The sequence below is a fragment of the Tessaracoccus yangjingae genome, from assembly GCF_055326235.1.
Genome location: NZ_JBUZNN010000001.1, coordinates 340,059 through 453,661 on the forward strand (window position 1 = coordinate 340,059; position 113,603 = coordinate 453,661).

The window sequence follows — 113,603 nt, forward strand, 5'->3', positions numbered from 1 at the left end:
CCCGCCGACCCCGGAAACTGATGAGCCCCACCTTGTCCCGCCGCCTGTAGGCGTCGAGCAACAGCGAGAGGATCGCCGTCTTGACCTGGCCCATCCGCTTGCGGGCTGCCATGGACCCCGAGGCGTCGACGCAGAAGAGGATGAGGTTGGTTTCGCGGCCCTCCCGCACCGCAGTGCGGGCATCCTCCGGCCGCAGCATGACCCGTCCTTGGGGGTCGCGGTCCGGAGCGCGCCCGGCGGCGGCCAGCAGGGTTTCGACGAGGTGCAGACCCCCGCCGGCGCCCACCGCCCGGCTGGCCCCGATCCGACGGCCGGTCTCGCTGATGGCCCGGCTGCGGCGCCCGGGCGCCCCGTGGCCAGTTCCCTGCACGACGAATGCCTTCGGCCTGTAGGGCTCCCCGCTGGAGACCCGGCTCTCGGGGGATGCTTCCGGTGCCGGTGCTGCCTCCGCCGTGTCCTTGCCCTCGCCATCGATCGGCGGGCTGGCCTCCATGGGGGGCTGCGGCGCCGGATCGGTGCCGGTGAGGTCCTGCGGATGAGGGCTCTCGTCGCTGGGATCCGACGGCGTGGAGTCGTCGTCGCGGGGCGGGTCGTCGTCGCGGGGCGGGTCGTCCGGCGGAGGAGAGTCGCGCCCGAGAATGTCGTCGAGGAGTTGCTCGTCGAGCCCGGGCGCGTCAAACGGGTTGCGCCGCCGCCGGTGCGGCAGGGCCAGGAGAGCCGCCCGGCGGATATCGGCGCGCGTCACTTCCGTGCGCCCCTCCCAGGCGGCATGGGCCACGGCGGTTCGGGCCGTGACGAGGTCGGCGCGTAACCCGTCGACCTCGAACGCCGAGCAGATCTCGGCGATCTTCAGCAGGGCGGCGTCGGACAGCACAACCGAAACGACCCTGGTGCGCGACGCCTCGATCCGGCGGGTGAGTGCCTCCTCCGCGGGCCGGTACCTCTCTGCGAAGCTGACCGGGTCCCCGTCGAAGGCCATCCGCCGCCGGACGACCTCGGCCCGCAACCCGGGTTCCCGGGGGGCCGCGACCTCCACGGTGAGGCCGAAGCGGTCCAGGAGTTGCGGGCGCAACTCGCCCTCCTCGGGGTTCATGGTCCCGATCAGCACGAAGCGCGACAGGTGCTCCACGGAGACACTGTCACGCTCCACGCTCACCCGCCCCATCGCGGCCGCGTCCAGCAGCAGGTCGACAAGGTGATCGTGCAGGAGGTTCACCTCGTCGACGTACAGCAGGCCCCGGTGGGCGCGGGCGAGCAGGCCGGGCTCGTATTCGACGCGCCCGTGGGACAGCGCCCGCTCCAGGTGCAGCGAGCCGAGCACGCGGTCCTCAGTCGCCCCGACGGGGAGTTCGACGAGCCGCACGGGCCGGCCCACCGTCTCCGCCCCGGGCCCGAAGGGACCGTCCGGGGAGGTCGATGCCGGGTCGGCCGGGTCAACCGAGAACCGGTCCGCGGCGTAGACCCTCACGTGAGGGAGGACGGCTGTCAGCGCACGCACCGTGGTTGATTTGGCGGTCCCCTTCTCGCCGCGGATGAGGACCCCGCCGATTTCGGGGGAGATGGTGGCCAGGACCAGCGCCAGGCCCATGTCATCCATCGCGTCGGTGTCGCAGCCGAGAACGGCAGGGAAAGGAAAGTGCACCGGCATGTGAGGCTCCCGCTCGTGTGGCCATGGTCATGATCGGGCGCGAGGCCGGTCTTCGGACTTGCCTGGTCCTTCGCTCACGCGAAGGCCGGGTTCACCGCAGCGGGCCTGTGCCGGACTCTCACCGACTTCCCAGATTCTCCCCGTCACCCAAAGCCACCGTCTCCGATGGTTCGGCTTTCCGGGGCACCTCGTGCCTATGCCCACATGATAACGTCCTTTGTCGTGTCCGACGGAACCCGCGCGGCGGTTGGCCGCACCACCGGCCGGGTGATCGTCGTCGGCGTTGCGGCCGACGGTGTGCACGCGGTCAGCGAGGAACTCGCCGGATCCGGGACCCTGGTCGTCGGTGCGGCGCGGCACCTGGGTCTACTGCCCCCGGTCCGCGGGCAGGCGCGGCTCCCCCTACCCTCTCCGCTGCGGGCCGGGCTGGCTGAGATCGTCACCGCTCACCGCGACACCACGGTGGTCGTGCTGGCATCCGGCGACCCGTTGGTCTCGGGCATCGGCTCCGTCCTCATCGACATCCTCGGCCCCGACAGCGTCGAGATCCGCCCTGCCGTCTCATCGGTGGCGTTGGCCCGGGCGGCGATGCGCTGGCCGGCGGAGTCCCACGGCCTGGTCAGCGTGGTGGGGCGTGACGTGTCGGTCGTGCTGCGGGACCTGGCGCCCGGCCGACGCCTCCTGGTGCTGTCCTCGGACGAGCTCACGCCGCGGCTCCTCGGTGCGCTCCTCGTCGAGGCCGGATACGGCTCGTCGCTTCTCACGGTACTGGGGAATCTCGGCGGCGACGAGAGCCGGCTCGACCTGGACGCCTTCGCCGCGGCCGCGGGCGTGGTCGCGGAGTTCCCGCGGCTCAACATCGTTGCGATCCAGTGCGTCGGGGAGCTGATCGCCGGGTGCACGGCGGGTGTGCCCGACAGCCTGTTGACGGGGGTGGAGACCCCCCTCCCTCGCGACGTCCGGGCATCGGCTCTGGCGCTGTTGGGGCCGGTCCCCGGCGGACGGCTGTGGGACATCGGCCGGGGCGCGGGTCCCGTGGCGGTCGAGTGGCTCCGCGCCCATCCCACCTGCCTCGCCACGGCCGTGGTGCCCGATGCGGCGGCAGCCGGGCCGATCGGCGGCCTCGCCGCCCGGCTCGGCGTACCACGGCTGCCGGTCGCGGTCGGGACGGCTCCGTCGGTCCTGGCTGGCCTGGCCCGGCCGGACGCGGTGCATCTCGGCCCCGGCGCGGCTGCAGCCCGGCTCGCTGCCGTCTGTCTTGGCGCGCTTCGGCCCGGCGGACGGCTCGTCGCACACGCCGTCGGGGAGGGGGAGGCTGCGCGGCTGCTGGAACTGCAGCACCGATTCGGGGGACAGCTCACCCGGATCGGTTGTGAGGTGCGGACGCCCTCGGGGTGGGTGCCCGGCTATGCGGTCACGCGGTGGGCGCTGACGATCGCCTGACCACAGGCTGCCTGCTGCGCGCCCGATCCCTGTCGTACAGGTAGGACTCGCCGCCCGAGGTCGGGTCCAGAGCCGGCCCAACCAGGATCACCGCCGCCTGCCGGAGCCCCGCGCTCTCGACGGCGTCCGCTATGGTCGCGACCGTCGCGGTGAGAATCTGCTGCTCCTGCTGGCTGGCCCGGTAGACGACGACGGCGGGGCAGCCCGCGCCGTACTCGGGCTCGATTTCCGCCATGAGGCTCCGCACCGTCGTCATGGCCAGGTGGAGCACGAGGGTGGCGCGGGTGGCGGCGAACGCGGCGAGCGACTCGGTGGCGGGCATCAGCGTCGAGCGGGCCTGGGTGCGGGTGAGGACCACAGACTGCGCCAGCAGCGGTACCGTCAGCTCCCGCCCGATCGCGGCGGCCGCGGCAGCGTAGGCGGGAACACCTGGGGTGACGTCCCACGGGACCCCGACCGCGTCGAGGCGTCGGGTCTGCTCCGCGAGCGCGGAATACAGCGACGGGTCACCGGAGGTGAGCCTGACCGCGACCCGGCCTGCGCGGTGCGCGGCCACGAGGTGGCCGGTGATCTCATCCAGGTCGAGGTGCTGCGTGTCCACGAGATCCGCTGACGGGCCTGCGTGTGACAGCACGTCGGGGTCCAGATAGGTGCCCGGATAGAGCACGACATCCGCGCCGGCGAGCAGGCGCGTGGCCCGTACGGTCAGCAGATCAGCGGCCCCGGGACCGGCCCCGACGAAGTGGACGCTCACCGCACGAACCTCGGGGTCCATACGCCGGCGGGCCCTAGGCGGGTTGCCGAGGCGCCCACAATGAGGAGGCACTTCATGTCAATCGACGCCGGATCCAGCTCGCCGAGCGTGGTGACCGTGAGGGATTCCTCTCGTCGCCCGATGTCGCGGCCCACCACCACGACGGTGTCACGGGCCCGGTGTTCCAGAAGTATGCGGCGTGCCTCGGCGATCTGGGTGCTTCGGGTCCGCGAGGCAGGGTTGTAGATGGCCAGGACCAGATCGGCTTCAGCGATCGCGCGCAGCCGACGCTCCACCACTGCCCAGGGCTTGAGCCGGTCGGACAGGCTGACCACTGCGAAGTCGGCGCCGATCGGGGCCCCGGCGCGGGCGGCCACCGCCTGCACCGCGCTGACGCCGGGGAGAACGCGGATCCGCACGTCGGTGTAGACCGGATCCTCGGCCGCCTCGAACACGGCAGCGGCCATGCCGAAGATGCCGGCATCGCCCCCCGACACCACCGCGACCCGCTCGCCCGCGCGAGCGAGGTCGAGGGCGAGCCGGGCCCGTTCGACCTCGACGGTGTTGCCCGACGCATGCCGCGTCAGACCCACCCGGTGCGGGACCCGGTCCACGTAGGGTCCGTACCCGACGACGTGGTCCACATCACTCAACGCCGTGACCGCCTCGCCCGTCATCCAGTCCTCCGGCCCAGGTCCGAGCCCGACGACGAGGACCTCACCGGTCTGCGAGGTGCTCAGCCCCGGCGTCGTCGGCTCGACGCCCTCGCCCTCGCCGTCGCGGGACCGGGTGCCGTTGAGTGAGTCGCCGGTGACGACGATGAGCGAGAAGTAGGGCACCTCGTCGGCCTGCACCGCGCTCACGGGCATCCAGCGCTCCTGGCTCAGCGAGGCGCGCTCCACGTAGACGGCGTCGTTGAGCCGGCCCGAGACCTCCAGCGCGCGGCGGACCGCCGGGAAGGTGCGACCCAGCTTCATGATGATCGCTCCGTCCGTGTCGGCGAGGCGCCGGGCGAGTTCCTGCTCGGGGAGGGTTCCCGGGAGCACGGTCAGCACGTCGGTCTGGCGCACCAGGGGGCTGCGGATCGCGGCGGTGGCGGCGGCGAACGCCGGCACGCCGGGAACAATTTCGGTGTCGAAGTCCACGGCCAGCCGGTCAGACATGTACATGCAGGACCCGTAGAGCAGCGGGTCACCCTCAGCGAGCAGCACGACATCGCGCCCTGCCCGGAGATGCCCGGAGATCCGCGCCGCGGAGTCTGCGTAGAAGGCGGCCATGGCGCCCTCGTAACCGCCGGGGTGGTCCGTCTTCCCTGTCGTCAGCGGGTAGGTCAGCTGCTCCTCCACCACACCCGGCCGGAAGAGTCCGCCTGCGGTGCGGCGGGCGTTCGACTGGCGGCCCGCGGCGGCGTGGTAGGCCACCACGTCGGCGCCCTGGATGAGCCGCGCGGCCTTGAGTGTGATGAGCTCAGGGTCGCCGGGGCCGACTCCGACACCGTAGAACCGCCCGCTCATTCCTGCTCCAGTGCCAAGGCGTTGAGCGCCGAGGAGGTCATGGCCGATCCGCCCCGTCGGCCCAGGACCGTGAGATACGGGATGTCGATGCCGTGTCTGTCGTGAAGATCGATCAACTCCTGCTTGGACTCCGCTGCGCCGATGAAACCCACGGGGCAGCCGACGATGGCGGCGGGCCGGGGGGCGCCGTCGATGATCATTTCCAGGAGGTGGAACAGCGCGGTGGGGGCGTTGCCGATCGCGACGACGGCGCCCTCGAGCAGCGGCTCCCACAGCGAGACCGCCGCCGCGGTGCGGGTGGTTCCCCAGGCCTTGGCGAGATCTGCGACGCGGCCGTCGTTGAGGAAGCACAGCACCTCGTTGTCGCGGGGTAGCCGACGGCGGGTGACGCCGGTGGCCACCATGGTGGCGTCGCAGAGGATGGGCGCCCCCGCCTCGAGGGCCCCTCGGGCGGCCGAGACGAGCTGCGGATGGATCACCAGGTCGCCCACGAGGTCAACCTGACCGCTGCCGTGGATCATCCGCACGGCCACCTTCTCGGCGTCCGGGGGAACGGAGGCGAGGTCGGCCGCGAGGCGGATGGCGGCGAAGGAGTTGACGTAGATGTCCTGGCCATCGCCGATGTAGTCGTAGTGCCTGGTGGGCCGGGTCGGGTGCGTCATGCTGATTCTCCTCGGGGGACGAGCACACCCCGCCAGGGTGTGACGATGACTTCGGGCGCGCCGTCGGCCAGTGCGGCGATCTCGGTGCGGTCGAGCCCGTTGTCCGGCACGGGAACGTGCCTGCCCCCTGGTACCTCTCCGTAGGGGAGCGGCGCAGCCGGGGTCGGTAGCCGCGGATCCGGCGGGGCCGGGGCGACGAGGGGGGCGGCCAGTTCGCTCACGTGCCAGGGCGCCGTGGGTCCGGAGCCACGAGTGGCGAGGAACCGTAGGGCCAGGGCCGCGAGGCTCTCCGGCGCCGCGGCAATGGGGACTACCTCGCCCCAGTCACCGCCGGCGCGCAGTTGCCCCGTGTCCGCGTCCAACGCGATGAAAGCGAGGTCGGAGCGACGCTCCATGAGGTCTCCCCGCCCGTCGTCGAGTACGACGAGGAACCGGCCCGGCAGGTCGGCCAGGCGCGGCGTGCCCTGCAGCAGGGAGTCGAAGGCTGCCGAGACCGGGCGCAGGTCCGCCCGGCCCCCGGCCAGTCCGCTCTGCGGTGAGACCATCACGTTGCGGACGAGTTCATGCGAGCGGCAGGGCAGAAGACCGGTGCTCTCGAGGGCGGCCAGTGCTTCCGCGTCGAGGCAGTCGTCGGTGCCGGGGAAGGCACGCACCTGCAGGTTGGCGCGCCCGGTGACGCGCACGCGACCATCGCCGAACCGCTCGGCCACCTCAGCGAGGGCGATCAGGGACCGGGTGGCCACGCGGCCACCGATGATGCGCAGGCGCACCAGGAGGCCGTCGTCGGCGGGCCACGGACGCAGCGCGCCTGGGCACTGGTCTCGTCGGTCGCGGAGAAGTGTCATGGCAGGGAGGCCCTTCGGTCCGAGGCCCTTGCGCGGGGCCGCTCTGAGACCTGGCGGCGGTCGCCGCAAGGGCCAGCAGGTCTTCGGACTCGGGATCATTCGGATCGGGGCGCCTTCCCGGGTATCACCCAGTGGCTGCCATCTCTGGCGTGCTCCGACCGTCACCCTCACCGCTGCGCGTCAGTCCCGGAATCGCACCGGGTTCCCTGACTCCGGGATGCGGAGTACGACTGGCAGCCGTCACCCTACCTCCTTTGCGCCGACACGACCCCTGGTCGTGGTCCCGACGAACTCAGTGCGGAGAATCTCAACCCGGAACTTTCCCCGGGCGGACGGTTGAGCGAAGAGTGATGCTCCTGTGCGTAGTCGTCAGTCGCTGTGCCGCGTTCTTTGAGCGTCGAGGCCGCTTCTCGGCGCCTCGGCCAGCAGGTGAGGGGGCGTGGCTGAGAGGGCCAGGCTCACGTTTTCGAGGCTTCGGAGCGGTTGCACTCCGCGCCTGGCCATCTCACTCAGCGGGGACCGTTGGTTGAGCCGGGCGGCGTGGAGCGGGATCGACGCGCGTCGGCGTCGAGACCTTTCCGTGCCCGGTTCATGGACTGGGGGAGCCCCAGATGGCGGCACTGCGTTCGATGAGGTTGTCGAGGCTGTGTTCGGCGTGCTTGTGGCGGGCGCTGTGGGTGTCCGGGTCTGGCGGTTCCGGTTCCCGGCCCGGGGGGTCGGCTGCCTCGTGTGGGCAGGGTGGTGCCCCTGCTTGGAGGTTGAGTTGTTGGAGTCGGTGGCGTTGGTGCTGGCGGGGTCGGGGGGCGGGGTCGATGTGTCGGGGTGGGGTGAACCATGGCAGGCCGGTGGCGGGGTCGAGGTGGACCCGCCACTGGGATTCCTCTGATTGGAGGGGGTCGGGTTCGACGAGGCGGTGGTGGTGTGGGCAGAGCAGAACTCCGTTGGCTAGGCAGGTGTCCCCGCCGGACCACCAGGGGATGATGTGGTGCGCCTGGCACGGTGCCGGTGGGGTGGTGCAGCCGGGGAATACGCATCCCTGGTCCCGCTGCACGATGGCGGCGCGGAGGGCGGGGGTGAAGAGGCCGTGGGTGCGGCCGACGTCCAGGGGGCGGGAGGCGGTGCCTAGCACCATGGGGATCAGGTCGGCGTTGCAGGCCAGGCGACGTGCGTCGCTGGCCGAGAGCCGGTCGCCGCCCGCGCCGAGCAGTGTCACGTTGCCGAGGCCGGTGACGAGGGTGTCGTAGTCCAGGGTGATGTGGACGTGGGGGCGGTCCACCCCGCGTGAGGGCAGTGTCCCGCCGCTGGCGGCGTGCTGGGTCAGCAGCACCAAAGCGTCGGCGCGGCGGGCGTCTCTGGTGGGCGTTTCGCTGGTGGCCGTGTACTTCGAGGCCGGAGGCATCAACGCATCGAGCTGGGCCGTCAACAGGGCGGCGTCGGCGAGCGGGAGCTGGCCCGTGATCCGCATCGAGCCGTGGTGGTCCGGGGCGAGGCGCAGGAACCTGTTCCGGTGCGCGGCGCGCTCCTCCCGCGCGAGGCGCTTGGCCTCGTCGGCGTCGGCGCGGTCTGGGTCGATGATCTCTGCCATCCGCGAAGCGAGGGTCCGCAGCTCGGAGGGGCCCAGCTCGTCGACCCACGACAGGATCTCCGTCTGGCATTGCTCCAACTCCGCGGGGCTCAGCCGGGCGGGCAGTCGGCGCAGCCCGTCGGTGATCGCTTCGGCCTGTGCGGGGGAGATCAGCCCGGCCTGCAGGGCGTTCAGGATCAGGCGGAACCGTTCGGAGAGGTCCGCGGCGAGCCGGATCGTGGCCTTGGCCTGCGTGGGGGTGTGACGGGTGGATGAGGTGACGGCGTCGAGGACCTTGGTGGCCTCGGGCATGAAGCGGGCCTGGTCCAGGACGGCCAGCCGGAGCCCGGCCAGGTGTGCTTCGGTCTGGGCCAGGGCCTCGAGGAAGCCGGTGACGCTGTCGGGGCCGGCGGCCGTGGCGGCGCGGGCGGAATCCCAGGCGGCAGCCATGAACTGCTGCTGCAGCTCCCACACCCCCGCGTCGTTCATACGAACCATTACATCGCCGACCACCGACAGAAACGGATCCAGAACAGCCCCTCCGGCACCAACTTTGGTCACAGTTTCATAACGCTTCAAGCACGATCTGTCAGACCGGAAAGCACCTCTGTCAAGGCTCGACGGTCTGAGGGATGGGAGTGCCGGAATGCCGCTCGGGCGCCGGGCGCGCGACGCCCTACCATCGGAGGGCTCGGGCCCACCAGGCCCCTCCCCGGTAGCGCCTCGGAGGGACGCAGTTAGTCTCCCCTGCGTGAGCGACGAACGAACGATTCTGATGGCGACGCCGGCCGAGATGGCCAGGCTGGTGCAGGACGCCATGCTCTACAAGGCGCAGGCGACCGTCCAACGCACCCTGCTGCTGGCGCTGGCCGGCGGCGCGCACATCGCGCTCGGTTTCGTGTTCTACGTGACCTCCCAGGTAGGCGCCGAGGCGATGCCGTGGGGCGTAGCCAAGGTGCTGGGAGGTGTGGTGTTCAGCGTCGGGCTGATCCTGGTGGTCCTCACCGGGGCGGACCTGTTCACGTCCACCACCATGACGTTGATGCTCAAGGCCTCGGGGCACCTCTCCTGGTGGAGGCTGCTCCGGCACTGGGGCCTGGTCTACCTCGGCAACGCCGCGGGCGCCCTGACCATCGTCGCGCTGATCGTCGTCGGCGGGGTGCAGCACAGCGCCGACGGCGCCTGGGGCCGGGTGGTGCTCGCCTCCGCCAGCCACAAGCTCGACCATTCGTTCCCTCAGGCGCTCGCGCTCGGGATCGCGTGCAATCTGCTGGTGTGTCTGGCGGTCTGGGCGGCGTTCTCCGGGCGGACCACCACCGACAAGATCCTCGCCCTCATCGGGCCGGTGGCGCTGTTCGTCGCCGCGGGGTTCGAGCACTCGGTGGCGAACATGTTCCTGGTGCCGCTGGCCATCTTCATCCAGCCGGAGTTGGCCCCCGTCGGGTTCGAGCCCCTGACCTGGGGAACCTTCCTGACCGCCAACCTGATCCCGGTGACCCTGGGCAACATCATTGGCGGCGGCCTGATGATCGGCCTGTTCTACTGGCTGGTCTTCCGCCCGAAGCGAGACGCCGCCCGCTGAGCGTCCCTGAGCCGGATCCGGGGATGGGTCGGCCGGGTTCACCGCCCGGTGAGGGCGCCGTCGGACTCGAGGTACTCGCGGACCACCTCGTCGAAGGAGGGGACCGCCGACAGCCCGAGGACCTCCGCCCGCGGCGTCGAGAACTCCGCCGGCCACCCGCCGACCATCGCCTGGATTGACGCGTCAGGGATCCAGTCGATGAGGCGGCTGGCCGCGTTCCCGCTCACCCGGTCCAGCGACTCCGCCATCTCGCGCGGGGTGGTGGAGAGGGCGGGGAGGTTCATCGCAGTGGTGCTGCCCCAGGTCCGGTCGTCGGTGGCGAGCGCCGTCATCAGCGCGTCGAGGGTGCGGCGCGGTGACGACAGGGCGATCGGGGTGGACTCCGGGACGGGGCAGGTGGCCCGGACACCGGCGAGCGGCTCACGGATGATGCCGGAGATGAAGCTCGACGCCGCCGCGTTGGGCCGCCCGGGGCGCACCGCCACCGTCATGAGCCGCACGCTCCGGCCCCGGATGAAGCCCTTCCTGGTGTAGTCGGCCACCAGCTGCTCGCCGATGAACTTCTGGATGCCGTAGCTGGACTGCGGGCGGGGGAGGGTGTCGTCGTCGACCGGCCCCACCGGCCCGATCGCCGGGTCGCTGCCGAACACCGCGAGCGAGCTCGTGAAGAGGAACACCGGCGGCGCCGTCATGGCCCGGCAGCGCTCGAGGAGCAGTCTCAACGCGTCGAGGTTGGTGCGCATGCCCAGGTCGAAGTCGGCCTCCGCGGCGCCGCTGACGACGCCCGCCAGGTGGCAGACGAGATCGGCATCCTCCAGGTCCGCCACTGTCTGATGGAGCTCGCCGGTCAGCGGACGCACCCGAGGGTCCGCCGCCAGGTCGGGCGGTGGATCGACGAGGTCGAGCAGTTGCAGGGATCCGACGGCCGACGGCGCGTCCCCGCCGACCCGCAGGTCGGGGGTTGGGAGCAGTCTCCTGGCCAGGGCGCCGCCGAGGAAGCCGGCCGCCCCGGTGACGGCGACCCGGCAGCCGGTCACACGCTCCTCGCTTAGCCCGCGCCCGGGCCGGCCAGCGCCTCGACGGCGACCTCGCGCTCCGTCGAGCCGCCGTCGCTCCCCGGCTCGGTCCAGCCGACCACCGCCGAGCCCTCCCGCGCAGTGAAGGCCAGCCAGGCGCGGTCGTCTCCCGCCTCCCAGCCCAGCCGGAGCTCGCCGTCGCCGGTGGACCAGCTGAATTCCCCCCGGAAGGCGGGGTGCTGGCTCCGCAGGCGCATCAGGGCCCGCAGCGCCACCACGACGGGACGTTCCAGGGCCGCGTCGATCTCGTCGTCGGTGAAGGTGTGGCGGTTGATGTCGCGGCCCACCCCGGTCCGCCGGAGCAGCTCCATGTCGTTGATCCCCGCGAGGGCGCCGACGTAGTAGACCTGCGGCACGCCGGGGAGGAAGAACTGCACGGCCCGGGCGGCGAGGTAATGGGCGTCGTCGCGGCCGAGGGCGTCGTAGAAGGTGCTGTTGACCTGGTAGAGGTCGAGGTTAGACGCTGCGGCGCCGGTGGCCTCCCGGCTCTGGCCGTCGGTCTTCGCGTGGATGGTGGTGACGAGGGCGTCGAGCTCCGCGGCGGTGAGCAGCCCCGCCCCGTCGGCTCGGGTCTTGTCCGGGCCCACGTCGATGACGCCGATGCCGTCGTGGGTGTCGAGCACCGTGATCGCGTTGGCGGGCCGGACCCGGAGCCATTCGACCAGGGCGCCGTCGTCGCCGGTGTAGAGGGTGTGCAGCAGCAGGGGCGGGAGGGCGAAGTCGTAGACCCGGTCGACCCGGGAGGCGATCTCGATCTGGGTGCGGTAGTGGGAGTGGATCTCGACGAGGACCTCGAGCCCCCGGGCGTGCGCCTCGGCGGTGAACCGGTCGATGAAGGCGAACGTCTCCGGGATCATGAAGCAGGAGGTCCCGGCGCGTTTGATGGCGTATCCGGCCGCGTCGAGCCGGATCAGGCCCACGCCGCTGCGCCCGAGCTCGTCGAGGATGCCCATGAGGTAGCTCCAGCCGGACGGGCACTCGACGTCGATGTCGATCTGCTGGGGCGTGAAGGTGGTCCAGACGAGACGGTTGGCGCCGCCGACGGGGATGGTCGTGAAGGGCAGGCCCGGGCGGGGCCGGTAGATGGTCAGGAGGTCGGCCTCCGTCGCACCGTCGGGGAAGACCCGGTCGAAGGTGAGGAAGAGTTCGGCGGCGGGGGAGTCGTCGCCGTGCTCGACGAAGTCGCGGAAGGAGGCCGAGCCGGACGACACGTGGTTGACGATCACATCCACGCACGTGGAGAAGCGGCCGCTGATCTCCCGCAGGTCGTCCCACGTGCCCAGCCTCGGGTCGGGCGTCGTGTGGTCGACGGGGTCGAAGCCCGCGTCGGCGCCGTCGTAGGGGGTGAAGAAAGGCAGGAAGTGGATGCCGGTCACGGCATCGCCGAAGACTCTCCCGACGGTGTCGGCGCTTCGCGTCAGGGTGCCGCCGAACCGGTCGGCGTAGGTGATGAGCTGGACTCCGTTGTCGATCACTGCACTGCCCTCCTCCGGCCTCGCTCGGCGTCGAGGAGCGTCGACGCCGATTCCCTGGGACCAGCATCCCAGCCCATGGGCGGGTTCGTGCCCGATCCTGAGCCACCGACAGTCGCGTTCATTGAGTCTGGGACCTACCGTGGCGGGTGACTCGGCCAGCTGCCCCGGGGCGCTGGGGAGCTCGCGTGGCTTCGACACACGCTGCGCCGCTGCGCGGCTTGGCGTGGCTCACCCAGCGGGGAGGTGGCGTGGCTCGGTCAGCGGGGGAGGTGGCGTGGCTAGGTCAGCGGGGAGGTAGCGTGGCTCGGTCAGGGGGAGGTGGCGTGGCTCACCGGCGGGCCGTGGTCACCCAGGTTCCCCCGCGGGTTGAGCCGGGCCGCAAGGAGCGCCAGCGACGCGCGCCCGCGTCGAAACCCACCCGGTCCCACGGGCAGGCTCAGCCCAGGGCGATGTCCAGGGCCCGCCAGTCGACGCCCGCCGGGGCGAGGGCCAGGACCGAGGCCAGCAGGCCCTGCCGCGACGCCCGAACGGCCGGATCCTCGGCGTTGACGAGGATGTCGGTGAAGAACCGGTCCGCGGCGGCCACCACGTCTGCCGTGCGGTCCAGCAGCGCGGGGATCGACGCGTCCGCGGTGCCTGCCGGGACCGCCTCCACCGCCGTCCGCAGTTCCACCTCGGCAGGCTCGGTCAGCAGGGCCGCGTCGTAACCGGCCTCCGTGCCCGCGGGCAGAATGCGCCCGATCCGCACCAGGGTCGCGACCAAGGCCTTCAGGCGCGGGTCGGCCTGGGTGTCGTTGAGCTCGCAGAGGATCCGCGCCGCACGCCCGGGCGCGTCGGCCGCAGGCAGGATGGCCGCGACAAGGTCAGCCGGCGTGCCCTCGTCACGCAGCAGCTGCGCGAACCGGCCGACGGTGAACTCCAGGGCCGCGTCGACGGCGTCCACCGCGACATCGATGCCCTGCGCGGCCAGCCGCGCCACCGCGTCCTCGAGACCGGCCCGCACCGTCAGCGACTCCAGCGGGGTGCCGGCCGACTCGCGCAGGATCCGCACCACGCCTAGCGCCGCCCGCCGCAGGCCGAACGGGTCCGAGGACCCCGTCGGCTTGGCGCCGAGGGCGAACATGGCGGCCAGGAGGTCGAAGCGGTCGCCCAGCGCCAACAGCGCACCGGGCACCGACGCGGGCACGGGGTCGGCGGAGGTGTGCGGCTGCTCCATCTCGTACAGCGCATCCGCCACGGCCTGCGTCTCGCCCTTGCGGACGGCGTACTCGCGGGCGATGAACCCGGCCAGCGAGCTCATCTCCACCACCATCTGCGTGGCCAGGTCGAACTTGGCCAGCTGCCCGGCGCGGGTCAGCGTCTCTCGGTCCTCGCCGGCCAGGCGGACGCGGTCCGCCAGGCTCGCCGCGACATCCGCGATCCGCCGCGCCCGCGCGCCCACCGAGCCCAGGCGCTCCTCGAAGGTCAGCTTGTCCAGGCCGGGCACGAAGCCGTCGACGTCTGCCGCCTCGAGGTCCGCGTTCCAGAAGAACAGGGCGTCCTCGTAGCGCGCCCGGATGACCGACTCGTTGCCGGCCCGGACGGTGTCGTCGTCGCACAGGCCGTTGGCCATGGTGACGAAGTGCGGGGCCAGGGCGCCGTCGCGGAACACCGGCAGGTAGCGCTGGTGCTTGCGCATGACGGCGGTGAGGATCCGCTCGGGGAGCTCGAGGTAGCGCTCGTCGAAGTGGCCGAGCACGCCGCGGGGGTCCTCCACCAGGTTGGTGATCTCGTCGATCACGGCGCCCTCGGCCTCGACGTCGACGGTGCCGCCCACGCCGTCGGCCAGCGCCACGGCCTGCTCGACGACCGAAGCCCGCCGATCGGAGGTCGACAGCGTGATCGCGCCCGAGGCGATGGTGGGGAGCAGGTCGGCGGCCGAGGCCACTTCCACCCAGCCGACGCGGGCGCCGTCGGAGCGGTTACCGGACTCCTCGCCGGCCACGGCCCGCTGGAGGTAGGTGGTGCGGCCGGCGGTCAGACCTGAGACGGTGGAGGGCACGACGGTGTCGCCCCAGAGTGCCACGATCCAGCGGATGGCTCGGGAGAACGACAGGGAGGGGTCGCTCCAGCGCATGTTCTTCTCGGCGCGCAGGCCGGAGACGATGTCCGTCAGTGCCTCGCCCGCCACGTCGAGCACGTGCCGGCCGGCGACGGTCGCGGCTACGGCGGCGTGCTCCTGACCGCCGATCTCCGCGCGCACCACCTGCGCTGCCTCCACACCCTGGCCGCGCATGAAGCCCTGCAGCGCCTTGGTCGGGTTGCCGTCGGCGTCGAACGCGGCGGACCACTTCGGGCCCTTGCGCAGCTGCTCGGCGTCGGGCTCCTGCGCGCCCACGCCCTCCACCACGGCGACGATCCGTCGCGGTGTGCCCTCCACCGTCACGCTGCCGTACTCGAGCCGGGTGGCGGCCAGCTTGGCCGTCAGCGCCTCACGCACCACATCCACGGTCTGGGGGACCACGTGCGGCGGCAGCTCCTCCACGCCGATCTCGAACGCCAGCGTCTGCGGCGCCGTGCCCAGCGAGGCACGGTCCACCGGCTCGGCGGGCGCCTCCTCAGAAGCGACGGCCGCGCGCAGCAGCGGGAAGCCCAGCTCCTCGCGGCGCTCGATCCACAGGGCGGCGGTGTCGCGCATGAGGCGGCGCATCGTCGCGAAGGCCTTGGCCCGCTCCGTGGTGGAGATGGCGCCCCGCGCGTCGAGCACGTTGAACGCGTGGCTGGACTTGAGGATGTAGCCGTGCGCCGGCACCGGGAGCCGGGCCTCGACCATGCGGGTGGCCTCGCCGACATAGGTCTCGTACAGGCGACGGTTGGCCTCCACGTCCGCGTCGTCGAGGTAGTAGCGGCTCATCTCGTACTCCTGCTGCCCGAAGGCCTCGCCGTACGTGACGGGCCGGCCGTCCGAGGCGACGGAGTACACGATGTCCTTGAAGTGCGTCACGCCCTGCTGCGCCATGAGGATGCGCTCCACGCCGTAGGTCAGCTCCACCGGGACAGGGTCCAGGTTCTGCCCGCCCACCTGCTGGAAGTACGTGAACTGCGTGATCTCCATGCCGTCGAGCCACACCTCCCAGCCGAGGCCCCAGGCGCCGATGGCCGGCTGCTGCCAGTTGTCCTCCACGAAGCGCACGTCGTGCTTCGACAGGTCGATGCCCAGCGCCTCCAGCGAGCCGAGGTACAGCTCCTGCGGGTTGCCGGGCTCTGGCTTGAGGATCACCTGGAACTGGGTGTGCATCTGCAGGCGGTTGGGGTTCTGGCCGTAGCGCGAGTCGTCCGGCCGCACCGACGGCTCCACGTAGGCCACGTCCCACGGCTCGGGGCCGAGCACCCGCAGCACCGTGGCCGGGTTCATCGTGCCCGCCCCCACCTCCGTGTTGAACGGCTGCCACGTGAGGCAGCCCTTCGAGGTCCAGTAGTCGGAGAGGCGGCGCAGGGCGTCTTGCATGGTCAGCACCCCAGCAGGTTACCCAGTTCTGCCGCGCAGCGCCCACCCGCCTGTGGGATGCTGGGGCGGACTCACGGAGGTGCTAGCCAGATGAAGATCCTGATCCCCAGCACGTACAGCGGCCCGGTGCCGGTGATCGACGACGCGCAGGTCGTCCTGGTCGACGGCAGGCGCCCCGTCCCCGCGGACCACCTCGACGCGGAGGTCCTGGTCGTGTGGGGCCAGCCCGACGACGTGCTGAAGGACGCGGCCCGCCGCATGACGCGGCTGCAGCTCGTGCAGGGGCTCGCGGCCGGCCCGGACAACGTGGTGGCGGCCGGGTTCGCCGACGACGTGCGGCTGGCCAGCGGGGTGGGGCTGCACGACGGGCCCGTGGCCGAGCACGCGCTGGCGCTGACCCTCGCGCTGGTGCGGATGCTTCCCCTGGCCATGCGTCAGCAGCGGGAGCACCTGTGGGACGACGAGCTCGGCGGGGCCATGCTGGAGCGCGCCCACGACGGCCGTGTCATCACGCTGGACGGGGCCAACGTGACCATCTGGGGCTTCGGCTCGATCGCCTCGCGACTGGCTCCCCTCCTGCGCGCCATGGGCGCCTGGGTGACCGGAGTGGCCCGCTCGGCCGGGCCGCGCCACGGGTTCGACGTGGTCGACGAGGACGCGCTCGGGTCGGTGCTCGCCGAGACCGACGTGCTCATCATGGTGCTGCCGAGGCACCACAGCACCCACTCGGCGCTCAACGCAGAACGGCTCGCCCAGCTCAAGCCGTCGGCCCTGGTGGTCAACGTCGGCCGGGGCACCACCGTCGACGAGGACGCCCTGCTCGCCGCCGTCAGGAGCGGGCGGGTGGCCGGCGCGGCGCTGGACGTGACGGTGGTGGAGCCGCTGCCCGCGTCGTCGCCGCTGTGGGACGAACCGAACGTGCTCATCACCCCGCACGTCGCCAGCGGACGGCCCCAGCAGGCGGACCGCCTGATCGAACACAACGTGGCCGCGCTGCGCGGCGAGGGGGACCTGCTCAACCTGCTGGCCCGCTGACGCTTTGGCAGCCGCCGGGCCGAGGCGTCAGGATTGAGCCATGGCCCAACCCCGCGTCGACCTCACGAAGTTCGCCTGGTTGTCGATCGCGGCTGCGCTCGTCACCATCGGCCTCAAGACCGCCGCCTGGCTGATCACCGGATCCGTGGGCCTGCTGTCCGACGCCGCCGAGTCCGTGGTCAACCTGGTGGCGGCGGTCGTGGCCCTCTTCGCGCTGAGGGTCGCGGCCAGACCGGCGGACAAGAACCACCACTTCGGGCACTCGAAGGCGGAGTACTTCTCCTCGGCCATCGAGGGCGTGATGATCTTCGTCGCGGCCGTGGTGATCGTCGCGTTCGCCGTCGAGCGCCTCATCTTCCCCAGGCCCCTGGAGGAGATCGGGGTGGGCCTGCTCATCACCGTCGGTGCCTCGGTGATCAACGGTGCCGTGGCCCTGGTGCTCCTGGGGGCCGGCGCGAAATACAACTCCATCACGCTGCGCGCCGACGGCCACCACCTCATGACCGACGTGATCACCTCGGCCGGGGTGGTGGTCGGCATCGGCCTGGTGTGGATCACCGGCTGGACCTGGCTGGACCCCGTCGTCGCACTCCTCGTGGGAGTCAACATCCTCTGGACCGGGTGGCGCCTCGTGTCGGAGTCCGCCTCGGGGCTGATGGACGAGTCGCTGCCGAAGGAGCAGAACGAGCGGCTGCGCGGGATCCTCGCCGAGCACGAGACCGAGGAGATCAAGTTCCACGCCTTCCGCACCCGCATCTCCGGGGCGCGGGCGTTCATGGAGTTCCACATGCTGGTGCCGGGGGCGTGGTCCGTGCAGCGGGGCCACGACGCGATGGAGGACCTGATCGACCTCATCCAGGAGGAGTTCGCCGAGCTGCGCGTCATCGGCCACCTCGAACCCATCGAGGATCCCCGCAGCTACGAGGACATCCACATCGACTGAGCCGCGGGCTACCCCGCGAGCCGGTGCACGTGTTCGTGGATGATCTCCCAGACCGCCTCGTCGCGCATGGGCCGGAAATGGCCGGGGGAGTCGAGGTCGACGTTGGTGGCGCCCGCGAGGTGCGAGCCGTCCGGGATCACCTGGTCCCAGGCGGGCGAGAGCGACACGATGTGGGCGTTGACGGCCACCTCGTCGGACAGCTGGCGCAGCACCGCGTTGCCGGGCGAGAAGAGCCCCAGGGGGGACCACGCCACCAGCCGGTGCAGCGGCTTGCCCATCGACGAGCCACCGAAGGGGGTAGCCACCGCGACGAGGCCGAGGGCCACGGGGTCCTCGCCCTGGCGGCTGAGCACCGCCTTCCCGATCAGCCCGCCCTTGGAGTGCGCCACGAGGACCGCGCCGGTCACGCCCCGGGCACGCAGGATCTCCAGGCAGTGATCTGCCGAGTGGTCGAGGTCGCCGAGGTTCCAGCCGAGCCCCTCGACGAACTCGACCTTGTGTCCGCGGCGGCCCAGCCAGCGGGCGAGCGGGGCCAGGTAGCTCCACGGTTCGAGGATCCCGGGGATCAGGACCACCGGGACCTGACCGCACCCCTTGTCCCCGCCGTCGCCCTCGGGCATGCGCCAGCGGAAGCGGCGCCACAGGGCGGCGGCCATGTCGCGGCCGGCGACGGCCCAGTCGGCCACCTCGTGCCAGGCGCGGGAGAGGTGGCCCGACGGGGAGAGGGCGCTCACCGGCGGTGGGCGGGGCGGCCGGGGCGGGTGACGAGGGTGGACGCGCCTCCCGCGAGTCCGGGGTACTCGGCCAGGTAGCGCTCCAGCCAGGAGGCCGCGAACGCGTCGGCGTCGACGGTGGGGACCAGCGCCCAGACCGATCCCCCGAACCCCGCGCCGAAGCCCGAGGCGGCCGGCGCGCCGAGCTCGCGCGCCAGCGACTGCAGCCGGTTGGTCTCGGGGATCTGGTTGCCGAGCGACTGATCCGCGGTGCGGTGCGACAGCTCGGCGGCGCGCCCGAAGGCCGCGACGTCGCCGTCCTCCAGCGCGATGACGGCATCGGCGATCGCCCGGCGCTCGGTGACGAACGCCGTCAGCCGGTCCGCCAGCCAGTCGTCGTCCGCGGAGATGGCCTCCAGGCCCAGGAGGGCGTCCTCGCTGCTGTCCAGCGCCTCGGCCAGCGTGGCGTCGGAGCGGCCGGTGGCCGAGTTCCACTCCTCGACGAGCTCGCGCGCCAGCTGCGAGGCCTCGTTGTAGGAGGCCAGCGCGGCGCCGGTCTTCTCGGCCAGCACGCCCGAGACCGCCACCACGAACGACCAGCCTGCGGGCATCGGGACTGTCCGCCGCTCCTCGATGGGGCAGAACGTGAACTCGGTCAGCTGCCCCTCACGGCAGCACAGCATGGCGGTGTGGTCTTCCGAGCCGCCGAAGGTGCCCACCCCTCGCCGCCCCTCCAACGACCCGAAGCTCAGCCCGTTCTCCATCGTGGCGAGGTAGCCCGCCAGGTCGATGTCGCCGTCGATGTTGGCCCGCCATTGGGCGCGCTCACGCATCCCGTTGTGGTCGATCAGGGCCAGCGCCACCGCCACGACCAGCGCCGATGACGAGCTCATGCCCGAGGCCAACGGCAGGTCCGACTTCACGGTCAGCCGAGCCGGGCGCAGCTCCCCGAAGTTGAGGTGGAGCCGGTCCAGCACGGACTGCACGTAGTGGCCCCAATGCCCGACGGGGAGGCCGGGGTCGACTCCGGGCCGCAGCTCCAGGCGGCCGGGCAGCGCCGCGGACTCCACGACGATCGCGTCCACCCCATCCATGAGGTCGACGACGACGCCGCGGTCCACGGCGGCCAGCAGGGAGGGGCCGCCGGCGTAGTCCGTGTGCTTCCCCAGGACCTCGAGGCGGCCGGGCACGAACCACCTCACAGGACGGCCTCGCGTCCACCGAGCGCTGCCACGACCGACGCGATGTCGCCACGGTTGGACATGTCCAGCACCCCGACGGAGGCGCGCACCACCCGGTAGGGATCGCCGTCGGCGATGGCCCGGCGGACCGCGTCGGTGATCTCGTACTCGCCGCGGGCGGACGGCTCGATGGCGCGGGCGGCGTCGAAGATGGCCGGCGAGCACAGCCAGCAGTTCATCGAGACCACGGCGCCGTCGCCCAGCCGCTCGACGGTGGCCGCGTCGGGCTTCTCGACGAGCTCCGCCAGGTTGCCCTCGGCGTCCGCGGTGGCCAGCGCGAATGCGGCGATCCGCTCGGGCGCGATGTTCGACTCCGACAGCAGCCCGCCGCGCTCGAAGCCCACCAGCGCCGAGCCGGTGACGTCGGCGAGCAGCCGCAACGCCTCGGCTGGGTAGTAGTTGTCCGAGTTGATGACCAGCACCCGGTCCTCCCCGGCGAAGGCCTCGGCGGCCAGCACGGCGTCGGCGGTGCCGAGGGGCTCCTCCTGCACTGCGTAGGTGACTGTGACGCGCTGCTTCTCGACCGCGTCGTAGTAGTCGCGGATCATCTGGTGCTCGGGGCCGATCACCAGGCACACCTCGGTGAACCCGGCGTCGGCCAGCGCGGAGATCACGTGATCCAGGAACGGCCGGCCCACCGAGATCATGGCCTTGACGCCCGCGGCCGCCGCGGCGGTCTGCTCCTCGTTGAGGGCGACACCCTCGGCGTCCCTGCGCATCCGCGAGCCCAGCCCTCGGGCCAGGATGACTGCCTTGTGGGGTGCCTCGACGCTCATGGGGTCAGCGTATTGCGCCGGTCCCGCGCGGCCCCAATCCGCTGGCTGAGGTGGGGGAACCGCTCACCTGACGTGCTTGGCCGCCGTGGCCAGGATGAGCGCCATGGACACCGCTCCCGGGTCCACCACACCGACGGAGCGCTCGGCCAGGAGGGCGGCACGGCCGCGCTTGGCCACCATGGCGACGGTGGCGTCGCGGCCCTCTTCGGCTGCCTCGGCGGCGCGACGCAGCGCCTCGCCGAGGTCCCCGCCTGCGGCCACCACGTCGTCGAACGCGTCCGCGGCCGGAGCCAGGGCATCCACCATGGTCTTGTCGCCCACCTGGGCGCGCCCGCGGGTGACCACGCCGTTGAGCCCGGCGCGCAGCGCGCGCGACACGCCCACGGGTGAGACCTGTTCCGGCCATGACGCCCCCGCACGCAGGAAGAAGGTGCCGAAGAGGGGCCCGGAGGCGCCGCCCACGGTGCTGACCAGGGTCATCCCGACGAGGCGGAGGGCCTCCGCGGCGGTCCTGGTCTCGGTGAGGTCAAGGGTGAGCGCCGTCTCGGTGCCACGGCGCATGTTGGTGCCGTGGTCCGCGTCCCCGAGGATGCGGTCCAGCTCGTCGAGCTCGTCCGCGCGCAACGCGAACTCGCGGGCACAGTCGCGGAGCCACTCGGACACCGCGCCCACTGCTCCTGGCATGACTCTCTCCTCCGTGCAGATTCTGACGCCGGCCAATTCTAGGGCCTGCCGGCTGTACATCGTGGAACGAGGAAGCTGGCTCAGCGGAGGCCGCGGAGGAAGTCCTCGTCGTCGTCCGGGGCGCTCGGCCCGCGGCCGAGCGGCTTGGGCCCCTTCGTGGGCCGCCCCAGCAGGAGCCAGGCCGCCGGGCCGACGACGGGGAGGCAGATGACGGTGAACGCCCACAGCCAGCGGGGCATGGCGCGCACGCGGTAGCCCCGTGCCTGCGCCACCTCGACGACGCAGTACACGGTCAGCATCACGATCGCGATGATCAGCAGGACCCGGGCCACGCCGCCATCCTACCCGGGCGCGCGAGGGTCGATAGGGTGCGGGAATGGAGCAGTGGATCGACGCCGTGCGCCGCCTCCTCGACGATGGCGAGGGCCTGTGGCTCGCGGACGGCCCTGGCACCCCTCCGGCCGGACACGCCGTCGTGGTCACCTCCGGGTCTACCGGCGACGCCAAGCGGGTCCTCCTCCCCCGAGAGGCCCTGGCCGCGGCGGCCGACGCGGCCCACGAGCGGCTCGGGTTCGCCGCCACCTGGCATCTGGCCTTGTCGCCGCGCTATGTGGCTGGCCTGATGGTGCTGGTGCGCGGGCTCAGGGGCGGCGGTGTGCGAGCCTCGGACGCCTCGCTGGCAGGCCTGGCGCCGGCGCCTGGCCGCAACGCACTCTCCATCGTCGCCACGCAGCTCTACCGCGCCCTTCAGGCGCCCGCCCTCACCGCGACGCTGGCCCGGTTCGACGCGGTGCTGGTGGGCGGCTCGGCGCTCAGTCCGGAGCTGCGTGCGCGGGCCGAGGCAGCAGGGATCGCCGTGATCGAGACCTACGGCATGAGCGAGACCTGCGGCGGCGTGGTCTGGGACGGGGTGCCGCTGCCGGGCGTGACCGTGCGCCTCGGCCCGGACGGCCGGGTGAAGCTCGCCGGCCCCACCACCTTCGCCGGCTATCTCGGCGACGCGGCCGGCACCACCGCGACACTCGTCAACGGCGCGGTCCTCACCCGGGACCGCGGGAGATGGGTCGACGGAAGGCTGGTCATCGACGGCCGCGTCGACGACGTGGTGATCAGCGGCGGCGTCAACGTGGACCTGAACGAAGTGCGCCGCGCCGTCGCGGCCCTCGACCCGGAGGCGGAGGTGCTGGCCGTGCCGGACGCCGAGTGGGGGGCGCGGGTGGTGCTCTTCGCGCGCTCCGGCGAGCTCGGCGCATGGCGCGAGCGGCTCCGGTCGACGCTCGCGGCGGCGGCGCTGCCGCGGCAACTCGTGGTCCTGGCGGCCGTGCCGCGGACCGCCGGTGGCAAGCCCGATCGGGAAAAGCTCCTAGAGTTGCTCCGGTCATGAACGAAACGCTCTCCGTCTGGGTGGCCGGCGCCCGCCCGCGCACGCTGCCCGCCGCCGTCGCCCCCATCCTGGCCGGATCCGCCAGCGCCGCCGCCCTCGGGCGCTACGACTGGCTCGCGGCGGCTCTCTGCCTGGTGGTCGCGCTGGCCCTCCAGGTGGGCGTCAACTACGCCAACGACTACTCCGACGGCGTGCGCGGCACCGACGACGACCGCGTCGGCCCCACGCGCCTGGTGGCCTCCGGCCTCGCCCCGGCGCGCGCCGTCAAGGCCGCGGCGTTCGGCGCCTTCGCCTTCGCCGGCTGGGTGGGGCTCGTCGTGGTGGCGCTCAGCGGGCAGTGGTGGCTCATCGGCGTGGGCGCGCTCAGCATCCTGGCCGCCTGGTACTACACCGGAGGCGCCAAGCCCTACGGCTACCTCGGCCTCGGCGAGGTGATGGTGTTCGTGTTCTTCGGGCTGGTGGCCACGGTCGGCACCTGCTACGTCATCGCCGGCGCGGCCCCGCCGCACGCGTGGCTCGCGGCCACCGCCGTCGGCTCGCTGGCCAGCGCCATCCTGGTGGCCAACAACCTGCGCGACATCGCCACCGACCGGGCCTCGGGCAAGCTGACGCTGCCGGTCCGGCTGGGTGACCGGCGCAGCCGCGTCTTCTTCGCGGCCCTGGCCGTGGCGGCCGTGGCCGCGACACTCGCGTTCGCCGCGCTCACCACCTGGTGGGCCCTCCTCGGCCTGGCGGGCGCCCCGCTGCTGGTCACGCCGCTGCGCCTCGTGCTCGGCGGCGCCTCCGGGAGGGCGCTCATCCCCGTCATCCAGGCCACCGGCATGGCCGAGATCGGCATCGCGGCCGGGCTGCTCGCCGGGACCCTGCTGGCATGAGGCTCCACGTCTTCGACGTCGCGCTGCGCGTCCCCTTCCGCGGGCTGACGCGGCGCAGCGGGGTGGTGATGGAGGGGCGCGCGGGATGGGCCGAGTGGAGCCCGTTTCCCGAGTACGACGACCGGGAGGCGGCCTCCTGGATGCTGGCCGCGCTCGAGGCCGCCGAGGAGGGCTATCCGACGGCGGTCCGGGGCCGCGTCGAGGTCAACGGCATCGTGCCCGCCCTCAGCCCCGCCGCGGCCGCGGCCCGCGCCGTCGCCTCCCGGTGCCGGACGATCAAGATCAAGGTCGCGGCCGAGGGCGAGGGTCTGGCCGACGACGTGGCGAGGGTCGCGGCGGTGCGCTCGGCACTGCCGGAGGCCCGGATCCGGGTGGACGCCAACGGCGGATGGTCACTGCCGGAGGCGAGGGCGGCCCTGCTCGAGCTGGCGCCGCTGGGGCTTGAGTACGCCGAGCAGCCCTGCGCCTCCGTCGAGGACCTGGCGGCCCTGCGCGCCATGGACCTCGGCGTGCCCATCGCCGCCGACGAGTCGATCCGGCGTGCCAGCGACCCGCTGAGGGTGCGCGACGCCGGGGCCGCGGACATCGCGGTGCTGAAGGTCCAGCCGTTGGGGGGAGTCCGGGCCTGCCTGGAGCTGGCTGGACGGCTGGGGCTGCCGGTGGTGGTCTCCAGCGCGGTGGAGACCTCGATCGGGCTGCGGGCGGGGCTCGCGCTCGCGGCCGCGCTACCGGAACTGCCGTACGCCTGCGGGCTCGAGACGGGGCGGCTGCTGGAGGTCGATCTGGTGTCGCGGCCGCTGGTGCCGCGGGCCGGGCTTCTCACCGTCCGCGACGTGGACGCCGAGCCGGAGCTGCTGTCGCGGCACGCGGCCGGCCCCGAGCTGACGCGCTTCTGGTTGGATCGGTGGGAGCGGGTGCGCCGCATCGTGGAGGAGGGGCGTTGAGCAGCGTCGAGCTGGCATCGGTGGTGGTGGATGCCCTCCTCGGGATGGGCGTCACCGACGTCGTGCTGTCGCCCGGGTCGCGCAGCGCCGCGCTGGCGTTGGCCGCGCACCGGGCGGACCGGCATGGCGCCCTGCGGCTCCACGTGCGCGTCGACGAGCGGGTGGCCGGGTTCACCGCGCTCGGCCTGGCGAAGGAGTCCGGCCGGGCGGTGGCCGTCGTCACCACGTCCGGCACCGCGGTGGCCAACCTCGCGCCCGCCGCCATGGAGGCCAGGGCCGCAGGAGTGCCGCTGGTGCTGGTGACCGCGGACCGGCCCGCGCACCTCGTCGGCACTGGCGCCAACCAGACCGCGGACCAGGTGGGGGCGTTCGGGCCGTCCGCGCTGGGCGTCGTGCGGCTGTCGTCGGAGTCCGGCGGGGCCGACGGCTGGGCCGCGGGCGTGCACCGCGCCGTCGTGCTGGCCGAGGGGCGGCGCACCAGGCAGCCGGGTCCGGTCCAGCTGAACGTGGAGCTCGCCCCGCCCCTCGTCGGTGAGCTGCCGGCGATGCGTCCCCGCGGACTGACGGTGTCGCGGTCAGGTGGCCACACCGCGGTCGAGCTGGACGGGCGCCGCACGGTGGTGCTCGTGGGCGACGCGACGCCCACCGTGGGCCTGGAAGCCCGGGCGCTGGCGGAGGTGGTCGGCGCGCCCCTGCTGGCCGAGCCGTCGTCGAACGCCCGTAGCGGCCCCAACGCGATCGCCGGCTACCGCCACCTGCTGTCCGGCGTGGGCGCCGACATCGAGCGCGTGGTGGTGGTCGGGCACCCGACGCTGTCGCGGCCGGTGACCGCGCTGCTGTCGCGGCGGGACGTGGAGGTGGTGGTGGTGACGCTCACGGCCGCCTGGGTGGACCCCGGCCACCGGGCCGACGTTGTGGCAGACCGGGTGCTGCTCGAGGACCAGGACCCCGCCTGGCTCGACCGCTGGCACGCTGCCGACCCCGGGCGTGAGCCCGGGGAGGGGTTCACGCAGCGGCATGTGGCGGACGCGGTGCTGGCCGCGCTCGGCACGGGCGACGACCTGGTGCTCGGCTCCAGCTCGATCATCCGCGCCGCGGACCTCTCTCCCATCTCCTCCGCGCCGCCTCGCGTGTTCGCCAACCGCGGCCTGGCCGGGATCGACGGCACGGTGGCCACCGCCACGGGCATCGCGCTGGCGGGCGGCCGCCGCACCACGGTGCTGTTGGGCGACCTCACCCTCCAGCACGACCTCGGGGCGCTGGTCCGCCCGGCCCAGGAGCCCGGCGCACGCCTGCGGATCGTGGTGGCCGACGACGGCGGCGGCTCCATCTTCCACGGGCTCGAGCAGGGCGCGCCCGACTACGCGGAGGCCTTCGAGCGCGTCTTCGGCACCCCCCAGGGCCTGGACCTGGTGGCGGTGGGGGAGGCGCTGGGCTGGCGCGCCGTCGGGGTGGGCAGCGCACCGCAGCTCACCGCTGCGCTGTCGGGCGGCGCCGAGCTGATCGTGGCCAGCGTGCCTCGCCCCTGAGGCCGGGCCGCACTCACGGGGCGGGAGGGTCCCCAGTATCGACGACGGAGCTCTCGTCGAGCCGGGTGAGCCAGCGGCGCACCGCCAGGGTGGCGCGCACGTCGTCCTCGTTGTACTGCAGCACCCGGGTCCGCGCGGCCTCCCGCGCTTCGGGCGTGGGTCCGCCGACCGCCTCGCTGAACCAGGACTGCGACGCGAGGCCGCCCGGTTCCTCGTCGCGCCAGGAGAAGCCGGCGCCGCGCGAGGCGACCACCTTCAGGCCCAGCCCGTCGACGCCCACGAAGTTGTCCCGGATGTAGCTGAACAGGTCCACGAAGTGCGTGCGGATGAGGCCGCACACCTGCGCCAGGACCTCGCTGCCGCTCCGCTCGGCGAGCCGGCGCAGGTGGACGGTCTCGTAGTCGCTGTAGTGGTAGACCCGCAGGTCCGGGTGGCGCTCCACCAGCGCCAGTAGCCACCGGCCGAACTCGTCGGCCAGCTCGAACTCCCTGGACCCCGCCTGCGCCTCGAAGCGTGAGAACTGCACGTACCGCGGTGCGCCAGGCTGGTCGTCTCCGGCCACCAGGGCACCCCAGAGATAGACGGTGCCGTCGTCCGCCGTCTCGATGTCGAAGTCCACCTCGACTGGGGCCCGCGGCACCCCGATGGCGTCCACGCTCACCCGCTCCAGCTCGACCCCCTTGGCCAGCATCCGCGCGCGCAGGGCCGCCTGCCGCAGCCGCTGCTCGGGCCGGTCGCGGTGCCCGGTGAGGGGAAGGTAGCGGGGGAGGAGCTCGTCGACGTCCGCCTCCGCCAGTTGTGCCACCGTGGTGATGCCCAGGCTCATCAGCGTCTGCAGCTCGCGGACGTCCAGCGGCGCCTTGGAGATGCGCAGCGAGAGGTCGTCGTCGTCGATCCGGGGGCGGCACACCGTCCACCAGGAGCACCACTCGCACTCCTTCACCCGGATGGGTCTCACCACCGGCGGGGGATCGTCGACGCCCGTGCGCTCCGCGGCGCGCTGCGCCACGTACACGCGGAACCCGTGCTCGTGGTCGTAGCGCTCGAGGGCGGAGCGGAACTTGTGGCCGGCGCTGCGGGAGTAGGTGCGGATGAACCGGGCGGTGAGGTCCACCCAGGTCAGGGTGGGCTCGGCGCCCAGGGACCGGTCGTCCCCCACGACGGCCGCCAGCGGCTCAGCGGAGGCGAACCCGCAGGACTCCAGCAGCCGCCAGTGGTGGGCCAGCTCCAGCAGCGCCCCCTCCCGGTACACGCGGTAGCGCTGGTCAGGCAGGGGTTCGCGGCGGCCGACGGCACCCAGCGGGGACCAGGCGAGGGTGGTGGCGCCCAGCTGCTTCTCGCGCACGCGGTACGGCTTGACCTTCATGGGCCAGTAGCCCGGCGCGCCCGAGGCCGTGTCCGCGCCGCGGATCAGCGCGTCCGGCCGGCCGCTGCGGTGCCCGTCGAGGTCGAGCGGCAGCACGCCGCCGACCACCACGGGCGCCCCCGCCCCCATGGCGTGGAGGGAGGCCTCCTGCCGCTCCTCCCACGTGGCGCCGTCGCGGTGCAGCGGGCGCAGATCCACCGCCCCCTCGTTCTCCGCCACCAGGCGGGCGAGCACTTCGTCGCGGAAGTCCGAGCCGCCCTGGAACGACTCCCGCAGCGACTCGTCCGGCGGGGCGGCCGGCTGCACCACCGTCGGGTCGAACGTGTGGAAGGTCTTGACCGGACAGCTGCGCGCCGCGTAGGCGTCCAGCACGAACCCGCCCACGTCAGGCGTTCCAGCCGCGATGGAGCGCGACGATGCCTCCCGCGTGGTCCTGCCACTCGACCCCGGTCCAGCCCGCCTCTGCCATCAACGACGCCAGCCCACGCTGGTCCGGCCACGCGAGGATGGATTCGGCCAGGTATCCGTAGGCCACAGGGTTGCTCGACAGCTTGGCGATGGTGGGCAGCGCGGCTACGAGGTAGTTGGTGTAGATGTGTCGGAACAGGCCGTTGGTGGGGGTGGAGAACTCCGCGATGACCAGGCGGCCGCCGGGCTTGGTGACGCGCCGCATCTCGACCAACGCGTCCAGGGTGCGTTCCACGTTGCGCAGCCCGTAGGAGATGGTGACCGCGTCGAACGTGTCGTCGGCGAAGGGCAGTGCCAGCGCGTCCCCGGCCACGAAGTCCAGGTGGGGCTGCTGCAGGCGGCCCTGGCGCAGCATCCCCAGCGAGATGTCCGAGGGCACGACGTAGGCGCCCGCCTCGGCGAGCACGGCCGACGACGTGCCCGTGCCCGCGGCCAGGTCGAGGATCCGCTGCCCGCGGCGCGGGGCGATGGCTGCGACGGTGGCCCGCCGCCAGGCGTGCACCTGCCCGAGGCTGAGCACCGAGTTGAACAGGTCGTACCGCTTGGCCACGCCGTCGAACATGGCGGCCACATCGCCGCGTCGCTTGTCCATCGTCGCCCGCTGATTCTGCATTCCTGCAGCCTAGTGGTGATCCCTGACAGCCTCGTCCGGGTTCGCGGCATGCTGGGGCCATGACGCAGCGTCCAGATTCCGGCGGAAGGACCCGCGTGGTGCTGGTGCACGGCTCGATGTCGTCGTCGGCACAGTGGGCCGACTATCCGGGGCTGCTCCCGGACTGCGAGGTGGTGGCCGTCGACCTCCCCGGGCACGGGCCCCGACGGGCGGAGCCCTTCACCACCGACGGCGCCCTCGAGACCATCGGCGCCGCCGCGTCGGGCGTCGCGACCGTCGTGCTGGTGGGCCACAGCCTGGGGGGATACCTGTGCGGCCTCTACGCGGCGCGGCACCGGGGGCTCGCCGGCCTGGTCATCCTGGGCGGAACCGGCAACCCGAGGGGGAGGTTCGCCGCCCCCTATCGGCTGTTCGCCTGGCTCACCCGGCGGGTGAGCCACCGCCGTCTCGCCCGCCTGCGCGGCGCCGTGGCGCGGAGGTTGGGCGTGCGCGACGGGCTCCTGGACGGGGAGGCGTTGTACACCGCGCTGCCCGGCGTGTGGCGCGCCGTCGCCGAGGACTGCCCTCCACGGGTGCTGGTCGACGTGCGCTGCCCGGTGCTGTTCGTCAACGGACAGTTCGACCAGATGCGCATCGACGAGCGCCGGTACCTGCGACTCGTCCCGGTATCGAGGCTGGAGACCGTCCGCGGTGCGACGCACTTCGCTCCTCTCACGCACGCGCCCGAGGTCGCGGCGCGGATCAGGCGTTTCGTCGACGACGTGGCCCCGGGCAGGTAGCCGGGCGCCGATGTGCCGGGGCTTCGCGGATGGGTCACAATGGCGGACGTGGCTAAGAAAGACGTCGTGCTCCAGGTCGACAACCTCAAGAAGGCCTACGGGCCCGTGACCATCATCGAGAACTTCAGCATGAAGGTGCACGCGGGGGAGGCCGTCGCGCTGACCGGGCGCAACGGCGCCGGCAAGTCGACCGTGCTGCGCTGCCTCGTCGGCGCCGATCGGCCGGACGAGGGCACCGTGACGGTCAACGGCACCAAGGTGACCGAGACCAACCCCGTGATCCGCCGCACCGTCGCCACCGTCATCGACGACCTCGACTTCTTCCCGGACCTCAGCGTGGTCGAGCACCTGGACCTGTTGGCCCGCGCCCACGGACTGCACAACCCGGACGACCTCGTCGACGAGGTGCTCGAGGAGGTCCAGCTCGTGCCGCAGGCCGGACAGCTGCCCAGCACGCTGTCCTCGGGCCAGCGCCGGCGCCTGGCCCTGGCCACGGCGTTCGTCCGCCCGCGCCAGCTCCTGGTCCTCGACGAGCCCGAGCAGCGGCTCGATGTCGAGGGCGTCGCCTGGCTGGGGGAGCGGCTGAAGGCCGAGCTCGCCGGGGGGCTCGCGATCGTGCTGGCCAGCCACGAGCCGTCGCTGCTACAGGCGATCGGGGCCCGCGAGCTCCGACTCTCAGGAGCCCGGTGATGGACCCGCGGCTCACCGAGGTGGGCGTCGTCGACGAGAAGCAGCTCAAGCTGCTCATGCGCGACTGGCGCCGCGGCCGCGCGGACCGCAGTCTCTGGCAGGCGCTGTCCGACGGCTACGTGATGGTCTTCTCCATCGTGGTCATCGGCGCCATGATGGTGTCCTCCATCCTCCAGGCGCAGCAGACGGCCTCCATCTGCGAGACGGCCGGCTGCGTGGCCGCGCGAGGGCTCCTCCCGTGGGCGTCGGTGGCCGGCATCCTCGCGTTCACCCTCGTCGTGGCCAGGCTGTTCGGTCCTGTCGTCGCCTCCTCGGCGGAGGGGTTCTGGCTCATGGACGGCCCCACCGACCGTCGCAGGATCCTTGCGGGGCGGCTCGTGGGCGCTATCGCGGCCGCCGCCGTCCTGGGCGCCGCGGCCGGCGCGCTGATCGCGTCGCTCACCGGGTCGGGGGGGGCCGAGATCGGGATCTGGGCCCTCGCCGGCGGCCTCGGTGCCGCAGGGCTCATCGCCTTCGCGGCGGCGGAACAGGGCGTGGACCGCCACTGGATCGTCACCGGCGTCCAGTGGATCATCGGCGCCGCGGCCATCGCCACCATGGTGCTGCTCGTCAGCGGCGCCGCAGGGTGGATGGACCTGGGCGGGCTCACCGTGCTTGCCGTCGAGCTGGCCTACATCATCGCGGGCGTCGGCCTGCTGCTGATCGTGGTGGCGGGCATGCTCGCCTTCCACCGCCTGCGCAACATCAGGCGCCAACGCCTCACCTCGGGGGGGTCGCTCCTCAGCGGGCTGCAGGGCGCGGCGTTCGCGCTGGAGTTCGCCCTGATCCGCGACATCCTGGTCGAGGCGAAGGCCAAGAAGCGCGGGCACGTGCGCCCCACCCGCGGCACGGGCTCCGGCCTGGGCGCGCTCGTGATGCGCGACGTGCAGCGCCTGTGGCGGCAGCCGATGCCGCTGATCACACTGGTGGCCACCATCATCGTCCCCTACGCCGTCCAGGCGTTGGGCCTGGCCATGCTCAACCCGCCCATCTCGGCGCTGGTGCTCCTGGCCGCGCTGGTGCCGTTCATGAACTCGCTGCGCGTGCTGACCCGCACCAAGGGTCTGCAGCGGTGCCTGCCGTTCGACCCGGGCCAGATCAAGCAGGCCGCCATGATCGTTCCGGCGGTCCTCGCGCTGCTCTGGACCATCGGCGCCTTCCCGGCGTTCCTCGGCGTGGCCGGGGGAGTGGCCTCGGACCCGGTGACGGCGGCGTCGTCGGCCCTGGTCACCGGCATCGCGGGGCTGCTCGCCGCCGTCCGGTGGGTCTCGGCGAAGCCCGCCGACTACTCGGGCCCGATCGTGGCCACGGGCATCGGCGCCATGCCGCCCGGCCTCATGTTCTCGCTGCTGCGCGGGGTGGACATCGTTGCGCTGGTCACCCTGCCCATCGTGTTCAACTGGCCTGCGTGGATCTCGCTGATCATCGCCGTGATCGCCTTCACGATCCTGCGCTCAGGGCTCGACAGGGACTCGATGCTGGAGCAGCAGGCCGAGCAGAAGAAGCAGCTGGAGGCCGAGAAGGCCCGCCGAAGCGGAGGGGCCGCCGCGCCCGCGAAGAAGATCCAGGTGCAGCGGAAGCGCTGATCGGCCGCACCGGGCTGGGGTCCGGGTGCGTCAGAGGAGCCCGAGGGCCTGGAGCATCGGCACGAACTTCGCGCCCGTCTCCTCCAGCTCGGCCTCGGGCGACGAGTCCGCCACGATCCCGGCGCCGGCGAACAGCTGGATCTCCTCGGGGCTGCCAGGGCGCACCTGGCCGCCGCGCAGGGCGATGGCCCACTCGCCGTCGCCCTGGGTGTCCACCCACCCCACAGGACCGGCGTAGCGCCCGCGGTCCAGGGACTCCAGTTCGCTGATGATGTCCATCGCCAGGTGCGTCGGCGTGCCGCACACGGCCGCGCTGGGGTGCAGCGCTGCGGCGATGGTCAGGGCGCTCGCCGCCTGGTTGACCACCCCGGTGATGTCGGTGGACAGGTGCAGCACGTTGGGCAGCTTCAGGACCGACGGCGACTCGGGCACGTTCATGGCACTGCAGTAGGGCGCCAGCGCGGACGCCACGGACTCGACGGCGAACTCGTGCTCGGAGATGTCCTTCTGGGAGCGGGCCAGCTCCGCGGCCTTGGCGAGCGGGTCGACGCCCTCCGCGTCGCGCCACACCGTGCCCGCGAGCACGCGGGAGGTGACCAGGCCGCCCTGCCGGCGCAGCAGCAGCTCCGGGGTGGCGCCGACCATGCCGTCGACCAGGTAGGCCCACGTCATCGGGTAGGCGGAGGCCAGTTCGGCCAGGAGGTAGCGCAGGTCCAGCGGCGCCTCGCCCCGCACGCGCAGGTCCCTGGCGAGGACCACCTTGTGCACCTCGTCGCGGCGGATCAGCTCGACCACCTCGCCGACGATCTCGGTCCAGATGCCCTCGCCCATGGAACCCCCGAGGAGTTCCAGGCCACTGGGGGGAACCGTGGGCTCGCCGAGCGGGGGGAGCGTCGTGGTGCGCCGCGAGTCCCCGAGGCGGGTCATCCAGGACACGCCTCCGCGCCGGCCGACGATGATCTCGGGGACGATGAGCACCGAGAGGTCCTCGGAGCGGTCGGGGTCGAAGGTGAAGGTGCCCACGGCGAGCGGGCCGATGCCGAACTCGCCCGGCATCTCCGAGTCGTGATCGATCTGGTTGGAGATCTCGTCCCACCACACGTCCGCGGCCTCGAGGGTGTCGGTCTCGAACCGGGCCACCTCGCCCAGCGCGACGAACCCCTCGCCCCTGCGCACGAAGGCGCAGCCGGGGGCCGACTCAGGCAGAAAGCGCTCGAGCGGCCCGGGGTCCGGGATGGCGACTGTGGTCGCCCTCATCCGTGCACTGCCGAAGTCCAGAATCACCTTCGCGAGCATAGCGGCTCACTCCCGCCAGGTGTGGTGGGAGTGAGCGGCTGGGCGGCCGATGCCGCCCTCCGGGAGCCGGGCAAGGGACGACGGATTACGCAACGTAGTAGGTGCGTAATTGGCTGCGGAGGTCCTTGTCATGGCGGCTTCCGCCCCAGGGGGCCGGGTTTGGCCGAAATCTCGGGGCACCCCCTAGACTGACCCCGAGATCCGCCGCCGGTGACAGGAGTCATGCATGTCGTTCGCCAAGCCTGATGGCGCGGCACCCGCCGATACCCCCACGGAGTCCGACGTCATCGTCGTCGGGGCCGGCCCTGGAGGGTCGTCGACCGCCGCCTACCTGGCACGGCACGGACTGACCGTGACGCTCCTTGAGAAGTCCCACTTCCCGCGCGAGAAGGTATGCGGGGACGGCCTCACCCCCCGCGCGACTCGCTCGCTCACCCGCCTCGGCATCGACACGTCCGAGGCCAACGGCTGGCTGCACAACAAGGGCCTCAGGGTCTACGGCGGCCGCACGGAGCCGTTCGAGCTGCCTTGGCCCGACCTCACCGACTTCCCGCCGTACGGCCTGGTGCGCCCCCGCAAGGACTTCGACGACATGCTCGCCCGCCACGCCGTCGCCCAGGGCGCCACCCTGATCGAGGGCGCCAACGTCGACGGCGCCGTCCTCGACGACCGCTCCGGGCGCATCACGGGTGTCACCACCAAGGACGGCCGCTCGTTCAGCGCCCCTTACGTGGTGGCCGCCGACGGCAACTCGTCGCGCCTCGCGGTGTCCATGGGCGTCACCAAGCGGGACGACCGCCCCATGGGCGTGGCCGTGCGCACCTACTACACGTCGCCTCGGACCCACGACGACTACCTCGAGTCGTGGCTGGAGCTGTGGGACGGCAAGCCGCACGAGTCCACCCTGATGCCGGGCTACGGCTGGATCTTCGGCATGGGCGACGGCACCTCCAACGTCGGACTGGGCGTGCTCAACACCTCGAAGGGCTTCGGCAAGACGGACTACCGCGCGCTTCTCAAGCGATGGCTGGAGAACACCCCCGAGGAGTGGGGCTTCCGCGACCAGAACATGGTCGGCACCGTCCAGGGCGCGGCTCTGCCGATGGCGTTCAACCGGCAGCCCCACTACGGCCGCGGCCTCGTCCTTGTCGGAGACGCGGGCGGCATGGTCAACCCCTTCAACGGCGAGGGCATCGCCTACGCGATGGAATCGGCGGAGATGGCCGCCTCGGCCCTGGCCGAGGCGTTCTCACGCGGGGCCGGCACCCGGTCCGCCGAGAAGGCCATGCAGGCCTACCCCGAACAACTCAAGGCCAGCCTCGGTGGCTACTATCGCCTCGGCACCATCTTCGTGCAGCTCATCGGAGACCCGCGGATCATGCACCTGTGCACCAAGTACGGGCTGCCCCGCAAGACCCTGATGCGCTTCGTGTTGAAGCTGCTCGCCAACCTCACCGACTCACATGGCGGTGATGCCATGGACCGCATCATCAACACACTGTGCAAGGCTGCGCCCTCGGCCTGACCGGAAGGAAACAAAGGACATGAATCCTTACATCCCGATCGTGGGCATGGTGGTTCTCGCCACCGTCTTCGTCGTGATCTCGATGTCGCTGAGCCTCGTCGTCGGTCCGCGTCGCTACAACCGGGCCAAATACGACAGCTACGAGTGCGGCATCCAGCCCACCCCGCAGCCAGTCGGCGGCGGCCGGTTCCCGGTCAAGTACTACATCACCGCGATGCTGTTCATCATCTTCGACATCGAGGTGGTGTTCCTGTTCCCGTGGGCCGTGGCCTACCGGCAGCTCGGCACGTTCGCCGTCGTGGAGATGATCATCTTCATCGTCACCGTGTTCATCGCATACTTCTACGTCCTGCGCCGCAACGGCCTCGACTGGGACTGAGGGGAAATCCGGATATGGGTATCGAAGACAAGCTCCCCAGCGGCATCCTCCTGACCACGGTCGAGGGTGTCTTCGGCTGGCTCCGCAAGGCCTCGTTCTGGCCCGCGACAATGGGCCTGGCCTGCTGCGCCATCGAGATGATGGCCTACGGCACGCCGCGCTACGACGCCGGCCGCTGGGGCCAGGAGGTGTTCCGCGCCTCCCCGCGCCAGGCGGACCTCATGATCGTCTCCGGCCGGGTGTCGCAGAAGATGGCGCCCGTCGTGCGCCAGGTCTACGACCAGATGCCCAACCCCAAGTGGGTCATCTCGATGGGCGCCTGCGCCTCCTCCGGCGGCATGTTCAACAACTACGCCATCGTGCAGGGCTGCGACCACTTCCTCCCCGTGGACATGTACATCCCCGGCTGCCCCCCGCGGCCGGACATGCTGATCGAGGCCATGTTCAAGCTGCGTGAGAAGGTGCAGCAGCGCCCCATCGGCGCCAACGAGGTGGCCGCCATCGAGGAGGCCGAGCGCGCCGCCCTCATCGCCCCGGCCAAGGTCGAGATGAAGGGACTCATGCGATGAGCGAGACCCAGCCCGAGCAGAACCTGCCGGCCCAGGCGGCGGCCCCGGCCTCCCAGCCCGTCTTCGCCCGGACCGAGGGCATGTGGTCGCGTGGATCCGGCGACACGTCCGGCTACGGCGGCCTCACCCGCGAGCTCGTGATGCCCGGCCGCTCCGAGGGGCCCTTCGGCGAGCCGTTCGACGGCATCCACGCCCGCGCGCTGGAGCTGATGCCGGCGCTCGCCGACGCCCGCGTGCTGTTCGACCGCGGCGAGCTGACCATCTACGTGCCCAGGGAGCAGCTGCCCGACGTGGTGCGGCAGTTCCGCGACGACGCCCACCTCCGGTTCGAGGTGTGCGTCTCGGTCTCCGGCGTGCACTACCCACAGGAGAAGGGCGCCGAGCTGCACGTGGTCTACCACCTGCTCAGCTACACCCACAACCGGCGCGTGCGGCTCGAGGTCTCCTGCCCCGAGGAGGATCCGCACATCCCCTCCGTGGTGGCCACCTACCCGATGGCGGACTACCACGAGCGCGAGGCCTGGGACATGTTCGGCATCGTCTTCGACGGCCACCCCTCGCTCACCCGCATCCTCATGCCCGACGACTGGAAGGGTCACCCGCAGCGCAAGGACTACCCGCTCGGCGGCGTCGACGTCGAGTACAAGGGCGCCAAGGTACCCGCTCCCGACAACCGGAGGGACTACTCCTGATGAGCACGCACGCAGCGACCGAAGACGTCTTCGCGGGGTCAGAGGACGACAAGGCTGACCGCGTCTACCTGGCGCAGGGCGGCGACTGGTCGGACATCGCCTCCGAACAGGCCGAGCGCGGCGACGAGACCATCGTCGTCAACATGGGACCGCAGCATCCCTCGACGCACGGCGTGCTCCGCCTGCTCCTGGAGATGGACGGCGAGACCGTGACCTCGATCAGGCCGGGCATCGGCTTCCTGCACACCGGCATCGAGAAGAACATGGAGTACAAGACGTGGACCCAGGGGGTCACCTACGTGACCCGCATGGACTACGTGGCGCCCCTGTTCAACGAGGCGGTCTACTGCCTCGCCGTCGAGAAGCTGCTCGGCATCACCGACGACGTCCCCGAGCGGGCCAGCATCATCCGCGTCCTGGTGATGGAGCTCAACCGCATCGCCTCGCACCTGGTGGCCATGGGCACCGGCGGCATGGAGATCGGCGCCCTCACCGTCATGACGGTGGCGTTCCGTGAGCGCGAGATGATCCTCGACTTCCTCGAGGGCCTCTCCGGCCTCCGGATGAACCACGCCTACATCCGCCCCGGCGGTGTCGCCAACGACCTGCCCGAGGACGGGCTCAGCCACCTCCGCACCGTCATCGACTGGCTGAAGAAGCATCTCCCCGAGTACGCCACCTTCTGCAACGAGAACCCCATCTTCATCGGGCGCCTCTCCGGCGTCGGCGTGATGGACCTCACCGCGGCCACCATGATGGGCATGTCCGGGCCGCCGCTGCGCGCCACCGGCTACGACTGGGACCTGCGCAAGACCCAGCCCTACTGCGGCTACGAGACCTACGACTTCGAGACCGTCACCTGGGACTCCAACGACTCCTACGGCAGGTTCCGGATCCGCCTCCAGGAGTGCTGGGAGTCGCTGAGGATCGTCGAGCAGTGCTACGAGCGCCTCGAGCGCACGCAGGGCCAGCCCGTGATGGTCGCCGACACCAAGATCGCGTGGCCGGCGCAGCTGTCGGTCGGCGCCGACGGCCAGGGCAACTCCAACGAGCACATCAAGCACATCATGGGCGAGTCCATGGAGGCCCTGATCCACCACTTCAAGATCGTCACCGAGGGCTTCAAGGTGCCGGTCGGGCAGGTGTACCAGGCCATCGAGTCGCCCAAGGGTGAGCTGGCCTGCCACGTCGTCTCCGACGGTGGCACGCGCCCCTACCGCGTCCACTTCCGCGACCCCGGGTTCAACCACCTGCAGTCCATTCCTGCGATGTGCGAGGGCGGCATGATGTCCGACGTCGTCGTCGCGATCGCCAGCCTCGACCCCGTCCTTGGAGGTGTGGACCGATGAGCGGCCACTTTGCCAGCAACTTCCCCGAGTCCGGCTCGGTGGACTACTCGGATCAGTCGACCAACATCGACGACACCACGATCGACGAGCTCCGCCAACTGGCCGCCCGGTACCCGCAGCCCCGTTCGGCGCTGCTGCCGATGCTGCACCTGGTGCAGTCGGTCGACGGCCGCGTCAGCCCCCGCGGCATCGAGGTGTGCGCCGACGTCCTCGGCATCACCACCGCGCAGGTCTCCGGCGTGGCCACCTTCTACACCATGTACAAGCGGCGCCCGGCCGGCGAGCACCACGTCGGCGTCTGCACCACGGCGCTGTGCGCCGTCATGGGCGGCGACATCCTCCTCGACCGCGCCAAGAAGCGCCTCGGCATCGACGAGAACCAGACCACACCGGACGGCAAGGTCTCCCTCGAGCGCCTCGAGTGCAACGCGGCCTGCGACTTCGCGCCCGTCGCGATGGTCAACTGGGAGTTCTTCGACAACATGGACCCCGCCAAGCTCGACGAGCTGCTCGACGCGCTCCTCGCCGGCGAGGAGGTCGTCTCGCCCCGCGGCGCCACGCTCACCTCCTGGCGCGAGGCGGAGCGCGTGCTCGCAGGGTTCCCCGACGGCCGCGCCGACGAGGGCCCCTCCGCCGGCCCCGCGTCGCTGCTGGGCCGCGAGATCGCCCGTGAGAACAACTGGTCCGCTCCGTCGGCCGCCAAGCCGGTGGCCGCCAAGGCAGCTCAGAACCCGGAGGCCGCCAAGTGACCGATCTGCTGACCCCGGTCCTGTCCGCCCAGTGGGGCGAGGACAACTCGTGGAAGCTCTCGCGCTACGAGGCCACCGGCGGCTACCGCGCCCTGCGCAAGGCGCTGGCGATGCAGCCCGTCGAGGTGGTCAACCTGGTCAAGGAGGCCAACCTCCGCGGCCGCGGGGGCGCGGGCTTCCCGACGGGCATGAAGTGGTCCTTCGTGCCGCAGGACAACCCCAACCCGAAGTACCTCGTGGTCAACGCCGACGAGTCGGAGCCCGGCACCTGCAAGGACATGCCGCTCATGCTCGCCACGCCCCACACCCTGGTGGAGGGCGTCATCATCTCGTCCTACGCCATCAACGGGCACACTGCGTTCATCTACTGTCGCGGCGAGGTGCTCCACGTCATCCGGCGCCTGCAGCAGGCCGTGCGCGAGGCTTACGCCGCCGGCTACCTCGGCAAGAACATCCTGGGCACCGGCTACGACCTGGACATCATCGTCCACGCCGGCGCGGGCGCCTACATCTGCGGCGAGGAGACGGCCCTGCTGGACTCCCTCGAGGGCCGACGGGGGCAACCGCGCCTCCGCCCGCCGTTCCCCGCCGTCGCCGGCCTGTACGCCTCGCCGACGGTGATCAACAACGTCGAGTCCATCGCGTCGGTCCCGTCGATCCTGGCCAACGGCTCGGACTGGTTCAAGTCCATGGGCTCGGAGAAGTCGAGCGGCTTCACGCTCTACTCGCTCTCCGGGCACGTCGCGCGCCCCGGCCAGTTCGAGGCGCCGATGGGCATCACCATGCGGCAGCTGCTGGAGCTCTCCGGCGGCATCCGCGGTGGGCGTGAGCTCAAGTTCTTCACCCCCGGCGGCTCGTCGACCCCTATCCTCACCGCCGAACACCTCGACCTCCCCCTCGACTACGAGGGCATGGCCGGTGCCGGCAGCATGCTGGGCACCAAGGCGCTGCAGGTCTTCGACGAGACCACCTCCATCGTGCGCACCACGCTGCGGTTCGTCGAGTTCTACAAGCACGAGTCCTGCGGCAAGTGCACCCCGTGCCGCGAGGGCTCGTGGTGGCTGGTGCAGATGCTCATGAAGTTCGAGGCCGGCACCGCCGAGGAGGGCGACGTCGACAAGATGCTCGACATCTGTGACAACATCGGCGGCCGCTCCTTCTGCGCGCTCGCCGACGGCGCCGTCGCCTGCGTGACCAGCGCGGTCAAGCACTTCAGGTCCGAGTTCGAGCTGGGCTACCACACGCCGGCCCGGGAGCTGTTCCCCTACGAGAAGAGCGCGCTCTTCGCCGTTGAAGGAGAGATTCGATGAGCGTCGACACCAAGACGACGACCGGCGAGGAGGTCGCGCCGAAGCCGGACCTGGTCACCCTCACCATCGACGGCACCCAGGTCAGCGTCCCCAAGGGCACGCTCATCATCCGCGCCGCCGAGATGATCGGCACCGCGATCCCGCGCTTCTGCGACCACCCGCTCCTCGACCCGGTCGGCGCCTGCCGCCAGTGCATGGTGGACATCCCCGACGCCGGCAACGGCCGCGGGTTCCCCAAGCCGCAGGCCTCCTGCACCATGCCGGTGGCCGAGGGGATGAAGGTCAACACCCAGGTCAGCTCGCCCGTCGCCAAGAAGGCGCAGGTGGGCATGCTGGAGCTGCTGCTGATCAACCACCCGCTCGACTGCCCGATCTGCGACAAGGGCGGCGAGTGCCCCCTGCAGAACCAGGCGCTGTCGCACGGCCCGGGCGAGAGCCGCTTCCGCGAGCTCAAGCGCACCTTCCCCAAGCCTGTGAGCATCTCCGCCCAGATCCTGCTGGACCGTGAGCGCTGCGTGCTCTGTGCCCGCTGCACCCGGTTCTCCGAGCAGATCTCCGGGGACCCGTTCATCGCCCTGGTGGAGCGCGGCGCGCTGCAGCAGATCGGCACCTACGAGCAGGACCCCTACGACTCGTACTTCTCCGGCAACGTGGTGCAGATCTGCCCCGTCGGCGCGCTCACCTCGGCGGCCTACCGGTTCCAGGCCCGCCCCTTCGACCTCGTCTCCACCACCGTGACCTGCGAGCACTGCGCCTCCGGCTGCGAGCTGCGCGCCGATCAGCGCCACCATCAGGTCAAGCGCCGCCTCGCGTCCGAGAACGCGGACGTCAACGAGGAGTGGAGCTGCGACAAGGGCCGCTTCGGCTTCATGTACGGCCGCGGCGAGGACCGGATCACGCACCCGCTGGTCCGCCGCGACGGCGTCCTGCAGCCCGCGTCCTGGCCGGAGGCCATCGACGCGGCAGTCCACGGTCTCCAGGCGGCGGGCACCTCCGTCGGCGTGCAGACCGGCGGCCGACTGACCGTCGAGGCCGCCTACGGCTACGCGAAGTTCGCCCGCGCCGTCCTGGGCACCAACAGCGTCGACTTCCGGTCGAGGCCCGCCTCCGCGGAGGAGGCCGAGTTCCTCGCGGCCCGTGTCGCCGGGCGCGCGCTCGCGCAGTCGGTGACGTACTCGGACCTGGAGGCCGCCTCGCAGGTGGTCCTCGTGAGCTTCGAGCCCGAGGACGAGTCCCCGATCGTGTTCCTCCGCCTCCGCAAGGCCGTGCGCCGCAACCGGCTCAAGGTGACCACGCTGGCCCCCTTCGCCTCGCGGGGCTCCGAGAAGCTCTCGGCCACCGTCGTCCCGGTTGCGCCGGGCGACGAGGTCGCGGCCCTGGGCGGGCTGTCCGGCCTCGACGCCGGCACCGTCGTCCTGGTGGGGGAGCGGGCGGCCACGGTTCCCGGCCTCCTGAGCGCGGTGTCGGCCCTCGCGGACGCCACCGGCGCCCGGCTGGCCTGGATCCCGCGCCGCGCCGGCGACGTCGGCGCCGTCGAGGCGGGCTGCCTCCCCGGCCTCCTGCCCGGCGGCCGGCCGGCCGCCGACGCCACCGCGCGTGTGGACGTGGCCTCCCACTGGGGCCTCTCCTCGCTGCCCTCCGAGGCCGGCCTCGCCGCCGACGAGCAGTTCGCCGCCGCCGCGGCCGGGACGCTCAAGGCGCTCGTCGTGGCCGGCGTGGACCCGGCGGACCTCGCCGATCCCGCCGCCGCGCTCGCCGGCCTGGAGAAGGCGGAGTTCGTGGTCAGCATCGAGCAGCGGCTCTCGCTGGTCACCGAGCGCGCCGACGTGGTCTTCCCCGCGGCGCTGCTGGAGGAGCAATCGGGCCACTTCCTCAACTGGGAGCACCGCCACGGTCGCGTGCGGGTGGTCAACAAGAACATCACCTCGCCCATGACGGACCTGCGGATCCTGGCCGCCCTCGCCGACGCGATGGGCACCGGCCTCGGGTTCCGCGCCTCGAAGCAGGCCTACGCGGACCTCATCGAGCTCGGCGCCTGGGAGGGCCCGCACACCGCCACGCCCACGACGGCGGCCCCCGCCCCGTCGGACGGCGGCCTCCGCCTGGCCGGGTGGCGGGAGCTGCTCGACGCCTCGCAGGGCAACGACCACGAGCTGGCCCTCCGGGCCACGGCCCGCCCCGCCGTCGCGCGCGTCTCCGCCGCCACCGCCGAGAGCCTCGGCCTCGGCGAGGTGGCCACCGTCGAGGCCGGAGGGGTCTCCGTGATCCTCCCGGTGGAGGTCACCCCCGGCATGGTCGACGGCGTGGTCTGGGTTCCGCTGAACCCCAACAGCGTGGACCGCCTCCCCGCGACACCCGGCGCCCCCGTCTCCGTGGCGGCCGTCTCTGTGGATGAAGGAGCCTGAGCATGAACATCTTCTTCCAGGACCCCTGGTGGCTGATCCTGATCAAGGTGGTGGCGCTGTTCGTCATCCTCCTGGTGTGGACGATCTTCAACGTCTGGTACGAGCGCCGCCTCGTCGGCAAGATGCAGCACCGCCTCGGCCCCATCATGAACGGGCCCCTCGGCCTGGGGCAGGCGCTGGCAGACGGCGCGAAGCTCCTCGCCAAGGAGGACTTCCGCCCCAAGAACGCCGACAAGTGGGTGTTCAACCTGGCGCCCATCCTCACCGGTGTCGCGGCGTTCACCACCTGGACGGTCATCCCGTTCGGCGGTGAGGTGGAGATCTTCGGAGTCACCACCAGGCTGCAGGTCACGGACCTGCCCGTGGCCACGCTGTTCATCCTGGCGGTGGCCTCCATCGGCATCTACGGCATCGTGCTGGCCGGCTGGGCGGGCAACTCCACCTACTCGTTCCTCGGCTCTATCCGCTCCACCGCGCAGATGATCTCCTACGAGATCGCCATGGGCCTGTCGATGGTTGCGGTGTTCCTGCAGGCGGGATCCATGTCCACCTCGCAGATCGTCGAGGCGCAGAAGCAGACCATCCTCTTCCGGGTGCCGTTCACCGAGACGACGTTCGATCCCGGGATCACCGGCTGGTACGCCATCCTGCTGTTCCCCTCCTTCGTCATCTACGCCATCGCCATGGTGGGCGAGACCAACCGGGCGCCGTTCGACCTGCCCGAGTGCGAGTCGGAGCTGGTCTCGGGGTACCTCACCGAGTACTCCGGCTTCCGCTACGCCATGTTCTTCCTGGCCGAGTACATCAACATGGCCACCGTCTCGGCCGTGGCCACCACGCTGTTCCTCGGCGGCTACCTGCCGCCGTGGCCGCTGAACCTGATCCCGTTCATGAACAACCCGTGGCTCGGCCCCGTGTTCTTCTTCCTCAAGGTCCAGCTGCTGATCTCCGTGTTCGTCTGGCTCCGCGGCACCTTGCCGCGCTTCCGGTACGACCAGTTCATGAACCTGGGCTGGAAGGGCCTCATCCCGATCTCGCTGGTGTGGATCCTGATGATCGCCGTCGCCCCCGGCTACACCATCGGCCTCGGGCTCGCCCTGATCGTGGTGGTCTACCTGATCTTCGGCGGCAAGAGCGACGTCTCCGACGAGCCCGAGCCCGCTGAGGCCGACGGCGAGCCGGAGATCTTCGACGCGTTCGCCGGCGGGTATCCGACGCCGCCGCGGGCCGGCCAGATCCTGCCCGAGTTCGCGGGTGTCGTCTCCGGGCGTGGGGACGAGGCCGAGCCGGCCGCTCCCGCCGCCACCGAAGGGAAGGAATCCTGATGGGACTGCTCGATCCGTGGGCCGGGTTCGGTGTCACGTTCAACACGATGTTCCGCAAGACCTTCACGCAGTCGTACCCGCACAAGAAGGGCGCGGAGAAGGTCACCATGCCCCGCTTCCACGGCCGGCACCAGCTCAACCGCTGGCCCGACGGCCTGGAGAAGTGCGTGGGCTGCGAGCTGTGCGCCTGGGCGTGCCCGGCTGATGCGATCTACGTCGAGGGTGCAGACAACACCGACGACGACCGCTACTCGCCCGGCGAGCGCTACGGCCGCGTCTACCAGATCAACTACCTGCGCTGCATCTTCTGCGGTCTGTGCATCGAGGCGTGCCCCACGCGCGCCCTCACCATGACCAACGAGTTCAAGATCTCCGACGACTCGCGCACCAAGCTGATCTACGAGAAGCAGGATCTGCTGGCCCCGCTGCTCAGCGGCATGGAGCAGCCCCCGCACCCGCGCCGGCTCGGACACGACGAGCAGGCCTACTTCCTCGGCCTCCCGGAGACCGGCAAGCCGGACACCCGCACCGCCGCAACCACAGGAGCAGCCCAATGATGCCCTTGATCCCGCTGGTGACCGCCAGTGAGGTGGCCTTCTGGGTCTGCGCACCCATCGCGGTCCTGTGCGCGCTCGGGCTCCTGCTCTCGCGCAAGCCCGTCCACTCGGCCATCTGGATGGCCGGCGTGATGGTGAGCCTGGCCGTGCTCTACGCCGCCAACGACGCGCCGTTCCTGTTCGTGATCCAGATCATCGTCTACACCGGCGCCATCCTCATGCTGTTCCTGTTCGTGGTCATGCTGGTCGGCGTCGACTCCACGGACTCGGTGGTCGAGACCATCAAGGGGCATCGCGTCTCGGCGATCCTCGTGGCCATCGGCCTCGGCGGGCTGCTGATCCTCGGCGTCGGGCAGTTCGCCGTCAACGGGGCCCCAGCTGGCCTCACGGAGGCCAACGCCGAGCACGGCGGCAACATCCCGTCGCTCGCGGCTCTGCTGTTCTCCCGCTACGTGTTCATCTTCGAGGCCACCGCGGCCCTGCTGATCACGGCCGCCGTCGGCGCCATGATCCTCGCGCACGGCGAGCAGCTCAAGAAGAAGGCCACGCAGATCGAGTCCCTGCAGGAGCGCGTGCGCGCCTACGCCGAGGACGGCGTGCACCCCGGCCCGCTGCCGAGCTCCGGCGTGTTCGCCCGGCACAACGCCATCTCCACGCCCGCGCTGCTGCCCGACGGCACGATCGCCGAGAAGTCGGTGTCGAAGACGCTCGCCATGCGCGGCGTGATCGTGGACGTGAACGAGCTCCGCGCCCCCACCACCTCCGCCTACGCGGCCATCGCCGGCAAGACCGACGAGATCGAAGGAGACGACGAATGAACCCGGAGGGCTACCTCGTTCTCTCGGCGATCCTCTTCGCGATCGGTGTCGCGGGATTCCTGCTGCGCCGCAACGCGATCATCGCCTTCATGAGCATCGAGCTCATGCTCAACGCCACGAACCTGGCGTTCGTCGCCTTCGCCAACTACCACGGCAACCTCGACGGCCTCATCGCGGCGTTCTTCGTGATGGTGGTGGCGGCGGCCGAGGTCGTGGTAGGCCTCGCGATCATCGTGGCCGTGTATCGTGCCCGCCGCTCGGCCTCGGTCGACGACGCCAACCTGATGAAGTTCTAAGGGGCTAGAAGCGTGCAACTCCTCGAATCCGTGTCCGCCCTGTCCGGGTCCGGCGCCATGGCGTGGCTGCTCATCGCCATCCCGCTCGCCAGCGCTGCCTTCCTGCTGCTCGCCGGAAGGCTGACGGACGCCTGGGGCCATCTCCTGGCCACCGTCGCCCCCATCGTCTCGTTCCTGCTCGGCCTCGTGCTGTTCGTCCAGCTGCTCGGCAGCCCGGAGGACGCCCGGCACATCGCCGTGAGCGTCTACGAGTGGATCGCCACCGGCAGCTGGTCGATCGAGTTCGGCCTGCTGGTCGACCCGCTGTCGATCCTCTTCGTGCTGCTGATCACCGGCGTGGGCTCGCTGATCCACGTGTACTCGATCGGCTACATGGCCCACGACGATCGCCGCCGCCGGTTCTTCGCCTACCTGAACCTGTTCATCGCCGCGATGCTCACCCTGGTGCTGGCCGACAACTACCTGGTGCTGTTCCTCGGGTGGGAGGGCGTGGGCCTGGCCTCGTTCCTGCTCATCTCCTTCTGGGCGCACAAGCCCTCCGCGGCCGCCGCCGGCAACAAGGCGTTCATCGTCAACCGCGTCGGCGACCTCGGCCTCAGCATGGCCATCTTCACCATGTTGGCCATGTTCGGCAGCGTGAACTTCGCCGACGTCAACGCCGGAGCGGAGTCGCTGGACCCCGTGTGGGCCACCATCATCGGCATGCTCCTGCTGCTGGGCGCCTGCGGCAAGTCCGCCCAGGTCCCGCTGCAGTCCTGGCTGCTCGACGCCATGGAGGGCCCCACCCCGGTCTCGGCCCTCATCCACGCGGCCACCATGGTCACCGCGGGCGTCTACCTGGTGGTCCGCTCCAACGCCATCTACGCGCAGACCGAGGTGGCTACCACCGCGGTGGCGATCGTCGGCACCGTGACGCTGCTCGCGGGCGCCTGGATCGGCTCGTCGAAGGACGACATCAAGAAGGTGCTGGCAGGCTCGACGATGTCGCAGATCGGCTACATGATGCTGGCGGCGGGCCTCGGCCCGGCGGGGGCGTCCTTCGCGATCTTCCACCTGCTCACGCACGGCTTCTTCAAGGCCAACATGTTCCTCGGCGCCGGTTCGGTCATGCACGGCATGAACGACGACGTGAACATGCGTCACTACGGGGCGCTCGCCAAGAGCATGCGCATCACCTTCTACACGTTCGCGATGGGCTACCTGGCCATCATCGGCTTCCCGTTCACCTCGGGCTTCTACTCCAAGGACCACATCATCGAGGCCGCGTTCCACGAGAACACGATCATCGGGGTCCTGGCGCTGCTGGGCGCCGGCGTGACGGCCTACTACATGACCCGCCTCATGATGATGACCTTCTTCGGGGCCAAGCGCTGGGAGAAGGACGTGCACCCGCACGAGTCGCCGCTGGTGATGACGGTGCCGCTCATCGTGCTGGCCGTCCTGTCGATCGTCGCCGGCCTGTTCATGAACGGCTGGATCCAGGGCTGGCTCGAGCACTCGACCGGCCAGCACCCGCACGAGACGAGCCTGCTCACGTTCACCCCCGTCGGCCTGATCACGCTCGCAGTGGTGGCCGTCGGTGTCACCATCGGCTGGCTGCTCCACCGCCGCGACATCCCCGTCGACGCGCCGGCCACCGCCAACCCGCTGGTCCTCGCGGGCCGCAACGACCTGTACGGCGACGCGCTCAACGAGTACGCCGTCGTCCGCCCCGCCAAGGGTCTGTCCGCCGGCCTGGCCTGGCTGGACCGGGGCACCGTCGACGGCGCCGCCATGGGCAGCGCGAGCCTCGCCAGCGGGCTGGGTTCCTGGCTGCGGAAGGGCCAGAACGGCTATGTGCGCAGCTACGGCCTCATCCTCGGCGTCGGCGTCATCGTGCTCGCCGGCGTCGTGATCATCGGTCAGCTGGGCTAAGGGAGAATCGGAAAAGACATGCCATTGCCACTACTGACCATCCTCGCCCTGGTGCCGCTCCTGGGTGCCCTCGCGCTGTTCGTCGTCAAGGGCCCTGCCGGACGGCTGATCGGCTACGGCGTCGCCCTCACCACCGCCGTGCTCGGTGTCCTCGCCGTCGTGCTGCAGGCCCAGGGGGTGCCGCTGGCCGAGGAGATCGCCTGGATCCCGCAGATCGGCGCGCACTACGCGCTGGACCTCGACGGCATGGGCGCCATCCTCGTGCTGATGACCGTCATCCTCGTGCCAGTGGTGCTGCTCGCCGAGTGGCGCGTGGGCGAGGCGCCCGAGGCGCGCTGGGGCACGTCCACGTTCTTCGCGCTCGCGCTCATGATGCAGTCGTTCGCGCTGTTCGTGTTCATGTCCTCGGACATCCTGCTGTTCTACGTGGCCTTCGAGGCCACGCTCATCCCCACCTACTTCCTGATCGGCGGCTTCGGCGGCCCGAAGCGGGGCGCGGCGGCGATGAAGTTCCTGCTGTACTCCCTGGCCGGCGGCCTGGTCATGCTGGTCGCGGTGGCCGGCGTCTACGCCGTCACGGCGGGCTCGGGCAACCCCAGCTTCCTCATCAACGACCTCGTCGGGGCCGAGATGAGCACCGACATGGGCAGATGGCTGTTCCTCGGCTTCTTCATCGCGTTCGCGGTGAAGGCCCCGATGGCGGGTCTGCACACCTGGCTGCCGGACACGGCCGAGCAGGCCACCCCGGGCACCTCCACGCTGCTCGTCGGCGTCCTGGACAAGATCGGCACCTTCGGCATGCTGAAGATCTGCCTGACCGCCTTCCCCGAGGCCACGCAGTGGGCCACGCCGGTGATCCTGGTGTGGGCCATCGTCTCGGTGCTCTACGGCGCGTTCATGGCGTTCGGCGCCACGGATCTCCTCAGGCTGGTGTCCTACACCTCCATCAGCCACTTCGGCTTCATGGTGTTCGGCATCTTCGCCCTCACCACCCCGTCGATCAGCGGCTCGATCTTCTACATGCTCAACCACGGCCTCTCGACGGCGGCGCTGTTCCTCGTCGTCGGGTTCATGATCCGTCGCCGCGGCTCCCAGCACATCGACGCCTTCGGCGGCGTGCAGAAGGTGGCTCCGGTCCTGGCCGGCGTGCTCCTGATGTCAGGCCTGTCCGCGCTGGCGTTGCCGGGCATGGGCAGCTTCGTCTCGGAGTTCCTCGTCATGGCCGGCGGCTGGCAGCGCTACCCGGTCCACACCGCCGTCATCACGCTCGGCATGGTGCTGGCCGCGGTCTACGTGCTGCGCATGTACAAGGCCACCATGACCGGGCCGGTGACGGACCAGGTCGCCACGCATGTCACCCACGACCTCAGCACCCGCGAGAAGGCCGTCGTGGCGCCGCTCCTCATCCTCCTCATCGTGTTCGGCTTCGTGCCGAAGCCGGTGCTGGCGATGGCTGACGAGACGGCCACGCAGACGATGGCCGTCGTCGGAGTCGAGGATCCCGCCCCGCAGGTCAAGGAAGGCAACCGATGATCAACCTCCTGGAGATCGCTGCTCCCACCTTGGAGTGGATGCTGCTGTCGCCCCTTCTGGTGATCCTGGGCGCCGCCTGCCTCGGCGTGCTCGTCGAGGCCCTGGCGCCGCGCGAGCTGCGCTACGTCATCCAGACCGCGCTCGCATCCCTCGCTGTGGTCGTGGCCCTCGGCCTGACCATCCTCAACTGGGTGCAGGCCACCCCGCAGATCGCGGCGATGGGCGTGCTCGCCATCGACGGGCCCTCGTTCTTCTTCTGGAGCCTCCTGCTGGTCTTCGGCCTCGGGGGAGTGGCCCTGTTCGCGGAGCGCGGGCTCGGCAACGGGCAGTCGGCCTTCGCGTCGTCGGCCGCGACGGTGCCCGGATCCCCGCTCGAGCGCGAGGCGGACAAGCTGCGCCGCGAGCACACCGAGATCTTCCCGCTGCTGCTGTTCTCGCTGTTCGGCATGATGATCTTCGCCTCGGCCAACGACCTGTTGACGCTCTTTGTGGCCGTGGAGATCTTCTCCCTGCCGCTGTACCTGCTCACCGGCATGGCACGCAGGCGGCGCCTCCTCAGCCAGGAGGCCGCCCTGAAGTACTTCCTCCTGGGCTCGCTGGCCTCGGCGATCATGCTCTACGGCATCGCGATGCTGTACGGCTACGCCGGCGCCTTCCAGCTGGCGGACATCGACGCGGCCATCGCGGCCGGCACCGGCAGCCACCCGCTGCTGCTCACCGGCATGCTGCTGACCTCCGTCGGCCTCCTGTTCAAGATCGGCGCCGTGCCGTTCCACGCGTGGACCCCCGACGTCTACATGGGCGCCCCGACGCCGGTGACCGGCTTCATGGCCGTGGCCACCAAGACGGCCGCCGTCGCGGCGCTGCTGCGCATCTTCTACGTCGCCCTCGGCGGGCTGCGCTGGGACTGGCAGCTGCTCTTCGCGGTGGTGGCCATCCTCACCATGCTGCTCGGCGCCACCGTGGCCCTCGCGCAGAACGACATCAAGCGCCTGCTGGCATACTCGTCCATCGCGCACGCCGGGTTCATCCTCGTCGGCGTCGTGGGCGCGGTCCAGGCAGGCGACGACGTCAGCATCTCCAGCGTCGGGGCCATCGGCTTCTACCTGCTCACCTACGGCGTGGCCACCCTGGGCGGCTTCGCGATCATCACCATGGTGCGCCGCTCCGGCGGAGAGGCCAACAGCCTCGATGCCTGGAAGGGGCTGGGGCGTCGCAACCCCGTCATCGCGGCGCTGATGACGCTGTTCCTGCTCAGCTTCGCGGGCATCCCGCTCACCGCCGGGTTCGTCGGCAAGCTGGCCGTGTTCGCGGCCGCGTGGGCCGGGGGCTACGGCTGGCTGGTGCTCGTCGCCGTGATCATGAGCGTCATCGCCGCGTTCTTCTACCTCAAGGTCGTGGTGGCCATGTGGTTCCAGGACGCCGACGAGCAGCACGTGGGCACGGTGGAGACCCCGTCGCTCTGGACGTGGTCCGTGCTTGTTGTGGCCGGAGTGGTTACCCTTGTCCTCGGTCTGCTTCCCGGTGGCGTGCTCGCGCTCATCGCGGACGCGGCCCAGTTCATTCGCTGACCCTGACAAGGAGACCCCGTGGCGGACGCCCCGCTGGATGAGCACCTGTCCGCGCTCCTCGACCAGTTCGAGGAGCGGCTGGTGGACGTGGCCGTGGCCAGTTCGCCGTTCGTGACGGAGGCCTCCCGGCACATCATCTCGGCGGGCGGCAAGCGGTTCCGGCCCCTGCTGGTGTTCCTCGCCTCGCGGTTCGGCGGCCAGGTCGACGACGAGGACCTCATGCGGGCAGCGCTCGTCATGGAGCTCACGCACGTGGCCAGCCTCTACCACGACGACGTCATGGACGTCGCGGACCTGCGCCGCGGCGCCCCGTCCGCGAACCGGCTGTGGGGCAACTCGGTGGCCATCCTGGTGGGCGACTTCCTGTTCGCCCGGGCCTCCACCACCGTCGCCGAGCTGGGCGTGGAGTACGTGATGCTGCAGGCGGAGACGTTCGCCCGCCTGGTGCAGGGGCAGATCGCCGAGACCAAGGGCCCCGCCGACGGCGAGGATCCCCTGGCGCACTACATCCAGGTGATCGCCGACAAGACGGGGTCCCTCATCGCGGCCTCCGCGCTGTTCGGTGGCATGGTGGCCGGCGCGGACCGGAGCGTCCTGGACGCCCTGGCCGCGTTCGGAGAGGAGGTTGGGCTGGTGTTCCAGCTCTCCGACGACCTCATCGACATCAACTCCACCGAGACCGGGAAGACGCCCGGCACGGACCTGCGGGAGGGCGTGCCGACGCTGCCGGTGCTGATGCTGCGCGCGTCCAAGGACCCGGCCGACGCCGAGCTCCTGGCGATGATCGACGGCGACCTCAGCAGCGACCGCTCCCTCGCGCAGCTCCTGGCTGCGCTGCGGTCCCACCCCGTCATGGACCGGGCGAAGGCGGAGGTGGAGCGCCGCGCTGACATCGCCCGCGCGCACCTCGCCCCCCTGCCCGACGGCCCCGCCAAGGACGCCCTGCTCAAGGTCTGCTCCGACCTGGTGGACCGCACCGCCTGAGCCGCCTCGCCCCATGCTGTGATGCCGGGCAGTGAACCCTCCCGCTGGCTGAGGTGCCGCGGAGCGGGCGCTCCTCGCGCCTCAGCCAGCGGGTTGGGTATCGATCACCAGATGGTGACCCGGTCCTTCTCTGGGAGCCAGAGGGCGTCGTCGGGCGTCACTCCGAAGGCCTCGTAGAACGCGTCGAGGTTGCGCACGATCTGGTTGCAGCGGAACTCGTTGGGGGAGTGGGGATCGGTGGCGAGCAGCACCTTCATCGCCTCCGGGCGGCGCTTCCCGCGCCAAGCCTGCGCCCAGCCTACGAAGAAGCGCTGCGCCGGGGAGAGGCCGTCCACCGGCTCCCCGTCGGGGTCGCCGCCCGCCAGCAGCCACGCGCGGTAGGCGATGCCCAGCCCCCCGAGGTCGCCGATGTTCTCGCCGACGGTGAGCTCGCCGTTGACCGAGCCGCTGTCCACGCCCTCGGGCACCAGGCCGTCGTACTGGGCGATCAGGCGGCCGGCGAGCGCCTCGAACGCCTCCCGGTCCGCTGGCTGCCACCAGTCGCGGAGGCGGCCGTCGCCGTCGCACGTGGAGCCCTTGTCGTCGAAGCCGTGCCCGATCTCGTGGCCGATCACGGCACCGATGGCGCCGTAGTTGACCGCGTCGTCGGCGTCGGCGTTGAAGAACGGCGGCTGCAGGATGGCGGCCGGGAAGACGATCTCGTTGCGCAGCGGGTGGTAGTAGGCGTTGACCGTCTGCGGGAACATCTGCCACTCGTCCCGGTCCACCGGGGCACCGATGCGGCTCAGCGTGTAGTCCAGCTCGAACGAGTTGGCCGCCAGCACCGAGGCCACCAGGTCGTCCGGAGTGACCTCCAGGGCGGAGTAGTCGCGCCACTTCACGGGATAGCCCACCTTCGGGGTGAACTGGCCCAGCTTCCGCAGCGCCTCCTCGCGGGTCTCATCGGTCATCCACTCGAGCTTCTCGATCGACTCGCGGTAGGCGGCCAACAGGTTCGCCACGAGGACGTCCATGGCCTGCTTCGCCTCGGCCCGGAAGTGCCGCTCCACGTAGGCGCGGCCGACCGCCTCCCCGACGACCCCCTCCACGAAGGCGATGCCGCGCTTCCATCGGGGCCGCTGCTCCTCGTTGCCGTTGAGGGTGCGCTCGTAGAAGTCGAAGCGCGCCTCGACGAACTCCGACGACAGGTAGGGCGACAGGCCGTTGACGGCCTTCCACCGCGCCCAGCTGCGCCACGACTCGAGAGGCAAGGTCTCCAGCAGCGGGGCGACGCCCTCCAGGAACGACGGCTGGGAGACGATCACCTCGGCCAGCTTGCCGGCCGGGATGCCGGCCCCGTCGAGGAACGACGCCCAGTCGAACCCGGGCGACGCCGCGACGACGTCGTCGTACGACGTGGGGTTGTACATCGCGCGCAGGTCGCGGCAGCGGACCCGGTCCCAGTGGTGCGCGGCGACCGCGGTCTCCAGGTCCATGACGGCCCGCGCCTGGCCGGCCGGGTCAGGGAGGCCGGCGAGAGCCAGCACCCGAGCCACGTGGGCGAGGTACTTGGCCCGGATCTCCTCGTGCGCCTCCTCCCGGTAGTACGCCTCGTCCGGCAGGCCGAGGCCGCCCTGGGAGGAGAACACGGCGTAGCGGGCCGGGTCACCCGGGTCCGACTCCTCGTAGAGATGCACCAGGGGGCTCAGCCCGTGCCTGAGCGACCAGCCGAGGTGGCGGGCCAGGGCGCTGGGGGAGTCGACGGCATCGATGGCGGCCAGGATGGGCCGCAGGGGCGAGCCGCCCAGGGCCTCGATGCGGTCGGTGTCCATGAACGCGGCGTACAGGCCGGCGATCCTCCCGTCGTCGGTGGACGCGTCGCCTGCGGGGAGCCCGCTGACCAGCGCCAGCACGTCCTTCTCGGCCTGCTCCACCAGATCGACGAACCCGCCCGCGGAGGCGCGGTCCGGGGCGATCGGCGCGGTGCGCAGCCACGTGCCGTTGACGTGGCGGAAGAGGTCGTCCTGGGGGCGGAGGGCGCGGTCGAAGTGCTCGAACGTGATGGAAGCTGTCATGCCCGCCAGCCTAGCCAGCCCCGCGAAGGGCCGGCCTCAGAGCTCGTCGGCCTCCCACGTGTCCTGGCCGGCGATCACGGCGGCCAGCGCGGCCCCGGTGTCCTCGGCGCGGACCGCCGCGATCTGGTCGCGGAGCAGGTCGTCGTAGCTGGGCCGCGGCACCCGCCGGAAGATGCCGATGGGGGCCTGGCGCAGCACGCCGGACTCCGTGAGGCGCGACAGCGCGAACGCCTGCGACGGGTCTGCCCGGGTCTCGTCGTGCACGACGATTCGGGACCGGTCGGCGGTGGCCGTCTCGGCGATGTGGATGTCGCCGTCGAGGCCGCGCACGACGCACAGCTCACCGCCGCCGAAGATGATCGGCTCCCCGTGCTTGAGGGAGATCAGGGCGCCCTCGGGGCCCTTGAGGGTGGCGAAGGCGTCGTCGTTGAAGATGGGGCAGTTCTGGTAGATCTCCACCAGCGAGGCGCCCCGGTGCTGCGTGGCGGCGGTCAGGACCTCCGTCAGGTGGGCACGGTCCGAGTCGATGGTGCGGGCCACGAACGAGGCCTCAGCGCCCAGCGCCAGCGACACCGGGTTGAAGGGGGTGTCGAGGGAGCCGTAGGGCGTGGACTTGGTCACCTTGCCCAGCTCCGAGGTGGGCGAGTACTGGCCCTTGGTGAGGCCGTAGATGCGGTTGTTGAACAGCATGATGGTGATGTTCACGTTGCGGCGCAGCGCGTGGATGAGGTGGTTGCCGCCGATCGACAGCGCGTCCCCGTCGCCGGTGACCACCCACACGTTGAGGTCCGGGCGGGTCACCGCCACGCCGGTGGCGATGGCCGGGGCGCGGCCGTGGATGGAGTGCATGCCGTAGGTGTCGACGTAGTACGGGAAGCGCGACGAGCAGCCGATGCCCGAGACGATGACGGTGTTCTCGCGCTTGATGCCGAAGGTGGCCATCATGGACTGGAACGTGGACAGGACGGCGTAGTCCCCGCACCCGGGGCACCAGCGCACCTCCTGGTCGCTGGTGTAGTCCTTCTTGGTCTGAGGCTCGAGGCTCAGCGGGACTCCGACGAGGCCGGTGGACATCAGTTCTCCTCCTGGAATGCGTCGATCTCGGCGATGAGGTCCACCTCGAGCTCGCTGAGCGAGATCGGGAGGCCGCGCACGCGCGAATAGCTGGAGATCTCGACGAGGTAGCGGGCCTGCAGCACGGAGGCCAGCTGGCCGAGGTTCATCTCCGGCACCACCACCTTGTCGTAGGCGCGCAGCACCTCGCCGAGGTTGGCGGGCATGGGGTTGAGGTGGCGCAGGTGCGCCAGGGCCACGTCGCGGCCGCTGAGCCTGACGCGGCGCGCGGAGGCGGTGATGGGGCCGTAGGTGGACCCCCAGCCGAGCACCAGCACGCGGGCCTTGCCGCTGGGGTCGTCGACGACCACGTCCGGGATGTCCGCGACGATGCCGTCGATCTTCGCCTGGCGGGTGCGCGTCATGAGCTCGTGGTTGTCCGGGTCGTAGGACACGTTTCCGGTGCGGGCCGCCTTCTCGATGCCGCCGATGCGGTGCTCGAGGCCCGGCGTGCCGGGGACCGCCCAGGCGCGGGCCAGGGTCTCCGGGTCCCGCTCGTACGGGAAGTAGGTGTCCTTGCCTGACGCGTCGGTGCCGTTGGGGGCGACGGCGAACCCGGGCTCGATCGGGGGGATCGCGTCCAGGTCCGGCAGCTTCCACGGCTCGGCGCCGTTGGCGAGGTAGCCGTCGGAGAGCATGATCACCGGAGTGCGGTACTTCACCGCGATCCGGCAGGCCTCGACGGCCGTGTCGAAGCAGTCCGTGGACGACTTGGCGGCGATCACCGGGACCGGGGCCTCGCCGTTGCGGCCGTACAGGGCCTGCATGAGGTCCGCCTGCTCGGTCTTGGTGGGCATGCCGGTGGAGGGGCCCGAGCGCTGCACGTTGACCACCACGAGCGGCAGCTCGGTCATCACGGCCAGGCCGATCGCCTCGCCCTTGAGGGCCATGCCGGGCCCCGACGTGGTGGTCACGCCGAGGGCGCCCGCGAAGGAGGCGCCGATGGCGGAGCCGACGCCCGCGATCTCGTCCTCCGCCTGGAACGTCATCACGCCCAGGTCCTTGCGCCGCGACAACTCGTGGAGGATGTCGGAGGCCGGGGTGATCGGGTACGAGCCCAGGAAGAGCTGGAGCCCCGCCTTGTGGGCGCCGGTGATGAGGCCGTAGGCGGTGGCGAGGTTGCCCGAGATCTGCCGGTAGCGGCCCTTGGCCATCGGGGCGGGGGCCACGTGGTACCGGACCTCGAAGGCCTCCGTGGTCTCGCCGTAGGCGTGGCCGGCGTTGAACGCCGCGATGTTGGCGTCCCGGATGAGGGGCTTCTTCGCGAACTTCTCGGTGAGGAACTTCACCGTGCCCTCCGTGGGGCGCGAGTACAGCCAGCTCAGCATGCCGAGCGCGAACATGTTCTTCGTCCGCGAGGCGTCCTTGCGGCTCAGGTCGAACTCCGCGACGGCGCCGGTGGCGAGGCCCGTGAGGTCCATCGCGTGCACGGAGTAGTTGGCGAGCGTGCCGTCCTCCAGCGGGTTGCTGGCCCAGCCGATCTTGGCGAGGTTGCGCTTGGTGAACTCGGCCGTGTCCACGATGATCACCCCGCCGCGCGGGAGGTCCCGGAGGTTCGCCTTCAGGGCGGCCGGGTTCATCGCGACGAGCACGTCGGGCACGTCGCCCGGGGTGACGATGTCGAAGTTGGCGAAGTGCAGCTGGAAGCTGGAGACACCCGGCAGTGTGCCCTGTGGCGCCCGGATCTCCGCGGGGAAGTTGGGCAACGTGGCGATGTCGTTGCCGAAGCTTGCCGTCTCCGCGGTGAAGCGGTCGCCGGTCAGCTGCATGCCGTCACCGGAATCTCCGGCGAAGCGAATGACAACTCGGTCGAGTGGAAGCTGGTCAGCCACGTGCTATCTACCTCAGGGATCTAGCGAAAAGACGTCTTGGCCATTGTAGGGTTCAGGCCTCAAACCCCCGCCTCGATCGTTGCGCTGACAGTGAACTGGCGCCAGTAGACTCCCTGCATGCTGCCTGCCCGCGACTGGTTCGACGACGCCTCGGTGTTCGTCGTCGACGTGCCGCTGGCCTGCTGCGCGCTCGAGACCCAGGCCGCGGCAGGCGCCCGGCCGATGGTGGACGCGGCGGCCATCCCGCCCGGTGCGAGGCTGATCGTGACGCTGTCGGGCACCATCACGGCGCCCCTGGTGCCGGCCATCCTGGACACGCTGGACCGGCTCCCGCCGGAGCGGACCGTGGTGGCGTTCGGGGCCTGCGCCTGCGTCGGCGGCCCCTACTGGGACTCGTACTCGGTGGTGAAGGGCGCGGAGTCCCTGGTGGCGGTGGACCACTTCATCGCCGGCTGCCCGCCTCCTCCCGAGGCGCTGCAGTCCTACCTCGAGGAGGTCCGCCGTGGCGCCGCCTGACCACCCATCGGCGACGGAACGGGTCGAGGCGGCCCGCTGGCACGCCCGCGCGGCCGAGGCCCGCGAGGCCGGCTTCACCTTCCTGGCCAACCTGACCGCCGTCGACGAGGTGGGCCTCACCGACCACATCAGGGTCCTGCTGTGGCTCGAGCACCCCGGAGACGGGAGACAGCTGCGGCTGGAGACCCTCACCCCCCGAGACGACGCCCACCTCCCGGACCTCACGGACCTGTTCCCCGGCTGCGCGTGGCTGCAGCGCCAGGTCCACGACTTCTTCGGCGTCACCTTCGACGGCGCGGACAACCGCCCGCTGATCCACCACGGCGGAGGGGCGCCCCTGCGCAAGGACGTGCTGCTGGAGCCGCGCCAGACCCAGCACTGGCCCGGCGCGCTGGAGCCGGGGGAGTCGGAGCAGTCGCCGTCGCGCCGGAAGCTGGTCCCGCCCGGAGTGCCGGACCCCGCCGTCGTGGCGGACCCAGGCGCGACGCCCGCCGACATCGCGCTGTCGGCCACCGGGGCCCGCGTCCGGAGGCTCCGATGAACCAGGCCCACAGCTCGATCGCCCTCGTCGAGGACCGCTGCACCTCCTGCATGATCTGCGCCCGGGAGTGCCCCACCTGGTGCATCACCCTGACCTCCCACCTCGAGCAGACGGTGCCTGCGCCCGGCGCCCGCCCGCGCACCCACAACGTGCTCGACACCTTCACCATCGACTGGGCGCTGTGCATGTACTGCGGCGTGTGCATCGAGCAGTGCCCCACCGACGCGCTCGAATGGAGCGGGTCCAGGGTGCCGTCGGCCGACCGCCTCGTGGACCTCGTCCACGATCGGGGGCTCCTCGCCCCTCGGCGGGAGACGGGTGAATAGCCGCCTCCGACGGGCCGGCCGCGACCTCCGGCAGGCGGCCTCGACCCGCGCCGTGTGGTTCGGCTTCCTCGGCTCGCTGGGCATCCTCGCCGGCTCGCTGAGCCCGGCCTACCTGCCGCAGGCCTCCCCGATGTGGGACGTGCTGCGCGCCCTGGGGATCGCGGGGGACACCACCAAGATCGTCGGCACCGTCACCACCCTCGTCGGCCTCGTGCTGCTGCTGGAGGCGTGGTTCCGGCTGCGCCCGGCCCGCCGCCGGGCGATGGGGCAGCCGCAGCTGCGGCACTGGGCCGTGCTGACGATCGTCGCGCTGCCGCTCGCGGTGGGGCCGCCCATCTTCTCCCATGACGCGTACTCCTACGCCGCCCACGGCTGGCTGATCCACAACAACCTCAGCCCCTACCAGGTGGGCCCCGGGATCCTCCCGGGCTACTACGCGGACCAGGTGGCGTGGGTGTGGCGGGAGACCACGGCCCCCTACGGCCCCCTGTCGCTGTGGATGAGCCATGGGCTGGTGATCCTCGCCGGCTTCGAGCCGTTCGCCTCGGCCGTCCTCATGCGCATCCCGGCGCTGGTCGGGGTGCTCCTCATCGGCTCGCTGGTCCCGCGGATCGCGCGGCGGGTGGGCGTGGATCCGGCTGCCGCCAGCTGGTTCGCGGTCCTGAACCCCATCCTGATCATCGACTTCGTGGGCGGCGCCCACAACGACGCGCTCATGGTGGGCCTCATGCTCCTGGGCATCTGGGTGACGATGCGCTACCGGCACTGGTGGGCGGGGGCGCTGATCGTGGGGGCCGCGGCGGCCGTCAAGCAGCCGGCCTTCCTGGCCGCCGTCGCGCTGCCGTTCCTGGTCACCCCCTGGACGTCGTGGCGCCCCCGGGCGGTCGCGTGGGCCGCGGGGAAGGCGCTGGCCTCGCTGGCGCTGGCGGTGGGCGTGTTCGCCCTGATCTCGGTGGTCTCCGGCATGGGATTCGGGTGGATCAACGCCATCAACGTGCCCGGCATGGCCGAGACGATCTCGCCGTTCACCGTGGTCGGGCACCTGCTGCAGTTCCCCGCCACCTACTTCGGCTGGGACCCCAGCGGCGTGGCCGTGGTCACGGTGGTGCGCGCCATCGGCGCCGTCGTCTCCGTGGTGGGCATCGCGGTGTTCGCCTACCTGCACCTGGGCAGGCGGCCGCTGACGTTCCTGGCCTACTCGTTCCTCTGGTTCGCGCTGTGCGCCCCCGCGCTCCACTCGTGGTACCTGCTGTGGGGGGCGGTCCTGCTCCCGATGGCGCACCCGTCGACGAAGCTGCTCCGCGCGGCGATCGTGGTCACGGTGGTCCTGCTCGGCTTCGCGGCCATGACGTTCGGGCTGCGCAACGGCCCGTGGATGCTGGTGCTCATCCTGTTCGGCGCCGTCTACTGGATCATGCACACCCACGAGCTGAGCCAGCCCATGGACGAGCCGGAGCCGGTCAGGGCGTGAGCGGGCCCGCCGGGACGCGGTAGTCGACCAGCACGGGGGAGTGGTCGCTGATGCGCTCCTCGTAGCTGGCCTCGCGGCCCACCCAGGCCGCCGTCGCGCCCCGGGCCAGGCCGGGTGAGGCCAGGTGGTAGTCGATCCGCCAGCCCGCGTCGTTGGCCCAGGCCTGCCCGCGCCAGGACCACCAGCTGTAGGGCCCGTCCGCGTCCGGGTGGACCCGCCGCACCACGTCGACGAGGCTGCGCGGAGAGAGGATCGAGGCGAACCAGTCACGCTCCTCCGGCAGGAACCCCTCCGACTTCTGGTTGGTCCGCCAGTTGCGGAGGTCCTGGCGGGTGTGGGCGATGTTGAAGTCGCCCATCACCAGGAACTCTCTGCCCTCGGCGGCGGCCTCGCGGCGCGACGCGGTCAGCTGGCGAGCGAAGCCGCGCATGAATCGCATCTTGCGCTGGTACTTCTCCTCGCTGCCCTCCTCGTGCGGCCAGGCGGCGCCCTTGGGGAGGTACAGGGACGCGACGCGCAGCGGGGCGTCCGCCAGGTCCACCTCGAGGTAGCGGCCCTCCGTCGCGAAGCGGGCGAGGTCGCGGTTGACGATCCGCTCGGCGGGCACCGCCTCCGGCTGCAGGTCCGGCCCGAACTGGTAGGCGGTGCCGTCGAGCGCGCGGACGCGGGCGGGCTTGACGCGGGTCATCACCGCCACGCCGTTGCGGCCGGCCGTCAGCCCCGTGTCGAGGGTGACGTGGTAGCCGTGGAACGCCTCGAGCGGGAGGTCGTCGACGCGGCAGCGCACCTCCTGGAGCGCGATCACGTCCGCCCCGGCGGCGTCCCAGAAGCCGCGGAAGCCGCGGCGGAGGGCGGCCCTGATGCCGTTGACGTTGTGGGTGCCGATGCGGAAGGGGGAGCCCACGTCAGCGGTAGTTGACGTACTGGACCGCGAAGTCGTAGTCCTGCTCCTTGATCATCGCCTGGACCGCCTGGAGGTCGTCGCGGTTCTTCGACGAGACGCGCAGTTCCTCGCCCTGGATCTGGGTCTTGACGCCCTTGGGGCCCTCGTCGCGGATCAGCTTGGTGATCTTCTTCGCGTTCTCGGTGCTGATGCCCTGCTTCGTGGTGGCGGTGATCTTCCACAGCTTGCCCGAGACCCTCGGCTCTCCGGCCTCCAGCGCCTTGAGGCTGACGCCGCGGCGCACGAGCTTCGACTGGAACACGTCGAGGATCGCCTTGACCCGCTCCTCCGAGACGGCCTCCATCTCGATGTTCTCGCCGGACCAGGCGATCTTCGCGTCGGTGTTCTTGAAGTCGAACCGCTGGCCAACCTCCTTGACGGCCTGGTTGAGGGCGTTGTCGACCTCCTGCCGGTCCACCTTGCTCACGACGTCGAACGAGCTCTCTGCAGCCATGGTTGCCTCCCCTGTCCTGTTCTCCGGCCCTTGCCTTGGGGCCTCCGTGGCCCACCGCACCGAGCGGCCGAGGCGCTCGGTGGCGGCTGGCCCATTCTGCCAGCACTGCCGGGACCCGGGTGCTTTGCCGATGCGGTGAACGCACTGCTATGCTCGTGCGTCGCCGGGATACCCGGCATGGCAGGTTGCCCGAGTGGCCAAAGGGAGCGGTCTGTAAAACCGTCGGCGTAGCCTACGTTGGTTCAAATCCAACACCTGCCACTAGGCCTCGGACCGGATTGGTGCGGGGCCTAGTTTCGTTTCATCGGCAGAGAGGGGCCGACGATGGCCACCCCACACATCGCCTGCGAGCCCGGCGACATCGCACCACTGGTGATCATGCCCGGAGACCCGAAGCGGGCCGAGCGCATCGCCAGGACCCGGATGCAGGACGTGCGCCTGGTCTCGGACGTGCGGGGCATCGCGGCCTGGACCGGCACCGTCGACGGCGTCCCGATGACGGCGATGGCCTCGGGGATGGGCGTCCCGACGTTGTCCATCTACGCCACCGAGCTGTTCTCGCAGTTCGGCGTCAAGCGGATCTGCAGGGTGGGCACCTGCGGCGGCATCTCGTCGAAGGTCGCGGTGAGGGACGTCATCGTCGCCTCCTCCGCCCACACCAACTCGTCGGTGGCCACCATCGACATCCCCGGCGTGTCGCTGTCGCTCGCCGCCTCCTACGACATGCTGCGGGCCGCCGTCGAGTCCGCCCGGGACGCCGGCCGCACCGTGCACGTGGGCGCCGTGTTCACCAGCGACTTCTTCTACTCCTCGCGCACCGACATCATCCCCGGGCTGGACAGGCTGGGCACCCTCGGCGTGGAGATGGAGGCGGCCGGACTCTACGCCTGCGCGCTCGCCCACAACGCGGAGGCGCTCGCCGTGCTCACGGTCTCGGACCACCTCAAGGACGGCTCGTCGGACCTCACCGCAGACGAGCGCGAGACCCTGTTCCAGGGTGCGCTCGAGGTCGCCGTCGCCGCGCTGAAGGCCTGACCGGACCCCCGATCGGGCGCCGGGATCCCCGATTTGTGGTGATCGTCGCGGCGCATGTATGGTTGGTCGTCGGCTGGCCCCTATAGCTCAGTAGGCAGAGCGTCTCCATGGTAAGGAGAAGGTCTGCGGTTCGATTCCGCATGGGGGCTCGGTTCCCTCCCGCACCACCGGGGGGGAACTCTGACGGGGTAGCTCAGTCGGTAGAGCAAGCGGCTCATAATCGCTGTGTCGCGGGTTCGAATCCCGCCCTCGTCACCACCACCGCGAGAACAGCGCCCCGCGCGAAGCTAAATTGAAGGAATTTCGACCATGGCCAAGAAGTCACAGGACGTCCGTCCGAAGATCACGCTCGCATGCACCGAATGCAAGGAGCGCAACTACATCACGAAGAAGAACCGTCGAAACGATCCCGATCGTCTCGAGATCAAGAAGTTCTGCCCGCGCTGCCGCACCCACCGGGCGCACCGCGAGACCCGCTGAGGTCTCCCGAGCTCAACCGCCGAGACCGGCCACCGCACGGTGGCCGGTCTCGTTGCGTCTCCGGACCCCATCCGGGCCGGTAGCCTTGCCCCCATGCCAATCACCGCCGAGCACGTCGGGCGCCGCTACCCGGCAGCCCCTCCGTACGTGGTCAGCCGGGCCAAGATCGTCGAGTTCGCCGAGGCGGTCCGCGACGACAACCCGGCCTACCGAGGAGACCACCCCGTCGCCCCGCCCACCTTCGCCGCCGTCATCGCGGCCCAGGCCTGGGGGGCCCTGTTCGGCGACGAGGAGTTGGGCCTGGCCCTCAACCGCACCATGCACACGGACCAGACGTTCACCTTCCGCCGCCCTCTGCGCGACGGCGACGCGGTGGTGGCGGAGCTGAGCATCGAGAAGGTGCGTAACCGTGGGGCGCTGGACATGATCACGGTCCTGGTGGACCTCACCGTCGACGGCGAGCCGGTCTGCGAGGCCCGCTCCACGCTCATGCACACCCGGGAGGACGACGATGCCTGAACCGACAGTGGGACAGGTTCTGCCGGAGCTGCGCGTGCAGGTGACCCGCTCCACCGTGGTGCGCTACTCGGGGGCCTCCACGGACTTCAACGAGATCCACTTCTCGGACCGGCACGCCCGGGCCATCGGCCTGCCTGGCGTGGTGGCCCACGGCATGTGGACCATGGGGGCCGGGCTGAAGGTGGTCACCGACTGGATCGGGGACCCGGGGCGAGTGCTGAGCTACTTCGTCCGGTTCACCCGGCCGGTCGTGGTCCCGGACACCGACGAGGGCACCGAGGTGCGCTACACCGGCACCGTCACCGCGGTCGCCGACGGGGTGGCCACCGTCTCGATCACGGCCACCTGCGGCGACGAGGCCGTCCTCGGCGCGGCGAAGGCCGAGGTCCGCGTTGACTGAATGCCGGATCGACCGGCTGTCCGCGGCCACCGCGGAGCCCGCCGTCGCCGCCTCCACCCGGCTCGCGGACCACACCACCCTGCGGGTGGGCGGCGAGGCCCGCCGGTTCGAGGTGGCGCCCACGGAGCGTGACCTGATCGACGTGGTGACCGACTGCGACGAGAGGGGCGAGCCGCTGCTCGTCCTGGGGGGCGGGTCGAACCTGCTGGTCGCGGACGAGGGCTTCCCCGGGACGGTGGTGCGGGTGGCGCTCACGGGCCTGGACGCCGACGTGTCCACCTGCGGGGGAGCGGCCGTGAGGGTCGCGGCGGGGGAGAACTGGGACGACGTGGTGGCCTACGCCGTCGAGCAGGAGTGGAGCGGGCTCGAGACCCTGTCCGGGATCCCCGGAAGCGTCGGCGCCACCCCCATCCAGAACGTCGGCGCCTACGGCTCCGACGTGTCGCGCACGATCACCTCGGTGCGCACCTGGGACCGGGTCGAGCGCACGCAGCGCACGTTCCCGGTCTCGGACTGCGGCTTCGCGTACCGGTCCTCGCGGTTCAAGCGGGAGCCGGGCCGCTACGTCGTGCTGGAGGTCGGCTTCCAGCTGCCCCTCGGCTCGCTCGGGGCGCCCATCGCCTACCCGGAGCTGGCCGCCCGCCTCGGCTCGCGGCAGGGCGGGCGGGTGCCGGCGAGGCTCGTCCGCGACACCGTCCTGGCCATCCGGCGCGGCAAGGGCATGGTGCTGGATGCCACGGATCACGACACCTGGAGCGCCGGGTCCTTCTTCACCAACCCCCTCCTCACCGAGGAGGAGGCCGCCAGGCTCCCCGCCGACGCGCCCCGGTTCCCGGCCGAGGAAGGCCGCGTGAAGACCAGCGCCGCCTGGCTGATCCAGCACGCCGGCTTCGCCAAGGGACATGTCCGCGGACCGGCCGCGCTCTCCACCAAGCACGTCCTGGCGCTGACCAACCGCGGCGACGCGACGGCCGCGGACCTGGTCGCGCTGGCCCGCGAGGTGCGCGACGGCGTCGAGAAGCGGTTCGGGGTGTCTCTGGTGCCCGAGGTCAACCTCGTCGGCGTCAGCCTCTGAGGCGCTCGCCCGTCAGTCGCGGCGCTCGAGAACGGCCTGGGCCGCCGCCACGTAGCCGGCGGCCAGCGTGTGGGCGGCCAGCCGCAGGGCGTCGCGGCCAGGGAGGAACGCCCCGTGATGCAGGCCCACGCCGTCGACGCGCCCCGTGCCCACGAAGCACATCACCGACGCGGTGGCCAGCCCGTACTCGCCGAAGTCGTCCGAGCCGCAGGAGCGGAACGGCGTCTCTGCCACCGTCACCCCCACCGACTTCAGCAGCGGGTCCAGGCGCCGTACCAGCCCCGGGTCGTTGACCAGCGCCGGGCCGCCGTGGATGAAGCGGGTCGCGGCAGCCGCCCCCCGCGCCAGCGCCACCGCGTCCGCGGTGCGGGCGATGGCCTCATGCAGCAGCGCGCGGTCCTCGTCGGAGTAGGTGCGGATGGTGCCCCGGCAGCGGGCCTCGTCGGCGATGATGTTGGGGGCCGTCCCGCCCGAGATCTGCCCGATGGACACGACGGTGGGGTGCGTGGGGTCGATGATCCGCGTCGGCAGGCCGGAGACGGCGGTCACGATGCTGGCGAGCGTGGTGATGGGGTCGATCGCCACATGGGGGTAGGCCCCGTGCCCTGGGCGGCCGCGCACCACGATCTCGAACTCGTCGTAGGCCGCGTTCACCGCACCCACCCCGGTGGACACGACACCACGCTCCACCTCGGGCTGCACGTGGACGCCCACCATGGCCTCGATCTCCTGGTCGTCCAGCAGACCCGAGGCCACCACGTCGCTGGCCCCCGCCGGGTTGACCTCCTCCCGGGGCTGCAGGATCGGCACCATCGCGACGGGGAGCTCCAGCCCGCGGGCCGCCGAGATCAGCGCCCACAGCGCGCCCAGGTGCACGTCGTGGCCGCAGGCGTGCATCACGCCCGGCCTCCTGGACTCCCACTCGATCCCCGTCGCCTCGTTCACCGGCAGCGCGTCGAGCTCGGCACGGACGCCGACGGCGGGACCCTCGGGCCCGATCCGCGCCCAGGCGCCGGTGTGCGCCACGTGGGTCCAGTGCGTCCACTCGGCCGCCCGGGTGAAGGTGTCGCGGGTGGGCTCCTCCTCGCCGCTGAGGTGTGGCTCCGCGTGGATCGCGCGGCGGAGCGCGGCCGCGTCGGGCAGCACCCGGTCGATGCCCTCGATCAGGGCGCTGAGCAGGGCCGACGTCATAGCCACACAGTCTAGTGTCCTGCGCGGCCCTGGACCGTGACCAGGCACGGGGTAGCCTGACCGGGTGCCCCAGCCCACCCCCACCCTTCGCCCCGCCGCGCCCCGGCGGCCCAGCCTGGTGCGGCTGCTGCCCTACCTCCGCCCGTTCCGGCGGCAGTTCGCGCTCGCCCTCGCCATGGCCCCGCTCGGGGTGGCGATGGCGGTCCTCATCCCGCTGCTGCTCGGCAGCATCGTCGACGGCCCCATCGCGGGGCGCGACGGCTGGGGGGTCGCGCTCTACGCGCTGCTGATCCTGGCAGCCGGGGCGGTCGACGCGGCGATCAGCCTCGTGCGGCGCTGGATGATGACGCGGGCCACCTCGGCCCTCGAGGCCAACATCCGGCTGGACCTGTTCGACAAGCTGCAGGCCCTTCAACTGGGCTTCCACAAGCGGTGGGAGTCCGGGCAGCTGCTGTCGCGGATCATGAGCGACCTCGGCCTGCTGCGTCGGTTCATGTCCTTCGGGATCCTCATGCTGATCATGAACACGATCCAGATCGTCGTGGTGGTCTCCATCATGCTGGCCATGCACTGGCCGCTCGGGGTCGCGGTGCTCGTCTCGGTGCTGCCCGTGGTGGCCGTCACCACCTACCTGGTGCACCGCTTCGGGAAGGTGTCGCGGCAGGTGCAGGACCGCACCGGAGACGTGGCCTCCACGGCGGAGGAGTCCCTGCACGGCGTCCGGGTGATCCGCTCGTTCGGCCGCGTGCCGTTCGCGTTCCGCGGCTTCGACGAGCGCGCCGTGCTGCTGCGCGACTCCGGCGTCCACCGGATGCGCATCGCGTCGGTGCTGTGGACCCTGCTGGAGGTGTTCCCCTCCGTGCTCCTGGTGATGGTGCTCGGCGGCGCGGCCGTCGCCGCCGCGGAGGGCCTGCTCACGCTCGGGGAGGTGGTCTCCTTCGTCACCCTGCTCCTGTCGCTGGCGTGGCCGGTGGGCTCCCTGGGCTTCCTGCTGTCGTTCATGCGGGAGGCCGCGACAGCCGCGGACCGCGTGTGCGAGGTCTTCGACGCCCCGGTCACCATCGTCTCCGGCACGCGCCGGATCGAGGAGCCCCGAGGGGCGCTCAGCCTGCGCGACGTCAGCTTCCGCTTCGACGACGCCGACCGGCCCACCCTCGACGGCCTGACCCTCGACATCGCCCCCGGCGAGACGGTGGCGCTCGTCGGCGGCACGGGCTCGGGCAAGTCCACCATCGTCTCGCTGATCCCGCGCCTGCAGGACGTGACCGGGGGAGAGATCCTCCTCGACGGCGTCGACGTCCGCGACCTCGAGCTCACGCAGCTGCGTTCCCTGGTGGCCACGGCGTTCGAGGATCCCATTCTGTTCTCGATGTCGGCCCGGGAGAACCTCACCCTGGGCCGGCCGGACGCGAGCGACGAGGACCTCGCCGAGGCGATCCGGATCGCCTCCGCCGAGTTCGTCCACGACCTGCCCTGGGGCCTCGACACCAGGCTCGGGGAGCAGGGCCTCAGCCTGTCCGGCGGGCAGCGGCAGCGCCTGGCCCTGGCCCGCGCCATCCTGGTGCGGCCCAAGGTCCTCGTGCTCGACGACACCCTCAGCGCCCTCGACATCCACACCGAGGCCGAGGTGGAGGCCGCGCTGAAGGCCACCCTCTCCGGGGTCACCGGGCTCGTGGTGGCGCACCGCGCCTCCACCGTGCTGCTGGCGGACCGGGTCGCGATGCTCGTGGAGGGCCGGATCGCTCACGTGGGCACCCATCAGGAGCTGCTGGCCACGGTTCCCGAGTACCGGGAGCTGCTCTCTGCCGATTACAGCATCGAACCCGAGCTGGCCGAGGAGGGGATCCGGTGAGCGACACCCGGGACACCGCGCTGGAGGACTGGCGCGGGGTGAAGCAGGAGATCACGGAGGAGACCGATTCGACGGTGGCGCTCCGCCCCGCCAGCCGTCGGCTCCTCGGCGAGCTGGTGCGCCCCTACCGCCGCTGGGGCGCCGTGCTGGTCGTCGTGGTGGTGCTGGAGTCGCTCGCGCGGCTGATCATCCCCGTGATCGTCCAGCGCGTCCTCGACGACGGCATCCCGGCGCTGCAGGGCGGGCAGGCGTCGCCGCTGGTCACCCTGCTGGGCGTCATGGTGGGCGCCATCGTCGTGCAGGTCACCTGCCGCGCGTTCTTCCTGCGCCGCTCCGGGGTGATCGGCAACGAGCTGCTCCTCACCCTGCGCCGCCGCCTCTACCGGCAGTTCCAGCGGCTCAGCGTCGGCTTCCACGACAGGTACACCTCCGGGCGCGCGGTGTCGCGGATGACGAGCGACGTCGAGGCCGTCCAGGAGCTGGTGCTGCAGGGCATCGACGTGGTCATCGCGGCGCTGCTCACCATCGTGGGCTCGACGGTGATCCTGCTGTTCCTCGACTGGCGCCTCGCCCTCGTGGCATTCGCCACCTACCCCCTGCTGTGGCTGCTCATGCGCTGGTTCGCCAAGGCCTCCACCCGGGCCTTCCGGCACGTGCGCACGCTGTCGGCCATCGTGATCGTGCAGTTCATCGAGACCATGACCGGCATCAAGGCGGTGCAGGCCTTCCGCCGCGAGACCCGGTCCCGTGAGATCTTCGAGGCCGTCGCGCTGCAGTACCGCGACGCCAACACCACCGCGCTGCGCGTCTTCGCCCGCGCGATGCCCGGGATCCAGTTCGTCGGGCACGTGGGCATCGTCGTGGTGGTGACCGTCGGCGGGTACATGGCGCTGGCGGGCCAGCTGTCGGTGGGCACGCTGGCCGCGTTCGTGCTGTACGTGCGGATGTTCTTCGACCCCATGCAGGACCTCGGCCAGTTCATCTCGTCGCTGCAGTCCGCGCTGACGGCGCTGGAGAAGGTCGCGGCCGTGATGGCGGAGGAGCCGGACGTCCGCGACCCCGCCGACCCGGTGGCCCTGCCCGCCGCCCGCGGCGAGTTGGCCCTCGACGGCGTTGAGTTCTCCTACGTCGAGGGCGCGACGGTGCTGCCGGACCTCACGCTCTCCGTCCCCGCCGGCCAGACGGTGGCGCTCGTCGGCACCACCGGAGCGGGGAAGACCACCATCGCCAAGCTCATCGCCCGGTTCTACGACCCCCAGCAGGGGTCGGTGCTGCTCGACGGCGTGGACCTCCGCCGCCTCGACGACGAGACCCTGCGCCGGCACGTCACGCTGCTGACGCAGGAGAACTTCATCTTCGCCGGCTCGGTGGCCGACAACATCGCCTTCGGCCGCCCGGACGCCACCCGCGCCGAGGTGGTGGCCGCGGCCCGTGCGGTGGGCGCGCACACGTTCATCGAGGCCATGCCCGGCGGGTACGACACCGACACCGGGAAGCGGGGGTCGCGGCTCTCGGCCGGCCAACGGCAGCTGGTGGCGTTCGCGAGGGTGGTGCTCGCGGATCCGAGGGTGCTGATCCTGGACGAGGCCACCTCGTCGCTGGACGTGCCAACAGAGCGGCTCGTCCAGCGCGCGCTCGGCACGATCCTGGCCGATCGCACCGCCGTCATCATCGCCCACCGGCTGTCGACGGTGGAGATCGCGGACCGGGTGCTGGTGCTCCAGCACGGCAGGGTGGTCGAGGACGGGCCGCCCGCGGCCCTGGTTGCGGGCGAGGGCCGATACGCCGACCTGCACCGCGCGTGGCTGGCGTCCTTGGCGTGAGGCTGGTTCGCATCTCGAAGCCGGAGCGCATATAGTAGGGAAAACCGGTCAAGTCGCCATTGTCCAAGCGCGCTCAAAATGCGCTCGGGCCACGGGGGATGCGGCCGTAAAGGGTAGTAGCTCAATTGGCAGAGCAGCGGTCTCCAAAACCGCAGGTTGGGGGTTCGAGTCCCTCCTGCCCTGCTAGGCGGCCGTCGAATTCCGGTTGCCTCGCCCGCCTGCCGACACTCGTGTCGGTGAGGCATTTTGTTTGTTTCTGGGAAGGGAAGGTCGGCGTGAGCGACAAGTCGCACGACGAGCCGGACAACGAGGAGATCGTGTCCGACGAGCCCGCAACGACCGACGCCGACGAGATCGTCTCCGACGAGGAGGCCCTGGCCGAGGCCGAGGCGGAAGCCATGGCGGCCGACGAGGACGTGACGCTCAAGCCTGCGCCCTCGGACGACGACGTGATCTCCGAGCACGAGCGCGAGTTCACCGAGGACGAGCTGACCGCCGCCGCCACCCCGGCGATCCAGCGCCGCACCGCCAAGGCGCCCGTCCGCAAGGCGGCACCCACGCGCAAGCGCAACGCCTCGGTGACCGAGGCCGAGGACCCCTACAGGGCCGGCAACCCGGCCGAGTTCGTCCGGCAGTCCGCCGGCGAACTCAAGAAGGTGGTGTGGCCCACCTGGCCGCAACTGGTGACCATGTTCGGCGCGGTGCTCGTCTTCGTGCTCATCATGATTTTCATCGTGGGAGTGTTGGACCTGGCCTTCGGCTGGTCCCTCCTGCAGATCTTTGGGAGCAACACATGACCGACTCTGACCGCAACGACATCGACTTCGAGATCGACCTCGGCGCCATCGAGGAGTCCGCTCCGGACGAGGTGGAGATCGACCTCGGCGCCTTCGGCGACGACGAGCCCGAGGAGGCGCCCGTCCTCCTCGCCGACGAGGAGCCGGACGCAGCGGAGGCCGAGGAGGCCGCGGACAAGGACGACGCCCTGGCCGCCGCCCTCGAGGAGCTGCGCACGGAGCTCGAGTCGAAGTACGGCGAGTGGTACGTCATCCACACCTACTCGGGCATGGAGAACCGCGTCAAGCAGAACGTGGACTCGCGCGCCCAGACCCTCAACATGGAGGACTACATCTTCGAGACGGTCGTGCCGACCGAAGAGGTCGTCGAGATCCGCAACAACGCGCGCAAGACCGTCACGCGCTGCGTGCTGCCCGGCTACGTCCTCATCCGGATGGAGCTGACCGACGACTCCTGGAGCGTCGTGCGGCAGACCCCCTCGGTCACGGGCTTCGTCGGGCACGGGCAGCAGCCGGTGGCGCTGTCGATCGACGAGGTCCTCAACATGCTGACTCCTTCCGTGATCGCCAAGGTCAACGCCGCCCAGGCCGGTGCCGCGGTTGCGCGGAAGAAGAAGGTCGAAGTCATCGACTTTGCCGTCGGAGACTCCGTCATGGTGGTCGACGGACCCTTCACCGGGGTCCACGCCACGATCACCGAACTCAACCCGAACAATCAGCGGCTCATCGCGCTCGTCGAGATCCTCGGCCGGGAGACCCCCGTCGACCTCGAGTTCAAGCAGGTCGAGAAAGTCGTCTAAGATTGTGCGTTGCGCCCGCTAGCGGGCACTTCCATCCACACAGGTAAAGGACCCCCATGCCTCCCAAGAAGAAGGTAGCGGCCCTCGTCAAGGTCGCCCTCAACGCCGGCTCCGCCACCCCGGCGCCGCCGGTCGGTACCGCCCTCGGTCCGCACGGCGTCAACATCATGGAGTTCGTGAAGGCGTACAACGCCGCCACGGAGTCCCAGCGCGGCAACGTCATCCCCGTCGAGATCACGATCTACGAGGACCGCACGTTCACCTTCATCACGAAGACGCCGCCCGCGGCCGAGCTGATCAAGAAGGCCGCCGGCATCAAGAGCGGTTCCGCGAACCCGCTGACCACCAAGGTGGCGAAGCTCACCAAGGACCAGGTCCGCGAGATCGCCACCACCAAGCTGCCGGACCTCAACGCCAACGACGTCGAGGCCGCCATGAAGATCGTGGAAGGCACCGCCCGCTCCATGGGCGTCACCGTCGACTGATCCACCCCCCAATCACCCTGGCAGGGGAGTGCTCCCCACACCAGAACTGGTCGACCGGACCCACGAGGCCGGCGGAATCAAAGGAACCAGCATGAAGCACAGCAAGGCTTACCGCGGCGCCGCGGAGAAGCGCGACGAGTCGCAGGCATACAGCCCCGAGGAGGCCCTCCGCCTCATCAAGGAGATGGCGTCGGCCAAGTTCGACGAGACCATCGACGTCGCCGTCCGCCTGGGCGTCGACCCCCGTAAGGCAGACCAGATGGTCCGCGGCACGGTCAACCTTCCGCACGGTACTGGCAAGACGGCCCGGGTCCTCGTCTTCGCCGCCGGTGACAAGGCTGACGCCGCGCGCGCCGCTGGTGCCGACGAGGTCGGCACCGACGAGCTGATCGAGAAGGTGGCCGGCGGCTACCTGGACTTCGACGCCGTCGTCGCCACCCCTGACCTCATGGGCAAGGTCGGCCGGCTCGGCCGCGTCCTCGGCCCCCGCGGCCTGATGCCGAACCCGAAGACCGGCACCGTCACCATGGACGTGGCCAAGGCCGTCTCCGACATCAAGGGCGGCAAGATCGAGTTCCGCGTGGACCGTCACGCCAACCTGCAGTTCCTGATCGGCAAGAAGTCCTTCACCGATCAGCAGCTCATCGAGAACTACTTCGCCGTGCTGGACGAGGTCCTCCGCCTCAAGCCCTCCGCGTCGAAGGGCCGCTACCTGCGCAAGGTCGCCGTCTCGGCCACCATGAGCCCCAGCGTCCTCGTCGACATCACCGCGACGAAGCCCGCCGAGGCCTGAGCCTCGCCAGCACCCCACATCGGGGCGGACACCTCCGGGTGCCCGCCCCGATGCGCATTCCGCGGTGACAGGATGGGCCCATGGCCACCGTCGACCTCCACCGCCAGGGCAGCATCGCCGTCATCACCCTGAACAACACCGGCAAGCGCAACGCGATGACCGACGACATGTGGCGCCGGATACCGACGCTCATGCGGGAGCTGGACGCGGACCCCGAGGTGACGGCCGTCGTCCTGACGGGGGCGGGGGCCACATTCTGCGCCGGGTCGGACATCGGCGGCCTGGACGAGCTGCATCACGCCGAGGGTCCCGTCAACGCCGAGCTGGCCCTCGCGAGGAGCCCGAAGCCGGTCATCGCGGCGATCGAGGGGGCCTGCTACGGCGGGGGACTCGAGCTCGCCGTGGGGTGTGACCTCAGGGTCGCGGGGGACACCGCCACGTTCTCGGTGCCGCCGGCGACCCTTGGGATCGTCTACCCCGTCTCCGCGACGCAGCGGATGATCAACCTCATGGGTCCCGCCGTCACCAAGGAGATGCTGTTCACCGCCGCCCGCCTGGATGCCCGCCGCGCGCTCGGCGTGGGCCTCGTCAACGATGTGGTGGAGGCCGGCCGGGCCCTCGAGACGGCCATCGCCATGGGCGAGGTCATGGCTGGGCTCTCACAGCTGACCCTGCGGGCCTCCAAGGAGATCGTCGACGCTCTGGTCGGACGCGACCTCGACGCCGAGACCGCGATCTCGTGGGTGCAGCGCGCCAACTCCGGCCCCGACCTCCCCGAAGGGATGGCGGCCTTCCGAGAGCGCCGGCCGCCCAGGTTCACCTGGCGCCCCGAGTGAGTCACCCCTGCCGGCCGACCCCCCTCGCGGGTGACCGCGTTGACCAGCACGTCCCCGGACCCCGCCGTAGGGTGGAGTTCCACGGATGAAGGGAGCGCCATGTCGACGGTCGCCACTGAGGGGACACCGGCCGGACCGGCGGAGATCGTGCTGGTCAGGCACGGGCAGAGCCTCGGCAACGTGGCTGACCACGCGGCGATGGCCGCGAAGGCCCACCGGCTCGACCTCCCCACTACCGACGAGCTGATCGACCTGTCCGACGAGGGACGCCGCCAGGCCGGGGCGCTGGGGCAGCACCTCGCCGCGACACCGTCAGCCGAGCGGCCCACCGTCGTCATCAGCTCGCCGTACCGGCGGGCAGTGGCCACGGCGGAGATCGCCCTGGCCCACCTCGGCGTGGAGGTGCTCCTCGACGAGCGCCTACGCGAGCGCGAGCTGGGCATCTTCGACGGCGTCACCTGGTACGGCATCCAGGCCGACCATCCGGAGGAGTCGGAGCGGCGGGCGCGCGTGGGCAAGTTCTACTACCGCCCGCCCGGCGGGGAGTCCTGGGCGGACGTCATCCTCCGCATCCGGAGCCTGCTGGTGGAGCTCCAGGCCCGCTTCCCAGGAGAGCGGGTGTGGATGTTCAGCCACGAGGCCGTGATCCTGGCCTTCCGCTACGTCCTCGAGGGGCTGGACGCGGCCCGCGTCGTCGCGCTGCAGAAGGAGGAGCCGGTCGCGAACTGCTCCATGACCAGGTACCGCGACCACGACGGCGCCCTCACGCTGGTGGCCCGCGACGACGTCAGCGCGCTCCTGGGCAGCGGCGGCGCCCACGTCACCCGGGAGCCGGGCCACGCCCGAGACCGCGCCGACGAGGACCCGTCGTCGCCTGGGCGCCGGGCATGAGCGCCGGCGGCGCAGAGGTCGTCGTGACCGCCGCCGTGCTGCGCGACTGGCCGCTGCCGACCTCGGCGGGCGACAAGGACTCGCGCGGCCGCGCGCTGATCGTGGGAGGCAGCGTGCCCAACCCCGGCGGGGTGCTGCTGTCGGCCAGGGCCGCCATGCGCGCCGGGGCGGGAAAGACCCAGCTGGTGGTGCCGGAGGCGGTGGCCGTCGCGCTCGCGGTGGCCATGCCCGAGTCGCTGGTGCGCGGCGCGCGGTGCACCCGCGAGGGGAACCTCACGGCGGACGCGGCGGCCGCCGCCGACGACTTCGCCGACGGCGCAGACGCCACGCTCCTCGGCCCCGGGATGCTGGACGTGGCCTCCGCCGTCGAGGTGGTGGGCGCGGTCGCGCCGCTGCTGAGCGGGCCGGTGGTGCTGGACGCGCTCGCGCTCGCGTGGCTGACAGAGGACCTGACGCGCGGGCACCGGTTCGACTCGTTGGTCCTGTCGCCGAACCTGAGCGAGCTCGCGCTCACCCTCGGCGAGGACGAGGAGGAGGTGGCCGGAGACCCGGCGTCGGCGGTGCTGAGGCTGGCGCGGGCCACCGGGGCGGTGGTCAGCTCGGGCTCCACCAGCACGTTCATCGGCACGCCCGACGGGCGGCTGTGGCGCTCGGACGAGGGCAACGCCGGCCTCGGCGTGGCGGGGTCGGGGGACGTCAAGGCGGGCATCACCGTCGGCCTGTGTGCGAGGGGCGCGGATCCCGCCCAGGCCGCGGTGTGGGCCGCGCACCTGCACGGCGCCATCGGCGGGCGCCTGGCATCCCGCTTCGGCCCCACCGGCTACCTTGCCGGGGAGCTGCCCGCGGAGATCCCCCAGGCGCTGCTCGAGATCGGCTGAGGGCCGGTCAGAGGACCTTGGCGAAGAAGTCCCTGGTGCGCGGCTGCTGGGCGTTGTCGATGACCTCTTCAGGGGTGCCGCGTTCAACGATCACGCCCTCGTCCATGAAGACCACCTGGTCTGCCACCTCGCGGGCGAACCCCACCTCGTGCGTGACCACGATCATGGTCATGCCGCTGGCCGCCAGGGACTTCATGACGGCCAGCACCTCGCCGACCAGCTCGGGGTCGAGCGCGGAGGTGGGTTCGTCGAAGAGCATGAGCTCGGGCTCCATGGCCAGCGCCCGGGCGATGGCGACCCGCTGCTGCTGCCCGCCGGAGAGCTGCGCCGGGTAGTGGTCCGCCCGGTCCGACAGGCCCACCCGCTCGAGCTGCTCGCGGGCGAGGCGCTCCGCCTCCGCGCGCGGCACCCGGCGCACCTGGCGCGGGGCCTCCATCACGTTCTCGAGGGCGGTCATGTGCGGGAACAGGTTGAAGCGCTGGAACACCATGCCGACGCGGGCCCGCTGCGCGGCGATCTCCTTGTCGCTCAGCCGGTGGAGCCGGCCGCCGACCTCGCGCAGGCCCATCAGCTCGCCGTCGACGTACATCCGGCCGGCGCTGATCTGCTCCAGTTCGTTGATGCAGCGGATCAGCGTGGACTTGCCCGAGCCCGAGGGCCCGAGGATCACGCACACCTCGCCGCGCGCGACGGTGAGGTCCACGCCCTTGAGCACGTGCAGTTCGCCGAAGAGCTTGTGGACCGCCTGCGCGTCGACCATCGCCGTCACGGGGTCACCTCCAGGTTGGGGTCGGCGTGGACGGTGCCGGAGGCGAGGATGGCCTGCTGGCGCCGGGACATGGCCTTGGCGGGCTTCGCGCGGCCGGTGGTGTCGGTGTCGAACCCGCGGCCGTAGTACGCCTCCAGGTAGGACTGGCCCACCATGAGGACCGAGGTGATCACCAGGTAGTAGATGGCGGCCACGATGAGCAGGGGCACGGGCAGGAAGTTCTGGTTGCCGATGGCGTTGGTGACGAACGTCAGCTCGAGGCTGAACGGGACGGCCAGCACCAGCGACGTGGTCTTGAGCATCGAGATGGTCTCGTTGCCGGTGGGCGGCACGATGACGCGCATCGCCTGGGGGATGATGATCCGGCGCAGCGTGGTCGAGCGCTTCATGCCCAGGGCGGTCGAGGCCTCCCACTGACCCTTGTCGACGGAGTTCAGGCCCGAGCGGACGATCTCCGAGAGGTAGGCACCCTCGTTCAGGCCCAGGCCGAGCACCGCGGCCACGCCGGCGTTGATGACGTCCTGCGTCGTGAACTGGAAGAACTCCGGCCCGAACGGGATGCCCAGGCTGAGCCTGGGGTAGAGGACGGGGAGCAGCCCCCAGAAGACGAGCTGGGTGTAGACGGGGGTGCCGCGGAAGAACCAGATGTAGGCCCACGCCACCCCGCGCAGGATGGGATTGGTGCCCATCCGCATGATGGCCGTGGTGACGGCCAGCGTGATGCCCAGCGCCATGGCGCCGACGGTGAGCAGCAGGGTCCAGCCCAGGCCGGAGACGATCCTCGGGTCCAGCAGGTGCTGACCGACCACGTCCCAGCGGTAGTTGGGGTTGGTCAGCAGGCCATGCACCAGCATGGCCACGAGCAGCAGGACCACGCCCGACCAGATCCACAGGCTGGGCCTGCGGACCGGGCGGGCGTGGATCAGCTCCGGCGTGGGCTGCCGCATGTCAGGCCTGCGGGTGGATCTCGGCGGTGTCGAGCGCGGCGTCGGTGACGCCCCAGCTGTCCAGGATGGCCGGCCACGTGCCGTCGTCCATGAGATGCTGCACGGCCTGCTGGATGGCCGCGGCAAGCTCGGTGTCGTCCTGCGCCACGACGATGCCCTGCGGGGCCGCGTCGCGGACCCCGCCCACCACCTCGAGCTGATCGCCGGTCAGCGCCACGGCGTAGGAGGCCACAGTGGAGTCGGCGTAGAACGCCGCGACCTTGCCGCCCACGAGGTTGGTGGTCACGTCGGACTGCTTGGCGTAGGGGAGGATCTCGATCGGCTCCTGCCCGTCGGCCTCGCAGGCCTCGGTGAAGGTGGCGAGCTCCTCCTCCTGCCAGGTGCCCGTCTGGACGCCGATGGTCTTGCCGCACAGCGCCTCGGGGTCGAACCCGTCGGGGTTGCCGGCCTTGACCGCGAAGCTGGAGCCCACGGTGATGTAGGAGATCATCGTGAAGTTGGCCGTGCGCTCGTCGGTGATGGTGAACGACGAGATACCGATGTCGTACTTGGTGCCGATGCCCGGCAGCAGCGACGCGAACTCGCCGTCGACCACCTCGGTCTCGACGCCCAGCACCTTGCCGATGGCCTTGCCGAGGTCGACGTCGTAGCCGATGGCGGTGGTGAGGTCCTCGGCGCGGAACTCGGCCGGAGCGTAGTCGATGGCGGCGCCGATGGTCAGCGTCCCCTTGTCCGCGATGGCCTGGGGGAGCAGGGCGGCGATGTCGTCCACCTTGGCCACGCCGGAGACGTCGAAGCTGCGGTCCGAGCCGGCCGCCTCTCCGGATGCGGACGGGGTGGTGGCCGAGGCGCTGCAGGCGCTGACGGCGAGGGTGGCCAGCAGGCCGGCGGCGAGGATGCGACGCATGAGGGTCCTCTCGAGAATGCGTGTCTTCAAGGAGCACAGGTTAATGCACCCGCCACGGCGGCCCGCGATCGCCCTGCCTCCGGGACCGCCGATTTGGGGTCCGGTTCCGGGGTGGGTATAGTCAGCCGAGCCGAAGACCGCAGGTGGCACCAGCCATAAACGCCGCAAGGCACCCGCGCAGGTGAACGTGATCAGCCTCCCATGTCCCATGGGTCGCCCCGCGCCGCCGGCGTCGGGGCGTTTTTTGCGTCAGCGAGATTCGGTCCTCTCCCGTCCACCCGGGCGGCGCGAGGATGTTAGACCGGAAGGAGACCACATGGCGAAGCCGGACAAGGCTGCCAAGGTCGCAGAGCTCGCTGACCAGTTCAGCAACTCCGCGGCGGCAGTGCTGACCGAGTACCGCGGTCTCACCGTCAAGGATCTGAAGACCCTTCGTCGATCCCTCGGTGAGAACGCCAGCTACGCCGTTGCGAAGAACACCCTTGCGGCGATCGCGGCCAAGGAAGCCGGCATCGAGGGGATCGAAGATACCCTCACCGGACCCACGGCCATCGCGTTCGTCACAGGTGATGTCGCTGCCGCCACCAAGGGGCTGCGTGACTTCGCAAAGGCGCATCCGTCTCTGGCAATCAAGGGTGGTGTGCTCGAGGGCAAGTTCCTCGACGCCCAGGCCGTGCTGAAGCTCGCGGACCTCGAGTCCCGCGAGGTCCTGCTGGCCAAGATGGCCGGCGCTCTGCAGGCCAACCTGGCCAAGGCCGCATACATGCTGGCCGCCCCGCTGTCGCAGGGTGCCCGCGTGTTCGGCGCTCTGCAGACCGCTGCCGAGGCCAACCCCTCCCTGATCGGTGGCGCCGGCTCCGCGCCTGCCGCCGAAGCCACGGACGAGACCCCCGCCGCTGAGGCGGCACCCGAAGCAGCAGACGCTGCGGAGTGATCCGTTGCAGCGCCCGCTGCGATCACAAGTCTTTCTACGAAAGGAACGCCCACCATGGCGAAGCTCACCACTGACGAGCTCCTTGACGCCTTCAAGGAGATGACCCTCATCGAGCTCTCTGAGTTCGTGAAGCTGTTCGAGGACACCTTCGGTGTCACCGCTGCGGCTCCCGTTGCGGTTGCCGCCGCTGCTCCCGCTGCCGCGGGCGGCGACGACGCCGGCGCCGACGAGGAGGTCTCCGACAAGGTCGACGTCATCCTGACCTCCGGCGGCGACAAGAAGATCGCCGTCATCAAGGAGGTGCGCGCGCTGACCTCGCTCGGCCTCAAGGAGGCCAAGGACCTCGTCGAGGGCGCCCCCAAGGCCGTCCTGGAGCAGGTCGACAAGGACACCGCGGCCAAGGCCAAGGAGGCCCTCGAGGCCGCCGGCGGCACCGTCGAGTTCAAGTGATCTGACGCGGCTCACGCCACCGCGAACGGCCCGTCCCCGGAAGGGGGCGGGCCGTTCCGCATGCCCGGCCGATCCGTCCCGGGGCCGCCGCTTGCACCGCCGCCCCCGGGCGCTATCATCGTTGGCGAAGCGGTCAGCGTGGATCGCCGTCGAACCGCAGGGCCCGAGTTGAGGCCTGCGGTGGTTGCCGTCCTGTGCCTATTGGTCTATAGTGGTTGTTTGCCCAGCTATGCGTTGCGCCCGTGACTTGACACGGGTCCTTCGTGGTGCACGAAAACACTTGCTTCAAGCGTTCTTGGAAGGACCGAATCTTGGCCGCCTCGCGCTCTGCGTTGAAGAACACCAATGTCGTATCATCCACCGGCCGAATCTCGTTCGCGAAGATTCATGAGCCACTGGAGGTTCCAAACCTCCTGGATCTGCAGATCGATGCCTACAACTGGCTGATCGGAAACGAGACCTGGCAGGCCAAGGTGGCCGAGCAACTGGCCGCCGGACGCACCGATGTCAACACCCGGTCCGGGCTGGAGGAGATCTTCGCGGAGATCTCGCCCATCGAGGACTTCAACGAGACGATGTCGCTGTCGTTCCGTGACCACCGCTTCGAGAGCCCCAAGTGGACCATCGAGGAGTGCAAGGACCGCGACGTCACGTACGCCGCGCCCCTCTTCGTGACCGCCGAGTTCGTCAACAACGACACCGGTGAGATCAAGAGCCAGACCGTCTTCATCGGTGACTTCCCGCTCATGACGGACCGTGGCACCTTCATCATCAACGGCACCGAGCGCGTCGTCGTCTCGCAGCTCGTGCGCTCTCCCGGCGTCTACTTCGAGCAGACCCCGGACAAGACCTCCGACAAGGACATCTTCTCCTGCAAGGTCATCCCGTCGCGCGGCGCGTGGCTGGAGTTCGAGATCGACAAGCGCGACATGGTCTTCGTCCGCCTGGACCGCAAGCGCAAGCAGAACGTCACCGTCCTGCTGAAGGCCCTCGGCTGGTCCGAGGACCGGATCCTCGAGGAGTTCGGCGAGTACGAGTCCATGCGCCTGACGCTGGAGAAGGACTCGGTCAAGACCCAGGACGAGGCTCTGCTGGACATCTACCGCAAGCTGCGCCCGGGCGAACCGCCGGCGCGCGATGCGGCGCAGGCGCTGTTGGACAACTACTACTTCAACCCCAAGCGCTACGACACGGCCAAGGTCGGCCGGTACAAGATCAACAAGAAGCTCGGCCTCGACCTGCCGTTCGACCAGCAGGTCCTCACGATCGACGACATCGCCTCCGCGATCCGCTACATCGTGGCGCTGCACGAGCACCGCGAGATGCTGGGCGACCTCCCCGTCGAGGCCGACGACATCGACCACTTCGGCAACCGTCGCCTCCGCACGGTCGGCGAGCTGATCCAGAACCAGCTCCGCACCGGCCTCGGCCGCATGGAGCGCGTCGTGCGTGACCGCATGACCACGCAGGACATCGAGGCCATCACGCCGCAGACCCTGATCAACATCCGTCCCGTGACGGCTGCGCTCAAGGAGTTCTTCGGCACCTCGCAGCTGTCGCAGTTCATGGACCAGAACAACCCGCTGGCCGGCCTGACGCACAAGCGTCGCCTGTCGGCGCTGGGCCCCGGCGGTCTGTCGCGTGACCGCGCCGGCATGGAGGTCCGTGACGTCCACCCGTCGCACTACGGCCGCATGTGCCCCATCGAGACCCCTGAAGGCCCCAACATCGGCCTCATCGGCTCGCTGGCCTCGTTCGCCCGCGTCAACGCCTTCGGCTTCATCGAGACCCCGTACCGCAAGGTCGTCGATGGTGTCGTCACCGATCAGGTGGACTACCTCACCGCCGACGAGGAGGACCGCTACTCCATCGCGCAGGCCAACGCCGGCGTGGACCAGGGCGGCCGCCTCACCGAGGAGCGCGTCCTCGTGCGCCTCAAGCACGGTGACGTGGACCAGATCCCCGCCACGGACGTCGAGTACATGGACGTGTCGCCCAGGCAGATGGTCTCCATCGCCACGGCACTCATCCCGTTCCTCGAGCACGACGACGCGTCGCGTGCCCTCATGGGCGCCAACATGCAGCGCCAGGCCGTCCCGCTCGTCCGCAACGAGGCACCCATCGTCGGCACCGGCATGGAGTACCGCGCGGCGGTCGACGTCGGCGACGTCACCCTCGCCCGGAAGCCGGGCGTGGTCACCTCGGTGTCGGCGGACATCCTCGAGATCTCCAACGACGACGGCACCTACCAGTCCTACAAGCTGGACAAGTTCGTGCGCTCCAACGCCGGCACCTGCATCAACCAGCGCCCGCTGGTGAAGCCGGGGGAGCGCGTCGAGGTGGGCACCCCGCTCGCCGACGGTCCCTGCACGGACCAGGGCGAGCTGGCCCTCGGCAAGAACCTCCTCGTGGCGTTCATGCCGTGGGAGGGCCTCAACTACGAGGACGCCATCATCCTCTCGCAGCGCATCGTCCAGGACGACGTGCTGACCTCGATCCACATCGAGGAGCACGAGGTGGACGCCCGCGATACGAAGCTGGGCGCCGAGGAGATCACCCGCGAGATCCCCAACGTCTCAGACGAGATGCTGGCGGACCTGGACGAGCGGGGCATCGTGCGCATCGGCGCCGAGGTCTCCGCCGGTGACATCCTCGTGGGCAAGGTCACGCCCAAGGGCGAGACCGAGCTCACGCCCGAGGAGCGCCTCCTGCGCGCCATCTTCGGCGAGAAGGCCCGCGAGGTCCGCGACACGTCCCTCAAGGTGCCCCACGGCGAGTCGGGCACGGTCATCGCCGTGCGCGTCTTCAACCGCGAGGACGACGACGAGCTTCCCCCCGGCGTCAACCAGCTGGTCCGCGTCCACGTGGCGCAGAAGCGCAAGATCTCCGACGGCGACAAGCTCGCCGGCCGCCATGGCAACAAGGGCGTCATCTCGAAGATCCTGCCCGTGGAGGACATGCCGTTCCTCGAGGACGGCACCCCTGTGGACATCGTGCTCAACCCGCTCGGCGTGCCCTCGCGCATGAACGTCGGCCAGGTGCTCGAGAACCACCTCGGCTGGATCGCCAAGACCGGCTGGGACATCTCGGACGTCCAGGAGGGCTGGGCCGAGCGCCTGCGCGAGGTCGGTCTGGGACGCATGGAGGGCAACGCGAAGGTCGCCACCCCCGTCTTCGACGGCGCCAACGAGGCCGAGATCGCCGGGCTGCTGGCCAACTCGCTCACCACACGCGACGGCGACAGGCTCGTCGACGAGGGCGGCAAGGCGTGGCTGTTCGACGGCCGTTCCGGCGAGCCGTACCCGGAGAAGATCGGCGTGGGCTACATGTACATGCTGAAGCTCCACCACCTCGTCGACGACAAGATCCACGCCCGCTCCACCGGCCCGTACTCGATGATCACGCAGCAGCCGCTGGGTGGTAAGGCGCAGTTCGGTGGCCAGCGCTTCGGCGAGATGGAGGTGTGGGCCCTCGAGGCCTACGGCGCCGCCTGGGCACTCCAGGAGCTCCTCACCATCAAGTCCGACGACGTGCCGGGCCGCGTGAAGGTCTACGAGGCCATCGTCAAGGGCGAGAACATCCCCGAGCCGGGCATCCCCGAGTCCTTCAAGGTCCTCGTCAAGGAGATGAAGTCCCTCTGCCTGAACGTGGAGGTGCTCTCCGACGACGGCCGGGTCATCGACCTGCGTGAGTCCGAGGACGACATCCGGTCGGCGGAGGACTTCGGCATCGATCTCGGTCGCCGCCCCGGCAGCGACAACTTCATGGATGTCGGTGAAGTCTGAGCTGTTGCGCTCAGTCACCCCCCGGGCCTGACCGGCCCGGGCCAACAACTCAGACTTTTCATCGAAACAGCGCCTACGCGAGACGCGTAGGGGAAAGAGAAGCAACGTGCTGGACGTGAACTTCTACGACGAGCTGCGGATCGGTCTCGCGAGCGCCGACCAGATCCGCGAGTGGTCGCACGGCGAGGTCAAGAAGCCGGAGACCATCAACTACCGCACGCTCAAGCCCGAGCGCGACGGCCTCTTCTGCGAGAAGATCTTCGGTCCCACCCGGGACTGGGAGTGCTACTGCGGCAAGTACAAGCGGGTGCGCTTCAAGGGCATCATCTGCGAGCGCTGCGGCGTCGAGGTGACCCGCTCCAACGTGCGCCGCGAGCGCATGGGCCACATCGAGCTGGCCGCGCCCGTGACCCACATCTGGTACTTCAAGGGCGTCCCCAGCCGGCTCGGCTACCTCCTCGACATCGCCCCGAAGGACCTCGAGAAGGTCATCTACTTCGCCGCGCACATGATCACCGCCGTCGACGAGGAGGCCCGCCACCGGGACCTCTCCTCGCTGCAGGCCAAGGTGGAGGTGGAGACCAAGCAGGTCGCCACCCGCCGCGACGCCGACATCGAGGCGCGCATGCGCAAGCTCGAGGAGGACCTCGCCAAGCTCGAGGAGGAGGGCGCGAAGGCCGACATCAAGCGCAAGGTCCGCGAGGCGGCCGAGCGTGAGGCCGGCCAGATCCGCACCCGTGCCCAGCGCAACCTGGACCGCATCGACGAGGTGTGGCAGAGGTTCAAGACCCTCAAGGTCCAGGACCTCGAGGGCGACGAGATGCTCTACCGCGAGATGAAGAAGCGCTTCTCGAAGTACTTCGAGGGCTCCATGGGCGCGGAGGCCATCCAGAAGCGCCTGCAGTCCTTCGACCTCAAGGCCGAGTCGGTCAACCTGCGCGAGATCATCGCCACCGGCAAGGGCCAGCGCAAGACGCGCGCGCTCAAGCGGCTCAAGGTGGTCGCGGCGTTCCTGTCCGGCCAGAACCACCCGTCGGCCATGGTGCTCGACGCCGTCCCGGTCATCCCCCCGGACCTGCGCCCCATGGTGCAGCTCGACGGTGGCCGCTTCGCCACGTCGGACCTCAACGACCTGTACCGCCGCGTGATCAACCGCAACAACCGCCTCAAGCGACTGCTTGACCTCGGCGCCCCCGAGATCATCGTCAACAACGAGAAGCGGATGCTGCAGGAGGCCGTGGACTCCCTGTTCGACAACGGCCGCCGCGGCCGCCCCGTCACCGGCCCGGGCAACCGGCCGCTGAAGTCCATCTCGGACATGCTCAAGGGCAAGCAGGGCCGGTTCCGCCAGAACCTGCTCGGCAAGCGCGTCGACTACTCCGGCCGCTCGGTCATCGTGGTGGGCCCGCAGCTGAAGCTGCACCAGTGCGGCCTGCCGAAGGCCATGGCGCTGGAGCTGTTCAAGCCCTTCGTCATGAAGCGCCTCGACGACCTCAACCACGCGCAGAACATCAAGGCGGCCAAGCGGATGGTGGAGCGCCAGCGCCCCGTCGTCTGGGACGTCCTCGAAGAGGTCATCGCCGAGCACCCCGTGCTGCTGAACCGTGCACCCACCCTGCACCGCCTCGGCATTCAGGCCTTCGAGCCGCAGCTGATCGAGGGCAAGGCCATCCAGATCCACCCGCTCGTGTGCACCGCGTTCAACGCGGACTTCGACGGTGACCAGATGGCCGTGCACCTCCCGCTGTCCGCGGAGGCGCAGGCCGAGGCCCGCATCCTGATGCTGTCGACCAACAACATCCTCAAGCCCGCCGACGGCCGCCCGGTGACCATGCCCACGCAGGACATGATCATCGGCCACTACTTCCTGACGCTGCAGCGCCCGGGAGCCGGCGAGGGTAGGAGCTTCTCGTCGCTCGCCGAGGCCATCATGGCGTTCGACCGGGGGGATCTCTCCATCGGCTCGAACATCCGGATCCGGCTCACCGACGTCGTCATCGACGGCCTCGAGCCGCGGGCCGACGGCTCGTTCCTGGTCGAGACCACGCTCGGGCGCGCCCTGTTCAACGAGGCGCTGCCGGAGGACTTCGGCTTCGTCAACACGGTGGTGGGCAAGAAGGTCCTCGGCCAGATCGTCAACGACCTGGCGGAGCGCTACCCGAAGGTCGTGGTCGCCGCGGCGCTGGACAACCTCAAGGACATGGGCTTCAAGTGGGCCTCGCGCTCCGGCGTGACCGTGTCCATCTCGGACGTCCAGACCCCGCCGCAGAAGGCCCAGATCCTCGAGGGTTACGAGGCGCGCGCGTCGAAGATCGACAAGCTCTACGAGCGCGGCACCGTGACCGAGGACGAGCGTCGCCAGGAGCTCATCGCCATCTGGACCGACGCCACGGCCGAACTGACCGAGGCCATGAAGGCGAACTTCACCAAGGACAACCCCATCTTCATGATGGTGGACTCCGGGGCCCGAGGAAACATGACGCAGATGCGTCAGATCGCCGCCATGCGTGGCCTCGTGGCCAACCCGAAGGGCGACATCATCGCCCGGCCCATCAAGTCCAACTTCCGTGAGGGGCTGTCGGTCCTCGAGTACTTCATCTCGACGCACGGTGGCCGAAAGGGCCAGGCGGACACCGCCCTGCGCACGGCGGACTCGGGCTACCTGACCCGTCGTCTCGTGGACGTGTCGCAGGACGTCATCATCCGCGAGGAGGACTGCGGCACCGAGCGCGGCCTGCTCAAGGTGATCGCCACCTGGACGAAGCCCGGCGCCGACGAGACGGGTAAGCCCGTCCGGGTGGCCACGGAGCCGTTCGCCGAGGGCGCCACCGTCGAGATGTCGAACGAGGTGGAGACGGCCGTCTACGCCCGATCCCTCGCGGTCGACGCGGTCGACGCCTCGGGCGCGGTGCTCGTCCAGGCCGGCACCGACCTCGGCGACGCCGAGATCCGCCTGCTCATCGAGGCGGGCGTGACCGAGGTCAAGGTCCGCTCCGTCCTCACCTGTGAGTCGTCGGTGGGCACCTGCGCCATGTGCTACGGCCGCTCGCTGGCCTCCGGCAAGACGGTGGACGTCGGCGAGGCCATCGGCATCGTCGCGGCCCAGTCCATCGGCGAGCCCGGCACGCAGCTGACGATGCGTACCTTCCACACCGGTGGTGTGGCCGGCGACGACATCACCCAGGGTCTGCCGCGAGTCACGGAACTGTTCGAGGCTCGTCAGCCCAAGGGCAAGGCCCCGATCACCGAGGCCGACGGCGTCGTGCGCATCGAGGACGGGGACCGCAGCCGCAAGATCGTCATCGTGCGTGACGACGGCGGCGAGGACCTCGAGTACCCGGTGGCGCGTCGCGCCCGCCTGGAGTTCGAGGACCACCACGGCCACCGGACCCACATCGAGGACGGCGTGCACGTCAGCATCGGTCAGCAGTTGACCGCCGGCCAGGTGGATCCGCAGGACGTCCTGCGGGTCCGCGGCCTCCGCAAGGTGCAGGAGCACCTCGTGGAGGAGGTCCAGCGCGTGTACCGCACGCAGGGCGCGCCGATCCACGACAAGCACATCGAGATCATCATCCGGCAGATGCTGCGTCGCGTGACGGTCATCGACTCCGGGGACACCTCGATGATGCCCGGTGAGCTCGTGGACCGCGCGTCCTACGAGACCGCCAACCGGAAGGCGCTCACCGAGGGCGGCAAGCCCGCGGAGGGTCGCCCCGTTCTCATGGGCATCACCAAGGCCTCGCTGGCCACCGAGTCCTGGCTGTCGGCGGCCTCCTTCCAGGAGACCACCAAGGTGCTGACGGACGCGGCCATCCAGGGCAAGAGCGACACGCTCAAGGGCCTGAAGGAGAACGTCATCCTGGGCAAGCTGATCCCGGCGGGTACCGGTCTGGACCGGTACCGCAACATCCGGGTGGAGCCCACCGAGGAGGCGCGCGCCAGTGCCTACACCATGAGCTACGACCCGTACGACTACTCGTTCGGCTCCGATGTGGTCGGCCCCGCCGTCCCGCTCGACGAGATGGACTTCGGCGAGATCCGCTGAAACATCCCCGCATGAGGAGGGCCCGGGTTCGTTCCGGGCCCTCCTCGGCATTTTGACCCTGATGGGGCGCTGGAGTAACCTTGGCAGGCGTGCCCGGTTGCTCGGGCCCATTTGTGCGTGCCCTGGCATGATCCTGGCGCTCTTATTCGTTGCGAAGAGACCAGACCTGTGCGGAGTTCGCACGGCAGCTCTATGCGCCGCGAAGCGGGAACGGTGACCCCAACTCGCGTCGACAAGGGTTGCGCCAGGGAAAACTCAACGTCCGCCCAGACAACGAAAGTGATACCAACAGGTGCCAACTATTCAGCAGCTGGTCCGTAAGGGCCGCACCGACAAAGTCTCGAAGAACAAGACGCCCGCGCTCAAGGGTTCGCCCCAGCGCCGCGGCGTGTGCACCCGCGTGTACACCACCACCCCCAAGAAGCCGAACTCCGCGCTGCGCAAGGTCGCTCGTGTGCGCCTGAGCTCCGGCATCGAAGTCACCGCCTACATCCCGGGCGTCGGCCACAACCTGCAGGAGCACTCGATGGTGCTCGTCCGCGGCGGTCGTGTGAAGGACCTGCCCGGCGTTCGTTACAAGATCATCCGCGGCTCGCTCGACACCCAGGGTGTCAAGGGCCGCAAGCAGGCCCGCAGCCGCTACGGCGCGAAGAAGGAGAAGTAATGCCTCGCAAGGGTCCCGCCCCGAAGCGCCCCGTCATCATCGATCCGGTGTACGGCTCCCCGCTCGTCTCGCAGCTGGTCAGCAAGATCCTGCTCGACGGCAAGAAGACCGTCGCCCAGTCGATCGTCTACGACGCCCTCGAGGGCACCCGCACCAAGACCGGCACCGATCCCGTGCAGACGCTCAAGCGCGCGCTGGACAACGTCAAGCCGTCGGTGGAGGTCAAGTCCCGCCGCGTCGGCGGCGCCACCTACCAGGTGCCGATCGAGGTCAAGCCGGCCCGTCAGAACACGCTGGCCATGCGCTGGCTGGTCAGCTTCTCCCGCGCCCGTCGCGAGAAGACGATGACCGAGCGCCTGATGAACGAGATCCTCGACGCCTCCAACGGCCTCGGTGCTTCGGTGAAGCGCCGCGAGGACACGCACAAGATGGCTGAGGCCAACCGCGCCTTCGCGCACTACCGCTGGTGATCGCCTGCCCCCGGGTCGTGAGGCCCGGGGGCATCACCTGTTTCACACCACGTTCTACTTCCGAAGGGCTGCATAGTGTCCGACCTGTCCAAGGTTCGCAACATTGGCATCATGGCGCACATCGACGCCGGCAAGACCACCACCACCGAGCGCATCCTGTTCTACACCGGCAAGACCTACAAGATCGGTGAGGTCCACGAGGGCGCCGCCACGATGGACTGGATGGAGCAGGAGCAGGAGCGCGGCATCACCATCACGTCGGCCGCGACGACCTGCTTCTGGAAGGACCACCAGATCAACATCATCGACACGCCCGGGCACGTCGACTTCACCGTCGAGGTGGAGCGCTCGCTGCGCGTCCTCGACGGCGCCGTCGCGGTGTTCGACGGTGTCGCGGGCGTCGAGCCGCAGTCGATGACGGTGTGGCGTCAGGCCACGAAGTACAACGTGCCGCGCATCTGCTACATCAACAAGCTGGACCGCACGGGCGCCTCGTTCGACCACTGCGTCAAGACCATCCGCGAGCGGCTCAACACCGACCCGGTGCTGCTGCAGCTGCCGATCGGTGCAGAGGGCGGCTTCCTGGGGGTCGTCGACCTGGTCGAGATGCGCGCGCTGACCTGGCGCGGCGAGACCGTGATGGGCGAGGACTACACCATCGAGGAGATCCCCGCTGAGCTGCAGGAGGCCGCCGAGGCCGCCCACGCCACGTTGATCGAGCGCCTCGCGGACGTCGACGACGACATCATGGAGCTCTACATGGAGGGTGAGGAGCCGACGGTCGCGCAGGTCAAGGCCGCCATCCGCAAGGGCGTCATCACCAACACCTTCACGGCCGTGGTCTGTGGCACCTCGTTCAAGAACAAGGGCGTCCAGCCGCTGCTCGACGCGGTCGTCGCCTACCTGCCCTCGCCGATGGACGTTCCCGCCATCAACGGCTTCAAGCCCGGCGACGAGTCGGTGGAGCTCGAGCGGCACCCCACCGACGACGAGCCGCTGGCCGCGCTGGCGTTCAAGATCGCGGCGGACCCGCACCTGGGCAAGCTCATCTTCGTGCGTGTTTACTCGGGCGTCCTGCACTCCGGCTCGCAGGTCCTCAACGCGACCAAGGGCAAGAAGGAGCGCATCGGCAAGATCTACCAGATGCACGCCAACAAGCGCGAGGAGATCCCGCAGATCGGCGCGGGCATGATCTGCGCCGTCATGGGCCTCAAGGACACGGGCACCGGCGAGACGCTCTGCGACACCGGCCACCCGATCGTGCTGGAGTCGATGACCTTCCCCAACCCCGTCATCGAGCAGGCCATCGAGCCGAAGACGAAGTCGGACCAGGAGAAGCTGTCCCACGCCATCCAGCGGCTCGCCGAGGAGGATCCCACCTTCCGCGTCCACACCGACGAGGAGACCGGGCAGACCATCATCGCCGGCATGGGCGAGCTCCACCTCGACGTGCTCATCGACCGCATGCGTCGCGAGTTCAAGGTCGAGGCCAACATCGGCAAGCCGCAGGTGGCCTACCGCGAGACGCTGCGCCGCAAGGTGGAGAAGATCGAGTACACCCACAAGAAGCAGACCGGTGGTTCGGGCCAGTTCGCGCGCGTCATCATCGACCTGGAGCCGACGGAGCCGGGCTCGGGCTACGAGTTCGTCAACGCCGTCACCGGCGGCCGCATCCCCCGCGAGTACATCCCCGCGGTGGACGCGGGCGTGAAGGAGGCGCTGCAGTTCGGCGTCCTCGCCGGCTACCCCGTCGACAACATCAAGGTGACGCTGACCGACGGCGCCTACCATGACGTCGACTCCTCCGAGCTGGCGTTCAAGCTGGCCGGCGCGCAGGCGTTCAAGGAGGCCGCCCGCAAGGCGGATCCGGCCATCCTCGAGCCGGTCATGGCCGTCGAGGTGACCACGCCCGAGGACTACATGGGCACCGTCATCGGTGACCTGAACGCGCGTCGCGGGCACATCCAGTCCATGGACGAGCAGCACGGCAACCGCGTGGTGCGCGCGCTGGTGCCGCTGTCGGAGATGTTCGGCTACGTCGGGGACCTGCGGTCGAAGACCTCGGGCCAGGCCTCGTACTCCATGGAGTTCGACTCCTACGCCGAGACGCCCCGGATGATCTCCGAGGAGATCGTCGCGAAGGCGCGCGGCGGGGAGTGAACCCGCCACACTGACGAAGGCGGCCGGCCGGGGAGAACTCCCCGGCCGGCCGCTTTTCACGTGGATACTCCCGTCCGGTTTGACTGACGTGGAGCCTCCGTTAGGATTGGTCAGGTATGCGTTTGGGCGCTAAGCTCAGATGCTGACCTCTACTGAGGAATGACAAGCGACGCCCCGCAATCCCGCGAGGCGACATCCCCAAGAAGGAGCCCTCGTGGCAAAGGCCAAGTTTGAGCGGACTAAGCCGCACTGCAACATCGGCACCATCGGACACGTCGACCACGGCAAGACCACTCTCACCGCGGCGATCACGAAGGTGCTCCACGACAAGTACCCCCAGTGGAATGCCGTCTCGGCGTTCGACCAGATCGACAAGGCGCCCGAAGAGCGTCAGCGCGGCATCACCATCTCCATCGCGCACGTCGAGTACCAGACCGAGAAGCGCCACTACGCGCACGTCGACTGCCCCGGCCACGCCGACTACGTGAAGAACATGATCACCGGCGCTGCCCAGATGGACGGCGCGATCCTCGTCGTGGCGGCCACCGACGGCCCGATGGCGCAGACCCACGAGCACATCCTCCTGGCCCGCCAGGTGGGCGTGCCGGCCATCGTCGTCGCCCTGAACAAGTGCGACATGATCGACGATGCCGATGCCGACCTGATCGAGCTCGTCGAGATGGAGCTCCGCGAGATCCTGTCGGCTCAGGAGTTCGACGGCGACAACCTGCCGATCGTCCGCGTCGCCGCCTTCCCGGCGCTGAACGGCGACCCGAAGTGGACCGAGTCCATCCTCGAGCTCATGGACGCCGTGGACGAGCACATCCCGCAGCCCGCGCGTGACACCGAGAAGCCCTTCCTCATGCCCGTTGAGGACGTCTTCACGATCACCGGTCGTGGCACCGTCATCACCGGCCGCATCGAGCGTGGCATCGTCAAGACCGGCGAGACCGTCGACATCATCGGCATCCGTGACACCAAGCAGTCCTCGACCGTCACCGGCGTCGAGATGTTCCGCAAGATCCTCGACGAGGGTCGCGCGGGCGAGAACGTCGGCCTGCTGCTCCGCGGCACCAAGAAGGAAGACGTCGAGCGCGGCATGGTTGTCATCAAGCCGGGTTCCACCACCCCGCACACGGACTTCGAGGCCAACGTCTACGTCCTGGCCAAGGAGGAGGGTGGCCGTCACAAGCCGTTCTTCTCGAACTACTCGCCCCAGTTCTACTTCCGTACCACGGACGTGACCGGCGTGGTTCAGCTCCCCGCGGGCACCGAGATGGTCATGCCTGGTGACAACACCGAGATGACCGTCCACCTGAACAAGCCCATCGCCATGGAGGAGAACCTCAAGTTCGCCATCCGTGAGGGCGGCCGCACCGTCGGCGCCGGCAACGTGACCAAGATCCTCAAGTGATCCTGGCCTGAGAGCCTGACGAGGGCCGTGCAGCGTGAAGCTGCACGGCCCTCGTCGCGTCTCCGGGGTTCAGCCGCGCTTCTGGATGGCCGCCCACTCGTCGCGCAGGCCCACGGTGCGGTGGAACAGCATCGGCTGGTCGAGGTCTGCGGCGAAGTAGCCCAGGCGCTCGAACTGCACCACCTCGCCGGGAAGGGCGTCGCGGAGCGCGGCCTCCACGCGGCAGCCGTGCAGGAGCTCGCGCGAGGCGGGGTTGAGGTCGTCGAGGGCCTCCCCGGTGGCCTCGCCCGGTGCCTCGGCCAGGAACAGCCTGTTGTACAGCGCCACCGTCGCCTCCTCCGCGTGGGGCGCCGAGACCCAGTGCATCGTCGACTTCACCTTGCGGCCGTCCGGCGAGTTGCCGCCCTTCGAGGCGGGATCGTAGGTGGCCAGCACCTCGGTCACGGTGCCGTCCTCGTCCTTGACCACGTCCGTGGCAGTGACGAAGTAGGCGCCCCGCAGCCGGACCTCACGGCCGGGGGAGAGGCGGAAGTACTTCGGCGGGGGGACCTCCTGGAAGTCCTCGCGCTCGATCCACAGCTCGCCGCTGAACGCGACGCTCCGCGTGCCGTCCTCGGCGCGCTCCGGGTTGTTCGCGAGCTCGAAGTGCTCCACGACCGGGTTACCCTCGGCGTCGACGGGCCAGTTGGTGATCCGCAGCTTGAGTGGGTGGAGCACCGCCATCCGGCGCTGCGCGGTGAGGTTGAGGTCGCGGCGGACGTAGCTCTCCAAAGCCTCGATCGACTGGCGGGAGTTCGTGCGCGTGGTGCCCACCTCGCGGCAGAACGCGCGGATGGCGGTGGACGGGTAGCCGCGGCGCCTGAGCCCGCGGAGGGTGGGCATGCGGGGGTCGTCCCAGCCGTCGACGACGCCGTCGAGCACCAGCTTGGCGAGGCGGCGCTTCGAGGTGACGGTGTGGGTGAGCTCGAGGCGCGCGAACTCGTACTGTCGCGGCGGTTCCTCGACCCCGAGCCGGTCGAGGAACCAGTCGTAGAGCGGCCGGTGGGACTCGAACTCAAGCGTGCAGATCGAGTGCGTCACGCCCTCGATGGCGTCCGACTGCCCGTGGGCCCAGTCGTAGGTGGGGTAGATCGACCACTCGTCGCCGGTGCGGTGGTGATCGACGCGGCGGATGCGGTACATGATCGGGTCGCGCATCTGCATGTTCTCGTGGCTCATGTCGATCCTGGCGCGCAGCACCCGGGAGCCGTCGGCGAACTCCCCGGCGCGCATCCGGCGGAAGAGCTCAAGGTTGGCCTCGACGGGGCGGTCGCGGAACGGGGAGTCCACGCCGGGCCTGCCGAACCCGCCGCGGCCTGCCGAGATGGCCTCGCTGTCCTGGTCGTCGACGTAGGCGAGGCCGGCGGTGATCAGCTGCTCCGCCCACTCGTAGAGCTGCTCGAAGTAGTCCGATGCGAACCGCACGTCGGCGGGCTCGTATCCCAGCCACTCGATGTCGTCGACGATGCCCTCGACGAAGCTGGTGTCCTCGGTCTCCGGGTTCGTGTCGTCGAGCCGCAGGATGCAGATCCCCCCGAAGTCCGCGGCGACCCCGAAGTCCACGACGATGGCCTTGGCGTGCCCGATGTGCAGGTAGCCGTTGGGCTCCGGTGGGAACCGCGTCTGGACCCGTCCCCCGCGCTTCCCGCCGGCCACGTCCGCGTTGACAGCGTCGTAGATGAAGTTCGACGGCGTGGAGGAGGGCTCAGTCATGCGGGTAAATTAGCACGCTCCCAGCGGTGCGGACCGTCAGCCGGTGGTGGCGATGAGGTGGTTGATCCCCGCGATCACCAGCACCGGAATGGCGACCATCAGCGCCACCATCGTGACCACGAGAGCCGCCACGCCGATCCAGTACCTGATCGATGCCTTCCGGACCAGCTCGCGGTTCTCGATCGTGCGGTTGAGCAGCTTGAGATTCATCTTGTTGGCGCGGAACGCCACATCGAAGAAGGCACCCACGAAGGGGATCATCCCGAGCGCCCAGTCCAGCAGCGAGTTGGCGCCCATCCGGAGCAGGACGGGCAGCGGTGCCCGGAGCCTGATGGCGTCCGCCATGACCACGCTGCCGAACGCCGCGCCCATGGCGGTTCCCGCCCACGGGATGAAGGAAAGGAACGGGTCCACCCCGATACGGACCTTCGTGCCGGGCACCTGCACCAGATCGTCGAGGATATAGCTGAAGGTGCGGGTCATCTGGGCGGGCTTGGGCGGGGGAGAAGCGGCCAGGTCGGCCCGAATCTGCGCGCGCGCAGCCGGATCCGGGCCGGGCTGTGCGTGGTGCAGCGCCCTGGCCGGCGTGAGGCCGGGTTCCGTGGTCATGCAGTCCAGAATGCCCGATAGGGTGAAACCACTATGAGCATTGATGCGATTCCCGCGCGCACCCGGGTTGCCCCGTCGCCCACCGGAGACCCCCACGTGGGCACGGCCTTCATGGCATTGTTCGACCTGGCCTGGGCCCGGAAGACCGGGGGCGCGTTCGTCCTGCGCATCGAGGACACGGACCAGGCCAGGCTGGTGGAGGGCAGCGAGCAGCAGATCTACGACTCCCTCGAGTGGCTGGGCCTGCAGGCCGACGAGGGCCCGCACACGGGCGGTGACTTCGGCCCCTACCGGCAATCCGAGCGGCTGGACACCTACCGTCCGTTCGTCGAGCAGCTGATCGCCGACGGGCACGCCTACCACTGCTGGTGCTCCTCGGAGCGGCTGGTCGAACTGCGCAGGGAGCAGGAGGCGCAGAAGCTCTCAGTGACGGGCTACGACCGCCTCTGCCTGGGCAAGACCCGCGAGGAGCGGGCGGCGCTACCCGGGTTCTCGGAGACGCCCGTGGTGCGGATGCTCATCCCCGACGATGTGCCGCTGGAGTTCGAGGACATCGTGCGCGGCACGGTGAAGGCGCCAAGGCCCGACGACCAGGTGATCCTCAAGGCGGACGGGTTTCCGACCTACCACCTCGCGGTGGTGGTCGACGACCACCTGATGGGCATCAACACCGTCGTGCGCGGCGAGGAGTGGATCTCCTCGACGCCCAAGCACGTCCTCCTCTACGACTGGCTCGGCTGGAAGCGGCCCGCGTTCGCCCACATGCCGCTGCTGCGCAACACGGACAAGTCGAAGATCTCCAAGCGCAAGAACCCGGCCGCCAGGCTGATGTGGTTCAAGGAGCAGGGCTACCTGCCCGAGGCGGTGCGCAACTTCCTCCAGTTGCTGGGCTACGCCGGCGACGAGGACCACGAGGTGTCGACGTTCGACGAGTTCGTCGCGGCCTTCTCGTGGTCCAAGGTCAACACCGTCGGGCCGATCTTCGACCTGAAGAAGCTGGACTGGCTCAACGGCCACTACATCCGCACGCTCACCGCGCACGAGTTGGCCGACCGGATCCTCGAGTTCGAGGCGGGCTGGGACCCCAGCCCCGCCGAGGTGGAGATCCTGCGCAGCGCCGTGCCGATCATCCAGGAGCGGCTGGTGCTCCTCAAGGACGCCCGGCCACAGCTCGACTACCTGTTCGCGGCCGACGACGCTCTGGTGATCGACGATGACGCCCGCGCAGGGCTGGCCGAGAACGCGGCCGACGTGCTGGACGCGGCGATCGCCGTCGCGGAGACGGTCCCCTTCAGCACCGATGCCATCCAGGCCGGCCTGCGTGAGCGCATCGTCGAGGGGATGGGCATCAAGCCGAAGTTCGCGTTCGCGCCGATCCGCGTGGCGATATCCGGCCGCAAGGTGTCGCCGCCGCTGTTCGAGTCGATGGAGATCCTGGGCCGCGACTCGTCGCTTGCCCGCCTGCGCGCCCTCCGCGCCACCCTCTGAGACGCCTCGGCGGTACACCCCCTCGCTGCCCGAGGCCTCACCACCCCCGCCCTGCTCGACGGTGGTGGGGTGCACGACACGCCGTCGCGATGGGTGGTCGGGTGCGCATGGGGACATGAGGTGCGATTCGTGCGGCGTTTCGTGCCACCGGTATGGGGCCACGGTGTCGACGGCGACGGCGGGGACGTGAGGTGTGCGCGAGGGTGGGGGACGGCAGGGCGGCTGGGCGCAGGGATGCCCAGCCCGAGGGGCACCCGGAGGAACCCGCCTGAAGCAGGCTAGAGCCAGGGCCGCCCTGCCGGCACCCGCCTGGGGCCGGCCACGCCACGGGCGGACCAGTGCGGGGAGACGTGGGACGAGGCCCGGGCGGCCTCGACTACCCAAGCCACGACCAACACGCGGCTGGCGAGCAGACGGCGGACAAGGGCCGCACGGGCCTCGTGTCAGGGCTCCCGGCACCAAGAAGCGGTACCCGCGTCGCTGGACAGGCGCAGGACGGTTCGACACGCGCTGAGCCGAGGGGCCGTGAAGTGGCCGAAGCTTGGGTTCGGCGTCGTGGAGGAGTTGCGAAGTAAGTTGAGCGAGGTACACTCAACCTATACGAGTCCGGCACTCATGACACAGAAAGGATCACCATGCCTGGCTTTGACCCCTTCCGCGACATCGACCGCCTCCTCGGCGACGTGACCCGCACCCCGGCCTCAGTGGCGATGCCGATGGACCTCTACCGCACTGGTGACGAGTTCGTCGCGCACATCGACCTGCCCGGCGTCGACCCGGCGAGCATCGACATCGACATGGATGGTGCCACCGTCACCGTCCGCGCGGAGCGCAAGAACCCCGTCGCTGACGACGGCGCCCAGTGGCTGACGCGCGAGCGCGCCGTCGGCACCTTCGCCCGTCAGCTGACGCTCGGCCGCGGGCTCGCCACGGAGAAGATCAGCGCCTCGTACTCCGACGGGGTCCTGACGCTCACGATCCCCGTCGCCGAGGCCGCGAAGCCCCGCAAGATCGAGGTGCAGCACACGGCCAAGGCGAACCAGATCGAGGGCAGCGTCGAGACCGACGCCCAGCCCGAAGGCTGACCCACTCAGCACGACGGCGGGGTGCCCCTGATGGGGCGCCCCGCCGTCGCGTTGTGTCCGGAGGCCGGATCGGTGTCGTCAGCCCCGCCCGTGCGGGGTGGTCCAGCCGCTCAGGTCCGGGCCCTTAGGCACGATGCTCAGCGGGTTGAGGTCCGTATGCACCACGTAGTAGTGGCGCTTGATCTGCTCGAAGTCCACGTTGTTGCCGAAGCCCGGCGTCTGGAACAGGTCGCGGGCGTAGCCCCAGAGATTCGGCAGCTCGATGAGCTTGTTGCGGTTGCACTTGAAGTGCCCGTGGTACACGGCGTCGAAGCGCACCAAGGTGGTGAACAGGCGCACGTCGGCCTCGGTGATCGACGCGCCCATGAGGTAGCGCCGCGTCGCGAGACGCTCCTCCAGCCTGTCGAGGGCCGCCCAGAGCCGGTCGTAGGCGGCGTCGTAGGCCTCCTGTGAGCCTGCGAACCCGCAGCGGTAGACGCCGTTGTTGACCTCGGTATAGACCCGCCGCATGACCTCCTCCATCTCGTCGCGCAGGTCTGCGGGCCACAGGTCCGGGGCGTCCGCCCGGTGGTAGGCCTTCCACTGGAAGAAGAGGTCCTCGGTGATCTGGGGGAAGTCGTTGGTCACCACCATCCCGGTGGGCTCGTCGACGATGGCCGGCACCGTGATGCCGCGCGGGTACCCGGGGAAGCGCTTCTCGTAGGCGTCCTTCAGCCTGGAGATGCCGAGCACCGGGTCGACGCCGCCGGGGTCCAGGTCGAACGTCCACGAGTCGGCGTCGTGCGTGGGGCCGGGGTTGCCCATCGAGATCGCGTCCTGCAGCCCGAGGAGGTCCCGGACGATGATGGCGCGGTTGGCCCAGGGGCAGGCGTAGGCGGCGATCAGGCGGTAGCGGCCCGGATCCACCGGGTAGTCGTCGGTGCCCGGCCTGGGGTCGGCCATGATGCGGGTGCCGATGTAGCGGGTGTCGCGACTGAACTCCCTGCCCTTCGAGGAGTAGACGCCGCCCGTGGAGTGCTCTTCATGTTCGCCCATGGCCCCAGCCTAGTTGATGCTTCAACTTATTTCCAGGGGTGTGTGAGGTCCTCAGCCCTTGAGCCACGTCCGGATGGCCTTGACCCGCTGCTCGACCTCGGACTGGGAGGCCTGCGCGAGCGCCGGCCCGCCGCACTCGCGGCGGAGGTCCGCGTGCACGTGGCTGTGCGGCACGCCCTTGAGGCGGGCGTACTGGGCCACCAGCGAGTTCAGCTCCTTGCGCTTCGAGGCCAGCGCCCGGTGCAGGGCCACCTCCGGCTCCGCCTTCCGGTCGTCGCGCTCCCGGCGCTTCAGCTGGCGCCTCTGCCGGTCCGCGAGGAGGGCGCTGACCTGGCTGGGCTCGAGCAGGCCGGGCAGGCCAAGGTAGTCCTGCTCGTCGATCGACGTCGGCTCGGCGTGCATGCCGAACGCCTGCGCGTCGAACAGCACATGGTCGAAGGTGGCGGTGGACTCCAGCGCCTCGAACTGGCCGAGGAGGTCGTCGGCGGCCGACTCGCTCTGGTTCGCCCGCTCGATGAGGGCCTCCGTCTCGGCCCAGATGTCCGTCTCGTCGGACTTGGGCCTGCCCAGCACGTGGTCGCGCTGCTTCTCGATGGTCGCGGCGTGGGCCAGCAGGACCGGCACCGTGGGGAGGAAGACGGTGGCCACCTCGCCTCGACGCCGGCTGCGCACGAACCGCCCGACGGCCTGGGCGAAGAACAGCGGGGTGGAGGTGGCGGTGGCGTACACGCCGACGGCGAGACGCGGCACGTCGACCCCCTCGGAGACCATCCGCACCGCGACCATCCACCGCTCGTCCGAGGTGGAGAACGTGTCGATACGCTTGGAGGCCGACGAGTCGTCGGACAGGACGACACAGGGCTTGACGCCGGTCAGCTCGTGGAGCTGCCGCGCGTAGGCGCGCGCGGTGGTCTGGTTGGTCGCGATGACCAGCCCCGCGGCGTCGGGGACGTGGCGGCGGACCTCGGTGAGGCGCCTGTCGGCGGCGGCCAGCACCGCCGGGATCCACTCACCGGTGGGCGCCAGGGCGGTGCGCCAGGCGTGGGCGGTCAGGTCCTTGGTCATCGGCACGCCGAGGTCCGCGGCGAGCTCGTCGCCCGCCTTCGTCCTCCAGCGCATCTGGCCGCCGTAGTTCATGAACAGCACCGGCCGCACCACGTGGTCCGCCAGGGCCTCGGTGTAGCCGTAGGTGTAGTCCGCCCGCGACTGCATCACGCCCGGGGCCAGCTCGTCGTAGGCGACGAAGGGGATGGGGTGCTCGTCGGAGCGGAACGGGGTGCCGGTGAGCGCGACCCGCCGGGTGGCGTGGGTGAAGGCGAAGGTGACGGCCTCCCCCCAGCTCTTGGAGTCGCCGGCGTGGTGGATCTCGTCGAAGATGACCAGCGTCTCCTTCGAGTGGCACAACGCCTCGTACACGTAGGAGCGGGCCGCGACACCCGCGTAGGTCACCGCGGAGCCGTGGTACTCCTTGGCGCGCCCGCGCCTCGACGACCCGCCCAATCCGGGGTCGAGCTGGATGCCGACGCGGGCCGCGGCGTCGGCCCACTGCACCTTGAGGTGCTCGGTGGGGGTCACCACGACGATGCGCCGGACGGTGCGCGACGCCATCAGGGTGAGCGCGATGCGCAGCGCGAACGTGGTCTTGCCGGCGCCGGGGGTGGCCACGCAGAGGAAGTCGCGCGGCTGGTCCCGCTCGTACTGCTCCAGCGCCGACGCCTGCCACGTGCGCAGCGACGACGCGGTGCCCCACGCCGCGCGTTGCGGGAAGGCGGGAGACAGGTGGTCCAGCGCGGAGGAAGACATACGGTCGGTGACTCTAGCCAACAGGGGGCCGCCCACCCAAGCCCCGACACGCCGGTCGGAGCCGTCAGCCGGCGCGCAGGCCCTCGTAGGCGGCCAGGGCCCGGCTGCGTCCGTCGGCGAGCGCGACGACCGGCTCGGGCCGGTGGCCGAGGTCCACCCGCCAGGAGAGGGGGGCGGCGGCGGCGAACTCCCGCGCACCCTCGTCGTGCGGCGCGAGCCAGTGCGAGCGGTACAGCGCGCGCGGGTCGAACTTGGTGGCCTGCGTGTCGGGGTTGAAGATCCGGAAGTAGGGGGAGGCGTCCGGGCCGCAGCCGGCCACCCACTGCCAGTTCATCGCGTTCGACGCCGGGTCCCAGTCGGTCAGCGTCTGCCCGAACCAGGCCAGGCCCACCAGCCAGTCGGTGAGGAGGTGCTTGGTGAGATAGCTGGCCGCGATCATCCGCACGCGGTTGTGCATCCGGCCGGTGGCGAACAGTTCGCGCATGCCGGCGTCGACCATCTCCACGCCCGTCAGGCCGCGACGCCACAGCTCCGCGGCCTCGCCGTCGCCCTCCCAGGGGAAGGCCTCCCACTCGGGGCGCCAGCAGCGCTCGCCGAGGTCCGGCGACTCGTGGAACAGCTCGCGGGCGAACTCCCGCCATGCCAGCTCGGAGAGAAAGGACTCCACGCCCGGGGCACCCGCACGCCAGGCGGGCAAGCAGTGGTGCCAGATGCGCCGGGCGCTGATCTCGCCCACGGCCAGGGCGTCGGAGAGCCCGGAGGTGGCGGGGCGCCACGGCTCGTCCCGGTGTCGCGGGTAGTCCGCGACCGCGTCGTCGAGGAAGGCGGCGAGGCGTCGGTGGGCGGAGTCCTCGCCCGCCTCGACGTGGCCGGCGACGACGTCCCAGCCCCGGTTCATCGAGGTGCGGGCCTCGGGCCAGTCGAGGGCCTCCGACCGCGGCCACGCCTCGGGCGCGCGGAGCTCCGGGGCCTCCAGGGGTGCCTGGATCGGGACCTGCTTCAGCGCCTTGAAGAAGGGCGAGTAGACCCGGAACACGCCGCCGGAGCCGGTGCGCACCGAGCCACGGGGGACCAGGTCTGCCAGGGGGTGCAGGTGGAGCGGCACGCCCGCCGTCGCGAGGCCCTCGTCGTCGGCGAACGGGAAGCCGACGGTGGTGTGCACGGCCGTGGCGGACGCCTCCCGAAGGACCTCGGACAGCACGTCGGCGGGTCGTCCGCGGCGGACGATCAGGCGGCTGCCGCGACGCCTCAGCTCGGCGTCGAGCCCGGGCAGGCTCATGGCCTGCCGCTGCGCCGAGGCCGGATGCGCGGCGGCCTCGTCCGGATCCAGGATCACGAGCGGCACGACGGCGCCCTCGGCCGCGGCGGCCACCAGGGCCGGGTGGTCGTCGAGACGCATCACGCGCCTGAACCAGCAGATCGTGGTCATCGGGGGAATCAAGCTCCTGTGCTCGGTGGGCCCGGAGGCGTGGGGTGTGGGGCGAGTCTAGGCGTCCATATCCAGATGGCGGTGGTGCCAACTCTCCCGAACCGGTGCGCCGCGGCGAGGGCTGACCGATCAGAGATAAGGCTCAGGACAGCCGGAGGAGCTGGCCCAGGTCCTTGACGCCCAGCTCCTGAGCGAGGGCGAGGTAGAGCTCGCCGCAGGCAAGGGCGTCGACGACGGCGTCGTGGCCGCGATAGTGGGGCAGGCCCGCCCGGGCACGCAGCTTCCAGAGGCGCAGCGCGTCTCGCGGGTGGTCCTCGTCGAAGCCCAGCGCGCGATGCCCCAGCCCCATGGTGTCGACGGCGGGCACGTCGATGCCCACCCCATACAGCCGCCGTACCGCAGCCGCGAGGAAGCCCACCTCGATGGCGGCGTGGTGCGCCAGCAGGACGCGCCCGGTGAGGCGCTCGAACACCCGGTCCACCGCCTCGGCGCTGGGGATGGCGCCGGCGAGCTCGTCGTCGGTGATCTGGTGGATGACCGCCGACTGGCCCACGTCGCGGCCGGGATTGACGAAGAAGTTGGTGGCGGTGCCCAGCGGGATGGCCAGCCCGTCGACGTCGATCATCCCGACCGACAGGACGTGGTCGGTCCCCGGCGTCAGGCCGGTGGTCTCGAAGTCGATCGCGAGGAGCGCCACCTCGCTCAGCGGCGTGGACCGGGGCTGCGGCTCGGCGAGGAGGTAGCGGCGCAGCGGGCCGTCGGGCACCTTCGCGGCGGCGCCGGCGTTGGTGCGCCGGAAGGGCCAGATCATGAGATGAACTGGGTCTGGAACGTCACGGTGAGCGCGGACTGGGCCTTGCCGACGATCGTGAAGGCGTCGCGGAGGTGGCGGCGCTCGAAGTCGGACAGGTCTCCCGGGTCGATGTGGTTGTCCGGCTCCAGACCCGCCGCCACCTGCCTGCCCTGGTGCTGCAGCCGGGTGTAGCCGAGGAACTCGTAGGCGTCGAGGAGGTTGTCCACCTCCGCACCGTGCTCGGCGGCCGCGAGCAGCCTGCCCCGGGTGGAGACCTGGGGGAGCCCCTTGTGCAGCGCGTGGATGCGGGCCACGTCGACGATCGGGTTGATCCCGCCCAGCTTGATGTCCAGCCGGTCCCGGTGCTGCCCCTTCTTCTCGACGACCAGGCCCCTCAGGAATCCGATGGGCACCTCGGCGTCGTTGGCGTGCTTGGCGAGGTGCCCCAGGAACCGCGACGACGACGGCGCTGTGCGCAACACCCGCTGCTGCAGCGCCACGTAGAGGGTCTGGTCGCCGTGGATGGGGCGCATGTCGAAGAAGATCGACGAGTTGAGCACCGCCTCCGAGGTGGGCGCGGCCAGCCAGGCGCCGAACTCGCGGCTCCAGGCGGCCAGGGGCTTGCGCCACTGTGGGTTGGTGGCCATGGCCTCGCCCTTGCAGCGGGGAAAGCCGCACTCCACCAGTCCGGCGGTCACGAACTCGGCCAGCTGGGCGAAGTAGGCGTCGTGCTCGTCGCGGTAGTCGTCGCTGAGGATGAGGGCGTGGTCCTGGTCGGAGGCGAGGGCCTGCTCGCCGCGCGCCAGCGAGCCGAGGGCCACCCAGCAGTACGGCACCGGGGGCGGGCCGAGGCGCTCCTCCGCCAGGTCGAGCAGCCGCTGCCACAGCGCCTCGGTGGTGCGGCTGACGATGCGGGTGATGTCCTCCGCGGTGGCGTCCTGACGCAGGAGGCGGCCCACCAGTCTCGGGACCCGCCCCATGACCCTCGCCAGGGAGGCCGGGTCGTGCTGCCTGGCCAGGTCACCCACCACGTAGAGCGGGCTGGACCGCTCGAGGCGCATGAGGTCGCCGGAGGTGACCATGCCGAGGATCCGGTCGCCGTCCATCACCGGGAGGTGGTGGATCTTGTGCTCCACCAGGTGGAGCAGCACGTCGAGGGCAAGCGCGTCGTGGGCGATGGTGTGGGGAGCGGTGGACATGGACTCGGCCAGCGGCGACGACGGGGGCACGGCCCGCGCCACGACGCGGCGGAGGTCGCGGTCGGTGAGGATTCCGGCGAGGCGGTCGCCGTCGGTGACGAGGATGGCGGAGACCCGGGCCTGGTCCATCGCCTGGGCTGCCTCCCCGACGGTGGCGCCGACGTGGATGGTGATCGGGGAGCGGGTGAGCATCTCCGAGACCGGCACCTGTAGGACTGGCCCGCCCTCGGGCACCTGGCGGGTGACGTCGCTCAGCCGCGACTCGGTGAAGTAGCGCCGCACCTCCGGCACGGCCAGGAGTTCGCGCACCACGTCGGGCGCGAAGCCCCACAGCAGTGTGTCCTCCAGGGCGGTGAACGTGAAGCGCGAGGGCCGCTCCTCGATGATGGACAGCTGCCCGAAGCAGGCGCCCTGCTCGTCGTGATCGACCAGCGCGCCGTCGGCGTCGACGATCTCCACGGCCCCGGAGCGGACCAGGAACATCGCGGTGGGGGCGGCCCCGGCCGCCAGGATCACCGTCCCGCGACGCACGTAGCGGCCCACCGCCCGCTTCGCGAAGGCGGCGATGCGGCCCGGCGGCAGCAGGGACCACGGCTCGCGGGCCGCGAGGAACTGGGTGATGTCGGCGAGCTCTGACACGGCGGATCCCCTTCGATCAGTCGGTGGCCGCAGCCTATCCCTCCCGGCCATGCGTGGCACGACACGCCGGCTGAGCGGGCGCCCGGGTACGTGGGCGGCGCCGGGGTGGGGGTGCGACGGCGTTTCGTGCACGGGGGAGGGGGAGGGCGCGGGCACGAATGTGCGGTCGAGGCGGGGCCCGGGTACGTGGGCGGCGCCGGGGTGAGGGTGCGACGGCGTGTCGTGCACAGGGAGAGGGGGCTGGATAGGGTGAGGGGAAGTCTGGACGAGAGCCATGGAGGGCAGAGCAGTGTCGGAGATCGAGTCGTTCGCGCCGGGGTCCGGGCGACGGGTGCGGCCGAGGTCGCGGGTGGCGTCGGACGCCGCAGAGATCGACCTGAGCGGCACGTGGCGGTTCAGGTTCTCCGCGCGCCCGGACCTCGCGCCGGAGGGCGCCGCCGCGCCGGACCTCGACGACTCGGAGTGGGACGAGATCCGGGTGCCCAGCCACTGGGTGCTGCAGGGCCGCGACGACTGGGGCAGGCCCGCCTACACCAACGTCAACTTCCCCTTCCCGGTTGAGCCGCCCTTCGTGCCCGACGACAACCCGACGGGGGACTACCGCGTCGCGTTCGACCTGCCCGAGGACTTCGGCCACCGGGTCCACCTGCGCTTCGACGGCGTGGAGTCGCTGGCCATCGTCTCCCTCAACGGCTCACAGGTGGGCGTGGTGCGGGGCAGCCGGCTGGCCCAGGAGCTCGACGTCACGGCTGAGGCGCGCCCCGGCCGCAACGTGCTCCACGTGCGCGTGCACCAGTGGTCCGCGGCGAGCTACGTCGAGGACCAGGACCAGTGGTGGCTCCCGGGCATCTTCCGCCCCGTGACCGTGCTGGCGCGCCCCGCGGCCGGCATCGACGACGTGTGGCTGCGGGCCGACTTCGACCCCGAGACCGGCGAGGGCACCCTGCTGCCCGAGGTAAGGGCCGGCGACGACGCCTACCCCGTCACGGTGACCATCGACGAGCTCGGCCTCACCGCGACATTCGAGGCCCCCGGCGACGTCGCCCCGATCCCGGTGGGCCCCGTCGCCCCCTGGAGCGCGGACCGCCCACGCCTATACGACGCGCGCGTCGGCAACGCCGTCGAGAGCCGGACGCTGCGGGTGGGGTTCCGCCGCATCGAGATCGTCGGCCACGAGTGGCGCGTCAACGGCCGCAAGCTGCGCATCCGCGGCGTCAACCGGCACGAGTACGACCCCGACCACGGACGGGTGTTCGACACGGAGAAGGTGCGCGCCCAGCTCCACCTGATGAAGCGGCACAACATCAACGCGGTGCGCACCTCGCACTACCCGCCCCACCCGGACTTCTTCACGCTCACCGACGAGATCGGCCTGTGGGTGATCGACGAGTGCGACCTCGAGACCCACGGTTTCGAGCGCGGCGGCTGGGTGGACAACCCCACCGATGATCCCCGCTGGCGAGAGGCGCTGGTGGATCGCGCCGAGCGCATGTTCGAGCGGGACAAGAACCACCCGTCGATCGTCGCGTGGTCGCTCGGCAACGAGGCGGGCACCGGCGCGAACGCGGCGGCCATGGCCGCCTGGCTGCACCGCCGCGACCCCGAACGCCCCGTGCACTACGAGCCCGACTTCGAGGGCCGCTACACCGACATGGTCTCGCGCATGTACGCCACGGTGGAGGAGATGGAGGACCTGTCTGCGGGCACCGGACACAACCTCCGGGGCTCCGCCGGGCGCAGCGCGGTGCTCGCCGGCCGCCCCATGATCCTGTGCGAGTACCTGCACGCCATGGGCAACGGCGCCGGGGCCGTGACCGACTACGAGGAGCGCTTCGACACCCTGCCGCAATGGCACGGCGGCTTCGTGTGGGAGTGGCGCGACCACGGCATCCGCACCACCACCCCCGACGGCGTGGAGTACTTCGGCTACGGCGGCGACTTCGGCGAGCAGCTGCACGACGGCTCGTTCGTCTGCGACGGCATGGTCCTGTCGGACGGCACGCCCACCACCATGCTGGCCGAGTACGCGGCTGTGGTGACCCCGATCAAGCTCACCGTCACCGACGAGGAGCTCGGCGTGGAGAACCGCCGCCACGACGGCGACACCGCCGACCTGCGCATCCTGTGGCGCGACGAGCTGGACGGCCGCGAGGTGGCCTCGGGGGAGGTGGACATCCGCCCGGTGGCGCCCGGTGAGCTGGTGTGCGTCGAGCTGCCCGCGTTCCACGCGCCTGAGGCCGGGGAGCTGTGGCGCACCGTCGAGGCGGTCACGGCGTCCGACGGGCCGTGGGCTCCGGCCGGTCACGTGGTCAGCCGCGTGCAGTCGCTGCTCGCGGACCCGCCCGCGGCCCCCCGCCGTCCGGTCACCGGGCCCGTCCCCACCGCCGCCGACGGCCGCTACGCGCTGGGCCATGCGCGCTTCGACGCCCGCACGGGCGATCTCGTCGAGCTCGCCGGCCGCGACATCCAGGGCCCCCGCCTCGAGCTGTGGCGCGCGCCGACCGAGAACGACTCCCTGGCCGGCTTCAACTCCTACGTCGACGTCGAGCCCACCGCCTCCCGCGGGGTCGGCGCGCCGGCACCGTCGTCGCTCGAGCAGTGGCGGGCCGCGGGCCTGGACCGCCTGCACCGCCGGGTCCTCTCGGTCACGGCCGGGCCCGGCCGCCTCACCGTCCTGCACCGCTACGCGCCCGCCGCGACACGTGAGGCGGTCACCGTCGAGCTGGACTGGACCCTCGACGGCGACGCGCTGAGGCTGGACGCCTCAGCCGTCCCGACGAAGGGCTGGACCGGCACGTGGCCTCGGCTCGGGCTCCACCTGGAGCTCCCGCACGGGCTCAGCAGGGCCTCGTGGTTCGGCACCGGCCCCCACGAGAGCTACGCCGACTCCTCGACGGCGGCCTACGTGGGCCGGTTCGAGTCCGCGATCGCCGACCTCGTGGTGAACTACGCGGTGCCGCAGGAGAGCGGCCACCGGCTGGACCTCCGCGAGCTGGAGCTGCCCGAGCTGGGGCTCACCGTCTCCGCCGAGCGGGCCGGCGGGGAGCTGCCCGGCTTCACGATCAGGGCCCACGACGCGCACCAGGTCACCGGCGCCCGGCATCCCCACGAGCTGCCGGAGCCGACGGCCACGCACCTGTACCTGGACGCTCAGCAGCATGGGCTCGGCTCGCGCTCGTGCGGGCCCGACGTGCGCCCCGAGTACATGCTCCGACCCCGGGCCGCGGCCTGGGCGCTGAGGCTGTCGATCGGGTAGGCGAGACGGGCGGGGGCCGGTTTCCGGAGGGTTCCTACGAGGAGTAGTATTTATCTCACTCGTTGGCGACACCGCGGTGGCCGGCTCCTGGACGGATCCGCCCCGGTTGTCGGTCGGCGGCGCTGCCAGTGCACACGAACCCACGCGTTCATCTCACAGGGAGCAGCATGACGGCCTCGGCCACACTTCACGACAGCACCTCGGCCGCCGATCCGTGGCAGGGATTCACCCCGGGGGAGTGGCAGCGCAGCGTGGACGTCCGCGGCTTCATCCTCGCCAACTTCACGCCCTACCTCGGCGACGCGGCCTTCCTGGCCGGTCCCACCGCCAAGACCCTCCGCGTGTGGGACACCCTCCAGCGCGAGTACCTGAGCGTGGAGCGCGCCCGCCGCGTCTATGACGTGGAGACCCACATTCCTGCCGACGTCGACGCGTTCCCCGCCGGCTACATCTGCGCCGACGACGACGTCGTGGTCGGCCTCCAGACCGACGTGCCCCTCAAGCGGCCCATGATGCCGCAGGGCGGCTGGCGCATGGTGGAGACCGCCATCCGCGAGGCCGGCCTGGAGCCCGACGAGCGGGTCAAGGAGATCTTCACCCGCTACCGGAAGACGCACAACGAGGCCGTCTTCGACATCTACACCCCCCGCATCCGCAAGGCGCGCAGCGCCCACCTCATCACCGGGCTGCCGGACGCCTACGGGCGTGGCCGGATCATCGGCGACTACCGCCGCGTCGCGCTCTACGGCGTCGACCGCCTCATCGAGGCCAAGCGCGTGGACCTCGACGCCGTCGCAGGGCAGCCGTTCTCCGAGAACTGGGCCCGCTACCGCGAGGAGCACGCCGAGCAGATCAAGGCGCTGCAGAAGCTGAAGAACCTCGGCGCCAGCTACGGCTTCGACCTCGCCCGGCCCGCGGGCACCTTCGTCGAGGCCGTCCAGTGGACCTACCTCGCCTACCTCGCCTCCGTGAAGAGCCAGGACGGCGCCGCCATGAGCATCGGCCGCCTCTCCGGCTTCTTCGACGTCTACGCCGAGCGCGACCTCGCCGCCGGCACCCTCACCGAGGAGGGCGCCCAGGAGGTGATCGACGCCCTCGTCACCAAGCTGCGGATCGTGCGCTTCCTGCGCACCAGGGACTACGACCAGATCTTCTCCGGCGACCCCTACTGGGCCACCTGGTCCGACGGCGGGTTCGCCGACGACGGCCGCACCCTGGTGACGAAGACCTCGTTCCGGCTGCTGCAGACGCTGCGCAACCTCGGCCCGGCGCCCGAGCCCAACATCACCATCTACTGGGACCCGGCCCTCCCGTCGGGCTACAAGGACTTCTGCTCCGCGATCTCCATCGAGACCTCCGCCCTGCAGTACGAGTCCGATCACCAGATCCGCTGCCACTGGGGCGACGACACCGCCATCGCGTGCTGCGTCTCGCCCATGGCCATCGGCAAGCAGATGCAGTTCTTCGGTGCCCGCCTCAACACCGCCAAGGCGTTCCTCTACGCCGTCAACGGGGGCCGCGACGAGATGACCGGCAGGCAGGTGGTCGAGGGCTTCGCCCCCATCACCGGCGACGAGCCGCTGGACTTCGACACCGTGTGGGCCAGGTACGACGAGATGCTCACCTGGGCCGTCGAGACCTACGTCGAGGCGCTCAACATCATCCACTACTCGCACGACCGGTACGCCTACGAGGCCATGGAGATGGCCCTGCACGACGACGAGATCGTGCGCACCCTGGGCTGCGGCATCGCGGGGCTGTCCATCGTCGCGGACTCGCTGGCGGCCATCCGCTACGCCACCGTCACCCCGGTGCGCGACGAGACAGGCCTGGTGGTCGACTACATCACCGAGGGCGACTTCCCCCGCTACGGCAACGACGACGACCGCGCCGACGAGCTCGCCCAGCTCGTGGTCGCCACCGTCATGGACAAGATCCGTGGCATCCGGCTGTACCGCGACGCGGTCCCCACGCAGTCGGTGCTGACCATCACCTCCAACGTGGTCTACGGCAAGGCCACCGGCGCCTTCCCCTGCGGTCACGCCGCCGGCACCCCGTTCGCGCCCGGAGCCAATCCCGAGAACGGGGCGGACACCCACGGGATGCTCGCCTCCATGATGAGCGTGGGCAAGCTCTCCTACGACGACGCGCTCGACGGCATCTCCCTGACCAACACCATCACCCCCCAGGCGCTCGGCCGCACGGCGGAGGAGCGGGTGGCCAACCTCGTCGGGATCCTCGACGCCGGCATGGGTGAGGGGCTTTACCACGCCAACATCAACGTGCTCAACCGCGAGACGCTCCTCGACGCCATGGAGAACCCGGAGAACTACCCGCAGCTCACCATCCGCGTGTCGGGGTACGCCGTCAACTTCGTCAAGCTGACCCGGGAACAGCAGCTCGACGTGCTGTCGCGGACCTTCCACGAGGCCCTGTAGCCGTGACCGCGACCCTCGTGCGGCCCTCGTCCATGCTGGGCGGGGTGCCGGTGGCCGACCACCTCGACAGGGGAGAGCTCCTGGCCGCGCAGCGGGCGGGCGAGGTGGGCTCGGTCCACTCGTGGGAGCTCGTGACCGCCGTCGACGGGCCGGGCACGCGGATGACCACGTTCCTGGCCGGCTGCCCGCTGCGCTGCCTCTACTGCCACAACCCGGACACCATGGCCGCCTCGCGCGGCCTCCCGATCATGGCCGACGACCTGCTCGCCAGGATCCGGCGCTACCGCGGGGTGTTCCGCGCCACGGGGGGCGGCATCACGCTCTCCGGCGGGGAGGTCCTGCAGCAGCCCGCCTTCGCGGCGAGGATCCTGCGCGGGGCGAAGGACATGGGCATCCACACCGCCCTGGACACCTCCGGGTTCCTCGGCCGCAACGCCTCCGACCAGATGCTGGCGGACGTGGACCTCGTCCTGCTCGACGTCAAGGCCGGCGACGAGGAGACCCATTCCCTGGTGACCGGCCGACCGCTGGCGCCGACGCTGGAGTTCGGCCGCCGGCTCGGGGAGCTCGGGATCGAGACGTGGATCCGCTTCGTGCTGGTGCCCGGCCTGACCGACGACCCCGCCTGCATCGACGGTGTCGCCGAGTACGCGGCCTCACTCCCCGCGGTCGGGCGTGTCGAGGTGCTCCCGTTCCATCAGATGGGGCGCGACAAGTGGGCCGAGCTGGGGCTCGACTACGCCTTGGCGCACACCGCGGCGCCCTCGCAGGAGGGTGTGGAGGCTGCGCGGCGCGCCTTCCGGGACCGCGGCCTGCTGGTCTACTGAGGACCCGGGCATCCGACCCACCGTCGATTTGGCCGACCGGGCAGACCGTGCCAGAATGGTCCGGTTGCTCCGCGAGGGGTTGGCGTCCTGTGGCGCCGTGCCCCGCGAGTGAGGTCGAGCAGACGCCCAAGCGCGAGATGTGACCTTCCCGCCCGGAAGGTTGGTCTTCACTTGCGGCAACGAGCACGACACTCCCGACCTCGGGGGTTGGAGTGACAAGGGGTAATACCCCGAAGGAACTTGAAATTTCCAAAGGGCTAGAGAAGAAGGAACGACGTGGCTGGACAAAAGATCCGCATCAGGCTGCGGGCGTATGACCATGAGGTCATCGACAGCTCGGCGCGCAAGATCGTCGACACCGTGACCCGCACGGGCGCGAAGGTGGCCGGCCCCGTGCCGCTGCCGACGGAGAAGAACGTGTACTGCGTCATCCGTTCGCCCCACAAGTACAAGGACAGCCGCGAGCACTTCGAGATGCGTACGCACAAGCGTCTGATCGACATCCTCGATCCGACGCCGAAGACGGTTGATTCGCTGATGCGTCTCGACCTGCCTGCCGGTGTTGACATCGAGATCAAGCTTCCGTGAGGTCTGAAGAGATGAGTGAACGAATCGTGAAGGGCATCCTGGGCACCAAGCTCGGCATGACCCAGTTGTGGGACGAGAACAACAAGGTCGTCCCCGTGACCGTGATCCAGGCCGGCCCCTGCGTCGTGACCCAGGTCCGCACGCCCGAGACCGACGGCTACTCCGCCGTTCAGCTCGGCTTCGGTGCGATCAAGGCCAAGAAGGTCACCAAGCCGGCCGCCGGGCACTTCGCCAAGGCGGACGTCACCCCCCGCAAGAACCTCGTCGAGCTCCGCACCGCGGATGCCTCCGAGTTCACCCTGGGCCAGGAGCTGACCGCCGAGGTCTTCGCCGACGGCGAGATCGTCGACGTGACCGGCACCACCAAGGGCAAGGGCACCGCGGGCGTCATGAAGCGCCACGGCTTCCACGGCCTCAAGGCCTCGCACGGTGTGCACCGCAAGCACCGCTCGCCGGGCTCCATCGGCGGCTGCTCCACCCCCGGCAAGGTCTTCAAGGGCCTCAAGATGGCCGGCCGGATGGGCAACGCCAAGGTCACCATCCAGAACCTCAAGATCCACGCCGTCGACGCTGAGCGTGGACTGCTGCTGGTCCGCGGCGCGATCCCCGGCAACAACGGGTCCCTCGTCGTCGTCCGCAGCGCAGCCAAGAAGGGTGTCGTCTCATGACCGACCTGACCGTTGACGTCGTCGACGCCAAGGGCAAGAAGGCCGGCAAGGCCGATCTCCCCGCGGCCCTGTTCGACACGCCCACCAACATCCCGCTGATCCACCAGGTCGTCGTGGCCCAGCTGGCCGCGGCCCGCCAGGGCACGCACTCCACCAAGACCCGCGGCGAGGTCCGCGGCGGTGGCATCAAGCCGTGGCGCCAGAAGGGCACCGGCCGCGCCCGTCAGGGTTCGCGCCGCGCCCCGCAGTGGGCCGGTGGCGGCGTCGTGCACGGCCCGCAGCCGCGCGACTACTCGCAGCGCACCCCCAAGAAGATGATCGCGGCGGCCCTCCGCGGCGCCCTGTCGGACCGCGCCCGCGAGGGTGGCGTCTTCGTCATCTCCGAGATCGTGGCCGGGGACAAGCCGTCCACCAAGGCGGCCATCGAGGCCCTCACCGGCGTCGCGGGTGACCTGAGCAAGGTGCTCGTCGTCCTGGACCGCTTCGAGGATGTCGCCTGGCTGAGCCTGCGCAACGTCCCGACGGTGCACGCGCTCGCCGTCGACCAGCTCAACACCTACGACGTGCTGGTCAACGACAAGGTGGTCTTCACCTCCGCAGCGCTGGCCGCGTTCTCGGCCGGTCCCGCGGGCGGCAAGTCGGCCAAGGCCGTCGCCACCGAGTCCGAGGCGGCCGCCGAGGACACCACGACCGATCCGGTCGAGATCGCCGACGAGGCCCCGGCCGACGAGGCGCCCAAGGCCAAGGCCAAGGCCAAGAAGACTGAGGAGAAGGACAAGTGACGACAGCGCTGAAGATCCGCGATCACCGCGACGTCATCCTGCGTCCCGTGGTGAGCGAGAAGAGCTACAACCTGCTCGATGACGGCAAGTACACCTTCATCGTCTCGCCCGACGCCAACAAGACCGAGATCAAGATCGCCATCGAGGCCATCTTCGACGTCAAGGTCACCTCAGTGAACACCCTCAACCGCACCGGCAAGCGTCGCCGCACCAAGTACGGCTACGGCAAGAAGGTCGACACCAAGCGTGCGATCGTCACCGTCGCTGAGGGCCAGAGCATCGACATCTTCGGAGGCCCGGTCAACTGACCGGCGAGCCGCTGAGAGAAGGAACGAACACTCATGGGTATCCGTAAGTACAAGCCGACTACGCCGGGCCGCCGTGGCTCCAGCGTGTCCGACTTCGTTGAACTCACGCGCTCGACGCCGGAGAAGTCTCTGCTCGCGCCGAAGCCGAAGACCGGTGGCCGCAACAACACCGGGCGCATCACCACGCGCCACATCGGTGGCGGCCACAAGCAGGCCTACCGCATCATCGACTTCAAGCGCTACGACAAGGACGGCGTGCCGGCCAAGGTCGCTCACATCGAGTACGACCCCAACCGCACCGCCCGCATCGCGCTGCTGCACTACGCCGACGGCGAGAAGCGCTACATCATCGCGCCGAACGGCCTCTCGCAGGGCACGATCATCACCGCCGGTGAGGGCTCGGACATCAAGCCGGGCAACAACCTCGAGCTGCGTCAGATCCCCGTCGGCACCACGGTGCACGCGGTGGAGATGCGCCCGGGCGGCGGCGCCAAGCTCGGCCGCTCGGCCGGTGCCGCCATCCAGCTGGTCGCCCGCGAGGGCAAGTACGCCACGCTGCGCATGCCCTCGGGCGAAATGCGCATGGTGGACGTCCGCTGCCGCGCCTCGATCGGGACCGTCGGCAACGCCGAGCAGTCCAACATCAACTGGGGCAAGGCCGGCCGCAGCCGCTGGAAGGGCGTCCGCCCGACCGTCCGCGGTGTCGTCATGAACCCCGTCGACCACCCGCACGGTGGTGGCGAGGGCCGCACGTCGGGTGGCCGTCACCCCGTGTCGCCGTGGGGCAAGCCCGAGGGCCGCACCCGCGACAAGAACAAGGCGAGCAGTCGCCTGATCGTCCGCCGTCGCAAGACCGGCAAGAAGCGCTGATAGGGAGCCTGAGGAACTATGCCACGCAGCCTGAAGAAGGGCCCCTTCGTCGACGACCACCTGCAGAAGAAGGTGGACGTGCAGAACGAGAAGGGCACCAAGACCGTGATCAAGACCTGGTCGCGCCGCTCGATGATCGTCCCCGACATGCTGGGGCACACCATTGCGGTGCACGACGGGCGCAAGCACATCCCGGTGTTCGTCACCGAGTCGATGATCGGTCACAAGTTGGGCGAGTTCGCTCCCACGCGCACCTTCAAGGGGCACGTGAAGGACGACAAGAAGGCCCGTCGCCGCTAAGGCGCGAGAAAAGGAACTGATTCAACTATGAGCAACGAGAACGGCAACAGCCGTCGTCGCGAGAACCTGCTCGGTGATCGTCCTGGCTCGTACGCCATTGCGCGCCACGTCCGGATGAGCCCCACGAAGGTCCGCCGCGTCGTCGACCTGGTCCGCGGCATGGACGTCAAGGACGCCCTGGTCGCACTGAAGTTCGCTCCGCAGGCCGCCTCTGAGCCGGTCTTCAAGGTCGTGGCCTCGGCCGTGGCCAACGCGGAGAGCGCCGAGGCACTGCGGTCCGATGACCTCTACATCTCCAAGGCGTTCGTCGACGAGGGCGTGACGCTGCGTCGAATCCGCCCGCGTGCGAAGGGTTCGGCCAGCCGCATCCTCAAGCGCGGCGCGCACATCACCGTGGTCGTCGAACCCCGCGAGACGAAGGGAGCCTGATTATGGGCCAAAAGATCAACCCGATTGGCTTCCGCCTCGGCATCACCACCGACCACAACTCGCGTTGGTACAGCGACAAGCAGTACTCCGAGTTCGTCGGCGAGGACGTCAAGATCCGGGAGTACCTGACCAAGACGCTCGAGCGCGCCGGCATCTCGTCGATCGAGATCGAGCGCCGCTCGGAGCGGGTCACCATCTTCCTGCACGCCGCCCGCCCGGGCATCGTCATCGGCCGTAACGGCGCCGAGGCCGAGCGTGTCCGCGCTGAGCTCGAGAAGCTCACCGGCAAGCAGGTGCAGCTGAACATCCTCGAGGTCAAGAACCCCGAGATCGATGCGCAGCTCGTGGCCCAGGGTGTCGCCGAGCAGCTCGGCGCCCGCGTCGCGTTCCGTCGCGCCATGCGCAAGGCCCAGCAGACCGCCATGCGTGCGGGCGCCAAGGGCATCCGCATCAAGTGCTCCGGGCGTCTCGGCGGCGCCGAGATGTCGCGCTCCGAGGGCTACCGCGACGGCCAGGTGCCGCTGCACACCCTCCGCGCCGACATCGACTACGGCTTCTACGAGGCCCGCACCACGTTCGGCCGCATCGGCGTCAAGGTGTGGATCTACAAGGGCGACGTCACCGGCACCCGCGCCGAGCGCGCGGCCCAGAAGGCCGCCCGCAACGCC

General features: G+C 70.5%; 99 protein-coding genes, 4 tRNA genes and 2 riboswitches (2 of these 105 cut by a window edge). Of the genes, 70 read left to right on the forward strand and 33 right to left on the reverse strand.

Features of this window, described 5'->3' with window-relative positions; translation table 11 throughout:
* Window positions 1-1,588, reverse strand: the 5' portion of a protein-coding gene (locus ACZK5D_RS01585) for a VWA domain-containing protein (RefSeq protein ID WP_463664185.1). 407 nt of this gene lie to the left of the window's left edge; only the first 1,588 of its 1,995 coding nucleotides appear in the window; it begins with the start codon at window positions 1,586-1,588; the stop codon falls past the left edge of the window.
* Between the two features lie 86 nt (window positions 1,589-1,674).
* A riboswitch (cobalamin riboswitch) is annotated at window positions 1,675-1,822 on the reverse strand.
* 48 nt (window positions 1,823-1,870) lie between these two features.
* Here ACZK5D_RS01585 and cbiE point away from each other — a divergent pair.
* The gene (cbiE, locus tag ACZK5D_RS01590) at window positions 1,871-3,091 is read left to right on the forward strand and encodes a precorrin-6y C5,15-methyltransferase (decarboxylating) subunit CbiE (RefSeq protein ID WP_463664011.1); all 1,221 of its coding nucleotides are present in this window, start codon (window positions 1,871-1,873) and stop codon (window positions 3,089-3,091) included.
* Here the strand turns inward: cbiE and ACZK5D_RS01595 are convergent.
* The 5 genes from ACZK5D_RS01595 to ACZK5D_RS01615 form a co-directional block, all read right to left on the reverse strand.
* Window positions 3,063-3,866: a cobalt-precorrin-4/precorrin-4 C(11)-methyltransferase gene (locus ACZK5D_RS01595; protein ID WP_182782292.1), complete on the reverse strand. Its 804-nt coding sequence runs from the start codon at window positions 3,864-3,866 to the stop codon at window positions 3,063-3,065. The genes cbiE and ACZK5D_RS01595 overlap by 29 nt on opposite strands.
* Window positions 3,842-5,359: a precorrin-2 C(20)-methyltransferase gene (locus ACZK5D_RS01600; protein ID WP_463664012.1), complete on the reverse strand. Its 1,518-nt coding sequence runs from the start codon at window positions 5,357-5,359 to the stop codon at window positions 3,842-3,844. Before ACZK5D_RS01600 ends, ACZK5D_RS01595 begins: the two co-directional genes overlap by 25 nt.
* Window positions 5,356-6,021: a precorrin-8X methylmutase gene (locus ACZK5D_RS01605; RefSeq protein ID WP_463664013.1), complete on the reverse strand. Its 666-nt coding sequence runs from the start codon at window positions 6,019-6,021 to the stop codon at window positions 5,356-5,358. The genes ACZK5D_RS01600 and ACZK5D_RS01605 overlap by 4 nt, the downstream gene beginning before the upstream one ends.
* Window positions 6,018-6,866, reverse strand: a complete 849-nt coding sequence (locus tag ACZK5D_RS01610; RefSeq protein WP_463664014.1) for a ferredoxin-like domain-containing protein — start codon at window positions 6,864-6,866, stop codon at window positions 6,018-6,020. Before ACZK5D_RS01610 ends, ACZK5D_RS01605 begins: the two co-directional genes overlap by 4 nt.
* Window positions 6,867-6,923: 57 nt before the next feature.
* A riboswitch (cobalamin riboswitch) is annotated at window positions 6,924-7,116 on the reverse strand.
* Window positions 7,117-7,455: 339 nt separating this feature from the next.
* Window positions 7,456-8,919 carry an HNH endonuclease signature motif containing protein gene (locus ACZK5D_RS01615; protein ID WP_463664015.1) on the reverse strand — a complete coding sequence of 488 codons (1,464 nt, stop codon included), beginning with the start codon at window positions 8,917-8,919 and terminating at the stop codon, window positions 7,456-7,458.
* A gap of 262 nt (window positions 8,920-9,181) precedes the next feature.
* Here ACZK5D_RS01615 and ACZK5D_RS01620 point away from each other — a divergent pair, with 262 nt between their 5' ends.
* On the forward strand, window positions 9,182-10,012 hold the full coding sequence (locus ACZK5D_RS01620; protein WP_463664016.1) for a formate transporter FocA: 831 nt from the start codon (window positions 9,182-9,184) through the stop codon (window positions 10,010-10,012).
* Window positions 10,013-10,050: 38 nt separating this feature from the next.
* On the opposite strand, the gene denD is transcribed toward ACZK5D_RS01620, so the two are convergent.
* From denD to ACZK5D_RS01635, 3 genes are all read right to left on the reverse strand, one after another.
* Window positions 10,051-11,049: a D-erythronate dehydrogenase gene (gene denD / locus ACZK5D_RS01625; RefSeq protein WP_463664017.1), complete on the reverse strand. Its 999-nt coding sequence runs from the start codon at window positions 11,047-11,049 to the stop codon at window positions 10,051-10,053.
* An 11-nt stretch (window positions 11,050-11,060) separates the two neighbouring features.
* Window positions 11,061-12,563: a sucrose phosphorylase gene (gene gtfA / locus ACZK5D_RS01630; protein WP_463664018.1), complete on the reverse strand. Its 1,503-nt coding sequence runs from the start codon at window positions 12,561-12,563 to the stop codon at window positions 11,061-11,063.
* A 436-nt stretch (window positions 12,564-12,999) separates the two neighbouring features.
* Window positions 13,000-16,050: a glycine--tRNA ligase gene (locus tag ACZK5D_RS01635; RefSeq protein WP_463664186.1), complete on the reverse strand. Its 3,051-nt coding sequence runs from the start codon at window positions 16,048-16,050 to the stop codon at window positions 13,000-13,002.
* Window positions 16,051-16,140: 90 nt separating this feature from the next.
* Between ACZK5D_RS01635 and ACZK5D_RS01640 the strand changes: the two genes are divergently transcribed.
* Window positions 16,141-17,085: an NAD(P)-dependent oxidoreductase gene (locus tag ACZK5D_RS01640; protein WP_463664019.1), complete on the forward strand. Its 945-nt coding sequence runs from the start codon at window positions 16,141-16,143 to the stop codon at window positions 17,083-17,085.
* A gap of 40 nt (window positions 17,086-17,125) precedes the next feature.
* Window positions 17,126-18,028, forward strand: coding sequence for a cation diffusion facilitator family transporter (locus ACZK5D_RS01645; RefSeq protein ID WP_463664020.1), 903 nt, complete (start codon window positions 17,126-17,128; stop codon window positions 18,026-18,028).
* Window positions 18,029-18,036: 8 nt separating this feature from the next.
* On the opposite strand, the gene ACZK5D_RS01650 is transcribed toward ACZK5D_RS01645, so the two are convergent.
* The 5 genes from ACZK5D_RS01650 to ACZK5D_RS01670 form a co-directional block, all read right to left on the reverse strand.
* Entirely contained in the window at window positions 18,037-18,762 is a 726-nt protein-coding gene (locus ACZK5D_RS01650) for an esterase/lipase family protein (protein ID WP_463664021.1), read from the reverse strand.
* On the reverse strand, window positions 18,759-19,943 hold the full coding sequence (locus ACZK5D_RS01655; RefSeq protein WP_463664022.1) for a GHMP family kinase ATP-binding protein: 1,185 nt from the start codon (window positions 19,941-19,943) through the stop codon (window positions 18,759-18,761). The genes ACZK5D_RS01650 and ACZK5D_RS01655 overlap by 4 nt, the downstream gene beginning before the upstream one ends.
* The gene (locus ACZK5D_RS01660) at window positions 19,940-20,758 is read right to left on the reverse strand and encodes a nucleotidyltransferase family protein (RefSeq protein WP_463664023.1); all 819 of its coding nucleotides are present in this window, start codon (window positions 20,756-20,758) and stop codon (window positions 19,940-19,942) included. The genes ACZK5D_RS01655 and ACZK5D_RS01660 overlap by 4 nt, the downstream gene beginning before the upstream one ends.
* Window positions 20,759-20,821: 63 nt before the next feature.
* A complete protein-coding gene (dhaL, locus tag ACZK5D_RS01665; RefSeq protein WP_463664024.1) occupies window positions 20,822-21,442 on the reverse strand; it encodes a dihydroxyacetone kinase subunit DhaL in 621 nt (206 codons plus the stop codon).
* Between the two features lie 80 nt (window positions 21,443-21,522).
* Entirely contained in the window at window positions 21,523-21,774 is a 252-nt protein-coding gene (locus ACZK5D_RS01670) for a PLD nuclease N-terminal domain-containing protein (RefSeq protein ID WP_458994590.1), read from the reverse strand.
* Between the two features lie 44 nt (window positions 21,775-21,818).
* Here ACZK5D_RS01670 and ACZK5D_RS01675 point away from each other — a divergent pair, with 44 nt between their 5' ends.
* From ACZK5D_RS01675 to menD, 4 genes are read left to right on the forward strand one after another with little or no spacing between them, the layout of a single operon-like run.
* Window positions 21,819-22,826, forward strand: a complete 1,008-nt coding sequence (locus ACZK5D_RS01675) for an AMP-binding protein (protein WP_463664025.1) — start codon at window positions 21,819-21,821, stop codon at window positions 22,824-22,826.
* A complete protein-coding gene (locus tag ACZK5D_RS01680) occupies window positions 22,823-23,701 on the forward strand; it encodes a 1,4-dihydroxy-2-naphthoate polyprenyltransferase (RefSeq protein ID WP_463664026.1) in 879 nt (292 codons plus the stop codon). The genes ACZK5D_RS01675 and ACZK5D_RS01680 overlap by 4 nt, the downstream gene beginning before the upstream one ends.
* Window positions 23,698-24,645: an o-succinylbenzoate synthase gene (locus ACZK5D_RS01685; RefSeq protein ID WP_463664027.1), complete on the forward strand. Its 948-nt coding sequence runs from the start codon at window positions 23,698-23,700 to the stop codon at window positions 24,643-24,645. Before ACZK5D_RS01680 ends, ACZK5D_RS01685 begins: the two co-directional genes overlap by 4 nt.
* On the forward strand, window positions 24,642-26,174 hold the full coding sequence (gene menD / locus ACZK5D_RS01690; RefSeq protein WP_463664028.1) for a 2-succinyl-5-enolpyruvyl-6-hydroxy-3-cyclohexene-1-carboxylic-acid synthase: 1,533 nt from the start codon (window positions 24,642-24,644) through the stop codon (window positions 26,172-26,174). The genes ACZK5D_RS01685 and menD overlap by 4 nt, the downstream gene beginning before the upstream one ends.
* A 13-nt stretch (window positions 26,175-26,187) precedes the next feature.
* Here menD and ACZK5D_RS01695 read toward each other — a convergent pair whose 3' ends face one another.
* Together ACZK5D_RS01695 and ACZK5D_RS01700 are read right to left on the reverse strand one after the other, a co-directional pair.
* Window positions 26,188-27,924, reverse strand: coding sequence for a TM0106 family RecB-like putative nuclease (locus tag ACZK5D_RS01695; RefSeq protein WP_463664029.1), 1,737 nt, complete (start codon window positions 27,922-27,924; stop codon window positions 26,188-26,190).
* Window position 27,925: 1 nt separating this feature from the next.
* Window positions 27,926-28,621 carry a demethylmenaquinone methyltransferase gene (locus ACZK5D_RS01700; protein WP_463664030.1) on the reverse strand — a complete coding sequence of 232 codons (696 nt, stop codon included), beginning with the start codon at window positions 28,619-28,621 and terminating at the stop codon, window positions 27,926-27,928.
* Between the two features lie 59 nt (window positions 28,622-28,680).
* Here ACZK5D_RS01700 and ACZK5D_RS01705 point away from each other — a divergent pair, with 59 nt between their 5' ends.
* Genes ACZK5D_RS01705 through ACZK5D_RS01715 form a run of 3 tightly spaced genes read left to right on the forward strand, consistent with a single transcriptional unit; the run spans window position 28,681 to window position 31,715 of the window.
* Window positions 28,681-29,400, forward strand: coding sequence for an alpha/beta fold hydrolase (locus ACZK5D_RS01705; protein WP_463664031.1), 720 nt, complete (start codon window positions 28,681-28,683; stop codon window positions 29,398-29,400).
* A gap of 39 nt (window positions 29,401-29,439) precedes the next feature.
* Window positions 29,440-30,090: an ABC transporter ATP-binding protein gene (locus ACZK5D_RS01710; RefSeq protein WP_463664032.1), complete on the forward strand. Its 651-nt coding sequence runs from the start codon at window positions 29,440-29,442 to the stop codon at window positions 30,088-30,090.
* Entirely contained in the window at window positions 30,090-31,715 is a 1,626-nt protein-coding gene (locus ACZK5D_RS01715) for a DUF6297 family protein (protein ID WP_463664033.1), read from the forward strand. Before ACZK5D_RS01710 ends, ACZK5D_RS01715 begins: the two co-directional genes overlap by 1 nt.
* A 30-nt stretch (window positions 31,716-31,745) precedes the next feature.
* Here ACZK5D_RS01715 and ACZK5D_RS01720 read toward each other — a convergent pair whose 3' ends face one another.
* Window positions 31,746-32,999: an isochorismate synthase gene (locus ACZK5D_RS01720; protein WP_463664034.1), complete on the reverse strand. Its 1,254-nt coding sequence runs from the start codon at window positions 32,997-32,999 to the stop codon at window positions 31,746-31,748.
* Window positions 33,000-33,237: 238 nt separating this feature from the next.
* Here ACZK5D_RS01720 and ACZK5D_RS01725 point away from each other — a divergent pair, with 238 nt between their 5' ends.
* The 16 genes from ACZK5D_RS01725 to ACZK5D_RS01800 are packed head-to-tail and all read left to right on the forward strand — an operon-like array spanning window position 33,238 to window position 50,987.
* On the forward strand, window positions 33,238-34,536 hold the full coding sequence (locus ACZK5D_RS01725) for a geranylgeranyl reductase family protein (RefSeq protein WP_463664035.1): 1,299 nt from the start codon (window positions 33,238-33,240) through the stop codon (window positions 34,534-34,536).
* Between the two features lie 19 nt (window positions 34,537-34,555).
* Window positions 34,556-34,915, forward strand: a complete 360-nt coding sequence (locus ACZK5D_RS01730; RefSeq protein ID WP_458994578.1) for an NADH-quinone oxidoreductase subunit A — start codon at window positions 34,556-34,558, stop codon at window positions 34,913-34,915.
* 14 nt (window positions 34,916-34,929) lie between these two features.
* Window positions 34,930-35,484 carry a NuoB/complex I 20 kDa subunit family protein gene (locus ACZK5D_RS01735; protein ID WP_463664036.1) on the forward strand — a complete coding sequence of 185 codons (555 nt, stop codon included), beginning with the start codon at window positions 34,930-34,932 and terminating at the stop codon, window positions 35,482-35,484.
* Window positions 35,481-36,176, forward strand: a complete 696-nt coding sequence (locus tag ACZK5D_RS01740) for an NADH-quinone oxidoreductase subunit C (RefSeq protein ID WP_463664037.1) — start codon at window positions 35,481-35,483, stop codon at window positions 36,174-36,176. Before ACZK5D_RS01735 ends, ACZK5D_RS01740 begins: the two co-directional genes overlap by 4 nt.
* Complete coding sequence (locus ACZK5D_RS01745; protein WP_463664038.1) at window positions 36,176-37,525, forward strand: NADH-quinone oxidoreductase subunit D; 1,350 nt, start codon at window positions 36,176-36,178, stop codon at window positions 37,523-37,525. Before ACZK5D_RS01740 ends, ACZK5D_RS01745 begins: the two co-directional genes overlap by 1 nt.
* Window positions 37,522-38,274: an NADH-quinone oxidoreductase subunit NuoE gene (gene nuoE, locus ACZK5D_RS01750; protein WP_463664039.1), complete on the forward strand. Its 753-nt coding sequence runs from the start codon at window positions 37,522-37,524 to the stop codon at window positions 38,272-38,274. Before ACZK5D_RS01745 ends, nuoE begins: the two co-directional genes overlap by 4 nt.
* Window positions 38,271-39,584 carry an NADH-quinone oxidoreductase subunit NuoF gene (nuoF, locus tag ACZK5D_RS01755; protein WP_463664040.1) on the forward strand — a complete coding sequence of 438 codons (1,314 nt, stop codon included), beginning with the start codon at window positions 38,271-38,273 and terminating at the stop codon, window positions 39,582-39,584. The genes nuoE and nuoF overlap by 4 nt, the downstream gene beginning before the upstream one ends.
* The gene (locus tag ACZK5D_RS01760) at window positions 39,581-41,989 is read left to right on the forward strand and encodes an NADH-quinone oxidoreductase subunit G (RefSeq protein WP_463664041.1); all 2,409 of its coding nucleotides are present in this window, start codon (window positions 39,581-39,583) and stop codon (window positions 41,987-41,989) included. Before nuoF ends, ACZK5D_RS01760 begins: the two co-directional genes overlap by 4 nt.
* A 2-nt stretch (window positions 41,990-41,991) precedes the next feature.
* The gene (nuoH, locus tag ACZK5D_RS01765; protein WP_458994571.1) at window positions 41,992-43,314 is read left to right on the forward strand and encodes an NADH-quinone oxidoreductase subunit NuoH; all 1,323 of its coding nucleotides are present in this window, start codon (window positions 41,992-41,994) and stop codon (window positions 43,312-43,314) included.
* Window positions 43,314-43,871 carry an NADH-quinone oxidoreductase subunit NuoI gene (gene nuoI, locus ACZK5D_RS01770; RefSeq protein WP_458994570.1) on the forward strand — a complete coding sequence of 186 codons (558 nt, stop codon included), beginning with the start codon at window positions 43,314-43,316 and terminating at the stop codon, window positions 43,869-43,871. Before nuoH ends, nuoI begins: the two co-directional genes overlap by 1 nt.
* Entirely contained in the window at window positions 43,868-44,689 is an 822-nt protein-coding gene (locus ACZK5D_RS01775) for an NADH-quinone oxidoreductase subunit J (protein ID WP_463664042.1), read from the forward strand. The genes nuoI and ACZK5D_RS01775 overlap by 4 nt, the downstream gene beginning before the upstream one ends.
* Entirely contained in the window at window positions 44,686-44,985 is a 300-nt protein-coding gene (gene nuoK, locus ACZK5D_RS01780; RefSeq protein ID WP_458994568.1) for an NADH-quinone oxidoreductase subunit NuoK, read from the forward strand. Before ACZK5D_RS01775 ends, nuoK begins: the two co-directional genes overlap by 4 nt.
* Before the next feature lie 57 nt (window positions 44,986-45,042).
* Window positions 45,043-46,899, forward strand: a complete 1,857-nt coding sequence (gene nuoL, locus ACZK5D_RS01785; RefSeq protein ID WP_463664187.1) for an NADH-quinone oxidoreductase subunit L — start codon at window positions 45,043-45,045, stop codon at window positions 46,897-46,899.
* Window positions 46,900-46,917: 18 nt separating this feature from the next.
* Window positions 46,918-48,432 (forward strand): NADH-quinone oxidoreductase subunit M, encoded by a 1,515-nt coding sequence (locus tag ACZK5D_RS01790; protein ID WP_463664043.1) that lies wholly within the window; start codon window positions 46,918-46,920, stop codon window positions 48,430-48,432.
* On the forward strand, window positions 48,429-50,003 hold the full coding sequence (gene nuoN, locus ACZK5D_RS01795; RefSeq protein WP_458994566.1) for an NADH-quinone oxidoreductase subunit NuoN: 1,575 nt from the start codon (window positions 48,429-48,431) through the stop codon (window positions 50,001-50,003). Before ACZK5D_RS01790 ends, nuoN begins: the two co-directional genes overlap by 4 nt.
* Before the next feature lie 18 nt (window positions 50,004-50,021).
* Window positions 50,022-50,987, forward strand: coding sequence for a polyprenyl synthetase family protein (locus tag ACZK5D_RS01800; RefSeq protein ID WP_458994565.1), 966 nt, complete (start codon window positions 50,022-50,024; stop codon window positions 50,985-50,987).
* A 104-nt stretch (window positions 50,988-51,091) separates the two neighbouring features.
* On the opposite strand, the gene ACZK5D_RS01805 is transcribed toward ACZK5D_RS01800, so the two are convergent.
* Genes ACZK5D_RS01805 through ACZK5D_RS01815 form a run of 3 tightly spaced genes read right to left on the reverse strand, consistent with a single transcriptional unit; the run spans window position 51,092 to window position 55,986 of the window.
* Complete coding sequence (locus ACZK5D_RS01805; RefSeq protein WP_463664044.1) at window positions 51,092-53,041, reverse strand: M13 family metallopeptidase; 1,950 nt, start codon at window positions 53,039-53,041, stop codon at window positions 51,092-51,094.
* Window positions 53,042-53,077: 36 nt separating this feature from the next.
* Window positions 53,078-54,115 carry a 2-oxoacid:ferredoxin oxidoreductase subunit beta gene (locus ACZK5D_RS01810; RefSeq protein WP_458994563.1) on the reverse strand — a complete coding sequence of 346 codons (1,038 nt, stop codon included), beginning with the start codon at window positions 54,113-54,115 and terminating at the stop codon, window positions 53,078-53,080.
* Window positions 54,115-55,986, reverse strand: coding sequence for a 2-oxoacid:acceptor oxidoreductase subunit alpha (locus tag ACZK5D_RS01815; RefSeq protein WP_458994562.1), 1,872 nt, complete (start codon window positions 55,984-55,986; stop codon window positions 54,115-54,117). Before ACZK5D_RS01815 ends, ACZK5D_RS01810 begins: the two co-directional genes overlap by 1 nt.
* 117 nt (window positions 55,987-56,103) lie before the next feature.
* Here ACZK5D_RS01815 and ACZK5D_RS01820 point away from each other — a divergent pair, with 117 nt between their 5' ends.
* The 4 genes from ACZK5D_RS01820 to mptB are packed head-to-tail and all read left to right on the forward strand — an operon-like array spanning window position 56,104 to window position 58,840.
* Window positions 56,104-56,502 carry an NADH-quinone oxidoreductase subunit B gene (locus tag ACZK5D_RS01820; protein WP_463664045.1) on the forward strand — a complete coding sequence of 133 codons (399 nt, stop codon included), beginning with the start codon at window positions 56,104-56,106 and terminating at the stop codon, window positions 56,500-56,502.
* On the forward strand, window positions 56,489-57,043 hold the full coding sequence (locus ACZK5D_RS01825) for an NADH-quinone oxidoreductase subunit C (RefSeq protein WP_463664046.1): 555 nt from the start codon (window positions 56,489-56,491) through the stop codon (window positions 57,041-57,043). Before ACZK5D_RS01820 ends, ACZK5D_RS01825 begins: the two co-directional genes overlap by 14 nt.
* On the forward strand, window positions 57,040-57,369 hold the full coding sequence (locus ACZK5D_RS01830; RefSeq protein ID WP_458994559.1) for an NADH-quinone oxidoreductase subunit I: 330 nt from the start codon (window positions 57,040-57,042) through the stop codon (window positions 57,367-57,369). The genes ACZK5D_RS01825 and ACZK5D_RS01830 overlap by 4 nt, the downstream gene beginning before the upstream one ends.
* On the forward strand, window positions 57,362-58,840 hold the full coding sequence (gene mptB, locus ACZK5D_RS01835) for a polyprenol phosphomannose-dependent alpha 1,6 mannosyltransferase MptB (protein WP_463664047.1): 1,479 nt from the start codon (window positions 57,362-57,364) through the stop codon (window positions 58,838-58,840). The genes ACZK5D_RS01830 and mptB overlap by 8 nt, the downstream gene beginning before the upstream one ends.
* Here mptB and ACZK5D_RS01840 read toward each other — a convergent pair.
* Complete coding sequence (locus ACZK5D_RS01840) at window positions 58,830-59,744, reverse strand: exodeoxyribonuclease III (protein ID WP_458994557.1); 915 nt, start codon at window positions 59,742-59,744, stop codon at window positions 58,830-58,832. The genes mptB and ACZK5D_RS01840 overlap by 11 nt on opposite strands.
* A gap of 1 nt (window position 59,745) precedes the next feature.
* Window positions 59,746-60,237, reverse strand: coding sequence for a YajQ family cyclic di-GMP-binding protein (locus ACZK5D_RS01845; RefSeq protein ID WP_463664048.1), 492 nt, complete (start codon window positions 60,235-60,237; stop codon window positions 59,746-59,748).
* 179 nt (window positions 60,238-60,416) lie between these two features.
* Here ACZK5D_RS01845 and ACZK5D_RS01850 point away from each other — a divergent pair.
* The 8 genes from ACZK5D_RS01850 (at window position 60,417) to ACZK5D_RS01885 (ending at window position 63,746) form a co-directional block, all read left to right on the forward strand.
* Window positions 60,417-60,498: transfer RNA gene (locus ACZK5D_RS01850), tRNA-Tyr, on the forward strand.
* A 63-nt stretch (window positions 60,499-60,561) separates the two neighbouring features.
* Window positions 60,562-61,272 (forward strand): purine-nucleoside phosphorylase, encoded by a 711-nt coding sequence (gene deoD / locus ACZK5D_RS01855; protein WP_458994555.1) that lies wholly within the window; start codon window positions 60,562-60,564, stop codon window positions 61,270-61,272.
* Between the two features lie 76 nt (window positions 61,273-61,348).
* Window positions 61,349-61,421 (forward strand) — tRNA-Thr (locus ACZK5D_RS01860).
* A gap of 33 nt (window positions 61,422-61,454) precedes the next feature.
* Window positions 61,455-61,530 (forward strand) — tRNA-Met (locus tag ACZK5D_RS01865).
* Between the two features lie 51 nt (window positions 61,531-61,581).
* Window positions 61,582-61,752 carry a 50S ribosomal protein L33 gene (gene rpmG / locus ACZK5D_RS01870; RefSeq protein ID WP_458994554.1) on the forward strand — a complete coding sequence of 57 codons (171 nt, stop codon included), beginning with the start codon at window positions 61,582-61,584 and terminating at the stop codon, window positions 61,750-61,752.
* 93 nt (window positions 61,753-61,845) lie between these two features.
* Window positions 61,846-62,271, forward strand: coding sequence for an FAS1-like dehydratase domain-containing protein (locus tag ACZK5D_RS01875; protein ID WP_458994553.1), 426 nt, complete (start codon window positions 61,846-61,848; stop codon window positions 62,269-62,271).
* On the forward strand, window positions 62,264-62,671 hold the full coding sequence (locus tag ACZK5D_RS01880; protein ID WP_458994552.1) for a MaoC/PaaZ C-terminal domain-containing protein: 408 nt from the start codon (window positions 62,264-62,266) through the stop codon (window positions 62,669-62,671). Before ACZK5D_RS01875 ends, ACZK5D_RS01880 begins: the two co-directional genes overlap by 8 nt.
* Before the next feature lie 16 nt (window positions 62,672-62,687).
* On the forward strand, window positions 62,688-63,746 hold the full coding sequence (locus tag ACZK5D_RS01885) for a UDP-N-acetylmuramate dehydrogenase (protein WP_463664188.1): 1,059 nt from the start codon (window positions 62,688-62,690) through the stop codon (window positions 63,744-63,746).
* A gap of 12 nt (window positions 63,747-63,758) precedes the next feature.
* Here ACZK5D_RS01885 and ACZK5D_RS01890 read toward each other — a convergent pair whose 3' ends face one another.
* Window positions 63,759-64,937: a M20 metallopeptidase family protein gene (locus ACZK5D_RS01890; RefSeq protein WP_458994551.1), complete on the reverse strand. Its 1,179-nt coding sequence runs from the start codon at window positions 64,935-64,937 to the stop codon at window positions 63,759-63,761.
* A 64-nt stretch (window positions 64,938-65,001) separates the two neighbouring features.
* Between ACZK5D_RS01890 and ACZK5D_RS01895 the strand changes: the two genes are divergently transcribed.
* The 10 genes from ACZK5D_RS01895 to ACZK5D_RS01940 all read left to right on the forward strand — a co-directional run bounded on the left by ACZK5D_RS01895 (window position 65,002) and on the right by ACZK5D_RS01940 (window position 74,092).
* Window positions 65,002-66,789 (forward strand): ABC transporter ATP-binding protein, encoded by a 1,788-nt coding sequence (locus tag ACZK5D_RS01895; RefSeq protein ID WP_463664049.1) that lies wholly within the window; start codon window positions 65,002-65,004, stop codon window positions 66,787-66,789.
* On the forward strand, window positions 66,786-68,612 hold the full coding sequence (locus ACZK5D_RS01900) for an ABC transporter ATP-binding protein (RefSeq protein ID WP_463664050.1): 1,827 nt from the start codon (window positions 66,786-66,788) through the stop codon (window positions 68,610-68,612). The genes ACZK5D_RS01895 and ACZK5D_RS01900 overlap by 4 nt, the downstream gene beginning before the upstream one ends.
* Before the next feature lie 110 nt (window positions 68,613-68,722).
* A tRNA-Trp gene (locus ACZK5D_RS01905) sits at window positions 68,723-68,795 on the forward strand.
* Window positions 68,796-68,887: 92 nt separating this feature from the next.
* Entirely contained in the window at window positions 68,888-69,409 is a 522-nt protein-coding gene (gene secE, locus ACZK5D_RS01910) for a preprotein translocase subunit SecE (RefSeq protein WP_463664051.1), read from the forward strand.
* A complete protein-coding gene (nusG, locus tag ACZK5D_RS01915) occupies window positions 69,406-70,209 on the forward strand; it encodes a transcription termination/antitermination protein NusG (protein ID WP_458994547.1) in 804 nt (267 codons plus the stop codon). The genes secE and nusG overlap by 4 nt, the downstream gene beginning before the upstream one ends.
* A gap of 56 nt (window positions 70,210-70,265) precedes the next feature.
* Window positions 70,266-70,694: a 50S ribosomal protein L11 gene (gene rplK / locus ACZK5D_RS01920; RefSeq protein ID WP_458994546.1), complete on the forward strand. Its 429-nt coding sequence runs from the start codon at window positions 70,266-70,268 to the stop codon at window positions 70,692-70,694.
* Window positions 70,695-70,785: 91 nt separating this feature from the next.
* On the forward strand, window positions 70,786-71,487 hold the full coding sequence (gene rplA / locus ACZK5D_RS01925) for a 50S ribosomal protein L1 (protein ID WP_458994545.1): 702 nt from the start codon (window positions 70,786-70,788) through the stop codon (window positions 71,485-71,487).
* 80 nt (window positions 71,488-71,567) lie between these two features.
* Window positions 71,568-72,323 (forward strand): enoyl-CoA hydratase/isomerase family protein, encoded by a 756-nt coding sequence (locus ACZK5D_RS01930; protein WP_463664052.1) that lies wholly within the window; start codon window positions 71,568-71,570, stop codon window positions 72,321-72,323.
* A 99-nt stretch (window positions 72,324-72,422) separates the two neighbouring features.
* On the forward strand, window positions 72,423-73,214 hold the full coding sequence (locus tag ACZK5D_RS01935; protein ID WP_463664053.1) for a histidine phosphatase family protein: 792 nt from the start codon (window positions 72,423-72,425) through the stop codon (window positions 73,212-73,214).
* Complete coding sequence (locus ACZK5D_RS01940; protein WP_463664054.1) at window positions 73,211-74,092, forward strand: NAD(P)H-hydrate dehydratase; 882 nt, start codon at window positions 73,211-73,213, stop codon at window positions 74,090-74,092. The genes ACZK5D_RS01935 and ACZK5D_RS01940 overlap by 4 nt, the downstream gene beginning before the upstream one ends.
* Before the next feature lie 7 nt (window positions 74,093-74,099).
* Here the strand turns inward: ACZK5D_RS01940 and ACZK5D_RS01945 are convergent, their stop codons facing one another.
* Genes ACZK5D_RS01945 through ACZK5D_RS01955 form a run of 3 tightly spaced genes read right to left on the reverse strand, consistent with a single transcriptional unit; the run spans window position 74,100 to window position 76,745 of the window.
* The gene (locus ACZK5D_RS01945; protein WP_463664189.1) at window positions 74,100-74,852 is read right to left on the reverse strand and encodes an amino acid ABC transporter ATP-binding protein; all 753 of its coding nucleotides are present in this window, start codon (window positions 74,850-74,852) and stop codon (window positions 74,100-74,102) included.
* 5 nt (window positions 74,853-74,857) lie between these two features.
* Complete coding sequence (locus ACZK5D_RS01950) at window positions 74,858-75,808, reverse strand: amino acid ABC transporter permease (RefSeq protein ID WP_463664055.1); 951 nt, start codon at window positions 75,806-75,808, stop codon at window positions 74,858-74,860.
* A gap of 1 nt (window position 75,809) precedes the next feature.
* Window positions 75,810-76,745 carry an ABC transporter substrate-binding protein gene (locus tag ACZK5D_RS01955; RefSeq protein ID WP_458994541.1) on the reverse strand — a complete coding sequence of 312 codons (936 nt, stop codon included), beginning with the start codon at window positions 76,743-76,745 and terminating at the stop codon, window positions 75,810-75,812.
* A gap of 286 nt (window positions 76,746-77,031) precedes the next feature.
* On the opposite strand from ACZK5D_RS01955, the gene rplJ reads away from it, so the two are divergent.
* The 8 genes from rplJ to tuf all read left to right on the forward strand — a co-directional run bounded on the left by rplJ (window position 77,032) and on the right by tuf (window position 90,637).
* Entirely contained in the window at window positions 77,032-77,649 is a 618-nt protein-coding gene (gene rplJ / locus ACZK5D_RS01960) for a 50S ribosomal protein L10 (RefSeq protein ID WP_458994540.1), read from the forward strand.
* Between the two features lie 54 nt (window positions 77,650-77,703).
* Window positions 77,704-78,099, forward strand: coding sequence for a 50S ribosomal protein L7/L12 (gene rplL / locus ACZK5D_RS01965; protein ID WP_458994539.1), 396 nt, complete (start codon window positions 77,704-77,706; stop codon window positions 78,097-78,099).
* Between the two features lie 311 nt (window positions 78,100-78,410).
* Window positions 78,411-81,884, forward strand: coding sequence for a DNA-directed RNA polymerase subunit beta (gene rpoB / locus ACZK5D_RS01970; protein ID WP_458994538.1), 3,474 nt, complete (start codon window positions 78,411-78,413; stop codon window positions 81,882-81,884).
* A 106-nt stretch (window positions 81,885-81,990) separates the two neighbouring features.
* Window positions 81,991-85,929, forward strand: a complete 3,939-nt coding sequence (gene rpoC, locus ACZK5D_RS01975) for a DNA-directed RNA polymerase subunit beta' (RefSeq protein ID WP_463664056.1) — start codon at window positions 81,991-81,993, stop codon at window positions 85,927-85,929.
* A 292-nt stretch (window positions 85,930-86,221) separates the two neighbouring features.
* The gene (gene rpsL / locus ACZK5D_RS01980) at window positions 86,222-86,593 is read left to right on the forward strand and encodes a 30S ribosomal protein S12 (protein ID WP_077340453.1); all 372 of its coding nucleotides are present in this window, start codon (window positions 86,222-86,224) and stop codon (window positions 86,591-86,593) included.
* A complete protein-coding gene (gene rpsG / locus ACZK5D_RS01985; RefSeq protein WP_458994536.1) occupies window positions 86,593-87,063 on the forward strand; it encodes a 30S ribosomal protein S7 in 471 nt (156 codons plus the stop codon). The genes rpsL and rpsG overlap by 1 nt, the downstream gene beginning before the upstream one ends.
* A 111-nt stretch (window positions 87,064-87,174) precedes the next feature.
* The gene (fusA, locus tag ACZK5D_RS01990; RefSeq protein ID WP_458994535.1) at window positions 87,175-89,223 is read left to right on the forward strand and encodes an elongation factor G; all 2,049 of its coding nucleotides are present in this window, start codon (window positions 87,175-87,177) and stop codon (window positions 89,221-89,223) included.
* 214 nt (window positions 89,224-89,437) lie between these two features.
* Window positions 89,438-90,637, forward strand: coding sequence for an elongation factor Tu (gene tuf / locus ACZK5D_RS01995; RefSeq protein ID WP_458994534.1), 1,200 nt, complete (start codon window positions 89,438-89,440; stop codon window positions 90,635-90,637).
* Between the two features lie 69 nt (window positions 90,638-90,706).
* Here the strand turns inward: tuf and ACZK5D_RS02000 are convergent, their stop codons facing one another.
* On the reverse strand, window positions 90,707-92,389 hold the full coding sequence (locus tag ACZK5D_RS02000; RefSeq protein WP_458994533.1) for a glutamine--tRNA ligase/YqeY domain fusion protein: 1,683 nt from the start codon (window positions 92,387-92,389) through the stop codon (window positions 90,707-90,709).
* Between the two features lie 36 nt (window positions 92,390-92,425).
* On the reverse strand, window positions 92,426-92,998 hold the full coding sequence (locus ACZK5D_RS02005) for a DUF4112 domain-containing protein (RefSeq protein WP_458994532.1): 573 nt from the start codon (window positions 92,996-92,998) through the stop codon (window positions 92,426-92,428).
* Window positions 92,999-93,031: 33 nt separating this feature from the next.
* Here ACZK5D_RS02005 and gltX point away from each other — a divergent pair, with 33 nt between their 5' ends.
* Complete coding sequence (gene gltX / locus ACZK5D_RS02010) at window positions 93,032-94,486, forward strand: glutamate--tRNA ligase (protein ID WP_463664057.1); 1,455 nt, start codon at window positions 93,032-93,034, stop codon at window positions 94,484-94,486.
* 635 nt (window positions 94,487-95,121) lie between these two features.
* Window positions 95,122-95,571: an Hsp20/alpha crystallin family protein gene (locus ACZK5D_RS02015; protein ID WP_463664058.1), complete on the forward strand. Its 450-nt coding sequence runs from the start codon at window positions 95,122-95,124 to the stop codon at window positions 95,569-95,571.
* A gap of 78 nt (window positions 95,572-95,649) precedes the next feature.
* Here the strand turns inward: ACZK5D_RS02015 and ACZK5D_RS02020 are convergent, their stop codons facing one another.
* The 5 genes from ACZK5D_RS02020 to ACZK5D_RS02040 all read right to left on the reverse strand — a co-directional run bounded on the left by ACZK5D_RS02020 (window position 95,650) and on the right by ACZK5D_RS02040 (window position 102,469).
* On the reverse strand, window positions 95,650-96,606 hold the full coding sequence (locus ACZK5D_RS02020; protein WP_463664059.1) for a glutathione S-transferase family protein: 957 nt from the start codon (window positions 96,604-96,606) through the stop codon (window positions 95,650-95,652).
* Between the two features lie 51 nt (window positions 96,607-96,657).
* The gene (locus ACZK5D_RS02025) at window positions 96,658-98,409 is read right to left on the reverse strand and encodes a DEAD/DEAH box helicase (RefSeq protein WP_463664060.1); all 1,752 of its coding nucleotides are present in this window, start codon (window positions 98,407-98,409) and stop codon (window positions 96,658-96,660) included.
* A gap of 64 nt (window positions 98,410-98,473) precedes the next feature.
* Window positions 98,474-99,838 (reverse strand): cryptochrome/photolyase family protein, encoded by a 1,365-nt coding sequence (locus tag ACZK5D_RS02030; RefSeq protein WP_463664061.1) that lies wholly within the window; start codon window positions 99,836-99,838, stop codon window positions 98,474-98,476.
* 142 nt (window positions 99,839-99,980) lie between these two features.
* The gene (locus ACZK5D_RS02035) at window positions 99,981-100,649 is read right to left on the reverse strand and encodes an exonuclease domain-containing protein (RefSeq protein ID WP_463664062.1); all 669 of its coding nucleotides are present in this window, start codon (window positions 100,647-100,649) and stop codon (window positions 99,981-99,983) included.
* Window positions 100,646-102,469: a DUF294 nucleotidyltransferase-like domain-containing protein gene (locus ACZK5D_RS02040; RefSeq protein WP_463664063.1), complete on the reverse strand. Its 1,824-nt coding sequence runs from the start codon at window positions 102,467-102,469 to the stop codon at window positions 100,646-100,648. Before ACZK5D_RS02040 ends, ACZK5D_RS02035 begins: the two co-directional genes overlap by 4 nt.
* 274 nt (window positions 102,470-102,743) lie before the next feature.
* On the opposite strand from ACZK5D_RS02040, the gene ACZK5D_RS02045 reads away from it, so the two are divergent.
* From ACZK5D_RS02045 to rpsC, 11 genes are all read left to right on the forward strand, one after another.
* Window positions 102,744-105,725 carry a glycoside hydrolase family 2 TIM barrel-domain containing protein gene (locus tag ACZK5D_RS02045; RefSeq protein ID WP_463664064.1) on the forward strand — a complete coding sequence of 994 codons (2,982 nt, stop codon included), beginning with the start codon at window positions 102,744-102,746 and terminating at the stop codon, window positions 105,723-105,725.
* A 167-nt stretch (window positions 105,726-105,892) separates the two neighbouring features.
* Window positions 105,893-108,163, forward strand: coding sequence for a formate C-acetyltransferase (gene pflB, locus ACZK5D_RS02050; RefSeq protein WP_463664065.1), 2,271 nt, complete (start codon window positions 105,893-105,895; stop codon window positions 108,161-108,163).
* A gap of 2 nt (window positions 108,164-108,165) precedes the next feature.
* The gene (gene pflA, locus ACZK5D_RS02055; RefSeq protein ID WP_463664066.1) at window positions 108,166-108,990 is read left to right on the forward strand and encodes a pyruvate formate-lyase-activating protein; all 825 of its coding nucleotides are present in this window, start codon (window positions 108,166-108,168) and stop codon (window positions 108,988-108,990) included.
* 276 nt (window positions 108,991-109,266) lie between these two features.
* Window positions 109,267-109,578, forward strand: a complete 312-nt coding sequence (gene rpsJ, locus ACZK5D_RS02060) for a 30S ribosomal protein S10 (RefSeq protein ID WP_040284687.1) — start codon at window positions 109,267-109,269, stop codon at window positions 109,576-109,578.
* Window positions 109,579-109,589: 11 nt separating this feature from the next.
* On the forward strand, window positions 109,590-110,246 hold the full coding sequence (gene rplC, locus ACZK5D_RS02065) for a 50S ribosomal protein L3 (protein ID WP_463664067.1): 657 nt from the start codon (window positions 109,590-109,592) through the stop codon (window positions 110,244-110,246).
* The gene (gene rplD / locus ACZK5D_RS02070; protein WP_463664068.1) at window positions 110,243-111,028 is read left to right on the forward strand and encodes a 50S ribosomal protein L4; all 786 of its coding nucleotides are present in this window, start codon (window positions 110,243-110,245) and stop codon (window positions 111,026-111,028) included. Before rplC ends, rplD begins: the two co-directional genes overlap by 4 nt.
* Window positions 111,025-111,336, forward strand: coding sequence for a 50S ribosomal protein L23 (gene rplW / locus ACZK5D_RS02075; RefSeq protein ID WP_370585710.1), 312 nt, complete (start codon window positions 111,025-111,027; stop codon window positions 111,334-111,336). The genes rplD and rplW overlap by 4 nt, the downstream gene beginning before the upstream one ends.
* 33 nt (window positions 111,337-111,369) lie before the next feature.
* Complete coding sequence (gene rplB, locus ACZK5D_RS02080) at window positions 111,370-112,206, forward strand: 50S ribosomal protein L2 (protein WP_463664069.1); 837 nt, start codon at window positions 111,370-111,372, stop codon at window positions 112,204-112,206.
* Window positions 112,207-112,224: 18 nt separating this feature from the next.
* Window positions 112,225-112,506: a 30S ribosomal protein S19 gene (gene rpsS, locus ACZK5D_RS02085; RefSeq protein WP_463664070.1), complete on the forward strand. Its 282-nt coding sequence runs from the start codon at window positions 112,225-112,227 to the stop codon at window positions 112,504-112,506.
* A gap of 27 nt (window positions 112,507-112,533) precedes the next feature.
* Window positions 112,534-112,935 carry a 50S ribosomal protein L22 gene (rplV, locus tag ACZK5D_RS02090; RefSeq protein WP_458994512.1) on the forward strand — a complete coding sequence of 134 codons (402 nt, stop codon included), beginning with the start codon at window positions 112,534-112,536 and terminating at the stop codon, window positions 112,933-112,935.
* 2 nt (window positions 112,936-112,937) lie between these two features.
* A protein-coding gene (rpsC, locus tag ACZK5D_RS02095) for a 30S ribosomal protein S3 (protein WP_463664071.1) crosses the window boundary here: on the forward strand, window positions 112,938-113,603 show its 5' portion. It continues 150 nt past the right edge of the window; the window shows 666 of its 816 coding nt (coding positions 1-666); its start codon is at window positions 112,938-112,940; its stop codon lies off the right edge, out of view.

What these genes read in the sequence shown, in the direction of transcription:
- ACZK5D_RS01940 (WP_463664054.1), top strand. Translation starts at nt 73,211, where the DNA reads ATGAGCGCCGGCGGCGCAGAGGTCGTCGTGACCGCCGCCGTGCTGCGC.
- fusA (WP_458994535.1), top strand. Translation starts at nt 87,175, where the DNA reads ATGGCGCACATCGACGCCGGCAAGACCACCACCACCGAGCGCATCCTG.
- rpmG (WP_458994554.1), top strand. Translation starts at nt 61,582, where the DNA reads ATGGCCAAGAAGTCACAGGACGTCCGTCCGAAGATCACGCTCGCATGC.
- rplD (WP_463664068.1), top strand. Translation starts at nt 110,243, where the DNA reads ATGACCGACCTGACCGTTGACGTCGTCGACGCCAAGGGCAAGAAGGCC.
- ACZK5D_RS01790 (WP_463664043.1), top strand. Translation starts at nt 46,918, where the DNA reads ATGCCATTGCCACTACTGACCATCCTCGCCCTGGTGCCGCTCCTGGGT.
- ACZK5D_RS01810 (WP_458994563.1), bottom strand. Translation starts at nt 54,115, where the DNA reads ATGTCCACCGGCCTCGTCGGAGTCCCGCTGAGCCTCGAGCCTCAGACC.
- rpsS (WP_463664070.1), top strand. Translation starts at nt 112,225, where the DNA reads ATGCCACGCAGCCTGAAGAAGGGCCCCTTCGTCGACGACCACCTGCAG.
- ACZK5D_RS01595 (WP_182782292.1), bottom strand. Translation starts at nt 3,866, where the DNA reads ATGGACCCCGAGGTTCGTGCGGTGAGCGTCCACTTCGTCGGGGCCGGT.
- ACZK5D_RS02015 (WP_463664058.1), top strand. Translation starts at nt 95,122, where the DNA reads ATGCCTGGCTTTGACCCCTTCCGCGACATCGACCGCCTCCTCGGCGAC.
- ACZK5D_RS01700 (WP_463664030.1), bottom strand. Translation starts at nt 28,621, where the DNA reads ATGCAGAATCAGCGGGCGACGATGGACAAGCGACGCGGCGATGTGGCC.
- ACZK5D_RS01615 (WP_463664015.1), bottom strand. Translation starts at nt 8,919, where the DNA reads ATGAACGACGCGGGGGTGTGGGAGCTGCAGCAGCAGTTCATGGCTGCC.
- ACZK5D_RS01680 (WP_463664026.1), top strand. Translation starts at nt 22,823, where the DNA reads ATGAACGAAACGCTCTCCGTCTGGGTGGCCGGCGCCCGCCCGCGCACG.
- ACZK5D_RS01640 (WP_463664019.1), top strand. Translation starts at nt 16,141, where the DNA reads ATGAAGATCCTGATCCCCAGCACGTACAGCGGCCCGGTGCCGGTGATC.
- ACZK5D_RS01645 (WP_463664020.1), top strand. Translation starts at nt 17,126, where the DNA reads ATGGCCCAACCCCGCGTCGACCTCACGAAGTTCGCCTGGTTGTCGATC.
- ACZK5D_RS01935 (WP_463664053.1), top strand. Translation starts at nt 72,423, where the DNA reads ATGTCGACGGTCGCCACTGAGGGGACACCGGCCGGACCGGCGGAGATC.
- rplV (WP_458994512.1), top strand. Translation starts at nt 112,534, where the DNA reads ATGAGCAACGAGAACGGCAACAGCCGTCGTCGCGAGAACCTGCTCGGT.
- ACZK5D_RS01735 (WP_463664036.1), top strand. Translation starts at nt 34,930, where the DNA reads ATGGGTATCGAAGACAAGCTCCCCAGCGGCATCCTCCTGACCACGGTC.
- ACZK5D_RS01685 (WP_463664027.1), top strand. Translation starts at nt 23,698, where the DNA reads ATGAGGCTCCACGTCTTCGACGTCGCGCTGCGCGTCCCCTTCCGCGGG.
- ACZK5D_RS01875 (WP_458994553.1), top strand. Translation starts at nt 61,846, where the DNA reads ATGCCAATCACCGCCGAGCACGTCGGGCGCCGCTACCCGGCAGCCCCT.
- ACZK5D_RS01950 (WP_463664055.1), bottom strand. Translation starts at nt 75,808, where the DNA reads ATGCGGCAGCCCACGCCGGAGCTGATCCACGCCCGCCCGGTCCGCAGG.
- ACZK5D_RS01930 (WP_463664052.1), top strand. Translation starts at nt 71,568, where the DNA reads ATGGCCACCGTCGACCTCCACCGCCAGGGCAGCATCGCCGTCATCACC.
- ACZK5D_RS02045 (WP_463664064.1), top strand. Translation starts at nt 102,744, where the DNA reads ATGGAGGGCAGAGCAGTGTCGGAGATCGAGTCGTTCGCGCCGGGGTCC.
- ACZK5D_RS01880 (WP_458994552.1), top strand. Translation starts at nt 62,264, where the DNA reads ATGCCTGAACCGACAGTGGGACAGGTTCTGCCGGAGCTGCGCGTGCAG.
- deoD (WP_458994555.1), top strand. Translation starts at nt 60,562, where the DNA reads ATGGCCACCCCACACATCGCCTGCGAGCCCGGCGACATCGCACCACTG.
- nuoE (WP_463664039.1), top strand. Translation starts at nt 37,522, where the DNA reads ATGAGCGGCCACTTTGCCAGCAACTTCCCCGAGTCCGGCTCGGTGGAC.
- ACZK5D_RS01605 (WP_463664013.1), bottom strand. Translation starts at nt 6,021, where the DNA reads ATGACGCACCCGACCCGGCCCACCAGGCACTACGACTACATCGGCGAT.
- ACZK5D_RS01635 (WP_463664186.1), bottom strand. Translation starts at nt 16,050, where the DNA reads ATGCAAGACGCCCTGCGCCGCCTCTCCGACTACTGGACCTCGAAGGGC.
- ACZK5D_RS01725 (WP_463664035.1), top strand. Translation starts at nt 33,238, where the DNA reads ATGTCGTTCGCCAAGCCTGATGGCGCGGCACCCGCCGATACCCCCACG.
- ACZK5D_RS01610 (WP_463664014.1), bottom strand. Translation starts at nt 6,866, where the DNA reads ATGACACTTCTCCGCGACCGACGAGACCAGTGCCCAGGCGCGCTGCGT.
- rplC (WP_463664067.1), top strand. Translation starts at nt 109,590, where the DNA reads ATGAGTGAACGAATCGTGAAGGGCATCCTGGGCACCAAGCTCGGCATG.
- ACZK5D_RS02030 (WP_463664061.1), bottom strand. Translation starts at nt 99,838, where the DNA reads ATGACCACGATCTGCTGGTTCAGGCGCGTGATGCGTCTCGACGACCAC.
- ACZK5D_RS01660 (WP_463664023.1), bottom strand. Translation starts at nt 20,758, where the DNA reads ATGAGCGTCGAGGCACCCCACAAGGCAGTCATCCTGGCCCGAGGGCTG.
- ACZK5D_RS01805 (WP_463664044.1), bottom strand. Translation starts at nt 53,041, where the DNA reads ATGACAGCTTCCATCACGTTCGAGCACTTCGACCGCGCCCTCCGCCCC.
- ACZK5D_RS01600 (WP_463664012.1), bottom strand. Translation starts at nt 5,359, where the DNA reads ATGAGCGGGCGGTTCTACGGTGTCGGAGTCGGCCCCGGCGACCCTGAG.
- rplL (WP_458994539.1), top strand. Translation starts at nt 77,704, where the DNA reads ATGGCGAAGCTCACCACTGACGAGCTCCTTGACGCCTTCAAGGAGATG.
- nuoN (WP_458994566.1), top strand. Translation starts at nt 48,429, where the DNA reads ATGATCAACCTCCTGGAGATCGCTGCTCCCACCTTGGAGTGGATGCTG.
- pflB (WP_463664065.1), top strand. Translation starts at nt 105,893, where the DNA reads ATGACGGCCTCGGCCACACTTCACGACAGCACCTCGGCCGCCGATCCG.
- nuoL (WP_463664187.1), top strand. Translation starts at nt 45,043, where the DNA reads ATGGCGTGGCTGCTCATCGCCATCCCGCTCGCCAGCGCTGCCTTCCTG.
- ACZK5D_RS01705 (WP_463664031.1), top strand. Translation starts at nt 28,681, where the DNA reads ATGACGCAGCGTCCAGATTCCGGCGGAAGGACCCGCGTGGTGCTGGTG.
- rplK (WP_458994546.1), top strand. Translation starts at nt 70,266, where the DNA reads ATGCCTCCCAAGAAGAAGGTAGCGGCCCTCGTCAAGGTCGCCCTCAAC.
- gltX (WP_463664057.1), top strand. Translation starts at nt 93,032, where the DNA reads ATGAGCATTGATGCGATTCCCGCGCGCACCCGGGTTGCCCCGTCGCCC.
- ACZK5D_RS01675 (WP_463664025.1), top strand. Translation starts at nt 21,819, where the DNA reads ATGGAGCAGTGGATCGACGCCGTGCGCCGCCTCCTCGACGATGGCGAG.
- ACZK5D_RS01945 (WP_463664189.1), bottom strand. Translation starts at nt 74,852, where the DNA reads ATGGTCGACGCGCAGGCGGTCCACAAGCTCTTCGGCGAACTGCACGTG.
- dhaL (WP_463664024.1), bottom strand. Translation starts at nt 21,442, where the DNA reads ATGCCAGGAGCAGTGGGCGCGGTGTCCGAGTGGCTCCGCGACTGTGCC.
- ACZK5D_RS01830 (WP_458994559.1), top strand. Translation starts at nt 57,040, where the DNA reads ATGAACCAGGCCCACAGCTCGATCGCCCTCGTCGAGGACCGCTGCACC.
- ACZK5D_RS01760 (WP_463664041.1), top strand. Translation starts at nt 39,581, where the DNA reads ATGAGCGTCGACACCAAGACGACGACCGGCGAGGAGGTCGCGCCGAAG.
- ACZK5D_RS01710 (WP_463664032.1), top strand. Translation starts at nt 29,440, where the DNA reads ATGGCGGACGTGGCTAAGAAAGACGTCGTGCTCCAGGTCGACAACCTC.
- ACZK5D_RS01740 (WP_463664037.1), top strand. Translation starts at nt 35,481, where the DNA reads ATGAGCGAGACCCAGCCCGAGCAGAACCTGCCGGCCCAGGCGGCGGCC.
- rplJ (WP_458994540.1), top strand. Translation starts at nt 77,032, where the DNA reads ATGGCGAAGCCGGACAAGGCTGCCAAGGTCGCAGAGCTCGCTGACCAG.
- ACZK5D_RS02000 (WP_458994533.1), bottom strand. Translation starts at nt 92,389, where the DNA reads ATGACTGAGCCCTCCTCCACGCCGTCGAACTTCATCTACGACGCTGTC.
- ACZK5D_RS01845 (WP_463664048.1), bottom strand. Translation starts at nt 60,237, where the DNA reads ATGGCTGCAGAGAGCTCGTTCGACGTCGTGAGCAAGGTGGACCGGCAG.
- ACZK5D_RS02035 (WP_463664062.1), bottom strand. Translation starts at nt 100,649, where the DNA reads ATGATCTGGCCCTTCCGGCGCACCAACGCCGGCGCCGCCGCGAAGGTG.
- ACZK5D_RS02020 (WP_463664059.1), bottom strand. Translation starts at nt 96,606, where the DNA reads ATGGGCGAACATGAAGAGCACTCCACGGGCGGCGTCTACTCCTCGAAG.
- rplB (WP_463664069.1), top strand. Translation starts at nt 111,370, where the DNA reads ATGGGTATCCGTAAGTACAAGCCGACTACGCCGGGCCGCCGTGGCTCC.
- ACZK5D_RS02005 (WP_458994532.1), bottom strand. Translation starts at nt 92,998, where the DNA reads ATGACCACGGAACCCGGCCTCACGCCGGCCAGGGCGCTGCACCACGCA.
- ACZK5D_RS01820 (WP_463664045.1), top strand. Translation starts at nt 56,104, where the DNA reads ATGCTGCCTGCCCGCGACTGGTTCGACGACGCCTCGGTGTTCGTCGTC.
- nuoK (WP_458994568.1), top strand. Translation starts at nt 44,686, where the DNA reads ATGAACCCGGAGGGCTACCTCGTTCTCTCGGCGATCCTCTTCGCGATC.
- nuoI (WP_458994570.1), top strand. Translation starts at nt 43,314, where the DNA reads ATGGGACTGCTCGATCCGTGGGCCGGGTTCGGTGTCACGTTCAACACG.
- ACZK5D_RS01745 (WP_463664038.1), top strand. Translation starts at nt 36,176, where the DNA reads ATGAGCACGCACGCAGCGACCGAAGACGTCTTCGCGGGGTCAGAGGAC.
- ACZK5D_RS01715 (WP_463664033.1), top strand. Translation starts at nt 30,090, where the DNA reads ATGGACCCGCGGCTCACCGAGGTGGGCGTCGTCGACGAGAAGCAGCTC.
- nusG (WP_458994547.1), top strand. Translation starts at nt 69,406, where the DNA reads ATGACCGACTCTGACCGCAACGACATCGACTTCGAGATCGACCTCGGC.
- rplA (WP_458994545.1), top strand. Translation starts at nt 70,786, where the DNA reads ATGAAGCACAGCAAGGCTTACCGCGGCGCCGCGGAGAAGCGCGACGAG.
- rpsG (WP_458994536.1), top strand. Translation starts at nt 86,593, where the DNA reads ATGCCTCGCAAGGGTCCCGCCCCGAAGCGCCCCGTCATCATCGATCCG.
- nuoH (WP_458994571.1), top strand. Translation starts at nt 41,992, where the DNA reads ATGAACATCTTCTTCCAGGACCCCTGGTGGCTGATCCTGATCAAGGTG.
- ACZK5D_RS01890 (WP_458994551.1), bottom strand. Translation starts at nt 64,937, where the DNA reads ATGACGTCGGCCCTGCTCAGCGCCCTGATCGAGGGCATCGACCGGGTG.
- ACZK5D_RS01730 (WP_458994578.1), top strand. Translation starts at nt 34,556, where the DNA reads ATGAATCCTTACATCCCGATCGTGGGCATGGTGGTTCTCGCCACCGTC.
- ACZK5D_RS01775 (WP_463664042.1), top strand. Translation starts at nt 43,868, where the DNA reads ATGATGCCCTTGATCCCGCTGGTGACCGCCAGTGAGGTGGCCTTCTGG.
- ACZK5D_RS02025 (WP_463664060.1), bottom strand. Translation starts at nt 98,409, where the DNA reads ATGTCTTCCTCCGCGCTGGACCACCTGTCTCCCGCCTTCCCGCAACGC.